We start from the raw sequence: 115343 nt of genomic DNA, 5'->3' as shown, positions 1-115343 counted from the left end.
GCTTAATCCAGAAACCTCTCGTGTACGATTTATGCTGATAGGACTTATGCTCGTTGGACTTATTATGTCGGCCTCATTGCCGGAAGCTTTTGAGAAGTCAGGCATTTATTTTGCCTGTGCCTACACGTTGTTCCAGGTTGGAAGAACCGCTTATACCGTCTGGGTTCTTCAAAAGGGCTCAACAGAGCTCCGCATCAACTTTATCCGCATTCTTAGCTGGCTGACTTTATCCGGAATCTTCTGGATTGCTGGAGGAATTGCAGATGAGGAAACCCGGCTGACGCTATGGTGCATTGCGTTATTCATTGAGTATCTCTCCCCTTCCCTGGGCTTCTGGGTTCCCAAGCTCGGCAAAACCCCTACAACCGTGTGGGATGTCGAAGGTTCCCATATGGCGGAGCGATGCGGACTGTTCATTATTATTGCTTTAGGTGAGTCCATTCTGGTTACAGGGGCGACCTTCGCCGAACATGAATGGGATATCCTTGCCCTTAGTTCATTTGCCACAGCTTTCCTTAGTACCGTTACCATGTGGTGGATCTACTTTAATATGACGGCCAAAACAGGACATCACTTTATTGCTCATTCCAATGATCCCGGCCGAGTTGCCCGTTCTGCATATACGTATACGCATCTGCTCTTGGTTGGAGGTATTATCTTATCTGCTGTTGCCGATGAACTCGTGCTCGCGCATCCAAGCGGTCATTTGGAGATGAAGACCGCTGTCGTTATATTGGCAGGCCCTGCCCTGTATTTACTCGGTAATATGCTGTTTATGCGAATTGCCGCAGGTGTCATCTCTGCTCCTTATACAGCCGGAATCATTATGCTGGTTGTTCTATTCCCTTTTTACAGTATCCTGTCTCCCCTGCTCTTATCGTTCTTTGCAACGGTTACGCTTATTGCGGTTTCGATCTGGGGATCCGTCTTCACCGAACGGCTTTGTCAGGCCACACCGCTTCAGGGGCATCATACAACCGAATCGCATTAAGTACAAAACGTGGCTGTCTCAAAAGAGTGCTCGCTCGCCATAAAATCGGATCACATGTTGCAGGGTAGCTTAAGGTCCCTGAGGACTCTTAACCAACTCCAAAAAAAAGGAGCTATCCCATCGTCATTTTAATGACTAATGGGATAGCTCCTTTTTCACTTTACATAGAGAGTTAACCTTTTACCGAGCCTGCAGCAATACCTTCTACAATGCGGTCGCTGAGGAACAGGAACGTAATGAGGATTGGCAGAATACTGATCATCAGTGTCGCACCAATTGCGCCCCAGTCGGTTGTGTATTGACCGATAAAGTTCTGAACACCAACGGTCAATGTTTTGAACTTATCCGAGCTGATAAACGTGTTTACGAAAATAAATTCATTCCAGTTGTAGATCATGTTGATGATTCCCGTAGTAGCGAGCACCGAGCTTGTCATCGGGAAAATAATCCGGAAGAAGACGGTATGAATGCTTGCCCCGTCAATAACGGCCGCTTCTTCTACTTCCTTCGGCAGCGCGTAGTAGAAGCCAAGAAGGATCATAATCGTGATTGGCATATTAAATGCCACATATGACAGGATCAAAGACAACGGGTTGTCGATCAAGTGTACTTTGTTAAACATGCTGAACAGTGGAATAAGCGTCGAATGAACGGGGATCATCATCGCTACCATGAAGAGACCAAGAACAAGCGAGCTGAGCTTCCATTTCATACGAGTAATTGCGAAGGTAACCAAGCTGCCAAAGACAATCGTCAGTACGGTAGCCGCAACAGTAATCCATACACTGTTCAAGAAGTAAGTATCAATATTGCCAGCACTCCACACTTTACTGTAGTTCTCCCAATGTGGAGGTGATGGCAAGGCAAATGGCGAGAGATTAAAAACTTCCTGGTTATTCTTAAGTGAGAAGAACATTAACCAGACGAGCGGATAAACCTGGAACACTGCAACGGCGATGAGAACAATGTACAGTACAGCATAGCCGACCTTCATTCCTATTCTCGAACCGGATTTCGCTTCGCCGCCCAGTTTCATAGTTGTAGATGACATGAAGCGTAACCTCCTGAAAAGAATTATTACACAAACAGCCTATAAGGGCTGTTCGTGATGATTCTTACTTCGTAAGCATATGAATCTTTGCTTCGCAAGCAAAAGCCTACCGAATGAAATCCCTAAGAATATTGAATCGTATCCTTACTTGCCGTTGCCTTACGGATGATATAAGTCGCAATGAGACAGATCAAGAGCAGGAAGAATCCAATTGCACTGCCATAACCGAAGTCATAAGCTTTGAATGCTTTATGGTACATATATGATGCCATTACTTCACTAGAGCCATTAGGACCACCGTCGGTCATTACATAGATCAAGTCGAAATACTTCAAGGAACCAACCACAGCAAGGACAATCGTTACTTTAACAACTTCCATCACGAGCGGGAATTTGATTCTCCAAGCAATTTGGAAGGAGTTCGCTCCATCGATCTTAGCTGCTTCTTCAAGTGAAGACGGGATGTTCTTCAGTGCTGCGTAATAAATCAGAATATAGAAGCCCGCGTATTGCCACAGAATCGGAATAAACAATGCGAACAGAACAAGATCCGTTTCTGCAAGCCAAGCGGGAGGATTTGCAACGCCAAGGGATTCCAGCAAGCTATTCATAATACCGTTAGTAGGATGATAGATTTTGAGCCAAAGCTGTGCAATTGCTACTGAGGACAGCAGCATCGGAATTAAGTAAATTTTACGGAACAGGTTTGCTCCTTTAATTTTAGCCGCTAATACCATTGCTACAATAAGATAAACGATAAGACTGACCATTGAAAAAACAGCTAGCAAAAGCGAATGTCCTGCACTTTTCCAGAAATCTTCGTCTTTAATCAGTGTTGCGTAGTTATCCAAGCCAACCCACTTCATTGCTCCAATTCCGTTCCACTCATTTAGCCCGTAATAGCCCGTCAAAACGATAGGAATATACACGATAGCAAGAATCAGCAGCAAAGAAGGCAGGATATACAGTGCAATAACTTTCTTGTTCGATAGTACTTTATCCAAATTGGCCGACTCCTTTCTGCAAAAGGGGAGAGCACCTATCCGATCAGTTCCACCTGGCCGGATAGGCCTCCTCTATTCTAGATGTCTGACTTAGTTGCCTTTCGCAATCGCAGCGTCTTGCTCAGCTGCGAATTTGTCTGGCTTAACCGCTTTGCCAAAGAGCGATTGGATCATGTTCAGATGAGTTTCAGCCGCATTAGCCGGCAATTGAACGTCTGCGAACAAGGTGATGCTGCTTGCTTTGTTCAGTTCGTTGAACAGGTCGATGTACAGTTGCGGCAGCTCAAGCGTTGATGTATCGATCTTCGTAGCTGGGATAACACCTGCGCCAGTTACGGATTTCTCGCCCCACTTCGTTACGAAGTATTGAACGAAAGCTTTTGCTTCATCTTTCACTTTCGAGTTTTCCGATACGAAGAGGCCTACACCAGGTCCGCCAACCCAGCTGTCCGCGTTGCCTTTGCCGCCCTCAACCGTCGGGAATTTGAAGAACCCAACGTTGTCGCGGAACGCTTGCGGAATATCTTCATTCGTTGTGAAGTTAGGCAGGTCCCAAGTACCCATCAGGTACATAGCCGCATTGCCGTTCGTGAATTCGGATTTTGCTTCTTCATTGGACAGACCGTTAAAGCCTTTCACGAATGCGTTAGCATCAACAAGTGACTGCACTTCAGTTGCTGCTTGCTGGAGGCCTGGATCTGTGAATTTTGCTTTGCCTGTAATCGCATTAGCTACTGTTTCTTGACCAGCGATGCGGTCAGCCAGGTACATATACCACAGGGAACCTGTCCAGCGGTCTTTGTTACCAAGAGCGATTGGAGCAACGCCGTTATCCGAAAGTGTTTTTACAACCGTTTTGAATTGGTCGTAGGTTGTAGGGATTTCAAGGTTATATTTTTTGAAAATTTCTTTGTTGTAGTAGATTGGAGCAATATTGAACTCAAGTGGAAGCGCATACGTTTTACCTTCAATTGCATAAGCTTCTGTTGTACCTGCTACGAATTTGCCATTCAGTTCACCGCTCAAGAGATCGTCAACTGGTGTGAACAAATTACCGTCAACATAAGGCTTCAGGAAGCCTGCTGCCCAAGTTACACCTACATCAGGAAGTTGATTGGAAGCAGAGAGGACTTTCAATTTGTTCTTGTATTGCTCGTTATCCAGAACCTCTTGCTTGACTGTAACGTTTGGATGTTCTTTTTGATAATCGTCGATGATTTGATTCACAATTTTATTCTGACCTGCGGATACGCCTTCCGGCCACAGATGCATGAAGTTAATCGTCACTTTCTTATCGGAACCGCTTTCAGAAGAGCCCCCGTTAGACGCTGTGTTGCCGCCATTCGAGCTGCTGTTGTTGTTATTGCCGCATGCCGCAGTTACAACTGCCAGGCTTAGAATAAGTGCCATTGTCATCCACTTTGTTTGTTTGAACACGTTTACAACCCCTTTTGACTGATGTGTTTGTGTTGCTAAATAAATTGTAACAGCGCTTTCACAGCAGCATAAGGTCATATGAATTGGGAAAAGTACTACTTTTATTGGATTGTCTCTTCTGTATGAGAAACGCCCTTCCGGTATTGCCCGGGACTAACTCCTTCATGTGAACGGAATACTTTCACGAAATATTTAGCTGTTTGGTACCCGACCTTCTCGGCAATTTCATTTATAGAAAGACGTGTATTCATCAGCAATTCCTTGGCTCTTTGCATTCTTCGTCTTGTTAAATAATCACTGAATGTAAGCCCGGACTGATCTTTGAAAAGCACACTGAAATAACTCGCATTCATATGCAAGTAGTCCGCAATATCCTTCATCGTGATCGACTCACCTAGATGTTCATCCAGATATTGAATCGCTTCTTTCACCTGCGTACCGTATTGGGTTTCCTGCTCCGTTGTCTCCAGCAGCTTCGTATCAACGATCCGCTCCATTCGTTCAACCCGATTCATTTCTTCTTCACGGCGGAAAGCAAGCTCCACTGCCTCAACAAGCTTGGTTTTATCTAAAGGCTTAAGTAAATATTCGATAACGCCAAACTGCAGCGCTTTGTGCGCGTAATCAAACTGTGGATGGCCGGAAATCACGATAATAACGGGAGAATGAGGCCTTTCCCTCAGCTTCTCCACTAGCTCCAGCCCGTTAATCTCCGGCATCCGGATATCGGTAATGACCAGATTAGCTTCGTTCTCATCCAACCACTTTAATGCCTCAACTGCGCTGGTCGACGTCGTTATACGGTAACGTCCTGCAGACCAGGACTCCAGCACTTTGCGTACACCTTCTCTTGTTCTTGGTTCATCATCCACGATTAGTATTGTCTTCATTTCAACTCGCCCCCATGCTCAATCGGTATTTCAAAGGACATCTTTGTGCCCACTCCTTGCTCGCTCTGTATCTGCAGTCCTTCTGCCTCTTCCCCGTAGTAAAGCCTTAACCTGCGATCCACATTCGATATCCCAACTCCAGTGCCTTTGGCATCATGTACATGCCCAAGCTTCATTGCGGCATACAGCGACTGCACCTTATCAAAGCTCATTCCCGGACCATTATCGAAGACAGATACGCGAATATAGCCTGTGCGGTCCGAAGGCTCCACGGTGATTACAACTGCTCCTTGTCCAAGCTGCTGCTCTACTCCATGTGAGATTGCGTTCTCCACAAGCGGCTGAATAAGCAGCTTCGGAATAGGAACACGACGGCAGCTATCCTCTGCTTCAATCCGCCAAGTGAGGCGATCAATCAGGCGCATCTCCATAATTTTGAGATAACGCTCGGCATGCTCCAGCTCATCCGCCACCGTTACCCATTCGTCATCGTCAGCAGGGTTAATGACATAACGGAATAAGCCTGACATCGCAACAACGACCTGCGAAAGCTCTTCTTCCTCTTTGTCTTCAAGCGCCCAATAGAGAGCCTCAAGAGTATTGAATAGGAAATGAGGGTTAATCTGTGCCTGCAGTGCCTTCAGCTCTGTCCGGCTCTGTATAATCTCCTTCTGATAAACGACCTCAATCAATTCATTTAACGAGGCGACCATTTGATTGTACGTATTATTAAGTTCATTAATCTCCAGGGTCGAAGAGGTAACAGGAATCGGCTTCAGTGAGCCATATTTTGCCCCACGCATCGCTTTAATCAGATTAAGGATTGGACTCGTAATCATCGTCGACAGGATAAACGTTAAGATCAGGAACAACAATCCCCCAACCATAACTGAGATCTCAATAGCTGTTCGAAGGACCGAGATTCCCTCTGTCGCATAATCAACCGGCGTCAGAATAAGCACCTTCCAGCCTGCCGCCGCATCAAGCTGCTTTTGCACCGGAATAAACGCTTTGCCGTTCATCGTAATTTTCTTGCGGTCCGTTTGCTGAAGGACATCCTGCGGAATATCATCCGAGAAATTAGCAGCAATAATCTGGCCAGAGCCATCGATCAGCCCCATCTCTTCTTTGCTGGACGTTTCATTATCAATCAGCTCAAAATATTTTTTATCAATACGAACCAATAAATACCCTGCATTCGAAAAAGACTGGTCAATCAATCGAACGCGGCGGATCGCTGTAATCTGATTTGGATTTTTTGGATCAATCCCGAACCACACCAGTTGCCCCGCGGCATGATCTACCTGGCGGATCCATTCATTTGGCACCCGGTTGAACAAGCTGATATCTGTCAGCGGAAACAGCACCCGAAAGCCGTTCGTATACAGCTCAATGGACTGCACCCCACTTACATAAGCCTGCTGCTTCCGGATTTCATGCTGCAGGACCTGCCGCTCCTCGAATGTGAGCTGCGTACCGCCAACTTCCTTGGCCATCAGAGTTTGAATGGAAGCATTGGTGGCCACCTGCATTGTAAACGTATCCATTTGATGCAGCAGAACGTCCATCTTCCCTGTAGCCTGCACCGCTGTCTGCTGAATATGTTTTTCGGCATTATTACGCAGCAGCTCCGAGACTTGTCCATACGTGAAAAAGCCTACAGACACAAGTACCAGCAGCATAACCAGCATAAAGCCTAAGAAAATCTGATTCCGTAATGTGTTTATCCGATTGAACTGGAACAACTCGAGCCCTCCCGCCCTACTATCTGTAGCCACTACTATACACAAAATCACTAAAAAAAAGAAAGCCCTCATATATGGGGCTTGATACATTTGCCTGCGGCGGCAAGCTGCTTCTCAGTATGTTCAATCAAGCTTTAATTGCGGACATTTGCGCTGAAGCTCCGCTATGAAAGCATCTTGATGAAGTGGTGAAATATAGAGCATATCGTAAGCTTTATAATGGATTTCCAGCCTATGAATTGACGTAGCCATGCTGGAGATAATGGAGCGTACAGCTTTTACTTTCCGGATACTGGAGAGCGGGATGGATGTTCGAATTGGTCCCATCCGAACGAGCAGATCAGTCTCTCCAATTACATAGGAGACATCTACCCATAGCCATAGTATAAGCAACGCACTGGACAAGCATAAGGCAACAATAAAGATCGTTACAAAAGTTCCGGCTCCACCTATAACAAAAGGGGATATTGCTGCCAAGAACAATAAGACAATACAGCTCCATATGATCAAAGAAAGCCACCAATCTCTTTTTGGAGCAAATGCCATCCTCTACACTTCCCTGCTTAACAGCCTTACAAGATTTTCCTTCACCTGCATCCATTCTTCCGAAATGACGCTAAAGATCACATAATCGAGTCCGTTATATTTCTTGCGGAGTATTCCTTCGCGTTGTGCACCAAGCTCTCCATCTCCTGCTCCGTATGCACTTTAACGGGAAGATACTCCCACAGTTCATCCGTGCGGGAACATTCATACAAAGCCTTGGCATGCTGCGGCTCCAGCGGCAGCAGCTTGACCCGATGGCCTTCCAGTTCAGTAAAACCCATCGATCACACACCCTCTGTATTATCCATATTTTTCTATATTACCTATCATATCGTCTTATCCGTAATGTCGTAAAGGACAAACAAAAAAACGAAAGCATCACAAGATGCCTTCGTTTTCATTTTTACTAGCTATCGGACCTAATCCGTTCTAAAGCGGAAGCCGTCCTTGGCCAACCCACATAAAAAGCTAAGTGTGTAACGGCCTCAATAAGCTCTTCCTTGGTTAGACCATTCTCTTGTGCTAGCCGAAGATGGTAAGGAAGCTGCTCGATATATCCCCTGCCACAAGTGCTGCTACCGTAATCAAGCTCCGCTCCCTAAGCGGCAGCTCTTCTCTGCGCCATAAATCTCCGAACAGGATTTCATCGGAATATCGGGCAAACGCGGGCGCGAAATCGCCATACTTCTCTTTTACACTAGTCGTATCAATCTTCGGATGCATGGGGCTGCACCTCCCTTACGATTTCGAGCATCTGAGCGATTCCGTTGCCAAAAGTCCAGTCCTCAAACTCCGTACCAACCAGCATGACAAAGACGTCCTCCGCACGAATGCCGATCTTACTCAAACGCTGCGCAAGCTCCGAATAGAAGCTTTTCTTCTGCTTCACGTTTCGTCCAGACTTGAGTGTAATTTGGATATATAGCAGCCGATCCGTTCTTTCGACATTCAAGTAATTTGGGCTGTAGAAAAACTCATCTGGTTTATGAGCATGGAACAGCTGGAAATAATCATCCTCCGGCACGCGAAAATGCTCCATCAGCGCAGCATGAATCTCACAGCTGATGAGCGACAGTTCCCCTCCTTCATACTGATCCTCTCTATAACTGACCCGAATAAAAGGCATAGGCATCACTCCTTGGTTGAGATGCTTTTATTGTATCTCGGTCATCTAAATCTATATAATTGAATTAATTAAACAACTCATTCAGTTATATAGATGGAGATGAATCCATGGATTTAAAGGAACTAACCGCCTTTCAAACGATCTTAAAAGAAGGCAGCTTCGCCAAAGCAGCTGCTAAGCTGAATTATGCTCAGTCTACGATTACGAACCAAATTCAGCGGCTGGAGAAGGAGCTTGGCTTTCAGCTTTTCAATCGGGGGTGGGAAGCGGAGCTGACACCTGCCGGCCGAATCTATGCCGCTGAGGTTGATCGACTGATTCAACACTGGCATTATGTCGCCGACCAGGCAAAAGCAGTACTACAGGAAGAAATCGGCACCATTCATGTCGGTATGCTGGAGACTCACGCCAGGCAGATCATGCCGGAAGCTTTGCAGCTGTTTCGTGAAACAAAGCCCGGTGTGACCTGTAACTTTGTTATCGGAAATACCGATCAGCTGTCAACGGAGCTTCGCCATCAGCAGATCGATTTTGCCATTTGTGGTGAGCCAAGTGACATGTCTGAATTACGCTTTGAACCTTTGTATGAGGAGAAGATTGTATTCATAGCTGCTGAGAACCATCCCATTCACGACCACAAACCTCCCGTAAAATTCGAGGACTTACTTCAGTACCCCATGTTCGTTGGTGGCCCGACTTGCCTTTATTACATGAGCTTAACGAAGCAATTTGCGAGACATGAAAAAGTGCCGCAGCTGTATTCTGTCAGCCAAATATCTGCTATTCCCGGCTTCGTAGGACAGGTCCCTTCCGTTGGCGCCGTGCTCGCCACCACTCCGCTGCCGAAGGATGTGATCCCCATCCCTGTCGACTGGGATCCGCCATCTATTCCTGTTGGTCTTCTTCAAAGACGGGACACACTTTATCCATCTATAGCTTGTGAGCAATTAAAGAAGCAGATAAAAGAAGTCATTGCCACTCATTGCTAATTCCATTTATGATAGATTAATTAATCCTTGTGAGGTGTAATCGCCATGTCTATTGAATACCGTATTGAGGCTCCAGTCACAGCAGTTCAAGTTGCAGAAGTATTCCGCAGCTCCGGCATCAAACGCCCTGTAGATGATCTTGCCCGCATTCAAAAGATGATCGACAACGCCGATCTCATCGTATCGGCATGGGATGGTGACCAATTGGTCGGCATCGCAAGAGCGGTTACCGACTTCGCTTATTGCTGCTATCTGTCCGATCTAGCGGTCAGCCAAACCCATCAACGACTTGGAATTGGCAAAGAGCTCGTTAATCGGGTTCGTGAGCATATTGGTGAAGAAGTTGCGCTTTTGCTTCTATCCGCGCCTTCTGCCATGGATTATTACCCTCAGATCGGCTTTGCCAAAGCGGATAATGCTTTTCTCATCAAACGTGTCCGATAATGAATGGACATAAAAATGAGCTTCAACGAGGACTCGTTGAAGCTCATTTTTGTTTACTTAACCTTGGCCCTATAAGGCCGTGTTCTTCATAATGTACCAATAATCTGTCTCATCAGGATATGCATGTTTCTCAATGGCTTCGTAATTCAGCTTGCTATAGAAGGCAATATTGTCAGGAATGGATAAGCGTACACCAAGTCTCGATTCCCTAAGCCCTTTATCTTTTGCATACGATTCAATAAATCTCACAAGCCGCTTGCCAATTCCTTGCCCCCGATAAGAGGGAAGGACGGAAACTCTGCCGATATAAACATGCTGATCATGAAGTACGAATTGCCCGGACCCTGCTATTGTGCCGTTCACAAGTGCCAGAACCGCTCCGCCACGTTCTGTAATCTTTTTTGTTATATCCTCAACCGTCTCCGAAAGTGCACCAGCTGGAGGAGTCAATTTCCCTCTATATTCCTCGAAGGCCATCAACATGACCTCATGCACAGCTGGTATTTCTTCTAAACCTGCCAGCCGGATAACTACCTCCATATGGCCCTCCACCAATCATTTTTCTTTTTATTCTAACACTGTAAAAGACGCAGCGTCACGCTCATCTCTACACTTTAGTCCAGCCAGCCATTCTTCTCAGCGATTCCAATCGCATCGATCCGATTCTTGGCGTCCAGCTTCTGAATTGCTTCTGACAAGTAATTGCGGATCGTACCGGCTGAGAGGAATAGCGTTGATGCAATCTCACTAGCTGACTTGCCTTCCCGTGCTAGTCGAAGCACTTCCCGCTCCCGCTCGGTGAGTGGATTCTCCGCTTCCCAGAAGGATAAAGCAAGCTCCGGACTAACTGCCCTTTTCCCGGCATAGACATTCCGAAGTGACGCAGACAGTTCGTCAATTGGAGAATCCTTGAGCAGGAACCCTTTTACCCCTGCCTTCATCGCCCGTTGAAAATAACCTGAACGCGAGAACGTCGTTAATATAACAACAAGGCAAGGGTGTTTATCTACACGAAGACGCTCTGCTACGTCGAGTCCAGTCAGCTTGGGCATCTCTATATCCATCACGCATATGTCGGGCTTCAAGCTTCGGATCATCTCAAGCGCTTGTTCTCCATCCTCCGCTTGTCCCACGACCTCAATATCTTCTTCCATATCAAGTAAGGCACTAAGTGCACCGCGCAGCATGCCTTGGTCTTCAGCTAGAAGTACTCTCATGTTATGTGATATCTCCTTTCTTCGATGACGAGCGCACTCTAGGTACTGTTATCGTCAGGCAAGTTCCGCTTCCTTTGGCCGAGTGGAAATCCAGCTTTCCGTCCATTAAGTTCAACCGTTCCTGCATACCTCTAAGTCCAGTATGAGCAGGACCCTTGTCAACCTGATCACAGCCGATCCCGTTATCCCGGATTGCAAGACGATACTGATCAGGTGTCATCGCCCAATCAATGATACACTGGCGGGCTGCGCTATGCTTCACCACATTTGTTACCGCTTCACGTAAGCACATGCCAAGCATATTGTCGACTAGCGGACTTAATGATGCGGAAGCGGGATAACCTTCTACTTTAATTGTGATATAAGCCGCAGCCAGGATTCTCTTGGCATTGGACAGTTCGTCCTGGAGCGTTACAGCGTTCATGCCTGACACCAGCTCACGAACTTGCTTTAATGCTGCCCTGGATGTAAGCTGGACATCTCGAATTTCCTGCTTAGCCCGCTCCGGATGTTGAACAATAAGCTTCTCGGCTAATTCACTCTTCAGAGTAATCATCGTCAGCGTATGACCAAGCGTATCATGCAGCTCACGGGAAATCCGCTGCCGCTCCTCCTGCTTCGATAAACGGGATATCTCATCATTAGCAAGCTGAAGCTGAGTACGAAGAAGCTTGGAACGACGCCCAATAAACATAACAAACGGGACCAGCAGCACTGCAACCATAGCAGGCAATAATTCAAGCAATGCTTCCAAATGATCCATATTCTCGTAATGCCATACCTCGAACCCAAACAATAGCAGCTCACCGGACAAAGCAATGCCAATCTGCCGTAGGTTGGGCAGCATGCCAATAAGAGAAGCTGTAAAAAAGCCCATATATATAAAATTCTCATTGTACCGCCAGCTGAAATAAGCAATAACGAGCAAATGAATAATAACTGCCCAGATGCGCCAGTTTTTGCTCAGATGACCTGCAACGTAACTAACGATGAATAAGACAATAACAGGATATCCTATCCATTGCTCCTCAGCTGGACGATCGGCCAAAGCTGTAATAGGAAATAAAATATAGACAAGCCATAGCAGCATAAAGAAAATTGGCGGCCCCCCGTCAGGGGGCCGCTTTGTTATAAATCGACGTAAAGTGTTTAATATATTTTGCATTACACCGCTTCCTGTTTTTTCATGATATAAGAAGAAATCGCAAGGAATACAACTACGTAAGCAACCAGTATCCCAACACCGCCCCAATCGATCGACACGCCGGCAACCGCATCCCAAGCCCCTTGGCCAAGTCGATAGGTTGGTGTAAGATGGGCAATTGTCTTCATGGTGTTAGACATCGTATCCGTTGGGAACCACAGACCGCCTAGAATGGAAAGTCCCATATAGCATATCATGGAAAGCACCTGTACAAAATCTGCATTCTTGATCGAGCCGATCAGTGTGCCGAGACCCATAAAGGAGAAGCCGCCGATAAAAATAAACAAGCCGCATGTGATCCACGTCGATACACTTAAGTCCACACCTTTGAACAGGCCGCCTACAAGGAACATCACGATAATAATGGCAAGGTTAATAACGGCCTGCGACAATACTTTGGACAAAACATAAGACCATGATGGCAAAGGTGTGATTTTCAGCAAAGATAACCACCCTTGACTACGCTCTCTCGACAACCGCTGAGCATAGGATGTAAGGCTCGCCCCTACAACGCCATATACCGTCATTGACATTAAATAATAGGATTTCCAATCAACATTGCCAACTTGCGTATCCCCTCCTACTGTATTGGTGAATATAAAGTAAAACACAACCGGCATAATAAACGAGAAAATAACGAATCGGCGGTTACGCACCGTACGGAGCAGCTCCGCTTTACATTGGGCAAGCGTTGCTTTCATACTTGTAGATTGACTCATTAGAAAATATCCCCCTTTAGTTCGTGGAGTGGACGATTGCTTGGAAGGCATCTTCCAGACCGCCACTTTGGATTTCAATATCTTTCATATCGATACGCTGTTCAATCAACGTTATAATCAGTCGGTCTGTATCCCGGCTTTGAAGCTTCACGCGTCTGCCGTTCCACTCCACATCTATCACACCTGGCAGCGCCAGCAGCTGCTCTGATGTAACGGAAGCACCAGCTGTGAACGAAATGACACGACCCGTTGTTTCTGCTTTAATCTGACTTGGCGAGCCATCGGCAACAACTTTGCCTTGATTAATAACAACGATGCGGTCTGCAAGGCTGTCTGCTTCTTCCAAGTAGTGAGTCGTCAGCACAACCGTACGTCCTTTGTCAGCCATGGAACGGATCGTATCCCAGAACATCTGGCGGGACGTTACGTCCATACCAACCGTTGGCTCATCGAGGAAAATAATCTCAGGATCACCTGATGCTGCAAGCGCGAATCCCAATCTGCGCTGCTGTCCGCCGGACAGTGAGGCGGCCATTTTGTCTTTTTCCTTCTCAAGTCCGGAGATACGAAGCAGCTCCTGCAGGGAAAGCGGATTGCTGTAGTAGTTGCGGAACAGCTCTATCGTCTCCGCCACTTTCAGGTTATCGATGACACTAACTTCCTGCAGCATCGCACCAATCCGGTTGCGTACCGATATATCTTTTGGGCTTCCGCCCAGCAGCTTGATTGTCCCGGAGGTCGGCTGCTTCAGTCCCAGAATCATGGAGATCGTCGTCGTCTTACCAGCACCATTTGGTCCAAGCAGCGCGATAACCGTTCCTTTTTCTACCTTCAGCGATAAATTGTCTACCGCCTTTTTGCCTTGGTAGATCTTCGAGACATTATTTAGTTCGATTGCAAAACTCATTGTTTTGTTCACTCCCACTATCTATAATTTGTCATGATGTTATCGGCATTTGAAGTTGTTGTTGCCCTTGCTTATGTATTCATCTTACCGTTTCCGGATCTGTGATCCTACGCATGAACGTAATCTCTTTCAGATGACAAATGTCATATTGTGAACATGATAAGTTACAATAAAAGCCGTACACACAAACAAAAGGAGCTTACCGACATGATTGATTCCATCTTCGAAACCCATCTGCAAGTGACAGATCTGGACCGTTCCATCCGATTTTATACTCAACTGGGGCTGACTCTTGCGTTACATAAACCTGAGCGGAGGTCGGCTTTCTTCTATGTAGGAGAACGTAGAGACTTGCTGGCATTAAAAGAAGTGTCTAATGGGCAAAAGCTGCAGCCTCGCCACTTCGCCTTTGGCGTTCAGCTCAACCAGCTGCTGCAGGCTTCCGACTGGCTGATTGAACGCGGGCTTTACCCGCTTCCGGGCTTTGGGAAAGATGCATCTGAGCCATTCGTCCATGCGTGGATGCCGGCAGCAAGCGTCTATTTCAACGACCATGACGGCAATGAGCTGGAGTTCATGGCTTGGCTGGACGACGAGCCGCACAATTTGGATTATGTTCCTCACTTAAGTGAATGGAATAAGATCAAACATACGCTGACGTAAAAAAGACCCCCGGCGGGTCTTTTTTTCTTGGATTGACGGTCACATCGACTATTGAGTCTCGGACTAGCCGCGTAGGTTGTAGTTTGTACAGTATATTTGAGGAATTTCGTCTGTAGGGGATGCTGCGTTGTATTTTGTGCAACATAATATCCCTTGCTCGGGTTATTCATGATTGCACACGCCTAAAATACTACACGAAATACAACGCAGCTTCTATATAAGGAGATTCTGATAAAATACGTTGTACAAAATACAATGCAGCTTATGTGGGCTCTAACGGTTCCCGTCCCACTCCTCGTAAAACTGCTCAACATATTGCTCCATATAGCGGTGACGCTCCTCCGCTATCCGTTTGGCAGCGTCCGTGTTGACCAAATCTTTAAGCCTTAGCAGCTTCTCATGAAAATGATTAATAGCCGTGCTTTTCCCGTTCCGGTATTCCTCCGCGGTCATTTCAGTACGGGGTGGAATAGACGGATCATGGATCGGATGCCCTTTCCAGCCGGCGTACAGGAATGCTCTCGCTATAGCGATGGCCCCAATGGCATCAAGACGGTCGGCGTCCTGCACAACCTGTCCTTCCAATGTACGCATTGGTGGATTAGCCCCCGCGTTATAGGACATATTCGAGATGATGTCCATGACATGCCCCCGCTGTTCTTCATCAGGCATGAACTCTTCAAGCCAAGAGCGGACCTTTTGCAGCCCAGCTTCCTTCGACGGATTAAGCTTCTCGTCCGCCACATCATGCAGCAGTGCCGCAATCGTACAGATGAATGCATCCGCCCCTTCCTCTTTGGCTATACGTTTAGCCATCTGAACGACCCGGTGGATATGCCACCAATCATGGCCGCTAGCGTCCTTTTCCATTTCGGAACGGCTGAACAACTCTGCCGCACGAATGATTTCCTCTTGTTCGGTATTCGCAATTCCCATCGTTACACCTCTTGTGTTAATGAATTTGTGGCATTCTTCGCTCTTGAGATAGCTGCACCTGCCAAACAAAGCTTTACCAATAATAAACCTATCCCTATATAAACAATAACTGTCCAGAAAGTAAAAGCATTAGGATGCTCGGTAACCCAGAACCATTGGGGAGAATCCGTACTCCAAGAATTCGCCATGTTCGGATCAAATCCGCTCTGCCTATACGCTATAGCCCAGATCTGATAGATCTTTGCAATCGCATATCCTACGATACAACCAACAATCCCACCTACATGATAAAAAGGATTAACCTTCTCGAATAGATAATCTAACATTTATCCTATCGTCCCTCCTTCAGACTCCTAACATCCCGCCACTGTAAATATTTGTATACCACCTAAAATGATTATACCCGTCTCTTCCCTTGTAGACCATGATGGAATTCGAGATGATGATAGTGGAGGTGGCGACAGCTTGATTACTATAAAAAAGATAACGGCAGACAACTGGTATGCCTGTACTTTGCTTGAACCAACCGAAGAGCAGAGAGTGCTGTTCCCCGCACCTGCTGTATTCTGGCTGGCAGAAGCCGCTTATTGCGGGATGAACGCGGTAGCCCTATATGCGGAGAAAAACATCGTAGGATTCGCTGTCTATGCCATCGATCCCGAAGACGGGCACTATTGGATTATGGCTTTTATGATAGACCGGAGATATCAGAGCAAAGGATATGGACGTCTTGGCATGAAGGAGCTAGTCAAGCATATTCATAACGAGCATCCATGCGAGGTTATTCGATTAGGACATCGACCCAATAATGAGCGTGCAGCGCATTTATATGCCTCATTAGGTTTTATGGAGATCAACCAGACGGAGTACGAGGTCATTCGGCAGCTCTCATTCGAATAAAACGCGAGAAAGGCCGGTGCTCTCATTCGGAGCTCCGGCCTTTATTTTATGCTTATAACTGCTTCTCAAAACATAAGCTCGACTCACAATCCACATACTCACCAAAACGATCGATCGCGTAATAGCCATGTTTCCTATAAAAAGCAAGAGCCTCCGGCTGAGGAGCACCTGCTTCTAAGCGGATGATGGAATAGCCAAGCTCCTTCGCCCGGTTCTCAAGCTGGCCAAGCACCTCGGCTGCAAGTCCTTGTCTCCGAAAAGCGGGGTCCACGTAGAACCTTTTCAGCTCTACAAATTCGCTTTCATGCGGCTTAATCCCGCCACACCCAGCCGGCTCACCATCCACATAGGCCACGATAAAAGTCATCGCCGTCACAGCAAGATCATTAAAGTCTACTGTAAAAATCTCATCGGGCGACGAATACCGCTGCCCCAAGTCCTCATCCAGCTTGCGGATCAGTTCATGCAGATGTACATTATCATGCTGTACTTGCTCAATTTCCCGTATCATACTACCCTCTCCATTCTTATGCTGTCTTTCTCTTATTTTAGCCAATGAAATAGAAACACGGCAAACCCCACTCAAGTAGAGTGGAGCCTGCCGCTATTAATCGTATTATTACTTTCCGTTCAAATTAAGCGTTGGCGTCTGGTCAAAGAAGTTCCACGGCTTGAGCATCGTGTACACCCACTCCGTTGGCATAATCGGCCATTCTTCTGCACGTGCCACATGGGTTGTACCTGTCGTCATCCAGACCACATTGTCTGTATTAACGATAGGCTCATCATCCGACACAAATTCCCCAAGCCCCGTATCTGTCTTCGCACGGTTCGGATATTTGCCTTCCGGATAACGCTCGTTCTCGTAGTAGCGCGTCACCCAAAGCTGCTTATCCATAAAGTTTACGCGGTTAAACAACCACTCGTCCTCGCTGAAGTTTGCCCCTTTTGCAATCGGATGGGTGCCCCCTGCATACGGAATAATTTGATAAGATACCGGATTACCTACTTTATTTTCTTTATTTGTGTTTGTCACAAGTCGAATGGTAGAAGGATCGAACTTCTGAGCGGCATCCTGCTCGGTCGCCACAATACGCGACTCTGTTTGCATCGTGCTCTCGCGCGGGCCGCCTGCTGTATTCTCTGCTACGACTGGATTAATCTCCATCAGGGAGTTTGCTTCCCCATCTACGTCCATATCCAGACGGAAGTTATATATATGCTGATGTGTTGTACCAACAATATTATGGTCGATTAAAGTACCATATTTCGTATCTTCTGCAGCGGTACCGTCATGCATTGTGCTGGACTCAACACCTTTTACAGCCTCAATCCCTGTTGCTCCTGCATTGATGCCGATAGTACCATTTTGCGCAAATACCCAGTCGAAAATATAATCGTAGTTGCCAACTGTACTAATCCACCGCACAACAAGCTCACGACGTTCCGCGCTGACATTGTCTTGTCCCATCTCTTGATGCTTGTATTCCGGACCTGCATAACGCTCGAAGATCGCCATCGCATTCGGAATGCTCATCGCGGAACCAGTGTAGTCCGCAATGGTCGCATCCAGCAGAACAGCATTATCCGGCACATCTTTGCCACGTGCTAGCGATGACGTCAAGGTTCCCATGCCATATTCGCCAGAATCCAGATAAGCTTTGAAGTACCAGCCCACATCAGGGTCACCGTAAGGAACAATCATGCCGCCAAGCGAGCCCTCGTACATAATCTTGCGTTTCTTGCCTTGATCATCATAAGTAACCGTCGACAGGATTGGACCTACACGGGAATCCAGACGAAGATGGAAGTCCCAGTTCTGCCAATGGATCGTATTGCCGGTAATGGTATAGTTCTTGCCTTCCGGCTCGGTAATCTCAAGCGGCTTAGAAGGAGTTGCAGCAGTCATGTTACTGCCGTCATACGGAGTTGCCTTCATCGGAATCGGCACAATACCTGCATCCTCGACCTTAATCACTTTCTTCTGTTCCAGATCCACTACCGCTACAAGATCCTCAATCGGATGTGCCCAGTAGTTGCCGTCTCCTGTATTCAAGTAGGCGACGACTTTAAGCAGGCGTTTATCCTGCTGGAGCTCGTCCTTCCCATCGAAATAACCAACCGTCAGCGGGGTTGATACGACTTGCTTCACATCATTAATGCCGCGCTTCTTCAAGGCAGCTGCATATTCAGTACTTTCCTCAATGGCGGTTTGCACGGTACCAAAGTCATCAAGCAGCACCATACCATGAGCGCCTTCAACCGGCTGCCATGCCGTTACTTTTTTCGTTACGAGGTCAACCGTTCCTTCAATGACATGCTTGCCGTCGAGAATAACAAAAGCAGCCGAACGATTAGTCGTCACATTTTTACCATTTAGCGCAAAATTCCACACTTGATCCTTAGGTGGTGCCTTCAGCGTAATTTCAGTGAAGCGGTAATTGTCTTGGAATTTCCCTTCTGCCCTGAGCACATTGACGGTCGCCGCAATCTCTGAGGACGTAAGCGGGTTCAGCGGATTGGGCTTCGTCTCTACCTGGAACGTTTGATCAAGTCCAGATTGGAACACTTCGCTAATAAAATGATGGGAGACATAGGCCAGATTCTTCTTCATAATAACCGGAGCTTCCATCTCAAGGCGCTGTCCGTTCACTAAGGCAATATTGGAGTTTGGCTTCACCTTCACAATCGTGCTGTTCTTCGTGATCTGAATAGTTCCTGCAAAGCTATCCCACTTGATGGTAGCTCCAAACTCCTCCAAGGTCGTGCGAAGCGGAACAAAATCCTCCGTACCGCCATGCGCCATAGCTGTTGGTGCCGAGACTGGACCTACTGCTCCACTCCCCAAAGCAACCGAAAGTGCTGTGCCTAGTACGGCTGATTTTTTTACGATAGAGCTTTTTAGTTTCTTCATCTGTTTATGCCTCCCATTCTCTTGTGTCTTTCCTTGGTGTTAATTTACCTCACACAATAGAATGGTTAATTGTAAAAAACGGAACAATCTCGTTAAATATGTTAGATTATATAACTCATATCTATTGACGGAAGTGTTGGGCCTTTGCTATTGTTGTACGCATGTTAGGCACACGGGAGGAACAAGCGCACCGATGAACAGATCAATCGAGGGACTCATTAGCGGTATTCAATACGGCTTCGAATGGGAAACAACGAATTATATAGAGCAAAAAATTTATTATGATGGGCAGCCTGTTATCTATTATCAATTTCTCACAGGCATTGGTGATCAGATGATTCGTGTTGTGCCTGATGGCTGTGTCGACCTTCTCTTTTGCTGTGATCCTGTTCAGCCTTCTGCTAGAGTATGCGGTACCGTCCTGCAGGGCAAAGAGCTTTATTTTGAATCAAACACTGTCTATTTCGGGGTACGTCTGTCTGCCAGATTAAGTCTGTTATTACCTAATTTGCCGCTGAAAGAGGTTATCGAGGTCCAGATTCCGTTTGAGGATTCCCTTACGAAGTATAAAGATATGGGAGCGATGATTGCAGAGCTCACCCGCTTCTCTGATCGAATGGCCTGCTTCGAGAAGCATTGTATGCCTATTCTTGGAGGGGATGTCCGATCCATTGGCATGATCGATTATTGCCTAACGTCCATGCAACGTACCAACGGCAGTGTCACCATTCGTGACTTGGCAGAGGATACCGGTTACTCCGAACGTTATATTCGCACCAAATTCGAGCAATCGCTGGGCATTCCCCCTAAGCTGTACAGCCGCATCATTCGATTTCAACGGACACTTGGAGCTATCGTTCGGGGAGACTCCTCCCTTACCGATGTGGCCATGGAAGGCGGCTATTTCGATCAATCTCATTTCATGAAAGAGTTCAAATCCTTCAGTCAACTCACGCCAATTCAGTTGCGAAAATATCAAAAGTCGTCCTCCTAATTCCCCGGGAAATCGACAGATATCTACAAATAATCATCCCTAATCCATTATTATCCGATATAATGTTCATAGCGTCTGACTTCTCTGTGAGAGGAGAGTAGTATCTATGAATACAGATATACTCACCCGCAATAATGTTAAAGTATTTGGCCAGGGCAAACAGTCCATCGTATTCGCCCATGGATTTGGCTGTGACCAAGACATGTGGCGTTACATGGTTCCCTTTTTCGAAAAGGACTACCGAATCGTCTTGTTTGATTATGTCGGCTCAGGATCCTCACAACTCAACTATTACAACTCTGATAAATATAACCGTCTGGAAGGCTATGCCGAAGATGTGCTTGATATTATGGCTACGCTCCAAATGGAGGATGCGATCTTCGTCGGACATTCCGTCAGCGGTATGATTGGGATGCTTGCCTCAATCCGGGAATCCAAATATTTTGAGCGGATCATCATGCTTGGGGCTTCCCCACGTTATGTAAACGACCTGCCTGATTATTACGGCGGCTTTAACCGCGATGAGATTAATGAATTGCTGCAAATGATGCAAATGAATTTTATTGGCTGGGCAAGCTATCTTGCTCCAATTGTCATGCAGAACGAGGACCGTAAGGAGCTGTCTAGCGAGCTTGAGAAAAGCTTCTGCTCCAGAGATCCGCATATTGCAAGGCAATTTGCCGAAGTGACCTTCCTATCCGACTGCCGGGAAGAGCTTGAGTACTCGTCTATTCCTACACTTATTCTGCAATGCGTGGATGACAGTATTTCTCCACCAGAGGTTGGGGATTACTTGCATACCCATCTAAGGAACAGCACCTTAAGGCAGATGCAGGCAACAGGTCATTATCCACATCTCAGTCATCCGGAAGAGACAACGAAATACATCAAAGACTATTTGGCGATCTCCTAATCTGTGATGAAAGGCAGTTATTTGAATGGATTCCTTATTAAATGAAGCCCCTTGCGGTTATTTCTCCATTACGGCGAAGGGACAAGTTCAAGCGGTCAATCAGACACTGTTAACGATGCTTGGATATGAACGTGAGGAGCTGCTGGAACGGCATATTGAGTCAACCATGTCGGTGACGAATAAAATGTTTTTCCATACCTACTTCTACCCCTATATCCAGCTTTATGGCCAGGTCAATGAGATGTACTTTTCGTTCAGGACCAAGGATGGTAAGGAGCTTCCCGTTCTGCTAAATGGGATTCGCAGGGAGCGTGATGGCGTAACGGTTATCGACTGTGTCGCTCTCGAAATGCGCAAGCGGATTGAGCACGAGAAGGACATCATGCAGACGAAGCAGCGGCTCGAAGCCTTGTACCAGGAAACGAATGAAGCGAATCAAAGACTGGAACTGCTGCATACCCAATACGAGAAGAAGCAGCAGGAGCTGCTGGAATTAAACGAAAAGCTGGAGGCGTTAGCCTCAACAGATCCATTAACTGGCCTCAAGAACCGCAGGTTCTTCCAGGAGCAATTACAGAAATGTATAGCTAAGTCTCAAGAAACCGGGGAAGCCTTCTCCCTTTGCATCATTGATATTGACCGATTCAAATCCATTAACGATACATACGGTCACCCTGTTGGCGATCTCGTACTCTCCCAACTGGCGGAGCTGCTGCAGGAGCAGTCGGCGGCGGATTCCGTCGTTGCAAGGTTCGGCGGTGAGGAGTTCGTTATTTTACTGCCGGAGCTTAAGCAAGAGCAAGCACTGCTGGCTGCAGAAAAGTACCGCTCCGCCACGGAGTCTACATCACTTGGTGATTTGCATATCACCGTCAGCATTGGCGCTGCAACTTATTCTCCTGAAGACACCGAACAACCCTTGCTCCAGCAAGCAGACCAAGCCCTATATCTCTCGAAAAATAACGGGAGAAATCGGGTTACCCACTACAACGCGTAACCGAAAAAGAGCAGTCCCAATGCTATTGCATCGGGGACTGCCTTTTTTATGCTTCGCCTCAAAACTCCCATTATCGGCCGAATCTATTATTTGAATATCTTTTGTTTAAGTACAAACCGTACATAAACAGGAGCAGAAGGATTATACCGACGGCTAGAATCAAGCTGAAGAAAAGATTAGGATAATCAAACTCTCTGTGAAATGATATATTAAGCCAGATAAAAATAGCACTTAATCCGAAATGCTCTCTATTGTACTTGGTTAGTTTATACTTGATGAGCCGGAAGATAAGCAGAAGAAACGTAAAAGCCATTACAGTGAAACCAAAATACATCATATTTACAGCCTCCTATCACTCATTACCTTTTCCAGTTGTGCCCAAATAATACCATGATATAATAGGAGCTGTCTTAAATAATTAGTTTTAGCGAACGTTGTTTCGAGTCGAGTGTGACTTTCGACCGAAACAACCGAAGCAGTGAAAGGAACTCGCCTCCATGTCATCTACTCATACCCTTCACACCCCGGCGGCACCAACGACAAATGCCTCTTTATCCAAGGGACTGCTGCTCCTGATGGCGTTTGCCGCTGGTATGTCCGTTGCCAATTTGTATTACAACCAACCGTTGCTTGCAGATATCGGGCGCTCATTTGGGGTACAACCCGATGAGATTGGCCTTGTCTCAACCTGCACCCAGATTGGTTACGCGCTTGGGATGTTCCTCTTCGTTCCGCTTGGCGACATTAAGGAACGCAAAGGACTTATTACTGTCCTGTTATCTCTTGTCTGTCTCTCCCTTGTTGGGGCAGCCACCGCACAAAGTCTTGCCTGGCTATATATCGCCAGCTTCGCCATTGGCATAACGACAATCGTGCCGCAAATTCTTATTCCGCTCGCGGCGACACTAGCTTCCCCAGGCCAGCAAGGAAAAGCCGTTGGTACTGTCACAAGCGGACTGCTGCTTGGCATCCTGCTCACACGAACGGTGTCCGGTATAATTGGCGGAACCTGGGGCTGGCGCTTTATGTATGGACTTGCCGCTGCTGCCATGCTCGCCCTGCTTATTCTGCTCCGAATGAAGCTGCCCGTCAGCCGAGCCGCTGCTAACCTCAATTATGGACAGCTGCTCTCCTCCATGGGCCAGCTTGTAAAACGATATGCGACATTGCGGGAATCCGCATTGATTGGAGCTGCTAATTTTGCGGCCTTCAGCATCTTTTGGACTGCTTTATCATTTTACGTGGAGGGTGAACCTTATCACTACAGCAGCCAAATCGCCGGATTATTTGGCCTCATTGGTGCTGCCGGAGCATTAGGCGCTCCATTCGTCGGAAGAATGGCTGATCGTATCCCTACCAAGTGGATGATCGGTGCCTTAATTTCGCTCAACATTATCGCTTATCTACTGTTTGGCCTGTTTGGAAGCATGTTATGGGCACTCATTCTAGGCGTTATATTATTAGACCTTGGCGTGCAAGGAACACAAGTTGCCAACCAAACCCGCATTTATGCGCTTGAACCTCCAGCCCGAAGCCGTCTGAATACGGTCCAGATGGTAACCACATTCCTTGGTGGAGCGATCGGCTCCTCCGTCGGAAGTTACGCCTGGCATGTAGCGGGCTGGACAGGAGTTTGCTTCGCGGGTGGAATCGTTGGATTAATCAGCTTCTCCGTTTGGCTAATTCATCGTATAAAAAATTAACCTGCCGTATTAAAAAAAGCGCTGAGCAGCCCCCGGCTATTCAGCGCTTTTCTATATTTACGGGCGCATCCGCTCGAACGCGCTTTTCTCAGCCCGCTTATAACTCGCGGACGGACGGGAGCATATACGCCCGGCGTATTGATCAAACACCTCCGCCAGCACCTCATGCTGGAATTGCAGCTTGGCGCGTTTATAGCCTTCGCGCACTAACCTCTCTCTCAGCGGAGTATCGCTGGCAAGACGCACAACGGCATCCGTAATTCCTAGGAGCGATTCGGGTTCTACAAGCAGTCCCGTCACACCGTCCAGCACCGCCTCCGAAGCCCCTCCGGAACGACCTGCAATTACGGGCACACGGGCGGATGCCGCCTCCAGATAGACGATGCCGAACCCTTCCGCATCCCCTTTTTCAAGCTGTCGGCTAACCATAATGAACTGATTCGCCAAATTATAATAATCATTCAGCCGCTCCGAGCCGCTGACTCCTCCTACGAAACGAACCTTGCCCGCAACACCAACCGTCTCCGCCAGCTTCTCCAGCCGGCTTAGCTCTGGTCCATCTCCAACGATCATATATACTGCATTAGGAATATGACGAATGATAGACGGCAGTGCTTCAATAACTCGATCATGTCCCTTTCGGGTAACAAGCCGCCCTACGGATAACAGAACATACTTCCCCTCCAGATCATGCTGCCTTCCTAACTCTTCATCCATTGGCCTTTGCTCGAATAAGCTTTCTACGCCAGGGTGAACAATCCCGATCCTCCCAGCATCAACGCCATATTCCTCTACCAATCTTCGTGTAAACTCGCTGTTCGCCAGCACGCCATCAGCCTTGCGCAAAATCAGCTTTACGACTTGATTAAGACCTATAAATCTTCGGAACATGAGCATATCCATACCATGAATTGAGATCATATAACGACGCCGGCCAAATATTTTAAATAATAAACCTATAAAGCCAATTAGGACATAACCATATACGGTTACATCCGGTTCTTCCTTGCGGAGTGTTTTCTTTACCAGCCGGAACAGCCTCCCCCAGCTCGTTACATCTACTTTTTCCCCACGCATGAAGGAGCCTCTAACAATCCGGTACGGCTGCCCCTCGTCGAATGCTTCGCTGCCTGGATATTCCGGAGCGATAACGGTCAGATCATGCTTCGTATGTTTGGACAGATTATAATAATAATTCTGCATACCTCCGACACCTGGCGGAAAAACCCCTGCAACGAGCACGATCTTCCTACGTTTCATAAACCTTCTCCCTCCTAATCAGCATGCTGACAGCCCGAATAATCGCCCAGAACAATACCTCAGCCATAATGTTCCACAGCCTTGCAATCACTGAAATTTGAAGCGCTGTTTCCGTTCCGAGCTTGAGAGACAAGAAATAGACGAGAAAGCCTTCGCGTACCCCAAGCCCGCCCGGCAGTGGACTAACAAGACCAAGAAGCCAAGAGGTTGCGAACGTCCCTGCGGCATAAAATAAGCCTACTTTCCCTTTATCAAAGCTGTTCGTCAGCATCCAAAAGGCAATCCCCATTATAAAATGGCTGCCAAGAAAGCAGCTCAAGTAAACGAAAAACTGATTTCGAGTGAGGCTTACCTCCGAACCCGTCATCTCCACGCCGCCAAATGACTTCGTCATCTTCCCGATCATCCGCTGCAGAAATCTCCAGCGTGAAGCACGGACAAACAAGTTTTTGAAGAGCGCTGTCAGTGGGGTATAGAACAAGTAAATGACCACAAATATAACAGCTAGCAGCAGCCCTACCCACAGCGGTACGATATGCAGACTAACAATCAGCATCATCGCATACACAAGCGCAGCCGCAATAAGCAAAATATTCTCGTATATGATAGCCGCAAATTGTGCATCAAGCGGTATCCCTGCTTTGGTCGCCATAACGATCCGGCCAGCGACGTTCCAGAAGCCTCCGGGTATGTATTTGCCGAATTGGGTCTCAATAAATATACGAAGACCTCGCAGCATAGGCAGCCCTGTTGTTCCACCCGCCAGCCTGCCGGAATCGGATAAGGAGGCATTAACGATAAGCACCCAGATTCCAGCTTGAAGCATTAGAAAAATCGCAAATAAGATCAGTGACAAATAGAATCGGCCGTTCGCATTCACCATAAACGAAGTAATGTCCTCCAGCTTAAGTGGAATGTTGCGGACAATAAATACTACAACAACGGCGAGTACAGCGATCTTTAGCACCGTAGGCACCAGCTTGCGGTACGCAGGCAACCATCAACACCTCCCAGCGGGATTACAGCCATCTTCTCATTATAGGAATGTTCTGTTATCCGTGATTCATCTAGAATGCCGAATTTGGTAAAAATCATACGTTTTTTTACCACAAATACAAAAAGAAGAACCAGCGGCAGCCGGTTCTTCTTTTGTATCCATATTATTTATTACCCAGCGATAATCCCGCTTCCAGATGTGCCAATGCCTCGTCAACCTTGACCATAAAATCGGCTTCCTCATGTTCGAAGCAATACATTTGTACGGACATTACTGCTCCCATTATTGCGCCGCAGAATGTAAGCACCTCGAAATCATCTTTAGAACGCCCTGTTCGTTCAGACACAATCGTTGCAAACATCAGCAGCGTATCATTCATTTGGAGCAGTGAAGCTGCACGCAGCTCAGGAACGGATATCATCAGCCTCATCCGTCCCTGCATGGCCTCTTTGTCATCTTCCGCAATCTCTTCAAACCCGGCAAGTAAGGCCGCACGAAACGCTTGAATCAGGGTCAGATCAGGAGGCTGCTTCTTAAAAGCACGAATGAGAATCGGATCATAATCATCATCAAGCACAAGCGCTTCTTTGGTCGGGAAATACCGGAAGAAGGTGCTCGGCGAAATCTCACTCGCTTCCGCGATCTGCTCAATCGTTGTCGCCTGATACCCCTGCTCGCGGAACAGGCGCAAAGCCTGCTGCTGCAGCGTCAAACGTGTCTTTTGTTTTTTCTTCTCGCGAAGTCCGATTTTCACCGGTTCTGACCCTTCTGAATGACCCGGGGACATGGCAGTAACTCCTTATCTCTAGCAAAATTAAGCCTCAGCTGTTGCTGCACCCTCTTCAGGAGGATTGCTTTCTTTGTTTTCAGATATAGTCAGTACCTCTTTCTTCAAGAAGAAGCAGATGACAAGAACGATAAGTATGAAGAAGAAGGATATCCAATAAAGATGCTGGAAGGCGTCTGAGAAGACCCCTTTGATCTGTTCAACAAGACCGGCATCAAGCCCCTTCGGAATACCGCCTTGAGCGGCATGACTCAGCTCTTCGAGACTGTCAGCAGGCACCGAGCCAGCAAGCTTGCCCATTCCCGAAGTAATGCTGGAAGCAAGCAAGCTGCCAAATACGCTGACGCCAATGGTAAATCCAAAGGATTGGAATAAGCTGACGGACGTAATCGCAATCCCGCTATTTTCCTTATCGACAGACTCCTGCACAATCAGATTGTTATTGAATATAACCCCGAATCCAAGACCAAGAATAAGGAAGAAAGCTATAATCTCAATCAAGCTGGAATGCATCGTTAGACTGGTCATCAGGTAAAAAGCGATTGCAGGCAGCAGCATCGATACGATAAAAATATTCCGGTAAGGAACCTTTGTCATCATTCTACCAGAAATAATGCTGGACAGAATAGCTCCGACCATTAGTGGCAAGGTAATGTAGCCGGATGCGATAGGTGTCATGCCAAGCACGTTTTGAGCGAAGAATGGGAAGGATGAGAAAGACCCCATCAGACCAATCGCCATCACAAAGATGATTAACGAAATGACGACAAACGTACGATTTTTGAATAGATGCATCGGCAGAATCGGCTCTTTCACCTTACGTTCAACAAGCACGAAGGCTACAAGAAGCACGGCGCCAAGCACCCACAAGCTGATCAATACCGGCGAGCTCCAGGCGTAGCTTTCCGTTTCGTGAAGCACCGGTGTGATAAGCAGCGAAATAATCGCACCTACAAGCAATAATGCTCCTGCCCAGTCAATACTTACGTTCTTATTGCCTTTCGATTCACGCAGTCCCGCAGACAAGACGATAGCCGCTAAGACACCAACAGGAATATTCACCCAGAAGATCCAATGCCATGAAATATGCTGTGTAAAATATCCTCCGATCAGTGGCCCAAGCAGCTGCGGAACAAACATAATAGCTCCGAAGATACCTTGCGTCTTGGCGCGCTGCTCTACGGTGAAGATATCCCCGAAGATAACCATAGCAAGTGGCATTAATCCACCAGCTCCAACCCCTTGCAGGCCTCGTCCGAGAAGCAGTACCTGCATCGTATCAGCAAATCCGCTGATGATTGACCCAACAACAAACAAGCTCATGCTGAGAATATAAATCTTCTTGCGTCCGTACAGATCGGCCAGCTTACCGAGAATCGGCATGAAGGCTGTCATCGTCAGCATATAGATGCCGGCTACCCAGCCGTATAAGGATAATCCGTTCAAATCCCGGATAATGGTCGGCAAAGCAGTGTTGACTACCGTTTCATCGAGCTCAGAAAATACAAGTCCGATAATAAGGCCTGTGACGATTAACGCTTTGTTATTAGTGCGTGTCAAAGATGACCCTCCCTTGAATAATGTTCATAGTGAGAGTCTATATAAAATGAAAGTGACTGTCAAATTAAATTGACATCCACTTTTTAGTTATCCTTTTAAATCAGTTCCCGCAGCTGCTTCTTAAAGCCTTGATTATCACTTGAATAGCCAAGCGCACGATAAAATTGATGAGCACTCTCCCGATACCCGCTTGATACGAAGATAATATAGGTGCAGCCACGAACACTTGCAACTTGCTCAAGGTGGAGCATCAACTGTTTGCCAACGCCTTGTCCTCTATAGTCTGAGCTGACAATAACATTCTCGATGACCAAGAATGGATAACAGTTTCCTACGAGGTCATAACATTCAATACCCATTGCTGTTCCAATCACTTTATCCCCATCGCATGCTGCGGCGAGGAAATAATGACTGTCGCTCGAGATTTTCGCAAGCTGCCGGCTCATAACTTCCTTATTAGAAGGAACCTCCATCAGTTCCTCGAAGAGCTTGGATAAATCATCTAAATCCATTAAACGTGCTTCTCTTATTACAATCGTTGACATGCTGCTGAATCCTCCTAATTCCCTTTTACGATAGCCTATTGTAACATTCCCACATGCAAAAAGCCGAATCCTGCATAGAGCAAGATCCGGCCTTTCATTCCTACTCCGCCGCCCTCCAGCTGATCATTCTGGAGATGACCGCAAACGATAAGATGAGAAAAGCGATGAGTATCATCACATCAATCGTTACCGCCGTTGTCCACCCTTTTGTCAGCAGCTCCCTAAGAGCAGAAGCCGAATAAGTGGTTGGGAATATATAACCGATATATCTTAGCACCGGCGGAAGCTGGCTCGCTTCCATCATTACTGGCGACAGAAACCCTACGAACATCATCAGTCCCTGCACGAGCATATTGGTCATTTGATGATCCGGCGACCAGAAGCCAATCCCCGCCCCGACCCCAACCATACTAAGAACCGCCAGCAGGAAGACCGGAATAAGTCCCCATTCATAATGAAGATGGATACCATACGCAAACTGTCCAATAAACGCCATAATAATCACCGAAGGGAGTGTGGTCATAAGCCCTCGTGCGAGCTGAGTAACAACAAAGACCGCTTTCGAGATCGGAAGAGAGGAGTAGAAAGTAAAATAGCCGGCATGCTTCTGCCACGAAATTTCCGTGCCTAGTGCATTAAATCCCATCATAATAATTGCGAAAACAATATTGCCGACAATGACATTCACCATGATCTGTTCGGATGTAACGCCATACATAAACTTCATCGACAAGAGCGTCGTCAACGGGAAGATCGTTGCCATAACAAAAATCCACATCCACTGTTCACGTACAATGGCGACTTGAATCCGGAATAGAATGTAAAGCTCCGTCCACATCCTGCCTTTTACAAAAGCCAGCGTATTATCCAACGTAGCTCCCCACCTTCTCCGCATCTTCTAATGCATTCACCGCTCGCTCTTCCGTAAACTTCTCTTTCTGGCCATCTATATAGAGATAGACATCCTCGAGATTAGGAGGAAGCATGGCATACTCATCAATAGGCAGATCACTGGTATGCACCATCCAGTCAAGCAGACTGCTCGCCCGGTTCTTGTCTATAAGCAGCCGCAGCCGGTTCTCACCTGTCTGCTGGATATCGCCCCATTCTTCAAATCGCCTCATTAAATAACCCGCTTCTCCTTCAACAGCTGTCAGTTCCAGCTTCAGCCGGCCATCAACTCGCTGTTTCAGGTGAGGAACGCTGTCAATTTCGAGCAGCCGGGCGTGATTAATAAAAGCAACACGGTCGACAACCCGCTCCGCTTCCAGCACATTATGCGTAACGAGAATAATCGTTGCGCCTTTTCTGTTCTGCTCCACGATAATATCCCATACCAGCCGCCGGTTTAGAGGATCCAGTTCATTCGTAGGCTCATCAAGGACAAGCACTCGGGAATCTCCAATAATCGTTGTGCCAATGCCAATCATCCGTTTTTGCCCGCCGGAAAGCTTCTTAAGTGGTCGTCCTGCCAGATCAGCCATGCTGAACCGCTCGAGCAGCCCCATCGTTTGTTTCTCCGCTTCCTTCTTGGCGAGCCCTCGCAGTATCCCTGTGAATAATAGAGCTTCTTTGGCTGTGAGTGCACCTAGAGCATGAGGCTCCTGCGCATAGTAGCCAAACTCGGAAGCCACCTTCTTCGCCTGCTTCAGTACATTAGTCCCGTTGTACCGGACTTCACCGGAAGTTGGAGCAAGCAGCCCAACGATCTGCTTTATCAAAGTGCTTTTACCTGCGCCATTAGGACCAAGCAGACCTAGAATTTCACCCTCTCGGATCGAAAAGCTGATATCGATATTCGCCTGCTTTTTCCCCTTCTTATACACCTTGTTCACCTGGTCAATCTCGATCAATTCCACTGAAACCTCACCTCTTGGCTCTCAAGATTATGGATTCGTTACAGGTACAGGTGCAAACATATGGATGCCTACTCGGCGCATGGAGTCCCAGATCGGTGAGGTAGCTTCATCGGTGTTCACTAGCCCCACACCTTGAATAAAGCAGATGTAGCCCCATGCCACCTCTCTTGCATCCAGCTTCTGAAGCTGCCCAGCAGCCTGACCCTCTTCAATCACAGCAGTCAGTCTATTCATGCTTTCTTCTGCGAAATGGTATAGTGCTTCGGCTTCTTGTGGAAACCGTTGATGCTGGCCCAATACATACTGAACCAAGCGCAAATAAGATGAGGTGCTCGCCACCATCTGAACATGCCAATCAATCATCGCTAGAATTTTCTCCAGTGGCGTCCCTTCATAAGTGGAGAAAGCAAGGAATGGCTCCCTGAATCGTTCCAGCGGTTCGATGACGGTACATCGGAACAACACCTCTTTGCTCTCGAAGTAGAGCAGAATGGTTGCCGGACTGATCCCTATTTTTTTCGCTAACAAAGCAAATGTCGTTCCAGAAAAGCCATGCTCCGGGAATACAGTGACAGCTGTTTGTATAATAAGATCCCTTTTCTCTTGTCTTGCCTGAGCATTGACGGTTCTAGCCATTTGTAGCAACCTCCCTGCCATTAAATATATAAACGTTTATTTATATAATATGCCGATATCCTCAAATTGTAAATACATCCAATTAAATAAATGATCATACTCACTTGTCGAGCGGCAAGCTGTTTATGGTCCAGCAGTTTTTTAGATCATATTTTTCGAGATTTATTGACTTGAAATATAACCATTAAATACACCAATTAATAGAATACTTCTAATGCAATTATTTTTGGTTTTCACCATAAACGAACTTTTCAAAATAATGAGAAAATCTCTTATACCTAATAATCCCATTGGAGGTTGTACTATTCTTTTTAATCTAGCGAGCTCTCTCGTAATTCCAAATTAAGACAAACGTGACTCTGTCGAAAAATTGGATATTATTAGAAAAACCCTTGTTGACGCTTTCATCTTCCGTCAATTATAGTTATTTAGTACTAGATTGGTGTCGAATAATAGGGACTATTAACCTAAAAATTGACACATCGAGAACCTACTATAAAAGAAGAAAGGATGTGAGTCTATGTTGGCTCGATTATCCGTCTTTACAAGAATTGCTCTATTACTTCTTGTACTAGGCGTCATGCTCACTGTCACGCATCCAACTGCGACCAGAGCAGCAGTGAATGTCGTTGACATTAAGAGTAATGCGATGGATTTCACCAACTACACAAAACTTTCCGGCGATGCTGGAAAGAAGGATGCCGTCTATAAGTACACCAATGTCATTACTAAAGACGGCATTACGATTGATGCCAAGGTAACCATCAAGGAAGCAAGCGGAGCATCCCTGGCAAGTAATACTCTCGACAATAGTGTCAGCGGCCTCAATAACCGGTTCAATCCTTGGGTAACAACTACCCAAAACAACGGTTATCTGACCTTCCACTTTGATTTTATTGATCAGGCAACCGGCAACCCGGTCTCGATCAAGAACTTCTTTGTCACGGTCATCGATATTGACGGCAGTGGCTCATCAGCTAAGGAATTTGTCGAAATGTCCGGCTTTGCGAGCTATTCTGTGAACAATCCTACACAGCTAGTGATTGGAGCTGGGTCCGATGGCAGAACCAGATTCGCAGGAAGAAACTCTTCCCTGTCTGGTACCACATTCGAAAACACGGCATCGGTAATTGTCAATTATACTGCGCCAATTAGTGGTTTGGACCTTGTTGCCGGCAACACCAGCGTTATGAGCGAGCGTCAATTCTCTATTAACTTTGGTGCTCCTGGAGGTACATTCACTACTCCGGTACAAGTAGACAACGGCTCCTCCCCAACGATCGACGTTACGATTGATGACGGAGGTGATGGCAAACTGACAGCCGGCCAAGATAATATGGGCTCGGTTAAAATTTCTGGATCTACAACTGCAGGTGCTGGACAGCCTGTCACCCTCACGGTGAAGGATTCCTCGAACACTGAGCGGAACTATGCAACAACCGTTGTGGCAGGCGGAACCTATTCCGTACAGCTTGACTTCTCTGCTCTTAAGTACGGTACGATCACCGTAGCGGCAGATACCGTCAATGCCCAGGGCAATCCAGCCAAGACGGCAACGGATACAACAAATAAAGTAAATACGGCGCCAACTGCGGAGAATGCTGCTTTTGCAGGAGATGAAGATACGGCCTTCAATAAATCCCTGAGCGATAAAGGCAGCGACATTAACGGTGATTCGATCACCTATACGCTTGTCTCTGGAACTTCGCACGGCACCTTGACCTTGAATCCAAACGGATCTTTTACATACACACCAAGTGCGAATTACAATGGTCCGGACAGCTTCACCTACAAGGTAAACGACGGGTTGCTAGACTCTGGTATCGCTACGGTAGACCTTACGGTTAATTCAGTTAATGATGTACCTGTTGCCAATGATTCCAGTACAAGTACGATGGAAAGTACCCCAGTAGATGGTACGGTAACGGGTACGGATCTAGATGGCGATTTATTATATTTCAAAAAAGCTGATGAACCGCAACACGGCACAGTTAAATTCGATGAGGTGCTAGGCACATACACCTACACGCCTGACGACGGTTTTATCGGAACAGACAGCTTTACCTTCACAGCCAACGATGGCACTGACGAGTCTAACACGGCTACCGTCACCATCACTGTAACGGAAGCACCTAATGCTGCACCAGTGGCACAGGATGGCAGTGAAAGCACAAATGAAGATACTCCAGTTAACGGTTCGGTAACCGCAACAGATGGCGATAACAATCCACTGACTTATTCCGTTGTTACATCGTCGGTTAGCGGCACAGTAACACTGAACCAAGACGGTACCTTTACGTATACGCCAAATGCTAACTTCAACGGAGTGGACAGCTTTACTTATAAAGTGAATGACGGCAAAGCCGACTCCAATGTAGCAACCGTTACTCTGACGATTAACGCAGTTAATGATGCGCCTACTGCGAACAATTCGAGCAAGACAACAGACGAGAACCAGCCAGTAAGTGGAACTGTGACTGGACAGGATATTGATAGCAACTCGCTTACTTATAGTCTTGATACAGCTCCTATTAATGGTACAGTCGTCTTGAACAGTAACGGCAATTATACGTACACACCAAATCCGAATTACTCCGGATCTGACAGCTTTACTTTTGTAGCTAATGACGGGGCACTAGACTCAGATCCCGCTACTGTAAGCATCACCATTAATGAAGTAAACGAAGCTCCTGCTGCACAGAACGACACCCTGCAAACCGAGGAAGACAGCCCTCTTGATGGCAGTGTTCATGCAACAGACAATGACGGCGATAACCTGCAATATTCGGTAGTTGGCCAGCCTTCCCATGGTGATGTATCGATGAACACAAACGGTACGTTCACCTACACGCCTGATACTGACTACAATGGTCCGGACAGCTTTACATTCAAAGCCAATGACGGCTCGGAAGACTCGAATACGGCATCCGTAAGCATTACTGTAACACCAGTGAACGATGCCCCAACAGCTGATGCTTCCAGCAAGACAACTGCTGAAGATACTGAGGTAAGCGACAGCGTAACTGGCCAGGATATTGACAGCAGTCCACTGACTTATGCTCTTGTCACTGAACCTGAGCATGGTACGCTCGTGTTCAATCCGGACGGCACTTATACGTATACACCTGATTTAGATTTCAACGGTTCCGACAGCTTTACGTTTAAAGCCAATGACGGGTCCCTTGACTCCGTTCCGGCAACCGTGACAATCATCGTTACGCCGGTGAATGACGCACCTTCTGCGGTTAACAGCGGTGTTACAACAAACGAAGATACACCAGTTCAGAATTCGGTATCCGCTAACGACGTGGATAAAGACACCATCACTTATACGGTAGTAACTGAACCTGAACATGGTACGTTGACATTGAATCCGGATGGTACTTATACGTACACGCCAGATCCAAACTTTAACGGCGAAGACAGCTTCACCTTTGAAGCCAATGACGGCCATGGCGGCAAATCTACAGGCACCGTTACGATTACCGTAAATCCGGTAAATGACGCTCCGGTTGCAAATGCCGGAACGAAAACAACAACCGAAGATACAGCGGTAGACGGTACGGTTACTGGCCAAGACGTCGAAAGCAACACACTGACTTACACAGTAGTAACTGAACCTGAGCATGGTACGTTGACATTGAATCCGAACGGTACTTATACGTATACGCCGGATCCAAACTTCAACGGTTCGGACAGCTTTACTTTTAAAGCAAACGACGGTACAACGGTTTCTGCCCCTGCTAAGGTTGATATCACGATCACTCCGGTGAATGATGCACCTGGTTCGGAGAACAGTACCGTTAGCACTGCAGAAGATACGCAAGTTAGCGACAAAGCGAAAGCAAGCGATGTGGATGGCGATTCCTTGACCTATACGCTTGTGAATGAACCTGAGCACGGCACACTTACTTTCAACGAAGACGGCACTTTCACTTATACACCTGACCCGAATTATAACGGTCCGGACAGCTTTACTTTTAAAGCCAATGACGGACAGGCTGATTCTCCAGAAGCTACCGTCAGCATTACCGTAACACCAGTTAATGACGCTCCAACAGCAAATGCAGGAACCAACACAACGCTTGAAGATCAACCGGTAACAGGCACTGTAACTGGCGGTGATGTGGATGGCACAACGCCAGCCTACGTTCTTGTGACGGAGCCTGAGCATGGCACAGTAGTATTGAATCCGATCGGCACTTATACGTATACACCAGATTCTAACTACAACGGCCCGGACAGCTTCACATTCAAAGCAAATGACGGCACTGCGGATTCTGCACCAGCAACTGTGGACATTACGGTTACTGCAGTTAATGATGCTCCGACGGTATCTGACGATTCCAAAGTTGTTGAATCCGGCTCCAGCGTGACTGACAGCTTTAAGGCTGCGGACGTTGATGGCGATACCCTCACCATCTCGGTTGTGACCCCGCCTGCGCATGGTACGGTTGTTATTAACAACGATGGCACTTACACGTATACTCCAGACGATGACTATGGCAGCACAGACAGCTTTACGTTCAAAGCTAATGACGGAGAACTTGACTCCAAAACAGCTGCAATCACTTTAACCGTTCGTCTTCTTGACGGCTGGGTTGGCGACCGTGCCGTTACGGATATATCCGAGTGGACAGTCGCGCCTAACAAACCGCTTAAGATTTCTGCTATTACAGAAGTAACAGCAACTGCAGTCAAAGCAACCTTTGACTTCGACGGTCCGGACAACGGAACAGAGAATGATTCGATTACTCTGACTTTGGCTAACAGCGAGACCTACCAAACAGACGGATTCAAGAAATGGGAAAACGTGCAATACCGTCTTCCTGCAGAAGTTACAAGCGGCGCACATGCGGTAACCTTCACCTCTTCGAAGGGTGAAACAACATTGCCGGCAGAACCTGCTTCCAAGCTGCAAAATAATAACTTTACGGTAATCCGTACTGTCTCCATTGATGGAACGGTTAAAGACCGTAAAACTCAGGCTCCTATTGAAGGAGCAAAGGTAACCCTGTATGACCCTACAGGAACGAATAAAGTAGCTGAGATTACAACAAATGCATCCGGTTACTACAGCTTCCCGAATGTACGTACCGAGCATTATCTGGTTGTTGTAGAGAAACAAGGCTACGCAACACGTAATCAAGTGATTAACGCCCTTCCTGGACAAGCAGCTGAGACTACTATTCATCAGAACTTTGAGCTGGTGAAATATATCTTGAAGCTGAGCGCTAATCCTAGCTCCATTGTAGGTGACGGCCATACGATTTCGAAATTGACGGCTGTTCTGACTGACATTGACGGCAACCCGCTTAAGGACGTCAATATTACCTTCTCCGCATCGCTTGGAACATTCCTTGGCGGTTCCCCGACCGCGGTGACGGATGCAGCGGGTAAAGCAACAATTGAATACCAATCTTCCAAGATCGAAGGTATTTTATCGCAAAGCGTACCGGTAACGGCTACTGCTAATGACGTAGAACGCAGCATTTATGCGCAGGAGCAGATCATCATTACGTTTGAGCCTGCCTCTGTAACAGGTGTTGTAGCAACAACGGATAACGGCGCACGCACAATCGTTGCTGGCGCAGTTGTGAAAATTACAAAAGACTTTGACGGTGACGGCATCATCGACTTCGCAGCTGAAGCGATTACCGACGCAAACGGCAAGTACAGCATCGCCGTTCCTCGTGGTGACGAAAGCTACAATATTGAAGTAATCAAGACGGTTCAAGTAGGCAATGAGACCAAAGAGGTTTCCTTCAAGCAAACCGTTGAGGTTGGTGCAGTTAGCGGAAATGCTGGAGAGGTTTTTGAATCAACTAAAACGATTACCGGCCTCCTTACACAAAAGCTTCCAACCGGTCAGAATGACATGCTTGAAGAAGATTTCATGAACCAAGTGACCGTGAAGCTGATTGGTCCGGCACCGGATCATCATGAATACACAGCACCTTTGAAAGATGGCGTATTTAATATTCCTGGCCTTGAACTGAATACGGAGTATCAGATTGCAATCATCTTCAAAGTTCCGGATGCAGAACACGGCGGCTTCAAAGACATTATCATTAACGCATTAGACAACAACGGTACACTCCCAACAATCAAGCTGGCAGCCGATGGCGAAATGAACATTCTTAACGAACTCATTGACCCGTATGGCGACATTACCGACATCAATACCCATGCTGCCATTGACGGAGCAACCGTAAAACTGTATTACGCTAACACAGCGCGCAATATTACAAACGGCAATACGCCTGACACGGAAGTTACCCTTCCGGCTATCGCTGGCTTTGCTCCAAACGACAACGCGAACCCGCAGTCAAGTAAAGACGGCGGCAAATACGCGTACATGGTTTACCCAACAACCGATTACTATATCGTTGCAACGGCTCCAGGCTATCTCACCTATACGAGCCCAACGATCCCTGTCGAGTTTGCCATTGTCCGCCACGATATTCAAATGTCCAAGGCAAGCGTTTCTACTGGCAAGCCTAATGTCGTTGTTAACGTATCGGTAGACAAGGATAGACAGGAAGAAGGAACAGCGGGCAAGGTTAAAGTGGAGTATCTGAACAATGGTACTAAACTAGCAACCGGCGCTACTGTTACACTCACTCTGCCAGAAGGCACAACGGTAACCAATGCCGATGGCGGTAAGGTAGAAGGCAATAAAGTAACCTGGAATGTCGGAGACCTCAACATCGGAGATAAAGGTACTCGTAATGTAGAAGTGAAGTATCCATCGATTGATAAGACTGAGCTTCTCGTGACGATCTCCGTGGAAGGTAAGGCAAGCCAAGCGCTTCTTAACCCAGAGGCAGCAAAAGCTTCCGTGAAAGTGTTGCTGTTCAAGACCGGAGATGAGACTGTTAAGCACCAGCGCTACATTCTCGGCTTCCCTGACGGCAAATTCAAACCAAGCCAGAAGCTGACCCGCGGTGAGCTCGCAGCGATTATCGCACGCCTGCTTAATGGCGGCTCAACAACGCTGAAAGCCGATTACAAGGATGTACCGTCCACACAATGGGCAAGTGGTTATATTCGTATCGTAACAGACAGCGGTATCTTCAAAGGCTTTGCAGACGGCACTTTCCGGCCGAACCAACCTGTTACTCGTGAGGAATTGGCTACGGTGATGGTCCGCTACTTGCAGATTGAAACCTCCATGCCGATTACACCACAATTCGGTGACAGCGAAGGACGCTGGTCCTCCTCTGCAATCGAGGCATTGTTCCGTAACGGCCTGACAACGGGTTATCCGGATGGTACTTTCCAACCGGGCAAAGATATCATTCGTCTTGAAGCCGTAACCCTGATCAACCGCCTTCTGTACAGAGGTCCGCTGACCGATGTGGAGCCATCGTTCCCGGATGTTGCGAAGAGCAACTGGGCCTTCGGCCAAGTTGAAGAAGCAACAAGAAGCCACGAGGCAACTCGCACTTCGGACGGCAACGAGCATTTCGTCAAAGCATTGGAAGACAATGTGAAGTAATAACAGATTAGGCCGGTATTCCTTAGACTGAAGGACTACCGGCCTTTCTTTACGAATAATTATTGACGTTAATTAGGTATTTAGACTAAACTTACTGTTGGTTTATACCGAAATGGAAGTTATACAAAAAAATAGGAGAGTGTTTCTTACAATTATGAACGCAACGTACTCAGAACTACGCGCAAGAGCAAGAGAGAGCCTGCAAGGCAACTGGGGTAAATCGATCCTAGCCCTCATTATATACGGGCTGATTAATGGTGTACTTAACTTTATCCCTGTTTTAGGCTATATTCTACAACTTCTTATTAGTGGAGCTTGTACTCTTGGACTAGTCATCTTCTTCATTGGCATCGCCAGAAAAGAAGGTCCACCAATCAGCGAAATATTCAGCGGTTTTTCGCATTTTCTTAAAGCCTTTGGTGTTTATTTCTTCATGGGTCTCTTCTCACTTTTGTGGGCACTACTCCTCGTTATTCCAGGCATCATTGCTTATTATCGCTACTCGCAAGCATACTACATTCTTCAAGACAATCCGGACATTAGTGCGCTGGAAGCTATTCGCCGCAGTAAGGAACTAATGAAAGGCCGCAAGTGGAAGCTGTTTGTCCTGCATCTTTCGTTTATTGGCTGGGCACTGCTTTGTCTCCTTACTCTTGGCATCGGCTTCCTATGGCTCACTCCATATTTCATGGTTACAGAAGCTCATTTCTACGATGAAATTACAGGCAGAACGACGCCTCCTCCACATCCAGACTCCTTCTAACGAAACGTAGAAAGCTTATTTGGCAGGATTTATTAGCTATGAATAACGGCCGGAATTGGCCAAATAAGAATATGACGGTTCGTTAGCTTAAACGAGAATAGGGCAGTTTCAAAAACCAAAAGGTTTTTGAAACTGCCCTATTCTTTTTCCATCTATTACTTTTGAAGCGAATCAAGAATGGCTTTTACCCCGTAGTTGTTGCCGATTGGGCCGTAACCTAGTGCCAACTCACCGTTAATGCTGTACACGTGGTTATTCGATACCGCCTTCAGCTTCTTCCACACTTCGCTGTTTTCCCATTGATCTGTTGCAGCAGGAAGCGTCTTGTCGCTGTAGTTAAAGTAGCCAAGGAACAGATAGTCAGGATCTAATGCGCTGAGTCCTTCCAGGCTGAGCTTCTCCCCTTCTGTCATCGCGTCAGACGTTGGGACTTTCAGACCCATACCTTCGTAATACGGCTTCAAGTATGCGGTTCCTTGCAGGTAGACTTCATTTTCACGAACCTGTACGAAGGCTACATTGCCGTCCAGATCAGCTAATTTTTCTTTTGCGGCTGCCAGATCTGATTTGAACTTCGAGACATATTGCTCTGCTACATCTTCTTGGCCCAGAATCTCACCAAACTTCGTAACAAGCGATGGCCAGTCCGACCATACATCCGTTTGCTTCTCATCAATCATCACTGTAGGAGCAATCTTCGTCAGATCTGCAGCAATATCCTTATTAATCGCGTTGCCAGCAATGATCAGATCAGGTGCGTAAGCAAGCAGCTTCTCCATATTTACTTGTGTGTTCTCACCAACAATTTGAATGTCCTGAATCTTATCTACAAATGGCTTGTACTCATCAGAGTGAATCACAGAATTCTTTTCAGTAAATGGCAGCGCCAGACCTACTGAATCAACATTGAACAACAACAGGGAGTCAATATAACCCCAATGGACAACCGCAATTTTTTTCGGCTGCTCTTTAATGGTCACTTCACCATTCGCATCTTTAATCGTACGCGGGAATTTAGCCGCATCAGGTGTGCTCGTTGCATTCTGTTCCGTATTCTGCTCAGCATTATTTTCCTTTTTGTTTGTATTGCCGCCGTTGTTATTGCTGGAGCAGGCGCTCAGCAGCAATAACAGGCTTAATGCCGTTAATAGGATTGGAAACCATTTTGCTTTCATTCTTCTATCCCTCTCTCGTTCCTTATAGATAACAATTATCATTATCAATCAAATCGTATCATCACCCCATGCGAATGCAAATAGATAAATTCCTACTTCTATGATGGACGATTTCGCTTCATGTGAAGCCCCATATAACCTGGCGACATGCCCTTATGCTTCTTAAATAACCGGCTAAAGTAATAAGCATCCTGATAACCTACACTTCTTGCCACAGCCGCTACTGTGAATTGCCCGGTCATAAGCAGCTCATACGCCCTGTTGATCCGGTACTGAATCAAATAATCGATAGGTCCGATACCCGTGTAACGTTGGAATAACGACGAGAAGTATTTAGGCTTGAGCCCAAATCTGTCAGCCAGCTGATACAAGGTAATTGGTTCGTTAAAATGATCATGAATATAAGCGGTTGCTTCTTCAATCAGCGGGTAACTCGCTTTATTCTGTTGCGTACGTTCCGATTGCAGCACCTTATTAATCAGATGGTAAAATAACGATTTCTTCTCCAGCAGCAGCATGCTGTCTGGTGAGGATGAAGCCTGCAGCATTCGACCTAGCAGCTGCAGCAGCTCTGGGCTTTGCGGTGCATGAAGCATATGCACATCTATTAATTGCTGTGCATCATCCATCATTGTACGAACAGGTACATAATGAACAAGCCCATATTCGAATCCTTGCTCGCTTGTATGAATCTCCAGCCTCTTCTGCATTCCGCCAAGCAGTATTTTCCCCGGTTCCAGCAAGTAGCGTTCTGTCTCGTTATAGATAAATTCAGCTTGACCGCGAAGGCTTATAAGAACGGCACACTTTGTCGTCGGGCGATCCACATGGCCATCGTAAATGACACCTGGCTCCAGCTCTGTCCGATACACACCATGCACTTCAATAGGGATCTTCACAAATGCTTGCGCCAACTCTTCATGCGGAAAAGCCATATTGTCACGCTCCTTCGAATTCATGAGATAACAGTAAAGCCGGTCAGCCCTCGGCAGAGGTCTAACCGGCCTGCAATGTTCATTAGGTTAACCTTTTGTCCGGAACATTAAGTATAAGAAGTAAGGTGCACCGATCACAGCGACAACAATACCGGTTGGTATTTCCGCAGGCTGCAGCACCCATCTGCCAAGGGTATCCGCTACAAGCACAAGGAATCCTCCGGCAAGCGCCGTTGCAGGCAGCACGACTTGATAGCGATTGCCTACTAACCGGCGGGCCAAGTGAGGCGCTATAAGTCCAACAAACCCGATACTGCCGCTGACGGCAACACAGGAGCTGGCTAGACCAACCGCAGCCGCCAAGAGCCATATCTGCTGTCTTGCAACAGCCGCTCCAAGTCCCGTTGCCATTGGTGCACCAAGGTTTAACACATTAATGGTCTGCGCTTTGAAGAACACGTAAGGCATCAGAATGATAATAAACGGCAGCAAGGCGTATACGTAATTCCAATCCTTACTCCAGATGCTTCCCGCTAACCATGTCGCTACGAATTGATACTGCTCCGGATTAATGCGCAAAGAGACCAGAATCGTAACCGCTGAGAAGCCTGAGCTGATCGCTACCCCATTCAATATCAGTCGATTAGAGGATAACCCCTTATGCCTGCGATAAGAAATAACAAAGACAAGAAATGCCGCAATGCCTCCACCCAGCCAAGCAAGTATAGGAAGTAAGTATACCGGAGCCGCAGCAGGAGTTGAATAGAACGCGACATACAGCAGAATAACCATTCCTGCCCCAGAGTTAATCCCGATAATGCCAGGATCAGCTAGTGCATTACGGGACAAGGCTTGAAGGACAGCACCGGATATGGCAAGTCCCATCCCAATCAGAATGGAAATGATAATACGAGGCAATCGGAAATCGAATAACACCAAATGCTGTTGAGCCGTCCCCATGCCAAACAAGGTTTTTAATACATCAAGAGGAGTAAGCCGGATAACACCGGTGTTCATACTAATCAGGAAAGCGATAAGGATACCAACGATTAATACGGACATAACGAGAATGGCGCGACGGCGTCTCTTCTGTTCCACGGACGAAATTAGACTATTATTCATCTGCTACAGCTCCCTCTTTTCCTTGTTTGCAAGATAGAGGAAGAACGGAACGCCAATAACAGCGATCATTGTCCCAATCGGTGTCTCGAAAGGAGGATTGACCATTCTAGCAGCCAGATCGGCTAATACAACGAGCAGAGCACCAAGTACTGCCGATGTTGGAATAATCCATTTGTAGTCGACACCAACAAGCTTACGGGCAAAATGCGGGACAAGCAGTCCGATAAAGGATACAGCACCCGCTACAGACACGGCCGCCCCTGCCAGCATTATAACAATAATGACACCAGCCAGCTTAACAGGTCCCGTTCGAAGACCAAGCCCTTTTGATACCTCTTCACCAAGGCTAAGCATCGTAATCGAACGAGATAATACCATCGCCCCAATAAGAGCAACTATCACCCAAGGGAACATGATTTTTAGCTGCTCCCACCGAATGCCGGCCACGCCGCCCGCATACCAGAAGGCTAATTCCTGACCAATACGGAAGTAGAGTGCAATCCCTTCACTGAGCGCCGTTAGCAATGCCGATAAAGTAACCCCGGCCAGAACCATTCGGGTTGGGGTAAGCCCGCCTCGAACCGATGCACTTAAGCCGACGACAACAATAGTGCTGACTGCGGCTCCAAGGAAAGAGAATAAAATAATATAAGGGTAAGGAAGTCCCGGTGCAAAAGCAAAACATAAAGCAAGCGCAAATCCTGCGCCGGAATTGAGACCCAGCAGCCCTGAGTCGGCAAGCGGGTTACGTGTCATCCCTTGCATAACCGTACCTGCAACGGCAAAAGCACTGCCGACGAGCATGCAGCCGAGTACCCTAGGCAAACGAAGCTCCCAAATAACCTGATGCTCTTTCAGATCCGGATTGAAATTAAAAATAGCTTCCCATACCATCGTAAATTTAATATCCATCGCACCAAAGGATACGGATAATGCCAAACTGAACATTAGCGCAATAAGACCGCCAAAGATAATCAAAATCGCTGTAACGGGCCTTGAATAAATTTGTTCAACCTCTGAGCCGGCCGAAGCGGATTCAGATTGAACATGAAAATGATCTGCCATAACTCCACTCCACCTGATTGGTATATTCAACGGAAAAAAAGGGAGCAGCAGCTCCCTCCTTTCCTACTTCTTATTGTTTCACAATATCTTTTAATACATTATCGATCATTTGGGAGCTAGCTACTGGTCCGTAGTACAACCAGCTGGATGAACCTTCACCATCGTATTCATAGACATGGTTGTTCTTAACAGCCGGGATGGATTGCCAGATCGGATCCTTCAGCGCTTCAGAGCCAGTAGCTTTGTCGCTATTGATCAGAATCAGATGGTCCGCGTCCAGATCAGCAAGCTTCTCAAGGGAGATTTCATTCCAGCTGCCTTTACCGGCAGCGGAGATCTCTTGCACAACAGCGGGAACTTTCAAACCAAGGTCATTATAGAGAACTGCGCCGCTTGACAGCTTATCGCTAACAACAAAGAATTTGTTTCCTACAAGCCACAGTGCTGCAACCGATTGGTCTGGAATAGCTGCTTGAAGCTTAGCTTTCGCGTCAGTTGCTTTCGTCTCGTAAGCGCTCAGCACTTCTTGAGCCTTGTCGCTCTTCTGCAGAACTTCACCGATCTTCAGCAGGGCTTTACGCCAGTCGCTGTTCACTTCATCACCAAGTACGAAGGTTGGAGCGATTTTATTATATTGCTCGTATTTGCCGCCATCAACTGTGCTGTTTGAACCAAGGATCAGAAGATCAGGAGCAAAGCTTGTGACAGCTTCAAATGGAAGGTCATACGAAATGGTTGGAATATCTTTCAAATCCGTTTGCAGGTAGTCTTGAATTCCGTTTGGAACACTCCATTGTGCAACTGGCTTCACGCCAAGAGCAACCAGGTAATCTTCTAGATAGGAAGCAATAATTTTTTGTGGATTAGCCGGAATCGTAACTTCGTTACCAAGGCCGTCAGTCAGCTTTTGTTCCGTTGGTGCTGCTGAAGTCTCAGTCGCATCTGCCGAAGGCGAAGCACTTTCCGTTTTATTCGTATTATTTGCGTTATTCTCTTTATTCCCTCCGCATGCTGCGAGGATAAGTGAAAGTGCCATTACACTTAGAAGAACTACAATTAGTTTTTTACTCTTACCGAACACGAAAACATCCCCCTACAAACTATTATGTTGTAATCTCGCTTTTTAACTAAGGTGATGATAACAATTCTCATTATCAAAGTCAACAATTAATTATACCCTATTCCTTTAGAAATAAAAAACCTCTAACGCGGTCTCTCAAAGATGAGCGACCGCGTTAGAGACAGATGGGTTTTATATCCAAATTGCATGGTGTTAAAAAATGATTATTCCTTTACAGCACCAATAACGACTCCTTTTACGAAAAAGCGCTGAAGAAACGGATATACAATCAAAATCGGCAGAGCACCGATAAAAATCTGCGATGCGCGGAGTGTCCGCTGCGACATGTTCGCAATCGCTGCCGCGTCGAATGACGTCATGTTCGACTGCACGATGAGGGTCTGCATGAAGCTTGCGAGCGGAAGCTTGGCCGCATCCTTCATGTAGATCAAGCCATCAAAGTATGCGTTCCAGTGGCCAACCATCGTGAACAAGCCTACCGTCGCAAGCGAAGGCAGCGAGATCGGCAGATAGATGGAGAAGAAGCTGCGAAGATGCCCCGCACCGTCCATGAACGCCGCTTCCTCCAGTTCCTTCGGAACCGTGCGAAAGAAGTTCAGAAGCAAAATCATGTTGTAGGTCGCCACGAGACCCGGCAGGATAAGCGCCATGATGTTGTCGATCAGGTGCAGCCTCAGGATAAGAATGTAGCTCGGGATCAAGCCGCCGCTGAACAGCATCGTGATGACAAAGTACCAAAGATAGATGTTTCTTGCGCGGAACACCCGAGTGTCCTTGGACAGCGCATAAGCCGCGATCCCATTCACGAACAGTCCGAGCGCCGTTCCGAGAAAGGTACGCTCGATGGCCACCCACAGCGAGGTGAGAAAATTCTTGTTTTCGAAGGTCTTGGCGTACGCCTCGAAGGTAAAGCCCTTCGGCCAAAACGTGACCAAGCCTCCGTTAGCTGCGGCGCTGGAGCTCAACGACACCATGAGTAAATGGAACATTGGAAGCAAGCAGAGAATCCCGATGACGAGCAGTAGTACGTTATTAAATCCGCTGAACACGCGGTAGGATAATGTTTTGTGATACATGAGGCTTCCCCTCCCCTTTCCTAGAAAATCCGGTAACCAGCGAATTTATAGGCAATCCGGTACGAGATTACGATCAGAATCAGACTAATAATTGACTTGAACAGGCCGACCGCCGTCGCGAAGCTGAACTGTCCGCTTAACAGGCCTTCACGATAGACAAACGTGTCAATGATGTCGCCTTGCTGGTAGATCATCGGGCTGTACAGGTTAAACACTTGGTCGAAGTTGGCGTTCAGTACATTACCCATCGCCAGTGTTGCGACCACAATCAGCATCGGCAGGAGCGACGGAAGTGTGATGTGCAGTGTTTGCTTCCAGCGGGTTGCTCCGTCCACCTCCGCTGCCTCGTATAGGGACGGATTGATTCCCGCGAGTGCTGCTAGAAAAACGATGGTGTTGAAGCCAAATTCCTTCCAGACGTCACTTACGACAATCGTCATTCGGAACCACGTACCGTCCCCAAGAAAGAAGATGGGCTGAATGCCAAATGCATACGTCAGGAACTGGTTGACGATACCGGTCTGGCCGAGTACGTCAATCAATATGCCGGATAGTGTAACCCAGGACAGGAAGTGAGGCAGGTATACCAGCGTCTGAATGGAACGCTTGAGCCCCATGTTTCGGACCTCGTTGAGCAGAAGCGCAAAGGCGAATGGGATGATGAGGTTCAAGACGATTTTTGAACTGGCGAAAAGCAAGGTGTTCCCGATGATCTTAATGAAGTAGTCATTTGCGAACATGTAATTAAAATGCTTGAATCCAACCCATGGTGAATGAACGAAGCCAAGCCGAGCCTTATAATCCTGGAAAGCCATCACGATACCCGACATCGGGATGTAGGAGAAGACAAACGACAGAAGGACGGCCGGCAGCACCATGAAGTGGAGAATCCATGGCTGCTTGTAACGGCTTCTGCCGCTTCGCAGTTTTGTTGATATTTCAAGTTTTTGAGTCGTATTTTCCATAGCGCACTCTCCTATCTATTTTCTATTTTCTAAAAATCGTTAACTGGTATAATGGAGCAAATCCTTGCTTAGCTATCGTAGCAATCAAGCGCATCGTCCCACTATAGGACATTGTTAGGATCGATAGGGTTTTGTTAGGCATATCTCCGGGGGGAACGGTACATATGAAAAAAAGTAGACAGCCATTGCAGATTAGCCTATTCAATAAGTACTTAGGGCTCATTATCCTGCTGTTTATACCGATCGGAATTTTGTTCGCTTATTCCAACAATGTCGCCACCGGCGTCATTGGCAAAGAGATTCGCAACTCGAATATTAAGCAGCTCAGCTTCCTATCCAGTCAGATTGAATCCAGGATCAACCAGACGATGGACTTCGTATTCACCTTCTCGAAGGACCCCAATGTGCAGAAGTACAACGGGCTTAACATTTGGGACGATAACTATGATTGGATGCAGACCAGGTATATGGTGCTGGAGAAAATGGCACTTCAGTCCGGCGTCGTCAACATCTGGCCGGTAGAATTCACGGTATATTCGCAGCTTCATAAGGAAGCGCTCTCAAATTCCAGTACGAGCACCTTATACGACGAGGATTATCTGGAGCGCAATATCTCTAAGAGCTGGACCTATAGCGAGGGAGTGCAAGGAAAGGAAGGAAAGGCGTTCCGCTGGTTCTATGCGGACTCGCTTGGCCAGCAGAAGCTGACAGGCAGCAACTTAGTTGTAGGAGCCAGCTTTGGCGCCTCGAACATACAGAATATGCTGGATACGTACAAGGAAGGCGGACAAGGCGATCCCCTCTTCTATTCCCCCGGCCAAAGGCCGATTCTGAACAGAGGTGCCTCGCCGGAGCTTGCGGAAGAGCTGACTCGTTACTTGGATGGTCAAACGTTAGAGGATTCGATGCAGAAGACTATCGAGCTGAATGGGCAAAGCTATCTCGTCAGCCTGGTGAAGTCACCTCAACTGGATTGGTATCTTGTCGATCCGGTACCTCTGGACCAAATTCTCGGCCCAATCTCGTTCAGCCGCAATCTTGTTTATGTGTCTATGGCTCTCTTGCTCGTTATTGGAGCCTTCTTCTCCATCGTGCTCTACCGTGACGTTCAGCGTCCGATTCTGAAGCTGATTCGTGGGCTTAAAAAGGTTCAGCTCGGCGACTTCTCGGCTCGCATCAATGCGAAGGCGAACAGTGAATTCACTTTCCTGTTCTATCGTTTCAATGATATGTCTGCGCAGATCGAAACACTGATAGACAATGTCCTTAAGGAGCGGTTAAGGGCGCAGGAAGCGACGATGAAGCAGCTGCAGGCGCAGATTAACCCTCATTTTCTATATAACTGTCTCGGGTACATGATCAATATGGCGCAGATGAAGGATGAGGAAGCCGTCGTAAAGATGGGATACAGCCTTAGCGCCTATTATCGCTACATTACGCGGATGGAAAAGCCGGTGGCCAGTCTTAAGGACGAAATCCAGCTTATTGTGAACTACCTGGATATTCAAAAATTGCGAAACGGCCGGATCCACTATTCCATCGACATACCGGAAGAGATGCAAGCCCAGCAGGTACCACGGCTTATCCTGCAGCCCCTTGTGGAGAATGCCGTCATCCATGGGGTGGGGAAATCCTATTCCTCCGGGGAGATCCGCATTACCGGAGAGATGGCCGAGGGCTTCTGTCGAATTTATGTTGACGACGATGGACCAAGCTTAAATGGAGAGAAGCTGGAACAATTGAATCTGAAAATGCGAGGCCCTATGCAGGAGGACATGGGATATGGTCTCTGGAACACCAATCAACGAATTATTCATGGCTTTGGCCCTCGCTCCTCCCTTACCTTCTTCTCTTCGGCGCTTGGAGGCTTCCGAACCGAGATCGTCTGGGAGATTCCAAAGTGAACTTATTCCCATTGCACACATACAAGGAGGACCTTCCATGCAATTATTAATCGTAGACGACGAAGCCCACTGGGTCGATAATCTGTCCATGCATAAGCCTTGGCACACACTCGGAATCGAGCATGTTCACCGGGCCTATTCCGCCCGCGAGGCGCTTCAGTTGATCAGCACGAACCCAATAGATATTGTCATTTCGGACGTGCTTATGCCTGAGATGACCGGTATTGAACTCATCGAACGAATTCGGGAGCAGGACAAACGAATCAAGTGTATCATCCTATCCGGTCATGCTGACTTCGAATATGCCAAGGAAGCGCTTCGGCATCACGCTGTTGACTATCTGCTGAAGCCGCCGACCAACGAGGAGCTGCTTGGAGCAGCGCAAGTCGCCATCGATCAACTCAAGGCGGAATGGGAAAGTGTCAGCTCCAACGAACGAATGCAGTTCGCCCTGCGAGAGAATCTCCCGCTCCTGCGAGGGCAGCTGCTGCTCAGCACCTTCCGGGGAGAACTGATGTCTGAGGAAGAATGGACTCGGAAGCTGGACATGTACGACTTGCCGTTCAGGAACGGGGATTGCGCGCTGGCACTCGTGCGTCTTGAGGACGAATTCGGCCAATACCGGGGTAACGGGCATCACCTTATGGAATACGCAATTATCAATATCGCAGAAGAAATTTTCCAGGAGTTCATGGGAGTGTGGAGCGTCAAGGAGGAACACGGCTATCTCTCCTTCCTGCTGCAATTAAAGCAGGGATTGGCGGTGGAACGGCCTGACATTCTCCTCGAGAAGCTCGCGATGCAGATACAGGCCAAGGTGAAGCAGTTCCTAAAAGGGGCTGTCTCCATCGTTGTGACAGAGCCATTCCGTTTCCCTGAGGAGCTTCCGGAGCAGTACCGGCAGGCTACCTCTTATTTCCGGCAAATCGTCGGGGATGAACAGGAGTTTGTCATGAAGGTGGATGGTATGCAGCGAGGAGCCGCTTACGGCGCACTCGACGTCATTCACGGACATCCCGGCCTCCTTAACCTGGCGGAGGCTGGCCGCTGGGAGGCGGCAGAGGAAAAGCTCGCTGCAGCATTCGCTGAGCTGGAGGACAAAGGCTCCGAATCATGGGAGCACTGCCTCGAGGTGGGGTTTACGATTAGCTCCACTTTTATGCACCTTGCTCATCGCAACGGTCATACCTTAGCAGATTTGATTGGAGTGGAGATGGAGCTGCTGCAGAGCGGGGAAGCTTTCACCTCGATCGGCAAGCTGCGGAAGTGGTCGCTTAACGCCTTAGCGAAGCTTCGCGAGGGAACGGTACATGATGCAAAGGATGCCCGCTCCCTGTACATACAGAAGATCAAGGATTATGTGGACAAGCACCTCCATCTTGATGTCTCGCTGCGTACACTTGCGGATTACGTCAACCTGCACCCTACTCACCTGTCGAAGATCTATAAGCTGGAGACTGGAGAAGGAATCAGCGACTACATCTTCTCCGTTCGTATGGAACGTGCCTGCCACCTGCTGAAGACGACCGATAAGAAGATTTACGAAATCAGCGCCGATGTCGGCTATCTGGATCCCGCTTACTTCATCAAGGTGTTCAAGCGGCAATTTGATGTCACCCCGCAGGAATATCGGGATGGACGATGATTTTGCACGAGCAGCCTAAGAGAGTCCTACGAAAACTAATATCGTCATATAGATGCCGTCCCCGAACTCTTGATAGAGTTACACATGAAGACACCAAACTATGTTGGGGGATAGATGAATGAGCACATTTAAAAAGAACTGGCTCGTACCTGCAGCTATGTCACTTGTCGTCCTGGCTGGCTGCTCGAATAATAACGGAGGCAACAACACAAGCCCTTCCGCGAACTCCGAAGCAAGCCCTTCCTCTTCGGCGCCCGTGGAGCAATCCGCTGCCGACAAGGCCTTTACGGCAGGCAAATATGACCCGCCGGTCGAGATCAGCACGATTCTCATGCCGAAGACTTATAGCAAGGGAGAAACAAAGGAGAACAACGTCCATACCCGCTTCATGGAGGAGAAGCTTGGCATTAAGCTGAGCAATGACACGTGGTTCCCTGCCGGAAGCGACCAATACAAGCAGCAGCTCCAGCTCGCCCTTACTTCCGGCGAGAAGCTGCCAGACTTCATTATGGTTCCAACCGATGCGGTCCTGACCGATCAACTCATTGATTCAGGCGAATTCTTGCCGATCGACGAGCTGTTCGACAAGTACGCCAACCAAACCTGGAAGGACCACGCTGCCAAGCATCCAGAGCTATGGTACCCGTTCACGAAGGACGGAAAAAAGTGGAACCTGCCTATCATGGAATACACCGATAATGATGACACCTTGCTCTGGCTGCGCGAGGATTGGATGGAGAAGCTTAACCTGCAAGCTCCAAAAACAATCGCGGATCTAGAGAACATTATGGATAAGTTCAAGAATGAGAATCCGGATGGCTTGGCCGCGAAGGATGTCTATCCACTCGCCGTCTCGCTCAAGAGCAACACCAACACTTGGATGGGCGGCCTTGATTGGCTGTTTGGTGCCTTCGGTACGATCGAGGAGCAATGGAACAAGGATGAGAGCGGCAACCTGGAATACGGTTCCGTGAATCCAGGCGCAAAGCAGGCATTGGCGAAGCTGCAGGAATGGATGCAGAAAGGCTACATTCATCCAGACGCTGCCCTATGGGATGAAGGCAAGTCTGCCGAAATATGGACCAAGGGCAACGCAGGTGTCCTGCCTGGCGCCAACTGGGTTCCAGACTGGCCCGCTCCTGACCTGCTTAAGAACGTTAATGGCGCAAAATATAAAGCCTATCCGGTTCCAGCAGGTCCAGACGGCAAGATCGGCACGAAGTGGCAAAACTCTGGCGTCAACAGCAGCTTCATGATTAACAAAAATGCCGAGCATCCAGAAGCTATCATTCTCTACTACAACTACCTGCTCGATAACCTTGCTAACCCGGCTGTTGGAAGCGAGTATGAGTACGGCTTCGCTAAAGGCTACGACTGGGATGTCGTCGATGGGGAACCAACGAGCGACGAGTCGAAAATCAAGGAATTCAACAACGACTTCCAGTTCATCACTGGCCCTGCCCGTATCCCGGACTTGTACATGAAGTCGCTTGTTAAGCTGGCCGAAGGCAACCAGCCGGAAACACCGTACGAGAAACAACTGTTTGAATTCCGTAAGCCGGAGAACTGGTACGCTGCGAAGGTCGTCATGTCGCAGATCGACATCCGCAAACAGAACTACTTCACAGGTGCAGCAACACCAACGATGATCTCCAAGTGGAACCTCCTCCGTCAGTCCGAGCTGGAGACATTCAACAAGATCATTTACAACAAGCTTCCGATCGACGCGTTTGATACCTTCATCTCCAGTTGGAAAGCCAACGGTGGCGATCAGATCACGCAGGAAGTTAACGACTGGTTCAAGTCGGTATCACAAACGCAATCCTGATAGGCATACGAACGAGGCTGTCCCAAAAGTCAATTTCAGACGACTTTTGGAACAGCCTCGTTCCCTTCTCAGCGTACCCGGGATTTAGTCCAATAAAATCATGGTGAAACGATGGATTCCCAAGCCACGTTGGATTCACTCCAATACAAAGGTCCAGAATGAACCACTATCGTACAAATTAGACTGATTATACTGCACAGACTCCAATGTAGAGTAAGTTGTCTGTTAAAAGCACTCCGTTATGCTGCAACAAATCCAGTGCAGCTTGCTACAATGAGAAGTCAGTTTTTACGCTAAATGGCTGTCCCGAAAGTCTTATAATGGACTTTTAGGACAGCCATTTTATTTGTCAGGTTCCTCTATCTACGAGGACGCGTCCTCATGAGGACGCTGCAATCCTGCTACGGATGCCCGGAAATCCGGTCTTCCATCTTCGGTCCATTGGAGCTCCGTTACAAAGGTATGACGGTTAGGATCATACAGCGGATCACCAACAATCTCTTTGTATGTTCTTGCGTGGAAGACGAACAAAGCGGTTTCTCCATCTTCTGCTAAGGTAAAGTTGTTATGACCTGGACCATACATTCCCAAAGCCTCATCCGTTGTCAGAACCGGCACCGGTGATTTGTCCCATGACGCTGCATCAAGCAGATCCGCATCAGCTGATGCTTCCAGAAGCCCCATACAGTAGTTGAAGTCGGTCGCGCTCGCCGAGTAGGCAATAAAGACGCGATCTCCTCTGCGGATAAACGCTGCACCTTCATTAACCTTGAAACCGATTCTTTCCCAGTCCAGATCTGGCATGGCGATCATCGTTTGTTTGCCGGTCAAAGTCCATGGGTTGCTCATTTTGGAGATATAAAGATTGGAGTTTCCTTCGATATTAGGATCCTTCTGCGCCCAGACATAATAACGATCGCCATTATGTTCAAAGGTTGTCGCATCCAGTGCGAAGCTCTCCCAGGCTGTAAGGACCTGCCCTTTCTCTTCCCACTCGCCTTCCAGCGGGTCAGCATCTCCGCATTCCAATGCGTACATCCGGTGATCAAACAAGCCTTCATTTGTTTCTGATGTATGTGCCGCCGCGAAGTAAACGTACCATTTTCCATCGATAAAATGCAGCTCCGGCGCCCAGATGTTCGCGCTGAGCATTCCCGTTTCATGCTTTCGCCATACAACTGCAGGCACTGCCTCCGAAAGCCCTTGTATCGTACTCGCCTTGCGAATCTCAATACGGTCATACTCTGGAACAGAAGCAACAAAGTAATAGCAGCCATCCGTATGTCTATAGATGAAAGGATCCGCTCTTTGCTCAATAAGTGGTTTAACTCCGTTAATTTCTGATTGGTGGACTCCCATCCTGTCACCTGCTTCTTTAGTATTGGTCTTCTAGCCTTTAACGCCACCCACGGTTAGGCCGGAGACGAAATAGCGTTGGAAAAAGATAAAGACGATCATAATGGGTACAATTGCGAGCACGGAACCGGCAATGAGAATATCGTAGTTGTTACCGTACGGGGTCACGAGACTCGATAGACCAATTGGCAGTGTTAATTTTTCACCCGAGTTTAGGACGATTAACGGCCATACGAAGCTGTTCCAGCTCGCAAGCGCCTGTACGATAATCATCGCCCCAAAGGCCGGTGTCATGAGCGGCACGAAGATTCGGAAGAAAATCCCGTACTCCGAGCAGCCATCGATTCTCCCTGCATCGAGGAAATCTTTGGGCAAACCTGCTGCATACTGCCTGAAGAAGAAGATCGGCAGCGGCGATACCACAAACGGTAAGATGACACCGCTGAACGTATTAATCAGGTTCATAGCAATCATCTGCTTGTACAGCGGCAGCATGATGATCTCTACCGGTACCATCATGACCAGAAGGACAAACAAGAAGATAATATTACGGCCTTTGAAGCGGTACATCGCTAATCCATAACCAACCATCGAGGAGAGCAGCATACAGAAGATGGTATAGACAACGGTGATGACTAAGCTGTTCTTATACCAGATCAGGTATTTCTCTGCTCCACTTGAGAAGATGAACGAATAGTTATGGAAGGATAATAAGTCCGGCTGCAGACTAATGTTTAGCCCGAAGCGTAACAGTTCCTTTGACGGCTTAAATGATGCTAACAGCAAGCTGTAGAAAGGAAAGACCGACAAGGCTGCAAATAGAACGAATAAGGCGAGTAAAAGCCACGTTTGAGGACGATTCCATTTGGCGCTCATGTTTAATCCTCCTTCTTAAACAAACCGAATAAACGAAGTTGTACAACATTGAGAATCATCGTGAGCATCAGCAGGATCATACCGATTGCAGAGCCAAGCCCAAGCTCATTTTTCTCAATCCCATTACGGTATAACAGTCCGATCATCGTCAGACCAATATCATTTGGCGAATGGTTGCCGCTCCATAGAATGAAGCTTTCCGTGAACATCGAGTAGCCGCCATAAATGCTGATTGTAATAACATAGATCGCAATCGGTTTGAGCAGCGGAAGCGTAATACGCCAGAATTTGTTCCAGGTATTCGCACCGTCAATACTCGCCGACTCATAAAGCTCACTTGGAATAGCTTGCAGCGCCGACATAAAGTAAATGATGTTAATGCCTGCATAACGCCATGTCGCCAAGATGACCAGTACAAGCATGCCTGTCGTACTGCTGCCAAGCCAATTGATCGTCTCAAGACCAAACGCATGACGGAATGTGTTCATGACAGAATTATCAAGCGAGCCAAACACGAGCCGGAAGACAATCCCCGCCACAACAACCGAGGTCAAAGCCGGCAAGAACAGGGTCGAACGGAAGAACGCGCTCCATCTCATAAGCTTGGAGTTAAGGAACACCGCAAGCACTAACGGCAACGGAATAAGCACTAGAATAGTCCAGAACGTATATTTCGAGCTGTTCCAAAGCGCGGTATAAAAGGAATCGTCCCATAGATTCCTGTAATTGTCTAAGCCGATGAAATGGGTCTGTCCAGGCAGCACTTCCTGAAAACTCATAATGAAGGTCGAAAAAACGGGATATACGAAAAAGATAGCTAATGAAAGCACGAACGGCAGCACGAAGACATAAGGGGCGATTCGCTGATTGTATAAAAGTTTTTTCATAAGGCGCTTGCTCGCTCCTCTCCAGATAAGGATAACTTTGCTGAAGGGCTGGCTAACCAACCCTCCAGCAAAACGGTGAAGCTTCATTTTTTTACCCTTTAACTTGGCTTAACGAACTCATTACTTGATACTTGCAGCTGAATCATCCAATACTTGCTTCGGATCTTTCAGATCATTAAGCGCTTGGAACATGGTTTTTGTTTTGAGCACATCGGATACCGCTGGAGTTTTCTCTTTAATGTTTGTAGGAGCGATTTCGTCTTTCAGGCTGCTCAGGAATGTAAAGATATCTTTGCCGAAGTAATCCGTGTATTTGTTCGACTCGTTCATTGCTGGATCCGTCCAAGCATCCGTACGGATTGGATCAAAGCCAAGCTGTTTCCAAATCTCAATGTTGCCTTCTTTGGATACTTTAGCGAATTCAAGGAACTTCTTCACAAGCTCTTGGTTCTTGGACTGGTTCGTAATAACGGTACCTGTACCACCCATACCCGAAGAACGCATTTCACCTTGTTTGAAGACAGGCAATGGCTTAATGATGATTTTGCCTTTCAGATCAGCCATGTAATCCGTGAAGCGGCCCATGTACCACATAGGCATCCAGACCGAAGCTGCGCCGCCGCCGTTCATAAATCCGTAGTATTCTTCAGAGTGATGGAAGCCGCCTGGAGCAACAACTGCCACTTTTTCGTTTACGAGTTTTTGCAGGTACGTCAATACGTCAACATTCACTTGATCGTTCAACGTAACATTGCCGTCTTTATCCAAGAAGTCCGAACCATGCTCAACAACGAGCGGCCAGTACGACCATTGGTCAGTTGTCTCAACTGTTGTCATTGGTTTGCCTGTTTTCTCAAGTACTTGCTTGCCGGCTGCTTCAAAGTCATCCCAAGTGATGATTTTATCTGCATCTACGCCAGCCTGATCAAGAATTTCTTTATTGTAGTAAATAACTTGTGCGCCTACATGGTAGTCGATGCCATAGTATTGGCCATCTTTCGCATAGTTGTCGAGGCGGGACATAACCAGATTGTCTTTATTCGGCTCTACGATATCGTTGAGCGGTACGAGCTGCGGCTCGCCTTTCAGGAAGTTACCGATCTTACTGATCTCAATGTCTGCCATGTCAGGAGCGCCTTTACCGGATTGCAGCGCAACCTGCAGCTTGTTGTGGTTGTCATCGTAAGGGAATGTTGTAGCTACCAATTTGATTTGTTCATCTGGGTTAGCTTCATTCCATTTGTCCGCCATACTTTCGAAGAATTTCTGATGCAGTTCATTAAAGGTCCAGAAGACCACCTTTGTTGCTTTCCCCGAAGAATTATCGGAGCTGCAAGCGGATAAGACCAACATGAGTGCCAATGCCAAGGTTGCTGTTAACGTAATCCCTTTTTTCATTTGACGATTCCCCCTCACATATTGGTTAAGCTTTTTTCTTGCTTGAGTCATTGTAAGCGCTTCACAATTAGATTATAATAGGCGTAAAGTATTATTTATATACCCAATTGGTTATAAAAGCATATTTATTTATTGAGAGTAGGTGTTATAGTGAAAAAGACAGCTTTGTACAAACAGATCCAACTTGAGATTAAAGAAAGGATTGCTTCGGGGCAGCTTCGGCCGCTCGATCGTATCCCTTCTGAGCAGGAATTAATGGATGAATTCAAGGTAAGTAAGATTACCGTCAAGAATGCACTGACCGAGCTGGCTGACGAGGGACTGGTTACTCGTATTCAAGGCAAAGGAACATTTGTCGCAGCGGATCTCAAGCCTGTTGAGGTCAAGCCACCTGCTCCCGAGCCGCCAAAAGTACCCATCATCGGCTTCATTATCCCTACTATGAAGACGACCGTCATTCAGAAGCTCGTCGATTATATCGAATTCTACTTAAAAGAAGCTGGCTACCAGATGATTCTTAGCATCACCCGTGAGCATGCCGCCGAAGAATCACGTGCGATCAGCACGTTGGTAGAGGCGGGTGTTCAGGGGCTTATTGTATTTCCTACGGAAGATGAGAAGTATAACGAGTCCCTGCTCCGTTTATCGCTCGACAAGTTCCCTTTTGTATTCATAGACCGTTTCTTACGTAATATTGAGACTTATACGATTACATCGGATAATGACGGCGGGACTTACCGGACGGTGACCCATCTACTTTCCAAGGGACATCGCCAGATTGCACTCATATCTCCTGAGAATTCCAATACTGCTATTGAAGACCGGACTATAGGCTTTGAGAAAGCCTATATCGATCAAGGCGAATCCATTGATAAAAGCCTCTGGTGCCATGTTCCGCTTGAAGTACTGCGGAGCGAACGGGCGCTGGACTATATAACCGATTTCCTGCAGACGCACCCGACAGTTACAGCTGCCTTCACCCTAACGGAAGAAATCGCCGGCTTAACTTGGCAGGCTCTTCAATTAGTTGAACGACGTACGGAAGTCGAGCTCTTCTCCTTCGATAATCCCGACATCCCGCATATCCCTTACGTCCAGCAGGACGAGCAGGCACTCGCCCGTTCGGCTGTTATGCTGATGTCTGATCAGATCAAGCATACATACGATCCGCAGCATATCGTTGTACCTGTGGAGCTGGTATTTCCTTAGGGTGGCGGAGCAGGCGTCCGGGAAAAGGATACCTTAACGATGTCCGACATCGTTAAGGATGCTGACTCCTCCCATTTCGGGCCGATTATTGGCGTTTTCGAGTAGCTTAACGATGTCCGACATCGTTAAGCTACTTAAACAGCCGTAATCTTTAATTAAACGCAAAAGGCCCTCCCTATCTATCGGGAGAGCCTTTTTTACAAATGCAACACTATTAAATATTAGCAAACACCTTATCGAAGCCGGCTTTCGAGCGCTGGAGCGCCTCTTCCACAGATGGCGTAACGCTGTCGCCCGGAGTCAGAATTTCCTGTGTAACTGCACCTGTATAGCCGATACGTTTCAAGCTGGATAAGAAACCTTCCAGATCGATGACGCCTTCGCCCGGATACAAGCGATCGTTATCCAGCACCTCTTCTACTGGAATATCTTTCGCGTCGTTAATATGAACATGGACAATCTGCTCTGGAGTGAGTTGATCGAGATCCTCTGTTGTAAGCCCATTCGTATACCAGTGGTAAGCATCCAACAGAAGGCCAACGTTTGGAGTGCCGATTGCATCAGCAAAAGCCAGTGTATCCTCCATAGAATAAATAAACGGATATTTCCATGCCGTACGCAAATGATGCGGACCAACAAATTCGAGTCCAAGCTTAATGTCGTAAGTATTTAACACGTTTGCACATTCTCTTAAGCGCAGAACGGCTTTAATCGTGAACGTTCCAGGTGATAGATCGGTAGCTGGCAAAATGTAAGTACAGCAAGCTGTGCAGCCCAGCACAGAGGCCGCTTTGGCAAGCTCCTCAAGCTGCGGCAGACCATCCCGGAATGCCTCATCCGAGCCGCGCCATTCTACTGGAAGTCCAAAGGAACCAATAGATATGTTGTTTGCAGCAAGCAATTCCTTTGCCCCATCTACTCCGTACGTTTGAATCAAGCTTACTGGATCCAAATCGACCGATTGAAATCCATACTGTGCTGCTAATTCTATAAAAGCTTTGTCATCGCCGATTGCTCCAAGTCCTGCACGAGTTAACCCTTTCAGCAAATAAATCAGCTCCATCCTATAAGTTCCAGTTACTAGATTCATTATACAAGAGACATCCGCCTGTCTCTATTATAAAAAGGCGCCATAACTCGGCGCCTTTTTATAATGCTTTATGACAGCAGTCTGTCGAGCAGACGTGCTAGACCAACCGCTGCTTCCGCACGGGTAACCTCTTGGCCTGGCGCGAAGTTATCATTGCCCACACCATTCATTAGACCGGAGGCAAAAGCCTTGTTAATCGCTTCAAGTGCCCAGCTGGATATATTAGCAATGTCGTGATATTGATGTTCACCAGCATTAACTACCCCATGCTTCAACTCATAAGCACGGATGATAAGAGCAGCCATCTCTTCCCTGCTGATATTATCATTTGGTGCAAACGTATCTGCATCGCGGCCATTAATTAAACCAGCTTGTGCAGCTGCAGCAATCGAAGCTGCATAATAAGCCTCTGCCCTCACATCCGTGAACGTCAGCTTCTCAGCCGCAGGCAGCTCCAGCACTTTTGCCAGAATGACTGCAAATTCACCCCGCGTAATAGACCGGTTTGGTGCAAAATGCTCCGCATCAATGCCGTTAATAATCTGTAGAGCTGCAAGCTGCTGCACCGCATCGCTTGCCCAGGAATCTGCCGGGATATCTGCAAAATGCTTCGCTCTTGTGAGTACAGTATAGCTTCCGGATTGCGTGATGAACGTACGGATTACGGCTCCCTTCGCATCGGTACGGCCGCCAGCATAAGTCCACCCGCCATTAGCATTGCTCATATAGATGCCAGCCAGCTTCGGATTAACGCTTCCGCCTACTGGGAGCAACAGAGAAATAGGATACGCCCAATTTTTAAAGGCTTGCTTGCTGCCAGCTGCCGGCCAGACGCCGACCTGGATATCGTATACTGTTCCTGCTGCCTGCCATTCCTCACCTGCTGCTTGAGGAACGGTTACCGTTCCATTCGAAGAAGTTAAGGAAATATACAAGCTTGCTGCCCCGCTTTGTCCGCTTAGAGCAATCAGTTGAGAAGCGGCCTTCAGCGCTTCTGCGTCAACCGTAAGGACTACATCACCAAACGAAATGTGAAGATCACTTTGTCCAAGCAGCTCTCCTGCCTGCAAAGGCAGCTTGAGTGTGGTTAAGCCTGCTGGCGCCTTCAGTTCAACCGGACCTTGGCCAGTTGGCTCAAGCTGCCCAGCCGTTACCTCAAGGATCGTCTTATCTTGAGGCGTACCTGGATTAGATGGCCCAATTGGCCCCATCTCTTCTTGATAAAGTCCAATGGAGTCAAAGTACAAGACACCTTCATTTAACTTACTTTCTCCCTGATTGACATACAAGGAAAACTGCGAGATTGCATCCAGATCGATCTTCCCGTTACCGGCCGTATTCCAAGGTGCATGAACGAACTGGTCAAACGGCATTATTAATACTTTAGGCTCTGTTCCGTTAAGGGTTACGTAATACTCCCAAGCCTCGCCGTCAGATTCTATGAACTGCACAACCAGTTTATTGCCCGTTCCGTCCGGCGTGTACCAGAACCGGATACCGTCCTGACCGGTCCAATCTGCTGATCCCAGCAGCTTGGTAGCTCCAGCAAAGGTTGTTGCCGCATCTGGATACTTGTAGGCATATTTCACTCCGTAGCGGCCGCTTTCCTTATGATCCGCATCAGGCATCATCGTAAGTTCGCCGCCCCAAGTGTTGCGGGTATAGGCCTTCTGCCCGATAAGCTCTGAACCGTCATAGTAATCGAAGTTGTCGATGATCGGAATCGTGGTTAGCCCAACATCGTCCAGACTTACAGAATACGTACCTGCTGAGCCGCTTCCTTTATTCACATAGAATGAATACTCCGCTACACTCGACACATCCAGAACGCCATCCCCCGTAGACCAACGGGTATGGCTAAAGCCTGCAAGAGGAATGGTAACAAGCTGCTCTTCTGTGCCTGCCATCATAATCTGTGCTTCCCAAATATCGCCGTCTGTCTCTTTGAACTGGAACGTCAGTCCTTGATTCGCTCCATTAGGCAGCATCCAGAACTGAACCGCATTACCGCCTTCTGACCAATCCATCGCACCAAGCGCCTTATTCACACCGGCGTAACCAACAGTATCAGTTAACGTGTAATCTAGCTTAAGAGCATAACGGCCGCTCTTCTTCCAAGTAGAATCAAGAGAGGCAGCGATATCACCACCTTTTATATCTCGGTTATATGCAGCACCCGCAAGAGAGGAGGACCCTTGATAATACTCAAATGTATCAATATCCTTCAGCTTAGCTGCCTTAATATCATCCAGATAAATAGCACCAGTACCTGCTTCTCCTGCTCCGCGGTCTACATATACCGCAAACTCTGCAATCGAGTTAATATCTAGCTTCTCGTTGTCTTTACTGCTCCAGCTTGGCATAGTGAACAAGTGGAAAGGTACGCTGACGGTATGCGGAGCTGTCCCGGAGGTCGCCACTTTGGCCTCCCAATACTCGCCGCTTGTTTCCCTCACCTGCACGGTAACTCCTCTGTTCTGACCGTCCGGCTCCAGCCACAGCTGAAGACCAGTATTACCAGTCCAGTCAATTCCGCCAAGTGATTTGATTACACCAGCAAATCCTTTGTTCGTCAAATCATAAGCCAGCTTCATTCCTTGCTCGCCTTCGCTCTTATATCCAGCGTCCAGAGAAATCGTAACTGGGCCGCCGTCCGGGTGTACGGTGTAGCTTCCTGCCAGCTTGGCATTATCGCCTCCGTAGCTTTCGAAGGTATCAATCGTTGGCACGCGATAAAGCTTAATATCATCAATAATTAAGTTCGTATCGCCAGCCGTCCCATCGAAATATAATCCAAACGAAGCGGCATCGCTTAAATCAACGACACCATTGCCTTGACCAACATGGCTGTTCTTCCACCAGTCCGGTATATAAAAGTTGCGGAATGGGAGCTGCACAAGTACCGGCTCGTTACCGCTGATGCGGGTATCCGATTTCCACACTTCGCTCTGCGTAGTCATCCCTTCGGTCAACTGCAGGGTCAGCCCAACATCCCTGCCGCCTGGGTTCACCCACAGCTGAATACCGCTGTTACCCGACCAATCAGCTCCTGCCAGATCCTTCTCCATACCGCCCCAGCCTTTGCTGAGATCAGTCGACAGCTTCATCGCGTATGAGCCGCTAACTTTGCCTGCTGCATCAAGCGTCAATGTAACTGGCGAACCACCATCTTGGTTCACTTTGTACGCTGCTCGCAGCGCATTGTTTGATCCTGTGTAGCCTTCAAAATCATCGATAACCGCTGATTTAGTTATCTCCGCCGGAGGATCCAGCTTCGCACTGCCAACACCAATCTGCAGGTTGCTCACCTGCGGATTCCAGGTCTGACTCGCAAAATCCTTCGGCAGAACCGGGAACTCAAACTTCACATAACGGGTACCAGCCGGAAGCTGATAAGCGATATATTGGGTTTTCGCCCAATAGCCTTTGCCCATGGTACTCGACTTCACGACATTCGTAAACTCGGTATAATCCGTTCCATTCGCCGAGGTGTAGAACTTGAAATCCGGCAAGACAAACTCGGCTGGATTCTGACGAGCATACTCTAAGAACTTGAAATAGTTCATATCGCCGTCCACCTTATAGGTAAACCATTCATGCTCATTAGACGTACGCACCAGACGCTTCGTATCCCCATCGTAGAATTCCGTCGAATCTGATGAAAAACCAAGGTTCGCCGAATGTGAATCCATCTTCAGGAAGTTGTTCAGGTCATCTGTTAAAATCCCATTTTTAATACTGCCCTGTTGAACGGAATCCGGGAATGTCAGAGCAGTTCCGTCATGCTCATACTCAATGGTAACCTTGCCGAGTTGTCCTGCCGTAGAGGTGGCCGGGTAGTCAATCTCTAGCAGCTTCACCCCATCTGCCTGTTCTCCAGCAGTGTACACCCGCTTCTTCCAGTTACCCCCCGATTCCGTCACATCCGCTTCAACTGCTGTAAATTCGGTTCCATCGGTGGAGGCCGACAAGCTGAAGTTCTGATCGCTTTGGCCCGCTGCAACATAACCTTCCACCTTCACCGAAAGCACCTTCACTGGTGTGCCATCCGCACGAAGCGGAATCGCATATTGCACGCTCTGATTATCTGCCGCTAATGCTTTCATCCGGGATACATCCCCGCCAAACGCACTTGGATCATGGCTTTCATATTCCAGATCCGATGTATAGCTGTACATCTTGCTGAAATTGCGTATTTCATCCAAAATCACATGCTTTGCAACAACAGGCCCTACCGCTGCCGAGGGAGCGGATTCCCCTGCACTGTTCTTAGCTGTGACACGATAGTAATAAGACTGTCCTGTTACTGCGGTCGTATCGTCGAATAGCTGTGATTCCGTTGGAACGGCATCATAGACGTCTTCGCCAATCGTTGTCCAGCCGCTATCCGGCTGCTCGGAACGTTCAAGCCGGTAGGATGAAGCTCCAGCAGAGCCAAGCCAGCTGATTGTCGATACGGAATCAACAGGCAGCATAACCGCAGGTGCTGGCTTCTCAATCGCAGGCGGGTCACTAATCCCGCGGATCTCGAACGCTTTGTCCCGCAGCATCTGCAGCATATTCGTCTCATCAAAGCCATCGCCAGACGGGAAGCCCGGATAGCGGTATGCGCCATAAAATACACCGTTAAACGTTGATTCCGTATGCGGATAGAAGCCTCCATCCCTGCTGTGATAACGCAGGCTCCAGATCATGGCGCCGGATGTACCATTTTCGATCGCATTATCCAGGAAGGAGGTAACCTCATTCGTTGGCTTAAACCCAAACTCCCCGACGATAAACGGCTTTTTGCCTGCCGCTTTATTCCTGTCAACATTCACCTGGGAAGCATAAATTGGGTAATGATCCGGGTAGTAGTGATTCGATACGATGTCGATCGCATTATCATTAAGAGAAGCATCGTCGATCCCGTATTTACCATCTATAACGAGATGGTTGCTGTCCAGGCTCTTAATATAAGTAGCGATGTCATGCGTCCATGTTGTCGTCGCCGGTACCAGCTCATTGCCGGTCTCCCAAGCGAGAATCGTCGGGTCATCCTTATAAGCAACATGGGTGAACGTATTCACGCGGTTAAGCGTGTATGCAATGACCGATTTGAAGTCAGCGATCAACTCCGGGTCGGTCCAGAACGCGTCTTTGTTTTTACCGCGGAAGGAGGCATATTCACTTATCCCGCCCTGCCATTGATATTGGTCAACGAACGGCAGAATGAGGTGTATACCGTACTCACCAGCCAGCTGGATCATTTTATCGTAAGCTACAAACGCTTCTTCATTAAAGATCAGCTTGCCGTCCGAGCCAACGCCCATAATGTGGCGAACCGTATCTGCAGCATCATCCGCTTTCTTCACAGACAGAACATACGGCCTTGTTACCGTACCGCCCATTTGGACAAGCGTCTGGAATGCGTCCGCCTGCTCCCACTCGGTTGGTGTCCGCCAATAAATATCCTCTACCATGGACAAGGTTGGAACGTTCGCTGAGATGAACCGGAACTCCTGATCGCCGTCCATCAGTTTATCGCCGCTGCGCGTGATAAATGAAGACGAAGCTTGTGGAGCTGCGTCCTCCTCGGCGTATACCTTCGTCCCTTGGAGACCCGGCATACAGATAGATGCGGCTACAAGCACCGCGAGACTTAATGAGAGCATCTTCTTGCGTATAAACATAAGTCCACTCCTTCATATGAAATGGTGACTTTAAGTTATTTAACCGAACCGCTGACGATTCCCGAGAAGATGAAACGCTGCATGATGAGATATAGAATAGTCGTCGGAATAAGAATGATAAGCAACGCCGCACACACCACGTTCCACTGCGCGCTGTTGACGCCAACAAAGTTCATAAGCCCTGTGGAAACAACACGCAGCTTTTGCGAGGGCATGTACAGATAAGGGATATACATATCGTTGTAGATTGAAATGCTTTTCAGAATAATCGCAGTCGCTGTCGCCGGTGCAAGCAGCGGGAAAATAATCGAGCGATAGATTCGGAATAAAGAAGCACCTTCAATCATCGCATTCTCATCAAGATCGTAAGGAATATGGCGTATGAATTGCAGATATAAGTAGATTTGAACCACGTCCGTACCAAGATAGAGCAGAACCGGACCATACAAGGAATTGAACAAACCGAGCTCTTTAATAATGCCGAAGGTGGCCACCTGTGTCGTAACCGAAGGGATAAGTGTAGCCGCTACATAAGCGCCAAGGATCCAGGACTTCAGCTTAAAATTGAACCGGCCCAGCGCAAACGCCACCATCGTACCCATCAGCACATTGCCAAGGACGGACAGCATGAGAATAATACCTGTGTTCGAAAAAGCCTGAAGCATATCCCCGCGGTGAAACACGGTCGAGAAGTTTTCGAAATAAGCGAACGACTTAGGAAAATCAAAAACATTGGATTTGGCATACTCCTCATTACCCTTGAACGCATTCAAGATGACGACATAAGGAGGGAACAAGATAACAAATACAGCCACAAGCAGCACCGCGTACTTCAGTACATTAGCAATCGTACGGGACATTTTCTATTCCTCCCCCCGTAAGATCAGCTTCCGCTGTACGAAAATAACCAACACCACGATACACAGCAGCACCATCCCCATTGCCGAAGCGAGACCATAGTTGCTGAAGTTGAAAGCTGTCTCTACGCTTTTCGTAACGAAGGTTTGGCTTGCGCCAGCTGGACCACCTTTGGTCATTACAAACGGCAGATCGAATACTTCGAGTGCTCCGCTGACCGTAAGCAGCATGCTTAGTTCTACAATCTTGATAATGCTCGGCCAAGTAATGTAGAGGAAGGACTTGAATGGCCCTGCTCCATCAATCTTCGCCGCTTCATACAGGTCACCCGGAATGGATTGTAAAGCACCTAAATAAATAACCATATTAAAGCCCATGAACTTCCACATCGAGATGAAAGCTAGTGAGTAGTTGACGATTCCAGCATCTCCGAGCCAGCTCTTAATCCAGGATTCCAGCCCGATGGAAGTAAGCAGCGCATTAAGCGAGCCGTTCTGTGCGTCGTAGACATAAGTGAACATATAAGCGATCGCAACACTGTTCAGAATATACGGCAGGAAGAGCAGCACACGGAACGTATTGCGTCCTCTTAACCGTGAATTCAGCAGTACCGCGAAAAACAAAGCAAGAATGTTCTGGACAATCCCGCCCATGAAGTAAACAACGTTATGGGAGAATACACTGAAGATATCCACATTCGTGAAAATTTCCTTGTAGTTGTTAAAGCCTACCCAAGCCTTCTCCGGGCTGTAGCCGTCCCATGAGGTAAAGCTCAGCCAAGCCAGATATATTGCTGGATAGAAGGAAAATACCGCAAGCAGCAGCAGCGGAACCGTCAGGAATGAAAATAAGATGACATAACGCTGTACCTTGTAACTCATTGCAAACATCGGCAGCCCTTCTTTACTTCGTGATAAGGAGGAAGAGAAAACGTTATCGAAGAATACCGATAATCATCTTCTCTTCCAATGACGTACTTATTTAGCTAATGCAGCCTTCGCATCTTTCCACTTCTTGTTGTAGGAAGCAAACACTTCTTTCATGTCTTTGCCCATAATAGCGTCTTGTGCAAATGCGCTTGTGTCGAATTGCATTTTGTTCGCGATTGCCAGGTAGTCATCGTTCTCAGCAGCCATCTCAATTACTTTTGGATTAGTCGCCATAAACTCGTTCAGTTGAGCAAGCTTAGGCTGTTTGTCTTTCAATACTGGAATGAAGCCAGCATAGTCGTCATAACCGGATTCTTCGATTAGGAATTTCAGGAATGCTTTTGCTGTATCCGGATTTTCGCTGTTCTTATCAATGCCGTAGTAGTAGTCGGAAGCCAGGATAACCTTCGCTTCACCACTGTTGTCCAGTGGCAATGGGAAGAAGCCTACATCTTCAGCAGCAGCGCCGTTATCCACGACTTGCGGTACTACCCAGTTGCCGAGCAGGAACATCGCGATTTTACCGGAAGCAACGTCTTTCTTCGAACCTTCCCAGTTCGTCGACATCAGATCCTTCTCCACATAACCGCTGTCTACCATTTTCTTCAGGATCGAGAACGCCTGCCAGTGAGGACCGTCAACGGCGAATGGTTCGTCCTGTGTAGCCATTGTGTTATGCAGGGATGGGTCATTTGCGAAAATAAACGCCTCTTGGTCCCAGCCGTACAGCGGCCATTTGTCTTTAAAGTTTGTCGCGAGTGGTGTAATGCCGGCTGCTTTCAGCTTTTCTGCGTCAGCATAAAACTCATCAAGCGTTTTTGGTACAGCTGTGATGCCGGCTGCAGCAAAAGCTTTTTTGTTATACGTTACGCCCATCGCTGCACTACCCGAGGAAATACCGTATAGTTTACCGTCTTGGCTGCGGTTGTCTTTGAAGTAAATGCGGTCGTTCAATCCCAGATCATCAACCGGCAGGTAGAAGTTTGGAAGATCCGAGTTTTTCACCGTGCCCGGGATCAAGCTGATATCGGCCAGTTCGTTGGACGCCATACGGATTTTTGTCGTTTGGTCATAATCCTTGATCGCTTCAATTTCTACTGTTGCATCCGGATATTTCTCATGGAATTTGTCTGCATAATTCTTAAGCTCTGTATCTACGAGGTCCGTTCGGTTTGTTGTGAATACAACCTTGCCGGCAATCTTCGGAGCAGCTGGCTCTTCCGTAGCTGTGTTCGTTGCTGCTGCGTTGTCTGCTGTGTTTGTTGCGGCAGCATTGTCCGCCTTGTTGTTACTTGCTGGTGTACCTTCGTTGTTACCATTGTTTGAACCGCACCCTGCTGCCATTGACATTGCAAGGCCTAGTACTGCCACTGTGGAAAGTAATTGCTTTTTCTTCAAACTCGACGCCCCCTCGAATATGTGTTGAATGCGCTTACCTACAAGAGCAATTATAGGGAATGCGCTTTCATAATTTAATGTCGTAAGCTTATATTTATGGTCTTTTTTTTGGATCTTAAACTTTTTGTAGACTTTGGCAGCATTGGCTGCCTTTCTGCAAAAAGTACTTCGGAAGCATATGGTTTACTTATTCCGATACTCCTTCGGCGTTACGCCAACCATCTTCTTGAACACCTTATTGAAATAGATAGAGTCCGGATAGCCGACCTGCTCGCCTACTTCATACACCTTGAGGTCCAGACGCTTCTTCAGAAGCTCCTTCGCTTTCATCATCCGAAGCTGCAGCACGTATTGCGTAATCGTCTGCCCCATCTCCTGCTTGAATAACGTACTGAGATAGCTTGGATTAAGGAATACCTTCTCCGACAGCTCTGTCAGCTCCACATCCTTATCATAATCCAGTTGAATAAGCTGCTTTACCGTCTCGATTACCCGATTGCCGCCCTCTTTGCGAACAGACGCCAGCCGGTACAATGACAGCTCAAGCAGATGCAGAATCCGCTCCTTCAGCTCGGTGAAGCTAAAAAAGTCCGCGACCGACTGGTATACTCCAATACCCGGCGGCGTCAGCTTCACAAGCTCATCCAGCAGTCCATCAACCTTCTGCACAGCCGTATACAGCAGATTCGCCATGAATTGAACAATATCCGCGTAAGGTGGTTTTACCCGTTCTATTTCCACGAATAAATCATGAACAGCCGCTCCGATCCCGTCTACATCCAGCCGTTCTAGAGCTTTCGTAAATTCCCCTTCCATCAGTCCAGTAAAAAAGGCAGGGTCAACCGAGGCATTAGCTCCTTCTTTTACCGTCACAATTGCAAATGGCTCACGCTTGTAAATACCAGCATAGGATAATGCCAGTGCTTCGTTATAGGCTGCTGCTGCCGCTGCGCTCCCCTTATAACTGCTGCTAATTCCGATCACAAACTTCCCTTTGGCAGCAAATTGCAGCTCATTAATAAGGCAAAGTGCTGTTTTATGGGCTAATCTTCCGGTATCCTCTTCCTTCTGGCAGGGAACTAGCAAAGCAACAATCTGCGCTTCCATTACTGCACACTCAAGACCAGTAGCTGCCATCGTTCTTCCCCATTCCAGCAGCTGTTCCTTCATCCCTTGACTGGATGCACGGATGGTCAGCACCGCATAAGACTGCTCCAGCACAGCAGACATGGAAAAGCCGCCCGCCTCACCAGCAAACGGGGCTTCGAGATCACCGCCAAGCAGCTTGCGCAGCTGCTGCTCTTTCAACAGCAGATCGCTAATCTGAGCTTTTTTGCTCAGCAGCTGTTCCTTCTCTTTTTCCTGCTTGGCAGCCTTCAGCTCCTCATGAATGTGCGACAAGTTGGCGAGCAATTCTTCCTTATCGACGGGCTTGATCAAATAATCCTTTACGCCATATTGCAAAGCTGTCCGTGCATAATCGAAATCATTGTAGCCGCTTAAAATCAGACATCTTGTATCCGGCAGACGGCGTCTAAGCTCCTCTATAAACTGCAGCCCGTCCATATAGGGCATTTTAATATCAGTAATCACCACATCCGGCGCCAGACGATCCAACTCCTGGGAAGCCTCGAAACCATTCGAGAAGCTGCCCACGACAAGGTAATCCTCATTCAGCTTGGAAATAATCTTCTCCAGTCCACGGCGAATCAAATCTTCATCATCAATAATCATAATGCTAAGCATCGCTAGTCACCTTGCCTTCTAGGTAGTTTTAAATAGACGGTTGTGCCTTCTCCCCACTTGCTCTCAATCTCAAGTCCATACATCTCGCCATAATGCAGCTTGATTCGTTCATTTACATTGCGCAGCCCTACCCCTGTCTTCGAGCCTCCTGAATCCCGAGTACCGTTCATCGATTGACGAAGCAAATCCAGCGTCACGCCGTCCATGCCTGCTCCTTCATCCTTAATAGAAAAGATAATGAGCTGCTCCTTCATCTCAGCAGATAAGCGAATGGATACCTCATTTGGCTTGCCCTCCACGCCGTGGATGATTGCATTTTCTACAATCGGCTGGAAAGTCAGTTTCATCACAGGGAAATTCAGCAGCTCCTGCGGAATTTCGAAGGTCATATTAAATCGGTTGTTGAACCGGTAACGCAATAATTGAAGATAACGCTCGAGATGCTGCATCTCCTCCCTCAGCTCTACCGTCTCGCGTCCGCGATTAATACTGTACCGCAGCAGCTTCCCAAGCGTGAAGGTCATCTCGGCCACTTCCTCATCATCATTGATCTCGGCCGTCATGCGGATCGTTTCGAGCGTATTGTATATAAAATGAGGATTAATCTGGCTTTGCAGCGCCTCCAAATCCGCTTCCTTCTTACGTGACTGGATCACGTAGATTTCCGAGATGAGCTCCTTCATCCGCCTCAGCATTCGGTTGAACTCCATGCCAAGAATGCCAACCTCGTCCTTCTGCTTTACATCAAAGCTGACGTCCATGTTTCCGCCGCGCACACTGCGCATCAAATCCGTCATCTGACGGAGAGACCTCGTCATCATAAACGACAGCACTACCGAGACAAGCAGGGCAAAGCCGATAATCCCAATCGTTGTCGTAAGGGTCACATTCCGCGTCAGTTGAGCATCATGATGCAGATAATTAACGGGGATAAACGCAAATATTTTCCACCCGGTATCCTTCGAGACGGAGTAGCTGCAAATATAGGAGATATGGTCGACCACAATATTAAAGCTGCCTTGATCGCCAATAGCCTTCTCCACAACCTCATTGCCCGTAATATTGCTGGCCGTCAGAATGTGGTCGCTGTCATACGCAACATTATTCTCGCCGTCGATAATAAGCGTCTTGCCGTTTGTTACCGTATTAAGCTCCTGAACAACGTCCTCAATGATATGAATATCTGCATCAACCGCTACAAAGCCAATGGTCTCGAGCGTACCGATGTCCCGGATACTTCGCAGCACGGTGAACAAATATTGGGGAGAACCATTCGCACGTACAACCCGCTGAGTTGGAATGATGACCGGATCACCGTTGCCTTCAGCGGCCAGCTCCTTCCATTTCTCATACTGGGCCATCATATCCTCACGAATGGCATCACTCTTGATCCGATAGAACACGTTTCCAAAATTATCATAGATATAGGCCGAATAGAGATCCTTCCTCATGCTATCAAGTAATCCGATATAGAAGTCCATCTGGCGCTGCTTTTCAAGCGTCATTTCCTGGTGGCTCAAATACTGCTGCATCGAGACCGAGTACAGAGGGATTTTGCTGACGGTCATCATATCTTCCAGATGGTTATCGAGATTGGTCTGCATATTGCTGATTAACTCGGTGACGTAGTTTTTTGTGTTCTTATTAATAGATTGAATATAGTTCTGATAGGAAATAAATCCCGTTGCCGAGATCGGAATGATGATAAGCACCACAAATACGATAATCAGCTTCTTCTGCATCGTCATACTGCTGATCCCAGTAAAATGGAAAAAGCCTCGTCTCTTTTTCATTTGTGCCCTGCCCCTATTCATTTCTAATATGTAAGCGTTTACTGTGATTCTGACATAGAGCTGAACAACCTGGCAACCTTTTCTTCCTGTAATTCGCATAGGCCTAAACAGAATGCAAGAAACCTAAAAATTAGCCAATAGTCAGGAGAGAAATAAGGCGTTAGATTAATAGCACGCGGCATGCGTATTTGTGATGGAGAGGAGGTAAAGCGCTTACATTTTATAGGAGATGGCGTGTGCCGGTACTGTTTTTGAAGTAAGAAATGCTAGACACGGCATATAGCATGCCGTTAAGAATCACAATTCTTAAGTCCACGCTTTCGAAGCAAGAATCATCACAATTGGCCCGACTAGGCCCTTTGGGTGACAATTCTTTGGTTAATGCTTACGAAGTAAGAATTGCTTGAAACGGCATTTTGCATGCCGTTAAGAATCACAATTCTTAAGTCCATGCTTTCGAAGTAAGAATTGCTAGAAACGGCATATAGCATGCCGTTAAGAATCACAATTCTTTTTAGGAGGTAATAATGTGATCACGACCAGATTTCGTATGCTCTCTTACTCTCTAGCCCTGCTCCTCGCCTTTATGTCTTTATTAGCCCTTGTTGGCCCTCCGGCAAAAAAAGCTTCCGCAGCCGTATCCGGCTTTGTTACCCGCTCCGGCAGCCAGCTTATGCTGAACGGCCAGCCTTTCCGTTACAGCGGACCTAACCTTTACTGGATTGCGCTTGATGAGAACCCTACTGAATTCCCAACTCCATTCCGTGTAAATAACGCCTTCCAAACGGCCAAAGAAATGGGTGCAACCGTTGCCCGCTCCCATGCTGCCAATTCCTTTGGATGCGCCAAATGTATTATGCCAACGCTTAATACATACAACGAGGAAGCCTTCCAGAAGCTTGATTATGCCATTAAGGCAGCTGGAGATAACGGGCTGCGCCTCGTGCTGCCGCTAATCGACCAATACGACTACTATCACGGCGGCAAAAAATCATGGACCCGCTGGTTCGGCTATCCCGATGACGGAATCAGCTATACCGGTTATGAGTTCTATTACAAACCTGAAATTATTAGTGCTTTCAAGCAGCATTTGAACGTCCTGCTTAACCGTACAAATACCCTCACAGGTATTAAGTACAAAGACGATCCAACGATTATGGCTTGGGAGACCGGCAACGAGCTGGGCTGGTACGACAACCCAACGGCCATGAAGAACTGGACGCAGGAAATTGCTGACTATCTGAAAAGCATCGACAGCAACCATCTCGTCGTCGACGGGACTTATGGCGTGAAGGATGCTCATCTCTCCATTAACAGCGTGGATATTTACAGCGACCACTTCTACCAATGGCCAGCCGTAGGTGCATGCTGCAAAGGCTTGTCTGTCACGCAGCTCAACACGCAAGCTGACAAAGTGCAAGCCGCAGGCAAAGCGATGATTGTTGGCGAATTCGCCTGGAACCTCGAGACTTACGGCTCCCTTGCTAACTTCCTGTCTGCAATCGAAGCACATCCGGCGATTGCCGGCAGCGCTTACTGGGCTCTTTTTGGACAAAATGATGATTACGGCTACAAAGTGCATAACGACGGCTTCACGATCTACTATCCAGGCACAACAACAGATATGCGGGCTAAAGCCCAACAGCTTCGCAATCACGCTTATGCTATGCGCGGAATAGCGGTTCCTGCCGCAGGCGTACCAGGCGATCCACTTATTACCGGACATCAGGCAAATGGCGGCAAGGTGCAGCTCAAGTGGAGAGGTGTAGCCGCAGCAGACAAATATACGGTGGAGCGTGCAACCGCAGGGGCAAGCGGACCATGGACTGTCGTATGTAATCAATGTGCAACAGATAACGACACACCTTGGACTGATCCAACTTCCGTATCGGGTACCGCCTACTGGTATAAAGTTAAAGCACATAACCTTGCTGGGGTTGCCGGAGCTTACTCTCCTGTCTATGCAACCGGCGGAACGGCACTGCCAGCTCCGGGTGCTTTTACACTGACTACACCAACGAGCGGAGCCACGAATCAAAGTGTGCTGCCGACATTTGCATGGAATACTTCCAGCAATGCAGCGAGCTACACCCTTGTTGTAGCAGATAACAGCTCCTATACGAGCCCTGTTATTAATGCCAGCGGACTGACATCAACGTCCTACACGCCAGGATCCTCCTTGGCTTATAACAAAACCTATTATTGGAAAGTAACCGCGGTGAATGGAACTGGATCTACAACGGCTTCGAACGCCGGACTTACCTTCACAACTGCGGCTCAAGTGTCATCTCTTACGATTGACTCGTTTGACTCTTATGCTTCAGACAGCGCCCTGCAAAGTGCCTATGTCCGCAACACGGACGGCGGAGCGTTAACAGTCACTCGCGATACTACGAATAAAAATGGCGGCACTTACGGCATGAAGTTTAACTATACCATTGCTGCTTCCCCTGCCAACTTTGCAGGTGCGACCAAGCAGCTTGGTACCGCGGACTGGTCCGGTACGACAGGCTTGTCGTTGTGGTTAAAGCCGGACGGCTCAAACCGTACTCTTACTATTCAGTTCAAGGAAACAAATGGCGAGCTATGGGAAACTTACTACACCTTGTCGGGCACAACAGCAAGCGTCGTTAATCTGCCCTTCACCTCCTTTAACCATCCGAGCTGGTATAGCGGCGGCAACGGTGTGAAGGACCTAAATACGATTAAGGAATACAGCATCTACGTCAATCAAGGTTCCGGGACCACCGGCAGCAGCTCCATCTACTTCGACTCCGTGACAGCGGGTCAAGTCGGCGGCGGCACGCAGCCTACAGGTGATGCCATTGACAGCTTTGACAGTTATGCTTCCAACAGTGCACTGCAGTCTGCCTACCCAGCTAACTCTTCAGGCAGCGCGATTACACCAACACTTGATACAACTGTGAAAAGTGATGGTACAAACAGCATGAAGCTGAGCTACAGCATCACTACGGCAGCTAACTATGCTGGTGTTGTTCACCCACTCTCTGCGAATTGGACGGGTAAAACCGGAATCTCGCTATGGGTGAAGCCTGACGGCTCGAACCGTACGCTTACCGTACAGTTCAAGGAAGCCGTCGGCGAACCTTGGGAGACTACTTATGTGTTGTCCGGCACAACGGCAACCACGATCCAGGTTCCTTTCAGCAGCTTCTCCCGTCCAAGCTGGTATAGCGGCGGCAACAGCACACGTGATCTTGGTTCCATTGCGGAGATCAACTTCTATGTGAATCAAGGGTCAGGCAGCACGGGCAGCAGTACAATTAATATTGATGCGGTGAAAACGTATTAGGCCTATTTAATTGTAAAAGCCCCCTCAAGTCGGCTAGGTGCCGATTTGAAGGGGCTTTTCTCTTTTTCGCTACTACTAGGACAAGTATGCGTATAGAACCAGCGTCCCGATGCTGCCAATCCATAACATAGGTACGCAGTTCGTTATAATAGCTGCTCTCTTATAACGTTTATGAATACACCAAGCGACGATCGAGCTCGTAATCATGAAGATGGGATAGACTCCAATCCCGATTACAAGTAGGACACTCCCTACACTAATACCGCTGTCAAAAGCAAAGAAAGACACCCCAAACGTGAACAACCATGGAATCAGAGCCAGCACATAAATGATCTGACTAATGACTAAATACTTCTTCATTCTTTTCCCCCTGTTATCTATATGACATTAATTATTCGAGGAAATGAATAAATATCCTTTAGCTTGTACAGTAGGAATGTTCATTCCGGTCCCCTCGTATATTTAGATGGCTAACGAACTCAAAGCCTATGCTTTCGATGCAAGAATCATCACAAACAACTAATCCAAGTTGTTTGTGTGATAATTCTTTTTAGGAGGTACATATCCATGAATGCATCTTACTCGGAACTAAGGGCCAGAGCCCGTGACAGCTTGAGGGGCAATTGGGGAAAAGCAATCGGAGGCTTTGTGCTGTCCCTGCTGCTCGCTGCCGTCGTTGGCATGCTCAACTACTTGCTCCCGATTATCGGCAATCTGATCGGCATCCTAGTCAGCGGCTCCATCTCTTTAGGAATGATCAGCTTCTTCTTAGGCATTGCGAGAAAAGAAAATCCGCCTGTATCAGAGGTATTTAGCGGCTTCTCCCTCATTATTAAAGCGTTCTGTCTATACTTTATGATTGGTTTATTCACCTTCTTATGGACGTTACTGTTCATCATCCCAGGTATCATTGCGGCTTTCCGATACTCCCAGGCTTATTTTCTTCTTCGGGACAATCCAGACATCGGCATCATGGAGGCCATTACCGAAAGCAAACGGTTGATGATTGGTCATAAATGGCGGTACTTCGTGCTTCAGCTTACGTTTATCGGCTGGGCCATCCTGGCTTCCATCACTTGCGGCATCGGCTATCTATGGCTGGCTCCATACATTAGCGTGACGCAAGCTCACTTCTATGATGATCTGATTGGCCGTGCACCGGCTATAGATAATATTAATTAGGAGTTACAGCTCCAGCTGCCTCCGCTTGCCCCGGTTACCCAGTTGCTGCACACCTCAACACCAGACTGGATTTCGTACAACATAATTAAACTTTACTACCGAGCAGCTTGGTCTACATTGGATTGTGTACAGCATAATCTGCCCATTTCAGCGAAAACAGCCACGTTTGTGAAAGTTACTGGATAGACGAATAAAAACGTCCTCTCCATGCGGCTCACTTGCCGTACGGAGAGGACGTTTTGTTATTAGCCTGCGAAATCTTCTGCACTAACTTACTTTCAAGAAAAAGTAAACGTTATTATTACTAAAAGGAACAATAGAAGTATCCCATAGCCAACAGTCCCTACAATTCCACAGACTAAACCTGCGGTTGCAAAGCCGCGCCCTTGTTCTCCTGTTTGATTTATTTCATTCTTTGCTTTTTTAGCGAACACAATCGCAATGATCCCTAGAATAAATCCCAAATACGGCACTACAAGAGCCAAAATACCAAGTACTAGGGCAACAATCGATTTATCGTTTGTCTTGTTCACTCGAAATGGACTTCCCTGCATTTCCACTACCACCACCATGTTCCATTTTATTCTATATTATATGATTACTAACTCTTCTGGAAGACCAAGCGTAAACGGCTGCGCCGTCCTTAGGATGAGCAGCATACGTTTCGCGGGTGAAATATAAGCGTAGTATAGAGTAAATTTATACTTTCTTATATTTTAACAATAAAGGCCAGATCCCCTATTAAGGAATCTGACCTCTCGTCTCATCTCATCTATTTTCACCCCACCATCGGTGCGGTCTCGACATGTGTACCTTCGACTTCATTGCCCTCTTTACGCCAGTACTCGATGCCTCCGAGCATCTCCTTCACTTTAAATCCTAAGCCGGAGAGGCGTGCTGCGCCTTTGGTACCGCCGTTGCAGGCAGGGCTCCAGCAGTAAACGACGATGAGCTGATCCTTCGAGAAGCTTGCCGTTGTCTCCGCGCTGATCTGGTTCGATGGAAGGCTAATCGCTCCAGGAACATGGCATTCCGCATAAGCTTTTTCACTACGCACATCAATCAGTAGGAATTCGTTCAGACCATGCAACATATCGTAATAAACATCCGCTACATCGGTCTCGACCGAGAGCTTGTTCATGTAATGGCGGTGTGTAGCTTCCGGCGAAGCGGCAGGAGTTTCAAGAACGAGAGAATAAGGTCTGTTGATCATAATTAATGCCTCCAGTTAGGGGATTCAGCCAATGCCTTGGCTTGTTGAAAACAATATAACATGTTCCCATCTAACGGAGTTATCGATCGTTTTCGATCAGATACTTCAATGATTCTGATGATTGCCCTCACCGATTAAATCAACAAAACCTATGAAAGCTTTCGACTGCCATTTCTTCTTCGAATAAACAAGCTGCGTATAGAAACGGCATTCCGGGTGGTTAAAAGGTACCGCAATCAATTTCTGCTTCTCTATATCATCAGCTACAGCAATACGGGGCAGCAACGCAACGCCAAGTCCATACACCACACATTGCTTGATTGCTTCCAGATTGCCGAACTCATAAGAGGGTTTAAAATCAATCTCGCTATGTCGCAGCACTTTGAGCAGCATCGCCCGGTAAGAGCAGCCATCCTCGGTCAGAATAAGTGGTTCACCTGCCAAATCCTCCACCTGAATCTCACTTAAATGTGAGAAACGATGCTCTGGATTCGCAATAATGACAAGCTCCTCTTCCCGCAAAACCTGCGTATGAAGCTCGGGATCTGCAAACGGCGGGTCCAAAATAATTCCCACGTCCAGCGTTCCTTCTTTTACCGACTCAATAATAAACGGCTCATTAGCCGGTTGAATCATAATGCTGATGTCCGGATATTGCTGACGGTAATTCTGTAAATAAGGCGGTAAATAATAAGCAGCCAACGTCTCAATCGTTCCGATCGAGAGCGTCCCTTTAGACTGCTTGGAGACAACTTCCTTGGACTCTTCATGCAGCCGAATAACTTCCTTCGCATAAGGAAGCAGCGCTTCGCCGGCGATCGTCAGTCTCATACTTCTGCCGAACCGCTCGAAGAGCACAGCCCCATAAGTTTCCTCAAGACGTTGAATCTGTGTCGTAATACTGGACTGCGCATAACCGAGATTCTCGGCAGCACGAGTGAAGCTCCCCCATTTGGCAACTTCACAGAAGGTTTTCAAATAGGTAAGCTCCATCTCAGGCACCTCTTCTTCTGATATTCCGATTCTCTTATTGCTTACAGCACATGCTTGCGATATTGGTTTGGGGGCAGCCCCGTTATTTTCTTAAACGCTGTGCTGAAATAATGCTGCGATTCATACCCTGTCTTCTCTGCAATTTCATGAATAGCAAGCTCTGTTTCATTAAGCAATCGTATGGCCTCTTTCATTCGAGCGGTTGTCAGCATACTGATGAAGGAAGCCCCCATCTCCTGCTTGAAGATCCGGCTCAAATAAACAGCTGACACATTAAGCTCATTGGCGATGCCTTCAAGAGAAAGATTCTGATCCTCATAACGATCAGCAATAATCTCTTTCGTCCGGCGAACGAACGGGCTTAGACGGGTTTCCCGATTCACGCTGGCTCTCGCCTCTGCATACAGCGTTGGCACATCTCCTGCAGCATTCGGCTGATAACTAGCTACAATCTCAATCTTCAAATAAGCCGCAACATCCGCTTCAATCTGTTTAAAGACAGCCTCCCGCGGTTTGCCCCAGATCAGAACAACAATTAACCCTACTTTATCTCGGAAATGGACGAAAGTAAACGATTGGAGATGCTCCTCCATAATATTCTCGATGGCAAATAGCAGCAGCTGCCGATCCTTCTCGGAGAAAAAAGCTTTCCCTTTCGACTGCTCCGGCCACCTTACAACCCCCACATAATCTGGTGCTTCGGCAGGCATCCGCAGGAAGGATAGCTGCTCCACAATCTCCTCAGCTCCAAGCTCACCCTTAATCCATTCCAGACAAAATCTTTCTCTCAGCAGCGTAAAGTTCTTATCGATCTGCTTGGAAGCCATCTGCAGAAGCTCTGCATTAACCGTTGTCTCCTCCAGCTTCTGAACAACCTTCGCGAGAACTTCCGTCAGCATTCCCGGATTAACCGGCTTTAGAATGTAGTCATCGACCTCCAGCTTAATCGCCTCATAGGCATAGCTGAATTCATCATGGCCGGTAATGATAATAATCTTGCACTTCGGAAGCTGCTCACGGAGATGGCTGATCAACGTCAGCCCATTCATAATCGGCATGCTTAAATCTACTAACAGAATCTGTGCTTGTTTCTCCACGGCAAGCTCGAGCGCTTCCTCACCGTCTTCCGCTTCGCCAACAACCTCCAGATGAAGCTCCTCCCAAGAGATAGAGCTTCGAATACCTTCCCGGATAATGGACTCATCATCAGCGATTAGTACCTTCCATTTGCGTGTCATGTGCGCTTTGCCCCTTCCGAATAATAGGATGCTTGATCGTCACAGTTGTTCCGCTTTTCTCAACACTGTCAATCGTAATGCCGTACGTCTCGCCATAGCTTAACCGGATTCGTTCCTGAACGTTTCTTAGCCCGTAGCTGGTTGCTTGGTTAGAAGAACGCTCGGCTGCCGCACGCTGAGCGGCATTCATATCTGATACATCTGGCATCGTTTCAAGAACGGTACGTAACGCCGCAAGACGTGTCTCTGTCATACCAACTCCGTCATCCTGAATGATTAATTCCAGCATCTCTTCACTAATGACAGCCCTTATTGCAATCATACCTGGGCCGCGGCGTTCCTTAATGCCATGATAGATGGCATTCTCGACAAGTGGCTGAAGGATCAGCTTGAGTACGAACAGATCATCACAGCTTCCATCCACTTCGATCTTGTAGTTCAGCTTATCTTTATATCTCGTCTGTTGAATTTTGAGGTAGCTCTGTATATGCTCGATTTCATCCGTGAGCGGGATGATTTCCTGCCCTTTGCTGAGCCCGATGCGGAACAGCTTGGATAAAGCCTCCACCATCTCCGTTGCTTCCTTCGCGCCATCTTTACGGGCAAGCCATTGGATCGTATCCAGCGTGTTATATAGAAAATGCGGTTGAATATGAGCTTGCAGGCTGCGCAGCTCCGCCTCCCGTTTGAGGCGCTGTTCCGACCATACTTGCGAGATGAGACGCGTCATCTGCGACAGCATTTTATTAAAGCTGCGACCTAGTAAACCAATCTCATCCTCCCTCTCCTCCGGAATCCGAATGCTCATATTCCCTTCTTCTACTTTGCGCATGAAGGAGGCAAGCTGTGAGATTGGCCGGGAGATCGAATGGGACAGGTAGTACGACGCCGCAATCCCAAGCATGCACACAATAAACACAAAAGTAACCAAATATAAATTAATATCCTTAATCTCCTGGACACTGTCCTGCACCGCGAAGACACCTACCGTTGTCCAGTTCGTGAATGAAGATTTCTGATAAATAAATTGCAGCTTCTGGTTCCCTATTGTCTGAGCGAACATCCCCGAAGGCTGTTGACCCAGCAGCGCAACATCAAGGCTCCCGATTTTGGAGTTGCGGGGGGCGTAGATACTTTCGCCTTTATCATTAATGACCATCAGATAACCAGATTTCCCAAGCCTCACATCGCGAACCGTTTCCGCTATGACCCTCAGCTTAAGATCAATCAGCACAACCCCTAACGTCTTTTGCGTATCGGGATCCTGAATGGCCCGAACGACAGAGACGACCTCACTGTCTTTATAGTTAGAGTGTGTCGTAACATTGCGATTAGAAGGATGGCCGATAATTTTGAATATCCCCTTCGCCCCAACCGCTTCCTGATACCAGGTTTCTTTGGTTAAGCTTTCATTCGTCCGCGCATACATCTCGTTGCTGAAATAATCTCCGTTTGGCCGCACGACAATAATGCCTGCAACCTCCGAGTATAACGTTGTAAAGCTTTGCAGAAATTTGGACATGCGGTATTCTTCACGATCATCATCAATAGCTGCCTCGCCTTCATTCAAGAAAGCCTGAATTTCAGGATTCATTGATATGAAGTAAGAGATATTCTGGATATTACCTGCGTAATAGTCCAATGACTTATTGACGTTGTCGATCAGCTGCATCGTGTGATTATTTACCTGCTTCTCCACAATGCCGTTAACGATCCACCCCATTAACAATCCAATGACCAGCGACGGCAGAATACTAATGAGCAGAAAATGCAAAATGAGCTTGTAGCGGATCGACCAGTTGTTCAGCTGGAAGCTCTTCTGAAGTTGTTTGAATTCCATCTTTAAAGCTCCCCTTTTCGTTTAACAGCAACCCTTATTTTGCATAAAACTGATCGACATCAGCAGGGGTCACCACCGTAATCCCCGTATCGATATTGGTTGGCAGCGGAGGAATGCTTGAATCCCCGTTTGCCGACATCGGATTAACGATATGATTATGAAGATGAAACAGCTGCATAAGCGACCAATACCCCATATTCCATGTTCCTTGCGCAAGTGTTGCCGAGATGGTGCCGCTCTTGACCATATCAAGTGTTCCTTTATCGGTGTCAAAGCTGATGATCCGTACTTGATCAAGCTTGCCCAGACGCAAAATCGCATTCCCTGCACCGACGCCGCCGTTCGCTTCCGTTACAAAGATACCCTTCAAATCCGGATACTTCTCCAGCAGCTCTCGAACCTTCTGCTCGGATACCATTTGATCACCTTTGCCATCCTCTACTCCAATCAACTGAACATCCGGGAATTCCTTCTGAAGAGTCTCCTCGAAGCCTCTTGTCCTCTCCTGATGATTCAATTGCTTCGGGAGGGTAACGACCCCAACCTTGCCGCTTCCTCCTGTCAGCTCGGCCATCTTACGCGCGGCCGTAACTCCCGCATTATAGTTATTGGTACCGATGTACGAATAAGCCTTGCTGTTAGGAGCATCTGCGTCAAACATAACAACTGGAATACCGGCTTCTACCGCTTTTTTAATGGCCGAATTAAGTGATTCTGAGTCAATCGCACTTACGGCTATTCCGGCCGGTTTACGTGCAATAACCTGCTCGAGCACCATCACTTCTTCCTGCACATCATATTGTGTAGAGCCGCGGTACTCGACCGATACGCCAAGTGCCTCCGCCGCATCCTCGAAGCCTTTTAGGCCGTTTTTCCAATAATCAATGCCTGCAAGAAAATTAACCATCACATACTTCTCGTCCAGCGTACCATGCAAACCTTCTGTTTCATTTAACAGCTCGCTGTTGTCTTCTTTGACGAAAACCATATATAAATAGACCATTAGTGTGCCAATTAGCACGATGTATACGAGCAGTAGCTTTTTCAAATCGATCCCCCCAAGTGTAAACGGTTGCGCCGTCCTTAGAAGGCGCTACTTACGTTTCACGGTGAAATATAGGCTCAATATTAGAGTAAACGAATATTTCCCTATATTTGAAAACTTCCAAAACGCAAAAAACCGCTTTCATTAACATAGCAGTTAAGCGCGTATAGACACAAGCTTGTGTCTATACGCGCCGAGTTAATTAAGCTGATTTATTTTTGTTATAGAGGTCAAACGCTACCGCGAGCAGCAGCACCAAACCTTTGATGCCTTGCTGGTAATCGATCCCGAGACCAATCAGTGACATACCGTTATTCATAACGCCCATCACAAGACCGCCCACAATCGCTCCGATAACCGTACCAACGCCGCCTGTAGCTGATGCCCCGCCGATAAATACCGCCGCAATCGCATCCAGCTCGAAGTTAACGCCTGCTTTTGGAGTTGCTGCATTCAGCCTGGCTGCAAAGACGAGGCCAGCAAGCGCCGCAAGAACACCCATATTGACGAATACCCAGAAGGTCATTTTTTTGGTCTTAACCCCGGATAATTTAGCTGCCTTCTCGTTGCCGCCAAGTGCGTAAATATGACGACCCATAACAGTCTTACGCATCACGAACGTGTACAGGGCAACTAAAATGAACAACATAATCAGAATGTTCGGCAGACCTTTGTACGAAGCAAGTACATAAGTGAATAAGTTCGTAATGATCACAACCGCTGCCAGCTTGATCAAGAAGAATGGAAACGGCAGAAGCTCAAGCTTGTATTGCTTCTGGATGATACGTGTACGCCATTCCATGAAGATATACACAACGGACAAAGCAATACCAATCAGTATCGTAAGGAGGTGGATATCCCAATCCCCGGGAAGATCCGGCAGAAATCCTGTACTAATCGAGCGGAAGGCGTTCGGGAATGGTGCAACCGATTTGCCGTCCAGCACGAGCATCGTTAAGCCTCGGAACAAGAGCATGCCGGCAAGCGTTACGATAAAGGAAGGTATCCGGACATAAGCGACCCAGAAGCCTTGCCAAGCTCCAACGAGTGCACCAAACACCAGCGACAAGACCATTGCAACCGGGAAGGACATCCCGTGTTTGACCATCATAATCGCAGAGACGGCACCAACAAAAGCGGCAACCGAACCGACGGAAAGGTCGATATGCCCGGTAATAATAACAAGCAGCATCCCAATAGCAAGAATGAGAATATAACTATTTTGAAGAATAAGATTCGTAATGTTAAGTGGCTTCAAAAGAATGCCGTCGGAAAGAAACTGAAAGAGCAGCATGATTAAGATTAGTGCAATGAACATGCCATACTGCCGGATATTGCTGCGGATCAATTTCAGCGCGGTTTCCATGCTGTTCTACCTCCTGCTTTTGGTCATAAACTTCATCAATGTTTCTTGGCTGGCCTCTGCTCTTGGCACTTCTCCTGTAAACCGCCCTTCACTCATCACGTAAATGCGGTCACACATACCAAGCAGCTCGGGCAGCTCTGAGGAGATCATTAGAATGCCTTTTCCTTGTGCAGCCAATTGATTAATAATCGTATAGATTTCATACTTAGCCCCGACATCGATACCCCGCGTTGGTTCATCCAGAATAAGCACATCCGGACCAGTAAAAATCCACTTACTGAGCACGACCTTTTGCTGATTTCCTCCACTCAGGTTTCCTGTTTTCTGATGGATGCTTGGCGTCTTAATATTGAGCTTTTTGCGGAAGCCCTCTGCCTCATTAATCTCTTTGTAGTCATCCACCACAAACCACTTGGAAATGCTGTGCAAATTAGCAAGGGTTGTATTCCGCTTGATATCATCCATCAGAATAAGGCCATATTCCTTCCGGTCTTCGGTTACATATGCAATGCCTTCATCAATCGCTTTGCTGATATCAGGCAGCTTCGTTTCCTTGCCATCCTTAAACAGCTGTCCGCTGATTTTTTTGCCATAGGACTGACCGAAGATGCTCATCGCAAGCTCCGTGCGGCCTGCCCCCATCAGCCCAGCTATACCCACAATCTCGCCGCGGTTAATATGGAAGCTGACCTCATCGATGACCTTTCGTTCCGATTGCTGGGGATGATAGACATTCCAGTTCTTCACTTCGAACAGGGTGTCCCCGATGTTTGGCTCCCGCTCCGGATAACGATGTGTTAGATCACGTCCTACCATGCCTTTAATAATCCGGTCTTCCGTAATCTGGTCTTCCCGGACATTTAACGTTTCGATCGTCTTGCCATCACGCAAAATCGTAATCGAATCGGCTACCTTCATAATCTCGTTAAGCTTATGTGAAATAATAATCGAGGTAAGGCCTTGCTCCTTAAAAGCCAGCATCAGATTCAGTAGATTCTCGCTGTCCTCTTCATTAAGTGCGGCCGTTGGTTCATCCAGGATCAGCAGCTTTACTTCCTTCGATAACGCCTTGGCGATTTCAACAAGCTGCTGCTTGCCGACGCCAAGTGTCCCTGCATGGATATTTGGTGATTCGGATAAGCCCACTGTTTTGAGCAGCTCTCGTGTTTTTACAACCGTCTCGTTCCAGTTAATAATGCCGCGGCTTGCCTGCTCGTTCCCGAGGAAAATATTTTCCGCTACCGATAGCTGCGGGATGAGAGCAAGCTCCTGATGAATAATAACAATGCCTAACTCTTCACTGTTACGGATATCTTTAAATTCGCAGGCATTGCCTTTGAATAAAATGTCGCCCTCATAAGAACCATGTGGATATACGCCGGAAAGCACCTTCATCAGCGTCGATTTGCCCGCTCCGTTTTCTCCCATTAAGGCATGAATCTCGCCTGCTTTTACTTGCAAATTAACATTCTCCAGCGCCTTAACGCCCGGAAAGGTTTTGGTGATTCCCCGCATTTCTAGTAGGATATCAGTCAAAGCTATCACCACGCCTTCAATTAGATAAATGGAAAATGATCTAGCGACGGTTTTGTGGCCGTCGCTAAACCATTTGGCTGCCGCAAATGTAACAGAATTGCTTATTTCAGTTCGTCTTCGCTGTAGTAACCCGAGTCAACGAGTGTTTGCTTGTAATTACTGCTGTCTACGGATACCGGTTCAAGCAGGAAGGAAGGAACAACTTTCACGCCGTTGTCATAGGTTTTCGTGTCGTTAACTTCAGCATCTTTTCCTTCGATAACCGCTTGAGCCATACCAACCGCTACCTTCGCAAGCTCACGAGTATCTTTGAAGATCGTGGACGTTTGTTCGCCGGCAATGATCGATTTCACCGATGCAAGCTCAGCGTCTTGGCCTGTAATAATTGGCATTGGCTTATCAGCTGTGCCGTAGCCTACACCTTTAAGGGACGAGATAATACCGATACTGATACCGTCATATGGGGACAATACTGCGCTTACCGTGTCGCTTGCATAGTTTGCGCTGAGCAGGTTATCCATACGGGATTGTGCTGTTGCGCCATCCCAGCGGAGAGTAGCAACCTGTTCCATTTTGGTTTGACCGCTTTTTACAACCAGCTTGCCGTTATCGATGTACGGTTGAAGAACAGACATTGCACCATCGAAGAAGAAGTAAGCATTGTTATCGTCCGGGGAACCGGCGAACAGCTCAATGTTGAACGGTCCTTTTCCGGCTTTCAGACCAAGCTTCTCTTCCAGATAGGAAGCCTGCAGTACGCCTACTTTGAAGTTATCAAAGGTTGCATAGTAGCTGACATGCTCGGTATTTTTGATCAGACGGTCATAAGCGATTACTTTAATGTCCGCGTCAGCTGCTTTTTGCAGAACATCTGTTAGGGACTCGCCGTCGATAGCTGCGATCACCAGTACTTTAACGCCCTTCGTAATCATGTTCTCGATTTGCGATACTTGGTTCTCAATAACGTCCTCTGCATACTGCAGATCTACCGTGTAACCAAGCGCTTCGAATTCCTTCTTCATGTTGGCGCCGTCGCCCACCCAGCGCTCCGATGACTTCGTTGGCATCGAGATTCCGATTTTGCCCATTTCAGTAGTTGCGCCTGCATTGGTACTTTCCGTGCTGTCGGCGGTGTTTGTGCTGCCCGTGTTGTTAGCCGCTTTGTCGTTGTTGTTCGTGCCATTGCTGCTGCTGTTCGCCCCGCAAGCCGCAAGCACAACGATTAGTGCCGTTAACATTAAGATCGATAACATCTTTTTCATTTCTGTCTATCCCCTCTCGATTTGTGGAAATGAATTGTTGATAGACAAATCATACAGGGGCGAAAGAACAATATCTTTGCACTTCGTTTACTGGTTTTTATAAAAAAACAAACAAAAAGAGGGAGCAATGACACTGACGTTCTGGTCATCGCAGCACTGGAATTGTAATAAGACCCTCGCAGGGTCTTATCAGCGGGAGTTAGGCTGCAGGCGTGAATGTAAGACCTTGGCAGGGTCTTATGCACTCCCAACAATGGGAAAACAGCGGGGTTCAAGGGCCTTGATGACGCAATAAGACCCTCGCAGGGTCTTATCAGCGGGGAGTTAGGCTGCAGGCGTGAATATAAGACCCTACCAGGGTCTTATATGAAATAAGGACTGTCTCAGTGTCATCATCGATGACTTCTGTAGACAGTCCTTATCTTCTTACCTCAGAGCGATATCGCCCTTTCGGATATCTATCGTTTCCCGCATGAATGATTTAATGGCCATTATGGCCTTCTCTTCTGCTTGACAAGCTTTATCGAGCAGCGGGATAAGCCGCTCTATCGCCGGCATATGATCGCTCTGCACAAGACGTTTCGATTCTTCGAAGGCTTCTGCAACGCGCGCATACTGCAAGGCTGCCTCCCTCAGGGATGGCCAATACGTCTCCAATACAGTGAAATAGCTCCGAATATCCTGCTTCGAAGCCGCGTAGCTGCGAAGCACTGTCGGCCATCCTTCACGGTCATATTGGCCATTTTGAAGGGAAGAAGTGATCGCCGCATACGCTGACTTCCCGCAAGCATACTCGCTCTCGGGAAGCATCGGATCATGCGTTTCCCATCGGTACACCGCCTGCATCAACGATTCCCGGCATACTTCCATATGGTCTAATGGGATCCGATTCTCGAGCACCTGATAGTACCAATACGAATTACAGCCTAAGGAATGGTAGGGGAGCTGCTCCAGCTTCTCTTCCCTGCCATTCGAAAGAAAGAGGATCTGCTGCTCATCATCGTAACCCGCAGCGACAACAAATTGATCCTTCCATATAATTGCGCCAGTTCCGTCATCTATTGCCTTCTTGATCTGAAGAATGGCCGCATCTCTGTAAAGAGGAAAGGCAGCATCAAAGGTAAAACCCGCATTCGACGAAGCGGCAATACCAATAAAATCAGCGGCGAGAAAATTTTCTGCTATCCAGTTGTAAGCGGTAGGACCTTCTGCCGTTAACCGTCGGTTGACGGTAAACCGGAAAGCCGCTGATGTCATACCAGCCAGCATAGGCTTGGAATAAGTCGTCCATCCTTTATGAGTTAAAACCGCATGCATAGCATCGATATAGGATTCCGATTCAATCGTCATTTTTAAATTCGTAAGGATAACCGCCATGGGTTCACCTCTCATCCTGTAAGATCATTTGGGTGTATGAATTCCCCACCTAGGAATTATGGATCTTCGCGGATCAAGGTGTTGACCGGATAAATTACGAAATACATCAACCGCCCGACCCTCGAGTTGCTGCGCTGCGGCTAATTGCCCCGTTAACAATTCGACTTGATTACGGTCAACCTGCCGAGCACCACCCGTTTCGATAATGCCATCTCTGATTAGCGGAAGAATACCATTAAGCTCCTCATACAGCCGTGAAGCCTCATCCAACTCAGGATAGACTACTCGTGCTTCTTGCAAATACGCGCAAATCTCTTCCCGCGAATAACAGTAGGAATCCAGAATATACACCGCGCCGCCCTCATCATAATCTCCCTGCTTGAGCGCTCTAATCAGAAAATCATACGCAAGTCGACCGGATCCGATATCGGTATTAGGCAATGTTTTATGAGGAGTATCCCAGTCATAGATGGCAAGCCGCAGCGATTCCAGAATCATCGCCTCAAGAGGAATGTCCACCTTGCTGCCAAACGCCTGACAATACCAGAACTCCGTAAAGTTAAGGCCAAGGTTATCGTATAGGACAATCTGCGACTCGCCCGACCAGCCATCCTGTACGAAAAACACCTGATCCTCTTCATCATAACCGTCAATAACGCCAAACTCCGGTATCCAATAAATAACGCCAACACCCCGGTCAAGACTCTCCTTCACCCATTGAACCGCATCCTGCTGGTAATGGCGGAACGTTGGATGCCTCGTTCTGCCGGCATCAAGCACCGTATATATCCCAAGATTATCGATGCCGGGTCTATGCTCGTTAATCCACTCTCCATAAGCCGAGACCGATAATGGCAGCAGTCGTTCATGAACGGTGAATTTAAAAGCCATCCCGGTAAGTCCGGACAGTCGGTATTTCGGCCCCTCGAACAGTCCGGCTGCCGTCAGTATGGCATACAGACTATCAATGTAGGATTTGGCTTCCCGCTTCATATCGAGTTGTAATCGCACGTTAGGCAAGGTCCATCCTCCTGAATAAATTATTCTGTTCCTCTTAACCGATTCGTGATCTGTTCGCACTTGATTTGAAGATTTTGCTTGAGCCATTTCGGAGCTATCAGCTCCTCCCACTCAGTCACAAGCAGATGCTGCAGAAAACTGTCCGTATCATAAAAAGCTACTGTATAAATAAGCTCATTCCGAGATTGAATAGGAAAGCCTCTCCAGCTGTTTCCATTAAGCGGAGCGCATAATCTGATCTTCGCCAGATAAGGAGCACGGGCAGGCTTGCTGCCTTGTTCAAGCTGTAAGAGCGACTCACGATCCTCAAAGCCAAACGCCGTACCTGCAATAGAGAGATGAATGATGCCATCCAGCCTTAGCAGAATCGGGCGTTCGCCTGCCTCGCAGTGTACCGCCACATAATCCGCATGATAACGGGATACGAACCGAATCGGACTGACATGCAGCTGGCGCTCACCCTCTTCATCTCTATAGAGTGCATAAACCGACTTTTTGTCCGCAATAGCCTCAGAAAGCAGCTCCATATGCTGAACAGCCCGCGGGCTTGCGTCAAAGATCGGCAGTTTGGAAAAGCCTTTCTCTTCGAGGTTCTCCGAAGCCTCGAATCTGCTCAGCAAATCCGCTACACGCCTAACTGATTCGGCATTGTCATAATTATAGTGACGATATCGAAGTGCGAGGTACTTCAGAATCTTCTGCTCTTCTTCCGACAGATATAGATGAGGAAGCACAAAGGCTTCATCCTCATAGCAATAGCCGCGATGTTTGGCCACATATTTGAGCGGCGCTCGAAGTGACATTTCCATATATTCAATGTCCCGCGCAGCCTGACGCTTCGAGATTTCGAATTGTTTGGCTAGAAGGCTGCTGTTTGGATAAAGACCTGCACGTACTTGCTGATCAAACCACCCGATGCGATGCATATTGCTCATCCTCTCACAGCCCCCTTGTCTTTTTCTTTCTATTACAGCATTTTCTGGAGATAAACTGCAACCAGAATGTAATGTATTACTTCACGGCTGCGTCTACTCTCTCCTGTGATGCAGGGATGCATCGTTTACATACTTTCAAAGCTTTTCCTTCCGTCGTCGTCTGGGTGTACAGCAGTTTAATTCTCGTTCTGTTGCATACGGGACATGTCCCTCTGCCGCGGGATGGAAGATTCCAGAGTACACGGCCCCTTTTTGTTTTCGCCATTGTTCATGACCTCATTTCTATGTGATGTGCCCATTATAGAACAAGTGGTATGACATAAAATGTCATACCACTTAAGAAATATATAATCCTTCACTTGACTTCACCGGCGACAATCCAAAGAGGTATGACACTAGAGCTGTCATACCTCTTTTTAATGCTTGTCCATTTGGGGTATAGTGGAATAAGGAAATGCCATTTTCAAGAGGAGGGGTTCGTTCATGCCACAGGAGATTTGGATTAACTTGCCGGTCAAGGATGTTCAAAGTTCAACTGCCTTTTTTAATCAGATCGGATTTCAGGCGGTAGCCGTAGGTAATGAAAGAGCAAAGCTTAGCGTAGGGAGTACAACGATATTGCTGTTCCCGGAAGCCGCGATTGAGCAATTCGCAGGTGCGAAAGTAGCTGATACCTCCCAATTTACAGAAGTCTTGTTTTCCCTTGGGGCTGACAGCAGAGAAGAAGTGAATGAAATTGTCCGAAAGGTAGAGCTTGCTGGCGGAACTATCTATAGCAAGCCGGAAGAAAGCCAAGGCTGGATGTATGGCGCAGGCTTTGCCGACCTGGACGGGCACCGTTGGAATTTGCTGTACATGGATGAGAGTAAAATGCCACAAGGCTAATAGGAAACGCCGGTAACCTTATTAAGGTCACCGGCATTTTTTTATACCCCATACAATCTCCTGTAAGCAGTTGGTGTCATGCCTTCATGCTCCATAAATCGCTTGTTGAAATAGCTGACGCTGGGATATCCCGCTTCCTCTGCAATTTGACCGATATTATCATCCTTCCTCTCAAGCAGCCACTGCTTTGCCGCCTGCAGTCGACAGCGAGTAATGAAGTCCATCGGCGTCATTCGCGTTGCATTCTTGAACAGCTTGCAGAAGTAATAAGGCGTAACACCTACCTTATCTGCCCATTCCTCCAGGATAAAAAGCTTCACCGCCTCCTGCTGCATCAGCGGGAGCAGTTCCATAATCCGTTCGCTCGATGTACCTGTCTTGTTCCCTTGCAAGGCAACCGCCTGTTCGACGAAAATCGTCAGCAGCATATAGGTCAGCATCGACAAATGTGCGGGGCGCAGCATTCGGTACGTCACCGCTTCGTTAAGCAGTTCTTCATGAGCCTGCTCCCAGACTACAGGCTGGCGAATTTGCCACAAGGGGCTTTTGTGAAATCCCTGCTCGATGAGATAATCCCTTAGGCCCGTCCCCCCATAAAAATGAAACCAACGTACATCCCACGGTTCATCTTGGCTGCTGTAATAACGCTGCTTCTGCAAGGGGAAATAAAGGACAGCCTCCCCTGCGCGAAGCTCATGGACTACTCCGTCAATTTCGGCAAAACCCTTGCCCGAAACACAGTAGTGGATATTGAAATTGTTAAGTGCTCCCGCTTCCCGTTCTGCACTATGCTCTGGATCATTACGATAATTACCGACTGATTCCGGCAAGCAAAAGTAAGGCATATTCGGAAGAGTAAGCAGCAGGCTTTGGCGTTTCATATCGCGCACCTCTTATGACAATATTGTTTTAACCGAACACAAAATAATATCATTTTAATTTTAATTATCTTCTCCTATAATCGCAATATAGTCATAAATCATTTAGACGAAGCGAGGGTGAAGCATGAGCAAAAAGTTAAAATGGGGCATCTTGGGATGTGCCGGAATTGCAAAGCGCGCAGTAATTCCAGGTCTTCATTTATCTGAGTTGAATGAAGCAGCCGCAATCGCAAGCCGTGACGGAGAAAAAGCGAAACAAACAGCTGAAGAGCTTAACATTCCAACTGCCTATGACAGCTACGAGGCGCTTTTGGCCGACAGCTCCATTGACGTTATTTATATACCGCTGCCAAATCATCTCCATAAGGAGTGGGCGATTCGCGCAGCCGAAGCAGGCAAGCACATTTTATGCGAGAAGCCAATCGCCTTAAACGCGCACGAAGCAGCAGAAATGGCCGAAGCAGCAGATAAAGCAGGCGTTCTTCTGTCTGAAGCTTTTATGTACCGCTATCATCCCCGTTACCAAACAATAAAGGATTTAATCGCATCCGGTGCCATTGGTGAGGTTCGCGGGATCCGCAGTGCGTTTACTTTTAACAACCCGAATGATTCTAAAAATGTTCGCTTCCGGAAGGACTGGGGCGGCGGCTCGATCTATGATGTAGGCTGTTACCCGCTAAACGCGGCTCGACTACTGCTGGGTAAAGAGCCACAGGCGGTTACCGTTAATGCCCTCTTCTCTCCTGAACATGATGATGTGGATATGATGGCTTCTGGACTTGTTGAGTTTGAAGGTGATGTATCACTTACGTTCGACTGCGGCATGTGGGCTGCCTTCCGCAACCCGCTGGAGGTGCTTGGTACGGACGGAATTATTGAGGTTCCTTCTGCCTTTGTAACACCTACGCCGGAGAGCAGCCATATTTACCTGACTGCTAACGGTGAGCGCCGACAAATTGAAGTACCGTATGTCAACTCATATACGGCGCAAGCAGATTCTTTGTACCACTCGATTACAAATGGAACTCCACTTACCTTCCAGACGTCAGATGCGATTAGCAATATGAAAGTCATTGACGCTTGCTTGTTATCTGCCCGTGAACGGACAAGAGTAACTTTATAATCTAAGGAGGCTGACTAATATGGAATTCTTGAACTTAAAAGGATTGGACAAACCGGTATCCCGCTTAATGAAAGGCACGGACTATTTCTACAATGACTCTTATGAGAAAGCTGCTGCCAACCTGGACGCTTACTTCGCCATCGGCGGCAACTGCATGGACTCTGCCCATATTTATTGCGGCGGGCAAAGCGAGGTAGTAATGGGACGATATCTAAAGGAACGCGGCAACCGCGATCAGTGGGTCATACTGACCAAAGGCGCCCATCACGATCAGAACGGTCCTCGTGTCAGCCGTGAAGCGATTCGCAGCGACCTGATGACAAGCCTCGAGCGTCTGCAGATTGATACGATCGATATGTATGGCCTTCACCGCGATGATCCAAACGTGCCTGCTGGTGAAGTCATTGAAATCCTGAATGAGCATATTAAATCCGGTGCTGTGCAAACGATTGGTGTGTCCAACTGGACTTGGCAGCGTATTCAAGAGGCGAATGATTATGCCGCGGCAAAAGGTCTCGTTGGCTTCTCGTTCAGCAGCCCTAACCTGAGTCTCGCCAAAGCAAACGAGCCGTTCTGGGCAGGCTGCGTATCTGCTGATGCAGAGACCATCGCATGGCATGAAGCTAACCAAATGCCTCTGTTCTCCTGGTCCTCCCAAGCACGCGGCTTCTTCACAGGCCGCTTCACCCCAGAGGATCGCAGCAATGCCGATTTGGTCCGCGTCTTCTACAGCGACGACAACTGGGAGCGTTATGAACGTGCGAAACAGCTTGCGGAGCAAAAGAATGTCACGCAGATTCAGATCGCGCTGGCTTACGTGCTTAACCAAGCCTTCCCAACCTGCGCCCTCATCGGCGCTCAATCACTCGAGGAGCTCCGCTCCTGCGATGAAGGCTCGCGAATCAAGCTGACCCGCGAAGAAATGGACTGGCTGGATTTGAGCTCGGATAAGAAATAAGTTGATGTAAAAAAGACGATGCAGGGAGTTTTTCTGCATCGTCTTTTGCTTTTTCAAGGCCTTTTATTCATAAATCTATCTGCATTTCTCCTGAACCCAAATTTCTCATACAACCCATGAGCATCTAAGGTACCAAGCAGTCCCATTATCCCCTCGTACTGTCCAACAATAAGTCCAACCAACTCCTTGCCCAGCCCATGTCCTCTATGTTCCTCGTCGATAAACACATCAGCCAGATAATAAACTGTCGCCCAATCTGTAACAACCCGAGCAAAGCCAACCTGCTTGTCCTCCAGATAAATACCGTAACATATCGAGTTTTGAATGGACTTTTCGATCATCTCTATCGGCCTTTGATTCGCCCAGTAGCTTCTGCCTAAGAAGGCACCAATTGTTTCTATGTTAAGCAGAGACTTATCATCGCTAATTCTATAATTCTTATACAAATGCTCCACACTTCAGCCCCCATTTAATATTTTCATAAAAGTAACCCGATGATAGCCTTCTGTAAAAAAGTCTTGTTCCTCTTTGATCAAATCAAAGCCTATGTTCCGGTAAAAATCAATCGTGCCCTCATTCCCTGGATGACCCAGCGTGTACAAAATCACTTTCTCTTCGTTTAGCTCTCTCAATCTATCACAAATCGTACTGATCAGCGCTCGGCCTATACCCTTTCGGGCAGCACTTTTCTTGACTACGACACCAACAATTTCGTAGAGGCCAGCCTCATCGTTGTAGATAAAACCTGTATGCCCACTGACTATGCCGTCCTCCTCCGCAACATAATACTCACTTTTGCATGAGGAACTTGTAAAGTATTCCCTCCATCTTTCAGGATATCTAGCAACAACAAATGATGGGAACTGCAGTGGGTATTCCTCGAAAATATGGATCACATCTTGCTGATCATTTTGCTGCAAGCGTCGGATAAGCATAGGATTTCCTCCTAATAGGGAGTGGCTATTGCTGCAATCAAATTATGGCCTAAAAGAATAGAAGAGTAGGGCGTTATCCATATTTTACAAGTAACTATCGTTAATCTCCATTACTTTTTGTAAGGCTGTTTCCGTCCAATCCCTGAATAGATTACTTTTCCGTCATCTCCCCACTCCTCCGTATACCTTAACGATGTCGCGCATCGTTAAGACCTCTTCCCATACACAATTTCACCTTCTTAACGATGTCGCACTTCGTTAAGCTCATTCCCCTGATTGTGGGAACACACAAAAAAGCTGCCCCAGTTAATGAGGCAGTCGATGATATTGAAGCTGTATGTCATGTAAGTTACTTCGCATTCCGCTCATACCAGTAACCTGGAATGCCGCGTTCCATCCGCATTAATGCTTCCAAATAGTAATAATCTCCCCAGATCATATAGTCATCCAGGCCGTTGTTGCCCCTGACATGATAAGAGCCATGCTTGAGCAAGCCCTCAGCTTCTTCACCAATCGTTGCGTACTTGCTCACAAGTGAGTGCATCGTTTGATCCAGTCCCTGCTTAATCCAGCTGCGATCGGCATCGTCTTCGGGTAGAAGGTCAAGCAGCTCCAGCATCCCGCAGGCTGTGATCGCCGATGCCGAACTGTCACGACTAGTATCCGCTGCAATTGTTACATTGAAGTCCCAATAAGCGATATAGTCTTCCGGTAGATGCTCAAGGAAATATTTTAGCAACCGTTTGGACGTTCGCAGGAAGGCGGGATCCTTCGTGTAACGGTAAGAGAGTGCAAAGCCATAGATGCCCCATGCCTGTCCTCGTGTCCAGGTCGAACCATCCGTATAACCTTGATGGGTACCTCCGCCAAGCGGCTCACCTGTCACTGGATTGAAATAAAAAGTATGATAAGAAGAATCATCGCCACGCACCAGATAACGTCTGGACTGCTCAGCCTGTTTGTAAGCAGCTTCTGCATATCTCGGCTGCCCTGTCACTTCAGAAGCCCAATATAACAAAGGCAGGTTCAATAAACAGTCAATAATGATTCGGCCGCCATTCGTCTCATCATTCTCCGGTCCCCAAGCTTGCAAGTAGCCGCCTTGCTCACGCCATCTGCCGAGTAAATGATCCGCAGCCTGCAGAGCAAGCTCACGAGCACTGTCGTCCTTCTCCACAATCCATCCTGCTAATGCAGACAGCCCGTACAAAAATCCGATATCGTGATGCTCCAAGCATACTTTCTCTTTCAAACGTCGTTGAAAATCCGCAATCTGCTGCTTCGCTTGTACTTGGAAAAAGGCATCTTGACTATATTCATAGCTCAGCCACGTAAGCCCGGTATGAAACCCTTCAATCCAGTCTTCATTCTCGGACCACGCGTAACGCTTCTCATTCGTAATATGTGGAAAAGCACCTTGATGCTGCTCCAAATTCCGGCGAATTTTGCCGATTGCGTCTTCTATTGCATCACGCCACATTGCTGCCATCCTCTCCTACCTGCTGAGATCAAACTTATCCTGTGTGCGGTCTAACCAGCTTTGCAGTTCTTCTTCTAAAGCCAATAGCAGCTCCGTTTGCGGAAGTCCTTTTATGATAAGAGGATCGAGCTGATACGGATCTCTCTCATGATCATACAAGATGCGCTGCACGTCATCGCCTGGTGCGTATCCTTGATGAACGACATAGGTATACTGCCTTGTTCGAATTCCACGCCATCCAAATCTCCGATTGTCCAAGCCCTCGGCGGCATAGCTCTCAATCACATCTTTTCTTCCTGGAAAAGCACTAAGAAAGGCAGAAGAAATCTCTGTATGACTCCTTCCGAGAATATCTCCGGATAAATCTAGTCCCTCAACGGCAGAAGGTACAGAAAGCCCTGCAAGTCCTAGCAAAGTAGGCATAATATCAACACTATTAAATAACAGCTCCGTACTACCCTGCCTGATCATGCCTTTCCAGTTCATCAAGCAAGGGATACCAATGGATTCCTCATGCCAGGAATGCTTCGCCATTAAACCGTGTGAGCCCATCAGCTCACCATGATCGGAAGAAAGGACAATTAATGTATTCTCCGAAAGCCCAAGCTTCTGAACCTCCTGCCAAATACGGCCGAACTGCTCATCCATGCCTGTCACCGCTGCAAAGTAATCCCGTGTATAACGAAGCAATGCCTCATCCCCGCTTTCAAACGGTTCACCTGTGTGCGCTGCAAGCTGCTCCGAGCTTACATTCGGACGCAGATTCAGCTTCTGCCCACTGTACATCTCCTTGTACCGATCAGGTACAAGCTCGAAAGGACAATGAGGCGGATTCCATGAGATAAACAATGCAAACGGATCCTTGCTGCCGTCGCTTCCTTTTGTCCGGATAAAGTCCAGTGCCACATCGGTCTCATGTTCCAAAGACCACTGGTCGACCTTTATCATATTTGGTGTGTCTCTCCAATAATGAGGCTTTAAGTGATGATCATATGCACCGTAGGAATACCAGAAATCAAAGCCATGCCGCTTCGCTCCTGGCGGCGTATAGGCATCCCACTCCCGTGCACCGGATTCCGGTTCCGGACAGCTATTCTGCTCAGGTAGGTCCAAATGCCATTTGCCGATATATCCGGTTTGATAGCCCGCGCCCTTTAGAACATCGCCAATACACACTTCATCTGGGCTCAGCATGACATCCGCGCCATTCTTACAGTTCGTGTAGACACCAGTCGTTTGCGGATACCTGCCTGTCATAAGCGCTGCTCGGTGCGGTGAGCATAGCGGTGTACAAGAGAGTGCATGTTGAAACACCAGACTCTCTTGTGCGAATCGGTCGATATTGGGAGTGATGACCGGATCCTCGCCCATAAAGCCGACAGCCTGCTTCCTCCATTGATCCGCAAATATATAAATGATATTTGGCTTCATCCTTTTACTCACCCTTTAACCGCCCCTGCGGAAATACCCTCTACAAAATGATCCTGGGCAAAAAAGTAAATGAGAATGGTGGGAATAATGGCGCACACCGCTGCAGCCATTAACGGGCCATACTCCGTCGCATGCTCGGATTGGAAATGCTGCATGCCGAGCTGGAGCGTAAATAACACATCCGAATTCAAGTAGATTAACGGGCCAAGGAAATCGTTCCAGGAATGCATAAAGGTGAAAATCGTAAGGCTCGCGATCGCTGGCCGGATAAGCGGCATGATGATGCGCATATAAACCCCAAACTCACTAAGACCATCAATTCGAGCAGCCTCTGACAATTCTTCCGGAATGGACATAAAGAACTGCCTGAACAGGAATACACCAAATGGATTAAAAGCCCCTAATAAAATCAACGCCCAATGCGAATCGATTAAGCCGATTTTGTCAATTAAGACGAACTGTGGAATCATCATGACCTGATAAGGTACCATCATCGTTGCTACATATAAGAAGAACAGCTTATCCCGTTCTGGAAACTTCACTTTCGCAAATGCATAGGCGGCAGTCGAGCAAGTAATGATTTGCAACAATGTGGTAAACACAGCAATCTTGATCGTATTCAGGTAATAGGTGAAAAAGGGGAGCTCCGTCCATACCTTGCTGTAATTCGACCAGAAGAAGTGGCTCGGGATCCACTGAATCGGGAAGCTGAATATTTCCGCCTCCGACTTCACCGAAGCGGAAACCATCCAGAGAAAAGGAAGAACCATGGACAAGGCGACAACGGACACGACCACATATAACACCGTTTTTCTAACCCATTCTCCAAGCTGTGGACGTCTTTTTATCGTCATCATCATCTGACTTGCTTCTATTCGCGTACTCATACTGGCTTCTCCTCTCTCACATCCCGTTAGGAATAGTTCACCCAACGTTTTTGTCCTCTAAATTGAATCAGTGTAATGACAAGGATGATCGCGAACAGGACGTAGGCCATCGCAGAAGCATAGCCATATTCGTAGCGCTGAAAGGCCGTTTCATAAATATCGTACACAAGCATATGTGTTGAACGACCTGGTCCTCCTCTAGTCAGAACAAACACCAGATCGAACACTTTAAACGAATTGATAATGCCCATAATAACCGTGAAGAAAATAACAGGTGACAGCATCGGCAATGTAATGTTGCGGAACTGTGAAACCTTGCCTGCGCCATCGATTTCCGCCGCTTCATAAAGATCCTTTGGAATCCCCTGCAAGCCCGCCAAATACAGCACCATGTAATAACCGATTGAGTGCCAGATACTAACGACAATGACGGAGAACAGCGCCCACTCGGTAGATGCAAGCCAGGTTGGCGGATTATCAATCCCCAGACTTCTTAGAAATCCGTTGAGCGGTCCCATGGTTGGGTTATAGATGAGCTGCCACACGACAGCTACAGCAATAGTGGCCGTAATATGCGGCAAGAAAATTGCCGTTCGAAATATCTTAACGCCCTTCAGTCCTTTATTGAGGGCGACTGCTGCCAAGATTGCAAGGATTAACGTAGCCGGAACGGACACGGCCGTCATAATCAAACTGTTAAGCAAGGAGATCCGAAACGTTTCATCGCTCCATAAGCGAGTATAATTCGATAATCCGGCAAATTTAATCTCACCAAATCCGTTCCATTCCGTAAAGCTGATCAAGAAGGATGCACAGACGGGAAAGCAAATGAAAATCAGAAAACCAAGAATATTGGGAAGCAAGAATGTATACCCAGTCAAACGATTACGCCGTAACGCTTTACTCTTCATATGCTTCACCTCTTTCGAAGCAGCTGGGCTTCACTTTTATTCCATGAAGCCCGCCCTCTGTTCTGTCGTTACTCTATTTGCCTGCCTTGTAATCATTGGCATATTTCTCTGCCCATTCGGAGGCTACGCGCTCACCGATCTTATCAATCGCTTGATCAACCGTTTCCGCACCGGTTAAGGCTAGTTCTCCTTCTTGCATATAAACGCTTTGCACCAGAATGTTTTTTACACCCGGCAAGAGCGGATATTCCGGATACTCTTTTTGTTCTACAAAATAGTGAATATTTTTAGGTTTCAAGCTTCCATCGCCAATGTAAGTCTTGCGAATATCATCGTTCATATAACCGGTGAGGAAGCCTTTTGCCGCAAACTGCTTCGCACCTTTTGCACCGCTCATGAATTCAATTACTTTGAAAGCTTCTTCTTTATGCTTGGACTTGCTGTTCACCATGAGAGAAACTGGGGTTGCCAAGCTTGTATTAGCAGCTACGCCATCTGGATGTGGAACCGGTACAACGTCCCAATCAAAATTGATCTTCTTCTCAGCTTCTGCTTGTCTTAGCTGTGCGACATGCCAGTCCCCGATCAGATTCATCGCCACATTCCCCTTTTGGAACGCGGAATTGTAATGAGCGGAGGTCGTAATTTGTTCCGCCCATCCCATCATGGAGCCGTCTTTCTCCATATCCAATCGGAATTGAAGACCCGCCTTAAACGTGCTCAAGTCTTTATCAATAATCGAAGCGCCGGTCTGAACACCTTGCATATACCACGTTTGTGCCCAAGGCTGCAGGAACGCACCATAAATTTTATCGGCACCTTCGCCTTTGGTCATTTTCTTGGCCAAATCACGGAACTCATTCCAGGTCATATCATCACTCGGATATGGGACGCCAGCCTGGTCAAACAGATTTTTGTTGTAGTACAGCATCCAGTTGGATTTCCGGTAGGGAAGTCCATATACTTTGCCATTCACTTTCAGGGAATCATACAAAGGACCGTAGCCAGAGACGTCCACACCGGCATTTTTAATCGAATCGTCCAGTGGTTCCAAGACACCCGTGTCCAAGAATACATCCATGTTACCGCCAAACAAATCAATATCATTTCCGGATGAGAGCTGCATGCGAAGCTTTTCATAATACTGCTTCTGTGGGATCGTCTCGAATTCTACTTTGATATTTGGATTTTCTTTACTAAACTCAGCATAAGCCGTTTTGAACGTTTCCAAATCATCTGGAAGTACGGTTGCTTTCAAGTGAACCGGAGTCGCTTCCCCGCCCGAAGACGTCGTGTTTTTCTCTCCTGCCGTACCCCCATTAGAGCCACATCCAGCCAGCAATCCCACCAACAATGAGCCTGTCATCGCAAGTTTTAAACTTTTTTTCATTGACACTCACCCTTTTTTTGATATGATTTGTGTGCGTTTTCTTAATTTGAATATTACGTAAATGCTAGGCAGGCCGATAGATGAATGTTTTATACCCCCACTTTGCTACAGGATGAGGAAGTGACCTTATGCTATTTGTTATATTAGTGCTGCTCATTTTTACTATTTTGTTCACGTATCGGAAGCTGAATAATGCCTCAACCCGCTTCATGTATGGGATCATTATCGGCTGGGTGCTTTCTTTCGTAGCATTCACCTTGTACCTCAGTAAATTCAATTACTACTTCAATGTCATTCACGGCTTCTTTGATTTCAGTCCCGGCACCTGGAATTATCTCGTGTTAACCAAATTTAACCCGGATTGGCTTATTCGCATGCTGAATACCGGTGTTGGACTTTTCTACTGCTCTCTGCTTGGCTTCGCCATCGCCTTTACCCAAAGCCTTAACACTTGGAGGAGGTTTGGCTATGGGTGTATCCTGCTCTTCTTTATCATCGAGACGATCTACTATGATCCTACTTTTCATATCGCTCTAAGTAACCAGATTGATAGCCAGCTATTCTTTCATGCTATGGAATTCCTATTAAAAAGCGTTCGATATCTCATTCTTTTTGTTGCTTTTGGCCTGTTGCTCAATTATTATTTGAATTATCCGAAAATTAGATTTATCAAAAACTTAACACTCTATCATGTACTTCTCTTTATTCCACTCGTCGTTATCCATCTCTTTATATTCTCATGGGCTCCGAAAGTATTGGTGAGAGAAACCTATTTGAAAGGATATTTCAACTATTTACAGCCTCCTCTTGGCTATCAATCCATCCTTCTTCCTGTGTTTCCATACGCCATTTATCTGACCTTGTTTCTGATGATTTACCTGGTTTACAAGTTTAACTCGATTGAGAATTACCGTAAAAACCGCGATATTCAAATCAATAAGAGTATTGATACAGCCACTCTTGGTACACGTGCTTTTACACATGCCCTCAAGAATCATCTCATTGGTATTCAATCTGAGGCAGCCTATCTCAAGGAACGTCATCAGGCTGACAACGAATCCATATATAGTCTGGACCTCATCTTGAAGTCGTCAGAGTCAGCGCTCAATAGTATTAACGAGGCCGCTGATAAATTAAAAAATATCAACCTGAATCTGCAGCCCCTATCGATCGACCTTCCTGTCCAACAGGCGGTTGCCCGGCTTAACGAGCTGAATGTCCGCTGCCAAGTCGACGTTATATCAAGCTCATCCTCTGCTAATGGCTATATCGATTCCAGTCATTTGAACGAAGCGATCTATAACCTGCTTCTTAATGCCAGCGAATCCTTACAATTCCGGGATGACGGGCGAATTGTTGTCGAACGCAGCCAGCAGAACGGCTGGGCGCTCATCCGGATTTCCGATAACGGACCCGGCGTCGCAGAGGAGCATTTGGAGGCGATCTTTGATCCTTTTTTCACCACCAAAGCTTCGGTTAATAACTGGGGAATTGGCTTGTCCTACTGTCATAAGATCATCCTTGGGCATGATGGCAAGATTGTAGTAGACAGTAAACAAGACGTTGGAACGACCTTTACGGTGTTCTTGCCGATGATTTAAAGCCATAGACGAAAGGGGCTCGTACAATGACACAACAACCGATTCGTATTCTCATCGCCGATGACATGGAACCCCATCTTCGAAGGCTGGAACGAACATTCGCTGGACATGCTGATTTCTCCTGTGTGGCGCGCGCTTCCTCCGGTCATGATGCGGTCATTCAAGCAGCGCTGCATCAACCTGACGTGATTCTCATGGATATCGAGATGGAGTCTCAATTTGCGGGTATTCAAGCCGCGAAAGTGATTAACGACAAATATCCGCTCATGAAAATTATCGTCCTCACGGTTCACAAGGATGAGAATTTCATCTTTGCAGCCTTCCAGACCGGCATTATCGACTATTTGTTAAAAAACGCTGCTGACATCGAAGTTATGGAAGCCGTACGCTCCGCCTACATAAATGCCTCCCCCATCCGCCCGATGATTGCCGAGAAAATTCGGGAAGAATTTGCACGTGTGAAACGAGCGGAGAACAGCCTGATTAATATTATCCAGATCATTTCCGAGCTGACACCAAGCGAATTGCAGGTGCTTCGTCTGCTGTGCGAAGGCAAGAAGCGGAAGCAAATTGCCGAAGAGCGCTGCGTCGAATACGAAACAATCAAGAAGCAAATCAATTCTATTTTGAAAAAATTCCAAATGCCCGATTCAGCGATGGTGATCCAAACGATTAACGGCCTTCGTATATTCGAGGTAATGAAGAAGCTATAACTAAAACAAGCTGATGGCGGTCCATAAACCGTCATCAGCTTCTGTTATCTTTATAAGGCCTGCAAACGCTTGAAGCCCTCTTTGAAATTCTCATGCGTCCACTTGATATGGTCCTGATTCTCATATTTGCGGTAGGCGCATTCAATCACGAATATGAGATCCATATAGAAATCATACAGCACCCGTCTTCTCTGCTCAGCTTCGGTTAGACCGTTGATGCCGTATCCAGCGTAAAAAGCGTTCGACCACTCCTGCGTAAGCCGGCCAAAATAATATTCACATAACGGATCGCCCCAGAATGCCCGCTCGAAATCGATAAGGCCGGAGATAGCTCCATCCTTCACAAATATATTACCATCCCACAAATCCCAATGGACTAAGGAGGCTTCCTTTACATCCGTCAGAAGCCCACTTGCCCGAGCGATCTCCTTCTCGATCTCCTCATACGATACAGGTAAAGCGACATTGGCGTCCTTCCCATCAGCTAACACATCCTCCAGCATGCCACCGAACACTTCCGCCCAACTATCGCTTCTCCGCCCATCAGGTTGAAGCGAGCCAAAAAAGCTGTTCCTATAGTCATTAATTGTCCGGCTGTAGCCGCCAAGCTGGCGTACGATAACCTCCCGCTCTTCCGGTGTAAGGGAGTCTCTTATTTGATTTAATGCGGTTCCTTCTACAAATTCCATGAAGAAATACTCTGCCTGGATCAGCTCACATGTTGAATCATACGTATAAATTCGAGGGATCGGCAGAACCGGATTGTCAGCGGCAAGTCTCATCGACTCTACCTCTGTCTTCATAATGTTTTTCTCATAGCGCATCATTAGTTTATCCTTGGAAGGGGCAATCTTCAGAACGGTCTTCCGGCCATCCTCCAGCATGATGGAGTAAGCCATATTAGCCCAGCCGTCCGTAAGCTCACTTGCCGAGCGAAAGCCCTGTCCAAAAGCCTCATGTACAATCTTTCCGATCTCTTGGTTGCTAAGCCTGTACTTATTCGCATTTTCCATATCTGCAGAATAGCCTCCGGTCCTTGGATTTGATATTACCGGTGAACCTTGTATACGCCTGCTTTGCTTAAACGGCGAATAAGCTGAACTTCTTCTACTGTTAGTGCTGGAGTTTCCGCTGCAGCAATATTCTGCAGAAGCTGTTCACGGGAGCTAGCTCCCGGAATCGCCACCGCAATAGCCGGATGGCTAAGCGAGTAGCGGATGGCAAGCTGGGAGAGACTTCTCTCTGTGCTCGTCAACTGCTGCAGCTGCTCACGGAGATGAAGCAGCTCGTCCAGCTCATAATCCGGCACAGCTTTGGACGGCTGTCTATTCGCCGCTAGAGCACCACTCGCAACTGGCCCTCGCGCAATAACACTAATCCCTTTCTCCTCCAAGAGCGGAAGAATCGTCTCTTCTGCACGTCGGTCTACGATACTATAAGGATTCATCACGCTGACCATAGAGGAGCGAGCAGCATATTCCCGAATCACATTTGGACGAATCGACGATATGCCATATTCCCGAATAATGCCCTCCTGTTTTAACTGCTCGAACGCTTCGATCGTCTCCTCGATCGGATCCTCAATCGTTCCACCATGAAGCTGGTACAGATCAATATAGTCTGTGCCTAGTCTGCGAAGGCTTTCTTTTACGGCTGATAAAATATATTGTTTCGACGGATCCCATGTCCATCCTTCTTGACCAGGAATTCTCCGGTTGCCAACCTTCGTCGCGAGCACAACCTGATCACGCCGTCCACGGATCGCTTTGCCTACCAGCTCTTCATTAAGCCCGCTGTCATACAAATCTGAAGTATCCAGCAGGTTAACCCCACGCTCCAATGCTTCATGGATAAGGGCAGTGGCCTTCTGTTCATCGGTTCCAAGCGACATGCAGCCCAGACCAATTTCTCCAACGAGCAGCTTTGAGCTGCCTAACTGATTTTGTTTCATTCGGATCTCACTCCTTTATTGTGTAGCTGCAAACGCCAAGGCTTGCAGCCTTCAAGACTATACTTGCAGCTTAAGATTGTTTACTTTCTTCTTGATCTTCCAGCAGCCATATCCTAACAAGGCAAACAGTCCAAGATAGAGGATCATCAGCGGAATACCTATCGTCCAGAGCCCCTCTGTAAAGAAAGTATTCAGATTAACCATGTTCAAAATCATGATAAAGAGATTGACGAACAACATAGCGCTTATAACTCCCAGCAGCCTTTTATAGAGCATAATTAAAGATTCACGGTCTGTATATAGCTGAGGCTCTTCACCCGGCTGCCACTCCCTTCGGAAGTAATGCCAGGTCAATCCGAATGAACTGACATATTCCCAGCCTGCATCTTGATACAGATCAAGATACTCCTGAAATTTCCCGTTTTCCCGAGACTGTCCGGTCTGATAATCCATCCTATACGTATACCGAACCGATTCATCACGAACGAATGAGCTGCTTATGAGTCCGCCTTTTTTAAAATGTAATCCTTGGCTCGACAACTCATTCATCCATTGCTCTCCCTTCTCATAATTCCAGGCCATAATCAGCCGATGACGCTTTACCAGCTTTTCACTCAACTGCCTCACCCCTTCTTCGTAATCAGAGCCTGACGCCCTACGTCCAGAAGCTCTTCCAGCCTTGCGACTTCCGCAGACACAACCTGCCTGCCATTCTCCGTAATGGCATACATCTTACGCCGGGTATCCGTTCCCTCAGGTACAGGATAAAGTTCAATCAACCCTTTATTGAGCAAGGTATTGAGCGCTGTGTATAAAGTGCCGGCACCAATCTTGACCCGTCCGTTACTCATTTTCTCGGTATCCTGCATAATCCCATATCCATGCGAAGGCTCCGTATATAGAACAATTAAGATATAATAAAAAGCTTCCGTCAGCGGCAGCATCTCTTTCACATCGTTCAGTCTTTTCCTCTCCCCTCTAATATATCGACATACGATACATCTTATGGCTATATATTACATCTCGATATATCGAGTGTCAATGTAGTTTTGGTATTTTTTTCTTTTTGCATGTAAAAAAGGACATGTTGGAATTTCCAACATGCCCTTTGATTTGGACTTTTACTGAATGGGAATATAGACCGTCATACTAATTTTCTCCGGAGTGGAATTCATCACATCCGTTACCTCAAAGTCTGGTCCTTCTCCACGCTCATAATTGCTGTTAGGCAGCCAGGTGCCATAAATGTACTTCCATGTATTTTGCCCAAGCTCAGGCATACTGCTGTTTCGAACCAGCAGGAAGCTCGATGCAAGCAAAGCCCTCTTCCACTTCTGCAAATGCTGTGACCTCCTCGCCAATAAGGAAGGAAAAAACACCATCCTCATGGAAGGAGTGGGAAATACCATAGGCAAAGGCCGGCCGGGCTTTGTTTGGGATACGCATAAAATATTCATTGCTGCCAAAATGCCCGTAAAATCCCGGAATCTCCTCAAAATACAATTCGTTATTTAAATTCGTTGTGTAGTTATACCCGATAATACGAATGGCAGGAAGCTCTACTATGTCCGGTTTGTACATATTCAGCCCTCCTCGAATATTGGCTGTTAGAGCAATGAAGTCGATTGGATGCTGGGAAACAAGTGGTTGCTGCCGTTTACGATACTTAGCTGGTGTTACGCCAAAAAAACTACTGAAAGCACGAGTGAATGCCTCCTGTGAGCCGTATTGATAAGACACTGCGATGTCTAGTACTTTTTTCTTGGTAACCAGAAGCTCCGCAGCAGCGACGCTTAACCTTCTCTTCCGAATGTATTTTTGAACTGTAAATCCAGAAATGGCGTGAAAGAGCCTTTGAAAATGATAGACCGAAAACCCCGCTTCCATGGCAATAGCCTCTAAGCTAAGCGGCTCCTGCAACTGCTCTTCCATAAACATGATGACTTGTTGGACTCTCGTATAATGTTCCATTGGAATTCAGTTACCCAGCTCCTTCGTTTACATTTGCAGTTATCTTATCATTGAAGTGGCTTGCTATATTTGATCAGGAATGCTTTCCTGGCATCCAATCATATTCCATCAGCCTCGCTGTCTTTAAGGCCCGCTCCTCGCCATGAAGCTTGCCAATTACATACAAGGACATATCTATACCGGCTGATACACCCGCAGACATAATGATCTTGCCGTTATCTACATACTTCACGTTATCCAGAATCTCTGCCGATGCAGGTACAACCTCTCTTAATTCCTCGATAGCTAGATGATAGGTGGTGAGCTTCATCCCTTCCAATACGACAGCTTTAGCAAGTAGTAAGGCCCCCGTACATACGGACAATATAATCTCAGCTTCATCTGCGCAATCGTGGATCCATTCTGTCAGTACTCTGTTGTTCATTTCTTGCCGAACACCACGGCCGCCGGGGATGAGGATAATATCGGGTTTCGGGCAGTCATGAATGGTATACGCAGGGTTCACGCTGAGATTACCTAATGCTGTGATCGGATGGTTATGCTCGGCTACCGTGTAAACATGGAAATCCTGTCCGTAATTACTGCCCGTAATAAACACTTCGTACGGTCCCGTAAAATCCAATATCTCTACATTGTCATAGATCAGAATCGCTACATTCCTCTTCTTCTGCACCTGTTCCATCCCCTCATCCTCCTAAAAATAAATTAAATTAAAAAGAGTATTTGTCCCACGGGAACAAACTCTTCCCAGTGAACAAATACTCTGCCCAGGCGTACGGCTGATGACATATGTGCTCCCTCGTGGTTATCCACGTTTACGCCAGTCGCACATACCAGTTATTTACTTATTATACTATTCCGAACATCGGCCGGAAGCAAGAGTGGATTTGAAACAATTAACGGCAGTATATCGTCTATAAAACTGGAATGTTTTGTAAGTCTAGTATTCATTGAAGGAAGTGTAGCCATGAAGCTAAAAAGATGGCATAAAATAATCGCTGGGCTGCTGCTGTTACTCCTTATTGCCGGGGTACTAGAATACAAGGGGATCATCTGGCATAACAGCTTGTTCGCAGCCAAATATGATGTGAGAGGAATCGATGTCTCCCACTATCAGGGGGAAATAGATTGGAAGAAGGTCGCTGACAGTGGAAAGTGGCAATTTGTTTATATCAAAGCTACCGAAGGAAAAGATATGACTGACAGCCATTTCAGGTCTAATTGGGAGCAGGCCAAGAGCAATGGCATGCTCATTGGTGCTTATCATTTTTTCACCACTCAAAGTACCGGTGCTCAGCAAGCTGCACATTTTATTGATGAGGTTCCTAATGAGGCTGCCAACCTCCCCCCAGTCATCGATATTGAGATTAGTCTGGATAAAGATGCTCCACTCATCCAAAGTGAGCTAACCACCCTAGCAGATCAACTAGAGCAGCATTACAAGCAGAAGCCCATTCTGTATGTCACCTACGATACTTTTAACAGCTACATTGCAGGAAGCTTCGAGGATTACGAAATCTGGATCAGAGATATTGTGAAGCATCCGTCCCTGAAGGACGACCGGGCTTGGACCTTCTGGCAATTTAATAATCGCGGAAGAATCTCCGGTATCGATGCCTATGTGGATATTAACGTATTCCATGGGGATGAAACAGCTTTTGCTGCGAAGTTCAAGAAATAAGATACGATAAGACCCTCACAGGGTCTTATCGTATCTTATTTCAGGCAGTAATCACCCAATAAGACCCTTAGAGGGTCTTATTACATCTCCGAGTGCTCACGAAAGCATAGTTGTCTCCCCCATATTTAGCAAATAAGACCCTCACAGGGTCTTATCGTTACTAATTTTAGGCAGTAATCACCCAATAAGACCCTCAGAGGGTCTTATTGGACCGCAGCCAGTCTTACAGTCGTCCAAAAGGCTGCTGTTAAACTAGTCAGAGGACAATGCTTCCTCAATAGCCAGTTCCAAATCGGTCGGCTGTGTCGTTGGCTCAAATCGGCCGACCACTTGTCCCTCTCGGTTAATGAGAAACTTGGAGAAGTTCCACTTTACGCCATCGCCGTCATATAAGTCCGGATGATTCTGCTGGAGAAAATCTTTCATCCACATCTCAGCAGCATTATCCGGATCATATCCTTGGAAAGGTGCCTGCTCCGTAAGATATTGAAAAAGTGGATGGACATTTTGTCCACGGAGCTCTACCTTTTCAAATAACGAGAAGGTTACTCCAACATTGCGCCGGCAATGCTCCTCTACTTCCGTATTGCTGCCGGGCTCTTTGTCATTGAACTGATTGCACGGGAAGCCCAGTATCTCTAAGCCATGCATCCAATATTTTTCATACAGCTGCTGAAGACCATCGAACTGCTTGGCATATCCGCATTGGCTTGCTGTATTAACGATTAGAAGAACCCTGCCACTGAAAGCAGACAGATGAATAGGCTCTCCAGTAATCTCATTAACTTGAAAGTCATAGATGGACTTGTTCATCTTATTCCTCTCCCTTGTTTTATATTTAATCCATCATATAACCCAGAATCCTATTTGAATAATATATAAAAACAATAATCTTAATAGGCATTTCCAATAATGTATTTACTGGAAAAAGGACTTAAAATAGGTCCATTTTCTCCAGCAGCCCTGCGGCCTCTTTCAGGATCATTCGATCACGCATTAGCATAAAAAAATTGCCATAATCATCAGCGTTGCTGTTGTTAGCAGTCTTATCCATAACTTCAATTGCCTATCCGATTGTCAGCCATTGAACGGACATTCCGAGCTGCTCTTCAGCATCCGTTAGGGCCGTTTGTTCTGTGCTTCAAAAAAGCTTCCTCTGGTGACTCACCTTCCTCTATGCCGCCACCTGGAAGTTTATAAAGATCCAATTCAGCCATATACATCATGGCAACCTTTCCATTGTGATTAACGAGCACCCCTCGCGAAGCGTATCGAGATACTGTACCGATATACGCTGGGGCTCCTCCCAAAATATCACTGTCGGTTAATCTGCTATTTAACGTCATCATTAATCCCCTTTACCTGTGCCATTACCAGAGGAGCGCCGGCACCTGGTTTGGGCAGGATATTCCCTTCGCTTTTATAGGTATCAAATCTCTTCACTAAATTCAAATAAGCCTCTTCCCGGTCATTGCCAAACCCACTCATCCAATGCCAACCCTTGATACTTGCTTCCCAAGGTAATATCGCTGCATTTAATCCCTTTAATAATTCCGTGTCTACATGTTGCTTTCTGTATTCAATGGAATAGTCATTCAATGACCAGTTTTTCTCACGGGCACGTCTCTTCCTAAGTAGAAACTGAATTCCTATCACTATCGCTGTAAAGCTAAGAGGAAGTAGGAGGTTTTCAATCACCTTTTTTAAACTAAAATCCATAATAAACAAATATAAACCGTAACCACCAACTATCAGAAATAATTCAGTTAATAACCACTTCATCATCTTACTTAATTTTTTGAGCCTCTTAAAATTTAATAAGGTAAGATAAATGGCCACTAAAAGGATCGTTATGATCATGAGCATTCAAGAAACTCCTCTCTGCTACGAACCCATTAACATCTCGTCCAACTGCTCATGATGCTTCGCAATCCAGATCATCTCCTCAGCAAAACGTGCCGGAATCCGATGATGATTATCCATCTCCGCGGTAATCCACCATTTGCTTTCCAAATACCAGAGTAACCGAATGATATCCGCTAAATGATTAATCTCAAAACCTGCAGTCTCTTGATAACCTTGCAGAAAAGCTTTGGTCTTACCCAAATCCAGCCGCCCTTCCAGGAATGCCCCGGATAGAATGGCACGGGCTATGTCAAAGTCCAGATAGTCAAAGTTCAGCCGATCAAAATCAAGGACAGCCGATACGGTTTCCTCACGGAATAACAGATTATCCATCCATAAATCCCGATGTGCCCAGCCTTGCCGGCAGGCTTGCTGAAGCGCAGGCAGATCCAACGATTGAGTCATTTTTTTCTGCAGCTCCATAATCGGAACAACGTGGGGTTTATTCATCTGAACAGCTTGCTCAATCACATCATCCCAATGCGCAAGTCTTGCCTCCACTGCATGCGGCATGAAATCCGGTTCACTCTTGCCTGGCAGTGTACCATCATTGAGGTGATGATGAAGCTGGCCAATAATTCGCCCCAGACTATACATATGAGAACGATTCGCCATACCTGGCGCAATCCCACTGCCATCGCAATATTGCATCAGAATATAACGTTCGCCGGATTCATCGGTATGTAGAATTTCTCCCTCCCATTCAAGAAGCATAGGCGAAGGAAACATCAGCTGTGACAGCCTGTGCTGCTGAGTCAGAGCTATACGTAAAGTGTCCACACTCTTAAATCGGTTGGTGTGATACTTCTTCAGCACATATTTTCCTTTACTCGTATGCAGAATCCACTTTTTATTTAACCATCCTAATTTAATCGGCTCAGCCGCATGAATCTGAAAATCAAACTGCTTCTCACAGCGTGCAAATAGATCCGCGTATTCTATCATTTGAATCCCGCTCCCCCATAAATATCTATAATTAAAATATCCATAGCCTATTTCTATTAATTAGATTAATATATAAACGTTATAAATGTAAGATTTTTCATATGCAGTCACTTTCAAGGGGGTTACTATGCTTCAAGCTTATTGGTATATAACGAAAATGAAGCTCCTTACCAATCTGACCTACCGATTCGAAGTATTCACTTCCGTGGCGACAAACCTCATTCTTACGCTGGCATCCGTCTTCTTATGGCAGACCGCCTACAAAGGCAGCTCCGGCACCGCCCAGTCGCTTACCCTGCAGGATATAACAACCTACACCATTCTCTCGATTACTATTTCTACCATCTTTGTATGTGATGTACAGAACACCATCTATTACAAAATACGGGAAGGACAGATCGTCACGGACTTCTACCGACCGATCCCCCTTCTTGCCTGTTATCTGGCTGAGGATATCGGAGAGATGTTCAGCTCTTTATTAAACCGAGCCCTTCCGCTAATTGTATTCGCTTCCATCTTCTTTGGCATCCCTTGGCCCGCTTCCATCCAAGACTTTCTCCTCTTCCTCCCAAGCTGCCTGCTAAGCTACGCCATACTTTGGCTTCTCAGTGCACTCGTTGGATTGATCGCATTCTGGGTCATGGAGCTTGGCAACATGGGGAATGTGAAAGACAGCATCGTCCGCGTATTATCCGGCAGTATCGTGCCGTTATGGTTTTTCCCGGACACTGTTCAGACGATCTCGAAGTTCCTGCCTTTTCAATACACCTATCAGACTCCACTTGGCATTTATATTGGCAATACCAGTACTGCCGATGCCTTCACCGCCATGGCTGTACAAGCGGTATGGGTTGGACTGCTCTTCCTCGTCCTTGCAGCCGGATGGTCCCGCACGAAGAAAAAAACCTTAATCCAAGGAGGATGATGAAGCCCATATGGTGTCCTCATTCAAACATTATGTATCCGTCGCTTCCTGCTGGGCACGGCTAGCCATCCAACGCCAATTGGAATACCCGCTCTTCCTGTTCAGCTGGCTTCTGATGATTCCTATTCAATATTTCTCCGGCATCTGGATGCTCAAAATCATCGTTGACCGCTTCCAGGCGCTTAACGGCTGGGACTTCCCACAGCTCACCTTCCTTTATGGACTAGGGCTGATCAGCCATGGCATCTTTGTTGTCTTCTTCATTAATACTTGGAGTATGGACCATATGGTCATTAACGGCGGCTTCGACCGTCTCCTGCTTCGCCCGATGAACGTCTTCTTCCAGCTGGTAGCCAGCTATGTGAACTTTATTGGTCTTATTGACTGCATTCCTGGCGTTATTATTTTCCTCTATGGCTGTGAAATTGCCGGCTTCGAATGGTCTCTCGTCAATATCGGCAAGCTCATTCTTGTATTGATCGGAGGTATTCTAATCCGTGCTGCCTTGTTCACAAGCCTTGGTACAATTGCGTTCTGGACGAAACGAAACGGCTCAATGGTTGGCTTCGCCCTTACCATGCTGGAGCGTGCCACCATGTATCCGCTCAGCATGTACCCTTACTTCCTGCAAGCTCTGTTTACATTCATCATCCCCATCGGATTCATCAGCTTCTATCCTGCTGCCGAGTTTCTTGGTACAGACAATGGTGGACTTGAGCTCCCACTGAGCTTTGCTCTATGGACGCCGTTAGTGGGGATCATCTCCTTCTTGATTGCGAGTGGTATTTTCAGATTCGGAATGAAAAATTACGAGAGCGCAGGCTCTTAAGACTTGGGGGCAATGACGAGAATGGATGCTGTTATTGAAGTAAATGATCTCGTGAAAGAATATATCATCGTGAAGAAAGAAAGCGGGCTGCGCGGCTCGCTCAAGAGTCTTCTCTTCCCTAAGAAAACGAAATTTAACGGTGTAAATGGGATAAGCTTCTCTATCTCTCCTGGCGAAATCGTTGGCTACATTGGTCCAAACGGTGCAGGCAAAAGCACCACGATTAAGATGCTGACCGGCATTCTCCATCCAACCGCTGGGTCCATAAAGGTATGCGGTATTTCCCCGCAGGCGGACCGAAAAGCTGTTGTCCGCAAGCTTGGCGTCGTATTTGGACAGCGGACTCAGCTTTATTGGGATTTGCGGCTTGGCGAATCGTTTGAGCTGCTGCGGAGAATCTACCAGATCAATCAGGCGGAATATGAGCAGAATCTCACAATATTGACGGATGTGCTGAAGCTGCAAGATTTTATCAATACACCGGTGCGCCAGCTTTCCCTTGGTCAACGTATGCGTGGTGATATCGCGGCTGCCATGCTCCACTCTCCATCCGTACTGTTCCTAGATGAACCTACGATTGGACTAGATGCGGATGCGAAGCTCGCTATTCGTAATTTTATTAAGGAGATTAATCGTACGCGTGGGGTAACCGTTATTCTAACTACCCATGATCTCGATGATGTCGAACAGCTCTGCAGCCGGATTATCGTCGTGAATAACGGAAAAATCGTAGAGGACGGCCCCATCGAGTCCATCATTCATAAGTTAACGCCTCACCGCATGCTTGTTGTGGAGCTTCAGAAGCCTTGCGCTGATCTGTCCACCCCTAACGCCATCGTGATCAAACAAGAGGGGCTCAAGATCTGGTACCAATTCGAGAAGGAAGCCATCTCCGCCTCCGAGCTGATCGCCGCCTTATCGCAGAAGCTCCCGATACAAGATATAAGCGTAAAAGAACCAAACGTTGAAGACGCGATTAGGGAAGTGTATAAGACTACGGCTTCGGGGTAGAGTTAAAGCAGCAAACTTTCTGCAAAGAAGCTACATCGTAAGAATAAACTCTGCTTCTCCAGAATCATTCGAAATGCTCCGTTTGAGGTTTAACCCGTATTCTTAAATGGTAAAAAACAAGTAAAAAAAGCGGCTGTGCAGGGTTTAAGCCCACACAGCCGCTTTGCGTAGAAATGCTTTTACAACGACAAGAAAATCCCAATTATATTTTGAACCAAGCATTCAAATACCCACAGTTGAGAAACGTCAGCAGCCGGTCAATACTGACCGGCTGCCGCACTGTTTTTATTGAGCTATCGTTCCCCGTCCCTCGGTTTTAAGGGTTTATCTCACATATACTCACTCATTCGCAGGATTTCAACACCTTAGATCAGATCAATCTTAGGATAGAGAACAGATGAACC

At 47.2% G+C, this 115343-nt stretch carries 99 protein-coding genes, 2 pseudogenes and 1 riboswitch (1 of these 102 running past the window's edge); of the genes and pseudogenes, 26 read left to right on the top strand and 75 right to left on the bottom strand.

Annotated elements, in window-relative coordinates; genetic code table 11:
* Positions 1-991 carry the 3' portion of a low temperature requirement protein A gene (locus AC0YNT_RS25145; protein ID WP_475807066.1) on the top strand. The gene continues 227 nt to the left of window position 1, outside the view, so only the last 991 of its 1218 coding nucleotides appear in the window; the start codon falls outside the window, past its left edge; the stop codon is at positions 989-991.
* 172 nt (positions 992-1163) lie between these two features.
* On the opposite strand, the gene AC0YNT_RS25140 is transcribed toward AC0YNT_RS25145, so the two are convergent.
* From AC0YNT_RS25140 to AC0YNT_RS25100, 9 genes and pseudogenes are all read right to left on the bottom strand, one after another.
* The gene (locus tag AC0YNT_RS25140) at positions 1164-2042 is read right to left on the bottom strand and encodes a carbohydrate ABC transporter permease (RefSeq protein WP_167278711.1); all 879 of its coding nucleotides are present in this window, start codon (positions 2040-2042) and stop codon (positions 1164-1166) included.
* Positions 2043-2164: 122 nt separating this feature from the next.
* A complete protein-coding gene (locus AC0YNT_RS25135) occupies positions 2165-3046 on the bottom strand; it encodes a carbohydrate ABC transporter permease (RefSeq protein ID WP_475807065.1) in 882 nt (293 codons plus the stop codon).
* A 90-nt stretch (positions 3047-3136) separates the two neighbouring features.
* Positions 3137-4462, bottom strand: coding sequence for an extracellular solute-binding protein (locus AC0YNT_RS25130; protein ID WP_475807237.1), 1326 nt, complete (start codon positions 4460-4462; stop codon positions 3137-3139).
* Positions 4463-4584: 122 nt separating this feature from the next.
* Complete coding sequence (locus AC0YNT_RS25125) at positions 4585-5373, bottom strand: response regulator transcription factor (RefSeq protein ID WP_475807064.1); 789 nt, start codon at positions 5371-5373, stop codon at positions 4585-4587.
* Positions 5370-7118: a sensor histidine kinase gene (locus AC0YNT_RS25120; protein WP_475807063.1), complete on the bottom strand. Its 1749-nt coding sequence runs from the start codon at positions 7116-7118 to the stop codon at positions 5370-5372. The genes AC0YNT_RS25125 and AC0YNT_RS25120 overlap by 4 nt, the downstream gene beginning before the upstream one ends.
* 123 nt (positions 7119-7241) lie before the next feature.
* Positions 7242-7664 (bottom strand): PH domain-containing protein, encoded by a 423-nt coding sequence (locus AC0YNT_RS25115; RefSeq protein WP_475807062.1) that lies wholly within the window; start codon positions 7662-7664, stop codon positions 7242-7244.
* A 77-nt stretch (positions 7665-7741) separates the two neighbouring features.
* Positions 7742-7945 (bottom strand): GNAT family N-acetyltransferase, encoded by a 204-nt coding sequence (locus AC0YNT_RS25110; protein WP_475807061.1) that lies wholly within the window; start codon positions 7943-7945, stop codon positions 7742-7744.
* A gap of 125 nt (positions 7946-8070) precedes the next feature.
* A pseudogene (locus AC0YNT_RS25105) lies at positions 8071-8387 on the bottom strand (carboxymuconolactone decarboxylase family protein).
* Positions 8371-8790 (bottom strand): tautomerase family protein, encoded by a 420-nt coding sequence (locus tag AC0YNT_RS25100; protein WP_475807060.1) that lies wholly within the window; start codon positions 8788-8790, stop codon positions 8371-8373. Before AC0YNT_RS25100 ends, AC0YNT_RS25105 begins: the two are co-directional and overlap by 17 nt.
* A 107-nt stretch (positions 8791-8897) precedes the next feature.
* Here AC0YNT_RS25100 and AC0YNT_RS25095 point away from each other — a divergent pair, with 107 nt between their 5' ends.
* Both AC0YNT_RS25095 and AC0YNT_RS25090 read left to right on the top strand, forming a co-directional pair.
* The gene (locus AC0YNT_RS25095) at positions 8898-9779 is read left to right on the top strand and encodes a LysR family transcriptional regulator (protein WP_475807059.1); all 882 of its coding nucleotides are present in this window, start codon (positions 8898-8900) and stop codon (positions 9777-9779) included.
* 45 nt (positions 9780-9824) lie between these two features.
* Positions 9825-10223, top strand: a complete 399-nt coding sequence (locus tag AC0YNT_RS25090; protein ID WP_475807058.1) for a GNAT family N-acetyltransferase — start codon at positions 9825-9827, stop codon at positions 10221-10223.
* A gap of 69 nt (positions 10224-10292) precedes the next feature.
* Here AC0YNT_RS25090 and AC0YNT_RS25085 read toward each other — a convergent pair whose 3' ends face one another.
* From AC0YNT_RS25085 to AC0YNT_RS25065, 5 genes are all read right to left on the bottom strand, one after another.
* Positions 10293-10763 (bottom strand): GNAT family N-acetyltransferase, encoded by a 471-nt coding sequence (locus AC0YNT_RS25085; RefSeq protein ID WP_475807057.1) that lies wholly within the window; start codon positions 10761-10763, stop codon positions 10293-10295.
* 74 nt (positions 10764-10837) lie between these two features.
* Positions 10838-11440 carry a response regulator transcription factor gene (locus tag AC0YNT_RS25080; protein WP_475807056.1) on the bottom strand — a complete coding sequence of 201 codons (603 nt, stop codon included), beginning with the start codon at positions 11438-11440 and terminating at the stop codon, positions 10838-10840.
* Position 11441: 1 nt separating this feature from the next.
* A complete protein-coding gene (locus AC0YNT_RS25075; protein ID WP_475807055.1) occupies positions 11442-12605 on the bottom strand; it encodes a sensor histidine kinase in 1164 nt (387 codons plus the stop codon).
* The gene (locus AC0YNT_RS25070) at positions 12605-13363 is read right to left on the bottom strand and encodes an ABC transporter permease (protein ID WP_475807054.1); all 759 of its coding nucleotides are present in this window, start codon (positions 13361-13363) and stop codon (positions 12605-12607) included. Before AC0YNT_RS25070 ends, AC0YNT_RS25075 begins: the two co-directional genes overlap by 1 nt.
* Before the next feature lie 16 nt (positions 13364-13379).
* Positions 13380-14270 (bottom strand): ABC transporter ATP-binding protein, encoded by an 891-nt coding sequence (locus AC0YNT_RS25065; RefSeq protein ID WP_475807053.1) that lies wholly within the window; start codon positions 14268-14270, stop codon positions 13380-13382.
* 207 nt (positions 14271-14477) lie between these two features.
* On the opposite strand from AC0YNT_RS25065, the gene AC0YNT_RS25060 reads away from it, so the two are divergent.
* Complete coding sequence (locus AC0YNT_RS25060) at positions 14478-14933, top strand: VOC family protein (protein WP_475807052.1); 456 nt, start codon at positions 14478-14480, stop codon at positions 14931-14933.
* 273 nt (positions 14934-15206) lie between these two features.
* Here the strand turns inward: AC0YNT_RS25060 and AC0YNT_RS25055 are convergent, their stop codons facing one another.
* Both AC0YNT_RS25055 and AC0YNT_RS25050 read right to left on the bottom strand, forming a co-directional pair.
* Positions 15207-15869: an HD domain-containing protein gene (locus tag AC0YNT_RS25055; protein ID WP_475807051.1), complete on the bottom strand. Its 663-nt coding sequence runs from the start codon at positions 15867-15869 to the stop codon at positions 15207-15209.
* Positions 15870-15871: 2 nt separating this feature from the next.
* On the bottom strand, positions 15872-16195 hold the full coding sequence (locus tag AC0YNT_RS25050) for a hypothetical protein (protein ID WP_475807050.1): 324 nt from the start codon (positions 16193-16195) through the stop codon (positions 15872-15874).
* Positions 16196-16334: 139 nt separating this feature from the next.
* Between AC0YNT_RS25050 and AC0YNT_RS25045 the strand changes: the two genes are divergently transcribed.
* The gene (locus AC0YNT_RS25045) at positions 16335-16769 is read left to right on the top strand and encodes a GNAT family N-acetyltransferase (RefSeq protein WP_475807049.1); all 435 of its coding nucleotides are present in this window, start codon (positions 16335-16337) and stop codon (positions 16767-16769) included.
* A 52-nt stretch (positions 16770-16821) separates the two neighbouring features.
* Here AC0YNT_RS25045 and AC0YNT_RS25040 read toward each other — a convergent pair whose 3' ends face one another.
* Positions 16822-17280, bottom strand: coding sequence for a GNAT family N-acetyltransferase (locus tag AC0YNT_RS25040; RefSeq protein ID WP_475807048.1), 459 nt, complete (start codon positions 17278-17280; stop codon positions 16822-16824).
* A gap of 108 nt (positions 17281-17388) precedes the next feature.
* Positions 17389-19683: a primary-amine oxidase gene (tynA, locus tag AC0YNT_RS25035; protein ID WP_475807047.1), complete on the bottom strand. Its 2295-nt coding sequence runs from the start codon at positions 19681-19683 to the stop codon at positions 17389-17391.
* Between the two features lie 193 nt (positions 19684-19876).
* Between tynA and AC0YNT_RS25030 the strand changes: the two genes are divergently transcribed.
* The 4 genes from AC0YNT_RS25030 (at position 19877) to AC0YNT_RS25015 (ending at position 24290) form a co-directional block, all read left to right on the top strand.
* Positions 19877-20677, top strand: a complete 801-nt coding sequence (locus tag AC0YNT_RS25030) for a helix-turn-helix domain-containing protein (protein ID WP_475807046.1) — start codon at positions 19877-19879, stop codon at positions 20675-20677.
* A gap of 106 nt (positions 20678-20783) precedes the next feature.
* Positions 20784-21590: an alpha/beta fold hydrolase gene (locus tag AC0YNT_RS25025; RefSeq protein WP_475807045.1), complete on the top strand. Its 807-nt coding sequence runs from the start codon at positions 20784-20786 to the stop codon at positions 21588-21590.
* 25 nt (positions 21591-21615) lie between these two features.
* The gene (locus AC0YNT_RS25020; protein WP_475807044.1) at positions 21616-22587 is read left to right on the top strand and encodes a sensor domain-containing diguanylate cyclase; all 972 of its coding nucleotides are present in this window, start codon (positions 21616-21618) and stop codon (positions 22585-22587) included.
* Positions 22588-23084: 497 nt separating this feature from the next.
* Positions 23085-24290: an MFS transporter gene (locus tag AC0YNT_RS25015; protein ID WP_475807043.1), complete on the top strand. Its 1206-nt coding sequence runs from the start codon at positions 23085-23087 to the stop codon at positions 24288-24290.
* Positions 24291-24347: 57 nt separating this feature from the next.
* Here AC0YNT_RS25015 and AC0YNT_RS25010 read toward each other — a convergent pair whose 3' ends face one another.
* The 8 genes from AC0YNT_RS25010 to AC0YNT_RS24975 all read right to left on the bottom strand — a co-directional run bounded on the left by AC0YNT_RS25010 (position 24348) and on the right by AC0YNT_RS24975 (position 31934).
* Positions 24348-25550 (bottom strand): glycosyltransferase family 4 protein, encoded by a 1203-nt coding sequence (locus AC0YNT_RS25010; protein WP_475807042.1) that lies wholly within the window; start codon positions 25548-25550, stop codon positions 24348-24350.
* The gene (locus tag AC0YNT_RS25005; protein WP_475807041.1) at positions 25540-26547 is read right to left on the bottom strand and encodes a lysylphosphatidylglycerol synthase transmembrane domain-containing protein; all 1008 of its coding nucleotides are present in this window, start codon (positions 26545-26547) and stop codon (positions 25540-25542) included. Before AC0YNT_RS25005 ends, AC0YNT_RS25010 begins: the two co-directional genes overlap by 11 nt.
* Positions 26548-26710: 163 nt before the next feature.
* Positions 26711-27334, bottom strand: a complete 624-nt coding sequence (locus AC0YNT_RS25000; protein WP_475807040.1) for an acyl-CoA-like ligand-binding transcription factor — start codon at positions 27332-27334, stop codon at positions 26711-26713.
* Between the two features lie 27 nt (positions 27335-27361).
* Positions 27362-28894 (bottom strand): MDR family MFS transporter, encoded by a 1533-nt coding sequence (locus AC0YNT_RS24995; protein WP_475807039.1) that lies wholly within the window; start codon positions 28892-28894, stop codon positions 27362-27364.
* 95 nt (positions 28895-28989) lie between these two features.
* Positions 28990-29439: an N-acetyltransferase family protein gene (locus AC0YNT_RS24990; protein WP_475807038.1), complete on the bottom strand. Its 450-nt coding sequence runs from the start codon at positions 29437-29439 to the stop codon at positions 28990-28992.
* Between the two features lie 100 nt (positions 29440-29539).
* A complete protein-coding gene (locus AC0YNT_RS24985) occupies positions 29540-30310 on the bottom strand; it encodes an ABC transporter permease (RefSeq protein ID WP_475807037.1) in 771 nt (256 codons plus the stop codon).
* Entirely contained in the window at positions 30303-31298 is a 996-nt protein-coding gene (locus AC0YNT_RS24980) for an ABC transporter ATP-binding protein (RefSeq protein WP_475807036.1), read from the bottom strand. The genes AC0YNT_RS24985 and AC0YNT_RS24980 overlap by 8 nt, the downstream gene beginning before the upstream one ends.
* A gap of 27 nt (positions 31299-31325) precedes the next feature.
* Positions 31326-31934: a TetR/AcrR family transcriptional regulator gene (locus AC0YNT_RS24975; protein ID WP_475807035.1), complete on the bottom strand. Its 609-nt coding sequence runs from the start codon at positions 31932-31934 to the stop codon at positions 31326-31328.
* A 520-nt stretch (positions 31935-32454) separates the two neighbouring features.
* Between AC0YNT_RS24975 and AC0YNT_RS24970 the strand changes: the two genes are divergently transcribed.
* Positions 32455-39435, top strand: a complete 6981-nt coding sequence (locus AC0YNT_RS24970; protein WP_475807034.1) for an Ig-like domain-containing protein — start codon at positions 32455-32457, stop codon at positions 39433-39435.
* 154 nt (positions 39436-39589) lie between these two features.
* Positions 39590-40198: a DUF975 family protein gene (locus AC0YNT_RS24965; RefSeq protein WP_475807033.1), complete on the top strand. Its 609-nt coding sequence runs from the start codon at positions 39590-39592 to the stop codon at positions 40196-40198.
* Positions 40199-40353: 155 nt separating this feature from the next.
* Here the strand turns inward: AC0YNT_RS24965 and AC0YNT_RS24960 are convergent, their stop codons facing one another.
* The 7 genes from AC0YNT_RS24960 to AC0YNT_RS24930 all read right to left on the bottom strand — a co-directional run bounded on the left by AC0YNT_RS24960 (position 40354) and on the right by AC0YNT_RS24930 (position 47617).
* Positions 40354-41373 (bottom strand): ABC transporter substrate-binding protein, encoded by a 1020-nt coding sequence (locus tag AC0YNT_RS24960; RefSeq protein WP_475807032.1) that lies wholly within the window; start codon positions 41371-41373, stop codon positions 40354-40356.
* A 98-nt stretch (positions 41374-41471) separates the two neighbouring features.
* Entirely contained in the window at positions 41472-42308 is an 837-nt protein-coding gene (locus AC0YNT_RS24955; protein ID WP_475807031.1) for a helix-turn-helix domain-containing protein, read from the bottom strand.
* Positions 42309-42395: 87 nt separating this feature from the next.
* Positions 42396-43430, bottom strand: a complete 1035-nt coding sequence (locus AC0YNT_RS24950; RefSeq protein WP_475807030.1) for a FecCD family ABC transporter permease — start codon at positions 43428-43430, stop codon at positions 42396-42398.
* 3 nt (positions 43431-43433) lie between these two features.
* A complete protein-coding gene (locus AC0YNT_RS24945; RefSeq protein ID WP_475807029.1) occupies positions 43434-44495 on the bottom strand; it encodes a FecCD family ABC transporter permease in 1062 nt (353 codons plus the stop codon).
* A gap of 70 nt (positions 44496-44565) precedes the next feature.
* The gene (locus AC0YNT_RS24940; protein WP_475807028.1) at positions 44566-45576 is read right to left on the bottom strand and encodes an iron-hydroxamate ABC transporter substrate-binding protein; all 1011 of its coding nucleotides are present in this window, start codon (positions 45574-45576) and stop codon (positions 44566-44568) included.
* 203 nt (positions 45577-45779) lie between these two features.
* On the bottom strand, positions 45780-46652 hold the full coding sequence (locus AC0YNT_RS24935; RefSeq protein WP_475807027.1) for a carbohydrate ABC transporter permease: 873 nt from the start codon (positions 46650-46652) through the stop codon (positions 45780-45782).
* A 20-nt stretch (positions 46653-46672) separates the two neighbouring features.
* Positions 46673-47617, bottom strand: coding sequence for an ABC transporter permease (locus AC0YNT_RS24930; RefSeq protein WP_475807026.1), 945 nt, complete (start codon positions 47615-47617; stop codon positions 46673-46675).
* Positions 47618-47781: 164 nt separating this feature from the next.
* On the opposite strand from AC0YNT_RS24930, the gene AC0YNT_RS24925 reads away from it, so the two are divergent.
* The 3 genes from AC0YNT_RS24925 (at position 47782) to AC0YNT_RS24915 (ending at position 52994) form a co-directional block, all read left to right on the top strand.
* Entirely contained in the window at positions 47782-49521 is a 1740-nt protein-coding gene (locus tag AC0YNT_RS24925; protein WP_475807025.1) for a sensor histidine kinase, read from the top strand.
* A 37-nt stretch (positions 49522-49558) separates the two neighbouring features.
* Positions 49559-51166, top strand: coding sequence for a response regulator (locus AC0YNT_RS24920; RefSeq protein ID WP_475807024.1), 1608 nt, complete (start codon positions 49559-49561; stop codon positions 51164-51166).
* Positions 51167-51284: 118 nt separating this feature from the next.
* Complete coding sequence (locus AC0YNT_RS24915) at positions 51285-52994, top strand: type 2 periplasmic-binding domain-containing protein (protein ID WP_475807023.1); 1710 nt, start codon at positions 51285-51287, stop codon at positions 52992-52994.
* 363 nt (positions 52995-53357) lie between these two features.
* Here the strand turns inward: AC0YNT_RS24915 and AC0YNT_RS24910 are convergent, their stop codons facing one another.
* From AC0YNT_RS24910 to AC0YNT_RS24895, 4 genes are all read right to left on the bottom strand, one after another.
* On the bottom strand, positions 53358-54353 hold the full coding sequence (locus tag AC0YNT_RS24910) for a glycoside hydrolase family 43 protein (RefSeq protein ID WP_475807022.1): 996 nt from the start codon (positions 54351-54353) through the stop codon (positions 53358-53360).
* A 30-nt stretch (positions 54354-54383) separates the two neighbouring features.
* Positions 54384-55226 carry a carbohydrate ABC transporter permease gene (locus AC0YNT_RS24905; RefSeq protein WP_167278677.1) on the bottom strand — a complete coding sequence of 281 codons (843 nt, stop codon included), beginning with the start codon at positions 55224-55226 and terminating at the stop codon, positions 54384-54386.
* A gap of 2 nt (positions 55227-55228) precedes the next feature.
* A complete protein-coding gene (locus tag AC0YNT_RS24900) occupies positions 55229-56113 on the bottom strand; it encodes a carbohydrate ABC transporter permease (protein WP_167278676.1) in 885 nt (294 codons plus the stop codon).
* A gap of 120 nt (positions 56114-56233) precedes the next feature.
* Entirely contained in the window at positions 56234-57511 is a 1278-nt protein-coding gene (locus tag AC0YNT_RS24895) for an ABC transporter substrate-binding protein (RefSeq protein WP_167278675.1), read from the bottom strand.
* A 150-nt stretch (positions 57512-57661) separates the two neighbouring features.
* On the opposite strand from AC0YNT_RS24895, the gene AC0YNT_RS24890 reads away from it, so the two are divergent.
* A complete protein-coding gene (locus AC0YNT_RS24890) occupies positions 57662-58720 on the top strand; it encodes a GntR family transcriptional regulator (protein WP_475807021.1) in 1059 nt (352 codons plus the stop codon).
* Positions 58721-58934: 214 nt separating this feature from the next.
* On the opposite strand, the gene AC0YNT_RS24885 is transcribed toward AC0YNT_RS24890, so the two are convergent.
* From AC0YNT_RS24885 to AC0YNT_RS24855, 7 genes are all read right to left on the bottom strand, one after another.
* Positions 58935-59768 carry a sugar phosphate isomerase/epimerase family protein gene (locus tag AC0YNT_RS24885; protein WP_475807236.1) on the bottom strand — a complete coding sequence of 278 codons (834 nt, stop codon included), beginning with the start codon at positions 59766-59768 and terminating at the stop codon, positions 58935-58937.
* 110 nt (positions 59769-59878) lie between these two features.
* A complete protein-coding gene (locus AC0YNT_RS24880) occupies positions 59879-65482 on the bottom strand; it encodes an S-layer homology domain-containing protein (protein WP_475807020.1) in 5604 nt (1867 codons plus the stop codon).
* Positions 65483-65517: 35 nt separating this feature from the next.
* Positions 65518-66342 carry a carbohydrate ABC transporter permease gene (locus AC0YNT_RS24875; protein WP_475807019.1) on the bottom strand — a complete coding sequence of 275 codons (825 nt, stop codon included), beginning with the start codon at positions 66340-66342 and terminating at the stop codon, positions 65518-65520.
* A 3-nt stretch (positions 66343-66345) separates the two neighbouring features.
* The gene (locus tag AC0YNT_RS24870; RefSeq protein ID WP_475807018.1) at positions 66346-67230 is read right to left on the bottom strand and encodes a carbohydrate ABC transporter permease; all 885 of its coding nucleotides are present in this window, start codon (positions 67228-67230) and stop codon (positions 66346-66348) included.
* An 87-nt stretch (positions 67231-67317) separates the two neighbouring features.
* On the bottom strand, positions 67318-68667 hold the full coding sequence (locus AC0YNT_RS24865) for an ABC transporter substrate-binding protein (RefSeq protein WP_475807017.1): 1350 nt from the start codon (positions 68665-68667) through the stop codon (positions 67318-67320).
* Between the two features lie 183 nt (positions 68668-68850).
* Positions 68851-70413, bottom strand: coding sequence for a response regulator (locus AC0YNT_RS24860; protein ID WP_475807016.1), 1563 nt, complete (start codon positions 70411-70413; stop codon positions 68851-68853).
* 2 nt (positions 70414-70415) lie between these two features.
* Positions 70416-72206 (bottom strand): cache domain-containing sensor histidine kinase, encoded by a 1791-nt coding sequence (locus AC0YNT_RS24855; protein ID WP_475807015.1) that lies wholly within the window; start codon positions 72204-72206, stop codon positions 70416-70418.
* A gap of 529 nt (positions 72207-72735) precedes the next feature.
* Here AC0YNT_RS24855 and AC0YNT_RS24850 point away from each other — a divergent pair.
* Complete coding sequence (locus tag AC0YNT_RS24850; protein WP_475807014.1) at positions 72736-75519, top strand: carbohydrate binding domain-containing protein; 2784 nt, start codon at positions 72736-72738, stop codon at positions 75517-75519.
* 75 nt (positions 75520-75594) lie between these two features.
* Here the strand turns inward: AC0YNT_RS24850 and AC0YNT_RS24845 are convergent, their stop codons facing one another.
* Positions 75595-75879 (bottom strand): hypothetical protein, encoded by a 285-nt coding sequence (locus AC0YNT_RS24845; protein WP_475807013.1) that lies wholly within the window; start codon positions 75877-75879, stop codon positions 75595-75597.
* Positions 75880-76086: 207 nt separating this feature from the next.
* On the opposite strand from AC0YNT_RS24845, the gene AC0YNT_RS24840 reads away from it, so the two are divergent.
* Entirely contained in the window at positions 76087-76701 is a 615-nt protein-coding gene (locus AC0YNT_RS24840; protein WP_475807012.1) for a DUF975 family protein, read from the top strand.
* Between the two features lie 278 nt (positions 76702-76979).
* On the opposite strand, the gene AC0YNT_RS24835 is transcribed toward AC0YNT_RS24840, so the two are convergent.
* The 13 genes from AC0YNT_RS24835 to AC0YNT_RS24775 form a co-directional block, all read right to left on the bottom strand.
* Positions 76980-77234, bottom strand: coding sequence for a DUF4190 domain-containing protein (locus AC0YNT_RS24835; protein WP_475807011.1), 255 nt, complete (start codon positions 77232-77234; stop codon positions 76980-76982).
* 245 nt (positions 77235-77479) lie between these two features.
* The gene (locus tag AC0YNT_RS24830; protein ID WP_475807010.1) at positions 77480-77914 is read right to left on the bottom strand and encodes a rhodanese-like domain-containing protein; all 435 of its coding nucleotides are present in this window, start codon (positions 77912-77914) and stop codon (positions 77480-77482) included.
* A gap of 105 nt (positions 77915-78019) precedes the next feature.
* Entirely contained in the window at positions 78020-78907 is an 888-nt protein-coding gene (locus tag AC0YNT_RS24825; RefSeq protein WP_475807009.1) for a LysR family transcriptional regulator, read from the bottom strand.
* A gap of 41 nt (positions 78908-78948) precedes the next feature.
* On the bottom strand, positions 78949-80145 hold the full coding sequence (locus AC0YNT_RS24820; protein WP_475807008.1) for a response regulator transcription factor: 1197 nt from the start codon (positions 80143-80145) through the stop codon (positions 78949-78951).
* A complete protein-coding gene (locus tag AC0YNT_RS24815; protein ID WP_475807007.1) occupies positions 80114-81985 on the bottom strand; it encodes a cache domain-containing sensor histidine kinase in 1872 nt (623 codons plus the stop codon). Before AC0YNT_RS24815 ends, AC0YNT_RS24820 begins: the two co-directional genes overlap by 32 nt.
* 34 nt (positions 81986-82019) lie before the next feature.
* The gene (locus AC0YNT_RS24810; RefSeq protein ID WP_475807006.1) at positions 82020-83033 is read right to left on the bottom strand and encodes a substrate-binding domain-containing protein; all 1014 of its coding nucleotides are present in this window, start codon (positions 83031-83033) and stop codon (positions 82020-82022) included.
* Between the two features lie 199 nt (positions 83034-83232).
* Positions 83233-84396 (bottom strand): multiple monosaccharide ABC transporter permease, encoded by a 1164-nt coding sequence (mmsB, locus tag AC0YNT_RS24805; RefSeq protein ID WP_475807005.1) that lies wholly within the window; start codon positions 84394-84396, stop codon positions 83233-83235.
* A 6-nt stretch (positions 84397-84402) separates the two neighbouring features.
* Positions 84403-85932, bottom strand: coding sequence for a multiple monosaccharide ABC transporter ATP-binding protein (gene mmsA, locus AC0YNT_RS24800; protein ID WP_475807004.1), 1530 nt, complete (start codon positions 85930-85932; stop codon positions 84403-84405).
* A 101-nt stretch (positions 85933-86033) separates the two neighbouring features.
* Positions 86034-87194, bottom strand: a complete 1161-nt coding sequence (gene chvE / locus AC0YNT_RS24795; RefSeq protein WP_475807003.1) for a multiple monosaccharide ABC transporter substrate-binding protein — start codon at positions 87192-87194, stop codon at positions 86034-86036.
* A 426-nt stretch (positions 87195-87620) separates the two neighbouring features.
* Positions 87621-88571 carry a hypothetical protein gene (locus AC0YNT_RS24790; RefSeq protein ID WP_475807002.1) on the bottom strand — a complete coding sequence of 317 codons (951 nt, stop codon included), beginning with the start codon at positions 88569-88571 and terminating at the stop codon, positions 87621-87623.
* A 24-nt stretch (positions 88572-88595) separates the two neighbouring features.
* Complete coding sequence (locus AC0YNT_RS24785) at positions 88596-89582, bottom strand: hypothetical protein (RefSeq protein ID WP_475807235.1); 987 nt, start codon at positions 89580-89582, stop codon at positions 88596-88598.
* A 29-nt stretch (positions 89583-89611) separates the two neighbouring features.
* On the bottom strand, positions 89612-90526 hold the full coding sequence (locus AC0YNT_RS24780) for a helix-turn-helix transcriptional regulator (protein ID WP_475807001.1): 915 nt from the start codon (positions 90524-90526) through the stop codon (positions 89612-89614).
* Between the two features lie 76 nt (positions 90527-90602).
* Positions 90603-90791, bottom strand: coding sequence for a hypothetical protein (locus AC0YNT_RS24775; RefSeq protein ID WP_475807000.1), 189 nt, complete (start codon positions 90789-90791; stop codon positions 90603-90605).
* Between the two features lie 218 nt (positions 90792-91009).
* On the opposite strand from AC0YNT_RS24775, the gene AC0YNT_RS24770 reads away from it, so the two are divergent.
* Positions 91010-91411 carry a VOC family protein gene (locus tag AC0YNT_RS24770; protein ID WP_475806999.1) on the top strand — a complete coding sequence of 134 codons (402 nt, stop codon included), beginning with the start codon at positions 91010-91012 and terminating at the stop codon, positions 91409-91411.
* A gap of 41 nt (positions 91412-91452) precedes the next feature.
* Here AC0YNT_RS24770 and AC0YNT_RS24765 read toward each other — a convergent pair whose 3' ends face one another.
* Positions 91453-92292, bottom strand: coding sequence for an AraC family transcriptional regulator (locus AC0YNT_RS24765; RefSeq protein WP_475806998.1), 840 nt, complete (start codon positions 92290-92292; stop codon positions 91453-91455).
* A 124-nt stretch (positions 92293-92416) separates the two neighbouring features.
* Here AC0YNT_RS24765 and AC0YNT_RS24760 point away from each other — a divergent pair, with 124 nt between their 5' ends.
* Positions 92417-93415 carry a Gfo/Idh/MocA family protein gene (locus AC0YNT_RS24760; protein ID WP_475806997.1) on the top strand — a complete coding sequence of 333 codons (999 nt, stop codon included), beginning with the start codon at positions 92417-92419 and terminating at the stop codon, positions 93413-93415.
* A gap of 19 nt (positions 93416-93434) precedes the next feature.
* Positions 93435-94373, top strand: coding sequence for an aldo/keto reductase (locus AC0YNT_RS24755; RefSeq protein WP_167278645.1), 939 nt, complete (start codon positions 93435-93437; stop codon positions 94371-94373).
* Positions 94374-94426: 53 nt separating this feature from the next.
* Here AC0YNT_RS24755 and AC0YNT_RS24750 read toward each other — a convergent pair whose 3' ends face one another.
* The 7 genes from AC0YNT_RS24750 to AC0YNT_RS24720 all read right to left on the bottom strand — a co-directional run bounded on the left by AC0YNT_RS24750 (position 94427) and on the right by AC0YNT_RS24720 (position 101407).
* The gene (locus AC0YNT_RS24750) at positions 94427-94828 is read right to left on the bottom strand and encodes a GNAT family N-acetyltransferase (RefSeq protein ID WP_475806996.1); all 402 of its coding nucleotides are present in this window, start codon (positions 94826-94828) and stop codon (positions 94427-94429) included.
* 3 nt (positions 94829-94831) lie between these two features.
* Entirely contained in the window at positions 94832-95308 is a 477-nt protein-coding gene (locus AC0YNT_RS24745; RefSeq protein ID WP_475806995.1) for a GNAT family N-acetyltransferase, read from the bottom strand.
* A 349-nt stretch (positions 95309-95657) separates the two neighbouring features.
* A complete protein-coding gene (locus AC0YNT_RS24740; RefSeq protein ID WP_475807234.1) occupies positions 95658-96788 on the bottom strand; it encodes a glycoside hydrolase family 88 protein in 1131 nt (376 codons plus the stop codon).
* A 15-nt stretch (positions 96789-96803) separates the two neighbouring features.
* Positions 96804-98219 (bottom strand): sulfatase family protein, encoded by a 1416-nt coding sequence (locus tag AC0YNT_RS24735; protein ID WP_475806994.1) that lies wholly within the window; start codon positions 98217-98219, stop codon positions 96804-96806.
* A gap of 8 nt (positions 98220-98227) precedes the next feature.
* Entirely contained in the window at positions 98228-99106 is an 879-nt protein-coding gene (locus tag AC0YNT_RS24730; RefSeq protein ID WP_475806993.1) for a carbohydrate ABC transporter permease, read from the bottom strand.
* A gap of 26 nt (positions 99107-99132) precedes the next feature.
* On the bottom strand, positions 99133-100017 hold the full coding sequence (locus tag AC0YNT_RS24725; RefSeq protein WP_091188261.1) for a carbohydrate ABC transporter permease: 885 nt from the start codon (positions 100015-100017) through the stop codon (positions 99133-99135).
* Between the two features lie 73 nt (positions 100018-100090).
* Positions 100091-101407 carry an ABC transporter substrate-binding protein gene (locus AC0YNT_RS24720; protein WP_475806992.1) on the bottom strand — a complete coding sequence of 439 codons (1317 nt, stop codon included), beginning with the start codon at positions 101405-101407 and terminating at the stop codon, positions 100091-100093.
* 128 nt (positions 101408-101535) lie between these two features.
* On the opposite strand from AC0YNT_RS24720, the gene AC0YNT_RS24715 reads away from it, so the two are divergent.
* Together AC0YNT_RS24715 and AC0YNT_RS24710 are read left to right on the top strand one after the other, a co-directional pair.
* Positions 101536-103008 (top strand): sensor histidine kinase, encoded by a 1473-nt coding sequence (locus tag AC0YNT_RS24715; RefSeq protein ID WP_475806991.1) that lies wholly within the window; start codon positions 101536-101538, stop codon positions 103006-103008.
* Positions 103009-103034: 26 nt separating this feature from the next.
* Positions 103035-103721, top strand: coding sequence for a response regulator transcription factor (locus AC0YNT_RS24710; protein WP_475806990.1), 687 nt, complete (start codon positions 103035-103037; stop codon positions 103719-103721).
* A gap of 50 nt (positions 103722-103771) precedes the next feature.
* Here AC0YNT_RS24710 and AC0YNT_RS24705 read toward each other — a convergent pair whose 3' ends face one another.
* From AC0YNT_RS24705 to AC0YNT_RS24680, 6 genes and pseudogenes are all read right to left on the bottom strand, one after another.
* Positions 103772-104734, bottom strand: a complete 963-nt coding sequence (locus tag AC0YNT_RS24705) for a phosphotransferase family protein (protein WP_475806989.1) — start codon at positions 104732-104734, stop codon at positions 103772-103774.
* Between the two features lie 35 nt (positions 104735-104769).
* Complete coding sequence (locus AC0YNT_RS24700) at positions 104770-105672, bottom strand: aldo/keto reductase (RefSeq protein WP_475806988.1); 903 nt, start codon at positions 105670-105672, stop codon at positions 104770-104772.
* 57 nt (positions 105673-105729) lie between these two features.
* A complete protein-coding gene (locus AC0YNT_RS24695) occupies positions 105730-106290 on the bottom strand; it encodes a DUF2812 domain-containing protein (RefSeq protein WP_475806987.1) in 561 nt (186 codons plus the stop codon).
* Between the two features lie 5 nt (positions 106291-106295).
* Positions 106296-106616, bottom strand: coding sequence for a PadR family transcriptional regulator (locus tag AC0YNT_RS24690; RefSeq protein WP_441894365.1), 321 nt, complete (start codon positions 106614-106616; stop codon positions 106296-106298).
* Positions 106617-106793: 177 nt separating this feature from the next.
* Positions 106794-107643: pseudogene (locus AC0YNT_RS24685) on the bottom strand (effector binding domain-containing protein).
* A 73-nt stretch (positions 107644-107716) separates the two neighbouring features.
* The gene (locus tag AC0YNT_RS24680) at positions 107717-108325 is read right to left on the bottom strand and encodes a DJ-1/PfpI family protein (protein ID WP_475806986.1); all 609 of its coding nucleotides are present in this window, start codon (positions 108323-108325) and stop codon (positions 107717-107719) included.
* 76 nt (positions 108326-108401) lie between these two features.
* Positions 108402-108481: riboswitch (ZMP/ZTP riboswitch) on the bottom strand.
* A 129-nt stretch (positions 108482-108610) separates the two neighbouring features.
* Between AC0YNT_RS24680 and AC0YNT_RS24675 the strand changes: the two genes are divergently transcribed.
* Positions 108611-109324, top strand: a complete 714-nt coding sequence (locus AC0YNT_RS24675; protein ID WP_475806985.1) for a glycoside hydrolase family 25 protein — start codon at positions 108611-108613, stop codon at positions 109322-109324.
* Between the two features lie 252 nt (positions 109325-109576).
* Here the strand turns inward: AC0YNT_RS24675 and AC0YNT_RS24670 are convergent, their stop codons facing one another.
* The 3 genes from AC0YNT_RS24670 to AC0YNT_RS24660 form a co-directional block, all read right to left on the bottom strand.
* A complete protein-coding gene (locus AC0YNT_RS24670; protein ID WP_167278633.1) occupies positions 109577-110137 on the bottom strand; it encodes a glutathione peroxidase in 561 nt (186 codons plus the stop codon).
* 519 nt (positions 110138-110656) lie between these two features.
* Complete coding sequence (locus tag AC0YNT_RS24665) at positions 110657-111190, bottom strand: hypothetical protein (RefSeq protein ID WP_475806984.1); 534 nt, start codon at positions 111188-111190, stop codon at positions 110657-110659.
* An 18-nt stretch (positions 111191-111208) separates the two neighbouring features.
* Positions 111209-112174, bottom strand: coding sequence for a phosphotransferase (locus AC0YNT_RS24660; protein ID WP_475806983.1), 966 nt, complete (start codon positions 112172-112174; stop codon positions 111209-111211).
* Positions 112175-112301: 127 nt separating this feature from the next.
* Between AC0YNT_RS24660 and AC0YNT_RS24655 the strand changes: the two genes are divergently transcribed.
* From AC0YNT_RS24655 to AC0YNT_RS24645, 3 genes are read left to right on the top strand one after another with little or no spacing between them, the layout of a single operon-like run.
* The gene (locus AC0YNT_RS24655) at positions 112302-113099 is read left to right on the top strand and encodes an ABC transporter permease (RefSeq protein ID WP_475806982.1); all 798 of its coding nucleotides are present in this window, start codon (positions 112302-112304) and stop codon (positions 113097-113099) included.
* 10 nt (positions 113100-113109) lie between these two features.
* A complete protein-coding gene (locus AC0YNT_RS24650; RefSeq protein ID WP_475806981.1) occupies positions 113110-113928 on the top strand; it encodes an ABC transporter permease in 819 nt (272 codons plus the stop codon).
* A 21-nt stretch (positions 113929-113949) separates the two neighbouring features.
* On the top strand, positions 113950-114939 hold the full coding sequence (locus tag AC0YNT_RS24645) for an ABC transporter ATP-binding protein (protein WP_475806980.1): 990 nt from the start codon (positions 113950-113952) through the stop codon (positions 114937-114939).
* Positions 114940-115343: the final 404 nt, after the last annotated feature.

It is taken from the genome of Paenibacillus sp. J22R56 (assembly GCF_056269375.1).
This window is presented reverse-complemented; position numbering and strand designations above follow the sequence as displayed.

Coding starts and splice junctions, on each gene's coding strand:
- AC0YNT_RS25130 (WP_475807237.1), bottom strand. CDS start 4,462: ATGACAATGGCACTTATTCTAAGCCTGGCAGTTGTAACTGCGGCATGC.
- AC0YNT_RS24760 (WP_475806997.1), top strand. CDS start 92,417: ATGAGCAAAAAGTTAAAATGGGGCATCTTGGGATGTGCCGGAATTGCA.
- AC0YNT_RS25140 (WP_167278711.1), bottom strand. CDS start 2,042: ATGTCATCTACAACTATGAAACTGGGCGGCGAAGCGAAATCCGGTTCG.
- AC0YNT_RS25070 (WP_475807054.1), bottom strand. CDS start 13,363: ATGAGTCAATCTACAAGTATGAAAGCAACGCTTGCCCAATGTAAAGCG.
- AC0YNT_RS24650 (WP_475806981.1), top strand. CDS start 113,110: ATGGTGTCCTCATTCAAACATTATGTATCCGTCGCTTCCTGCTGGGCA.
- AC0YNT_RS24945 (WP_475807029.1), bottom strand. CDS start 44,495: ATGGCAGATCATTTTCATGTTCAATCTGAATCCGCTTCGGCCGGCTCA.
- AC0YNT_RS25010 (WP_475807042.1), bottom strand. CDS start 25,550: ATGAAACGTAGGAAGATCGTGCTCGTTGCAGGGGTTTTTCCGCCAGGT.
- AC0YNT_RS24825 (WP_475807009.1), bottom strand. CDS start 78,907: ATGGAGCTTACCTATTTGAAAACCTTCTGTGAAGTTGCCAAATGGGGG.
- AC0YNT_RS24930 (WP_475807026.1), bottom strand. CDS start 47,617: ATGGAAAATACGACTCAAAAACTTGAAATATCAACAAAACTGCGAAGC.
- AC0YNT_RS24900 (WP_167278676.1), bottom strand. CDS start 56,113: ATGAAAAAACTTTTATACAATCAGCGAATCGCCCCTTATGTCTTCGTG.
- AC0YNT_RS25125 (WP_475807064.1), bottom strand. CDS start 5,373: ATGAAGACAATACTAATCGTGGATGATGAACCAAGAACAAGAGAAGGT.
- AC0YNT_RS24675 (WP_475806985.1), top strand. CDS start 108,611: ATGAAGCTAAAAAGATGGCATAAAATAATCGCTGGGCTGCTGCTGTTA.
- AC0YNT_RS24745 (WP_475806995.1), bottom strand. CDS start 95,308: ATGCTTATCCGACGCTTGCAGCAAAATGATCAGCAAGATGTGATCCAT.
- AC0YNT_RS25020 (WP_475807044.1), top strand. CDS start 21,616: ATGGATTCCTTATTAAATGAAGCCCCTTGCGGTTATTTCTCCATTACG.
- AC0YNT_RS24755 (WP_167278645.1), top strand. CDS start 93,435: ATGGAATTCTTGAACTTAAAAGGATTGGACAAACCGGTATCCCGCTTA.
- AC0YNT_RS24710 (WP_475806990.1), top strand. CDS start 103,035: ATGACACAACAACCGATTCGTATTCTCATCGCCGATGACATGGAACCC.
- mmsB (WP_475807005.1), bottom strand. CDS start 84,396: ATGGAAACCGCGCTGAAATTGATCCGCAGCAATATCCGGCAGTATGGC.
- AC0YNT_RS25110 (WP_475807061.1), bottom strand. CDS start 7,945: ATGGGTTTTACTGAACTGGAAGGCCATCGGGTCAAGCTGCTGCCGCTG.
- AC0YNT_RS25060 (WP_475807052.1), top strand. CDS start 14,478: ATGATTGATTCCATCTTCGAAACCCATCTGCAAGTGACAGATCTGGAC.
- AC0YNT_RS24925 (WP_475807025.1), top strand. CDS start 47,782: ATGAAAAAAAGTAGACAGCCATTGCAGATTAGCCTATTCAATAAGTAC.
- AC0YNT_RS24935 (WP_475807027.1), bottom strand. CDS start 46,652: ATGTATCACAAAACATTATCCTACCGCGTGTTCAGCGGATTTAATAAC.
- AC0YNT_RS24720 (WP_475806992.1), bottom strand. CDS start 101,407: ATGAAAAAAAGTTTAAAACTTGCGATGACAGGCTCATTGTTGGTGGGA.
- AC0YNT_RS25100 (WP_475807060.1), bottom strand. CDS start 8,790: ATGCCTTTTATTCGGGTCAGTTATAGAGAGGATCAGTATGAAGGAGGG.
- AC0YNT_RS24700 (WP_475806988.1), bottom strand. CDS start 105,672: ATGAAACAAAATCAGTTAGGCAGCTCAAAGCTGCTCGTTGGAGAAATT.
- AC0YNT_RS24845 (WP_475807013.1), bottom strand. CDS start 75,879: ATGAAGAAGTATTTAGTCATTAGTCAGATCATTTATGTGCTGGCTCTG.
- AC0YNT_RS25050 (WP_475807050.1), bottom strand. CDS start 16,195: ATGTTAGATTATCTATTCGAGAAGGTTAATCCTTTTTATCATGTAGGT.
- AC0YNT_RS24765 (WP_475806998.1), bottom strand. CDS start 92,292: ATGAAACGCCAAAGCCTGCTGCTTACTCTTCCGAATATGCCTTACTTT.
- AC0YNT_RS24855 (WP_475807015.1), bottom strand. CDS start 72,206: ATGAAAAAGAGACGAGGCTTTTTCCATTTTACTGGGATCAGCAGTATG.
- AC0YNT_RS24780 (WP_475807001.1), bottom strand. CDS start 90,526: ATGAGCAATATGCATCGCATCGGGTGGTTTGATCAGCAAGTACGTGCA.
- AC0YNT_RS24910 (WP_475807022.1), bottom strand. CDS start 54,353: ATGGGAGTCCACCAATCAGAAATTAACGGAGTTAAACCACTTATTGAG.
- AC0YNT_RS25095 (WP_475807059.1), top strand. CDS start 8,898: ATGGATTTAAAGGAACTAACCGCCTTTCAAACGATCTTAAAAGAAGGC.
- AC0YNT_RS25090 (WP_475807058.1), top strand. CDS start 9,825: ATGTCTATTGAATACCGTATTGAGGCTCCAGTCACAGCAGTTCAAGTT.
- AC0YNT_RS24820 (WP_475807008.1), bottom strand. CDS start 80,145: ATGACACGCAAATGGAAGGTACTAATCGCTGATGATGAGTCCATTATC.
- AC0YNT_RS25040 (WP_475807048.1), bottom strand. CDS start 17,280: ATGATACGGGAAATTGAGCAAGTACAGCATGATAATGTACATCTGCAT.
- AC0YNT_RS24680 (WP_475806986.1), bottom strand. CDS start 108,325: ATGGAACAGGTGCAGAAGAAGAGGAATGTAGCGATTCTGATCTATGAC.
- AC0YNT_RS24655 (WP_475806982.1), top strand. CDS start 112,302: ATGCTTCAAGCTTATTGGTATATAACGAAAATGAAGCTCCTTACCAAT.
- AC0YNT_RS24880 (WP_475807020.1), bottom strand. CDS start 65,482: ATGTTTATACGCAAGAAGATGCTCTCATTAAGTCTCGCGGTGCTTGTA.
- AC0YNT_RS24905 (WP_167278677.1), bottom strand. CDS start 55,226: ATGAGCGCCAAATGGAATCGTCCTCAAACGTGGCTTTTACTCGCCTTA.
- chvE (WP_475807003.1), bottom strand. CDS start 87,194: ATGAAAAAGATGTTATCGATCTTAATGTTAACGGCACTAATCGTTGTG.
- AC0YNT_RS25030 (WP_475807046.1), top strand. CDS start 19,877: ATGAACAGATCAATCGAGGGACTCATTAGCGGTATTCAATACGGCTTC.
- AC0YNT_RS24950 (WP_475807030.1), bottom strand. CDS start 43,430: ATGAATAATAGTCTAATTTCGTCCGTGGAACAGAAGAGACGCCGTCGC.
- AC0YNT_RS25075 (WP_475807055.1), bottom strand. CDS start 12,605: ATGCAAAATATATTAAACACTTTACGTCGATTTATAACAAAGCGGCCC.
- tynA (WP_475807047.1), bottom strand. CDS start 19,683: ATGAAGAAACTAAAAAGCTCTATCGTAAAAAAATCAGCCGTACTAGGC.
- AC0YNT_RS25085 (WP_475807057.1), bottom strand. CDS start 10,763: ATGGAGGTAGTTATCCGGCTGGCAGGTTTAGAAGAAATACCAGCTGTG.
- AC0YNT_RS24645 (WP_475806980.1), top strand. CDS start 113,950: ATGGATGCTGTTATTGAAGTAAATGATCTCGTGAAAGAATATATCATC.
- AC0YNT_RS25000 (WP_475807040.1), bottom strand. CDS start 27,334: ATGTCCCCGGGTCATTCAGAAGGGTCAGAACCGGTGAAAATCGGACTT.
- AC0YNT_RS24875 (WP_475807019.1), bottom strand. CDS start 66,342: ATGTCCCGTACGATTGCTAATGTACTGAAGTACGCGGTGCTGCTTGTG.
- AC0YNT_RS24735 (WP_475806994.1), bottom strand. CDS start 98,219: ATGAAGCCAAATATCATTTATATATTTGCGGATCAATGGAGGAAGCAG.
- AC0YNT_RS24770 (WP_475806999.1), top strand. CDS start 91,010: ATGCCACAGGAGATTTGGATTAACTTGCCGGTCAAGGATGTTCAAAGT.
- AC0YNT_RS25025 (WP_475807045.1), top strand. CDS start 20,784: ATGAATACAGATATACTCACCCGCAATAATGTTAAAGTATTTGGCCAG.
- AC0YNT_RS25115 (WP_475807062.1), bottom strand. CDS start 7,664: ATGGCATTTGCTCCAAAAAGAGATTGGTGGCTTTCTTTGATCATATGG.
- AC0YNT_RS24730 (WP_475806993.1), bottom strand. CDS start 99,106: ATGAGTACGCGAATAGAAGCAAGTCAGATGATGATGACGATAAAAAGA.
- AC0YNT_RS24960 (WP_475807032.1), bottom strand. CDS start 41,373: ATGAAAGCAAAATGGTTTCCAATCCTATTAACGGCATTAAGCCTGTTA.
- AC0YNT_RS25080 (WP_475807056.1), bottom strand. CDS start 11,440: ATGAGAGTACTTCTAGCTGAAGACCAAGGCATGCTGCGCGGTGCACTT.
- AC0YNT_RS24790 (WP_475807002.1), bottom strand. CDS start 88,571: ATGGCGGTTATCCTTACGAATTTAAAAATGACGATTGAATCGGAATCC.
- AC0YNT_RS25015 (WP_475807043.1), top strand. CDS start 23,085: ATGTCATCTACTCATACCCTTCACACCCCGGCGGCACCAACGACAAAT.
- AC0YNT_RS24775 (WP_475807000.1), bottom strand. CDS start 90,791: ATGGCGAAAACAAAAAGGGGCCGTGTACTCTGGAATCTTCCATCCCGC.
- AC0YNT_RS24815 (WP_475807007.1), bottom strand. CDS start 81,985: ATGGAATTCAAACAACTTCAGAAGAGCTTCCAGCTGAACAACTGGTCG.
- AC0YNT_RS24715 (WP_475806991.1), top strand. CDS start 101,536: ATGCTATTTGTTATATTAGTGCTGCTCATTTTTACTATTTTGTTCACG.
- AC0YNT_RS24970 (WP_475807034.1), top strand. CDS start 32,455: ATGTTGGCTCGATTATCCGTCTTTACAAGAATTGCTCTATTACTTCTT.
- AC0YNT_RS24915 (WP_475807023.1), top strand. CDS start 51,285: ATGAGCACATTTAAAAAGAACTGGCTCGTACCTGCAGCTATGTCACTT.
- AC0YNT_RS24705 (WP_475806989.1), bottom strand. CDS start 104,734: ATGGAAAATGCGAATAAGTACAGGCTTAGCAACCAAGAGATCGGAAAG.
- AC0YNT_RS24975 (WP_475807035.1), bottom strand. CDS start 31,934: ATGGCTAGAACCGTCAATGCTCAGGCAAGACAAGAGAAAAGGGATCTT.
- AC0YNT_RS24860 (WP_475807016.1), bottom strand. CDS start 70,413: ATGCTTAGCATTATGATTATTGATGATGAAGATTTGATTCGCCGTGGA.
- AC0YNT_RS24660 (WP_475806983.1), bottom strand. CDS start 112,174: ATGATAGAATACGCGGATCTATTTGCACGCTGTGAGAAGCAGTTTGAT.
- AC0YNT_RS24725 (WP_091188261.1), bottom strand. CDS start 100,017: ATGAAGAGTAAAGCGTTACGGCGTAATCGTTTGACTGGGTATACATTC.
- AC0YNT_RS24665 (WP_475806984.1), bottom strand. CDS start 111,190: ATGCTCATGATCATAACGATCCTTTTAGTGGCCATTTATCTTACCTTA.
- AC0YNT_RS24840 (WP_475807012.1), top strand. CDS start 76,087: ATGAATGCATCTTACTCGGAACTAAGGGCCAGAGCCCGTGACAGCTTG.
- AC0YNT_RS24990 (WP_475807038.1), bottom strand. CDS start 29,439: ATGTCAACGATTGTAATAAGAGAAGCACGTTTAATGGATTTAGATGAT.
- AC0YNT_RS24895 (WP_167278675.1), bottom strand. CDS start 57,511: ATGAAAAAAGGGATTACGTTAACAGCAACCTTGGCATTGGCACTCATG.
- AC0YNT_RS24740 (WP_475807234.1), bottom strand. CDS start 96,788: ATGTGGCGTGATGCAATAGAAGACGCAATCGGCAAAATTCGCCGGAAT.
- AC0YNT_RS25065 (WP_475807053.1), bottom strand. CDS start 14,270: ATGAGTTTTGCAATCGAACTAAATAATGTCTCGAAGATCTACCAAGGC.
- AC0YNT_RS25055 (WP_475807051.1), bottom strand. CDS start 15,869: ATGGGAATTGCGAATACCGAACAAGAGGAAATCATTCGTGCGGCAGAG.
- AC0YNT_RS24955 (WP_475807031.1), bottom strand. CDS start 42,308: ATGGCTTTTCCGCATGAAGAGTTGGCGCAAGCATTTGTGAAGATCCCT.
- AC0YNT_RS24830 (WP_475807010.1), bottom strand. CDS start 77,914: ATGATCAACAGACCTTATTCTCTCGTTCTTGAAACTCCTGCCGCTTCG.
- AC0YNT_RS24965 (WP_475807033.1), top strand. CDS start 39,590: ATGAACGCAACGTACTCAGAACTACGCGCAAGAGCAAGAGAGAGCCTG.
- AC0YNT_RS24870 (WP_475807018.1), bottom strand. CDS start 67,230: ATGTTTGCAATGAGTTACAAGGTACAGCGTTATGTCATCTTATTTTCA.
- AC0YNT_RS24690 (WP_441894365.1), bottom strand. CDS start 106,616: ATGCTGCCGCTGACGGAAGCTTTTTATTATATCTTAATTGTTCTATAT.
- AC0YNT_RS24920 (WP_475807024.1), top strand. CDS start 49,559: ATGCAATTATTAATCGTAGACGACGAAGCCCACTGGGTCGATAATCTG.
- AC0YNT_RS24670 (WP_167278633.1), bottom strand. CDS start 110,137: ATGAACAAGTCCATCTATGACTTTCAAGTTAATGAGATTACTGGAGAG.